We start from the raw sequence: 115,343 nt of genomic DNA, 5'->3' as shown, positions 1-115,343 counted from the left end.
TAGAAGACGCTTATGATAAGCAGTCCTGTTCGAAAAAAATCAATCACCCATCGGTCTAATTGCACAATCAGACTTGAAATCTAAAGATCTATGGGATGTTGCTTCATTCGCTGATACAAACCCTGATAATTAAAGGGTTCACAATGAGGATTAGTAGAGTGCTATAGGCTATGAAAACCTTACCATAATACCCTCGTTTAGCATACAATAGCGTCTATGATGTGTCAATCCGTTGAAAGTTAAAAAACTTTTCTATAGTGATAGAGCACACAAAATGTTCACAATTTCATCAAACTTTAGGAGACACGTGACATACATTGAAAAAAACAGCTAATGTTCAGTATACATTGATTTTTCTAAGAACGATATCAATCGTTTGTCATATATTTCAAAAAGCCCACATGCACGTTTGCATGTGGGCTTTTATTAAAACCTGTTATTTCGTTCCATACATACGGTCACCAGCATCACCAAGACCTGGGATAATGTAGCCTTTTTCGTTCAATTTCTCATCTAATGCTGCAATGTAGATATCAACATCAGGATGGTGCTTTTGCATTTCTTCTACACCTTCAGGGGCAGCAATAAGACACATGAAGCGAATGTTTTTCGCCCCGCGTTTTTTCAAGCTGTTCAATGCTTCGACTGCTGAACCGCCAGTTGCAAGCATTGGATCTACTACGATAAATTCACGCTCTTCCACATCAGATGGAAGCTTCACATAATATTCAACAGGCTTTAATGTTTTCGGATCACGGTATAAACCGACATGTCCCACTTTAGCAGCTGGAATGAGTTTCAAAATCCCGTCCACCATTCCAAGACCTGCTCTTAAAATTGGCACAACACCGAGTTTCTTCCCTGAGATCACGTTTGATTTCGCTACTTGTACAGGTGTTTCTACATCTACCTCTTCAAGCGGTAAGTCTCTTGTGATTTCAAATGCCATTAATGTTGCGACTTCATCCACTAGCTCCCTAAATTCTTTTGTTCCTGTATGAACGTCACGAATATATGTAAGTTTGTGCTGAATAAGCGGGTGATCAAATACATAAACCTTTGCCATTGCTTGCTACAACTCCTTTTCTGTCATCTTCCGGTGAACTTTGCACACTTCCTACAATTCTACATAAAAAGACGTCATCTTTCAATATGATTCGCAAATCCTACAAAAAAAACCCACATGCCAAAAATAGGCAAATGGGTCTGCTTTTTAATAATCTAATTCGTTATATAGAGGGAAGCGGGCAGTCAGATCAGATACACGCTTTTTCGCTTCTTCTAATTTCGCTTCATCTTCATGATGTTTTAGAGCAAGCGCAATAATGGAACCGACTTCTTTCATCGCCTCTTGATCGAAACCGCGGCTTGTCACTGCTGCTGTACCAACACGTACACCACTTGTAACAAAAGGTTTTTCTGGATCATAAGGAATCGCATTTTTGTTCACTGTAATACCGATTTCATCAAGAACATTTTCTGCAATTTTTCCTGTGATGCCAAGAGAACGCAAGTCGATGAGAACAAGATGGTTATCCGTTCCACCAGATACAAGCTGAATATCTTCAGATAACAGGGTTTCAGCTAGTTGCTTTGCATTATCAATGACGTTTTGTGCATATGTTTTGAAATCTCCGTTCAATACTTCACCGAAAGAAACAGCTTTTGCAGAGATGACATGCATCAGTGGTCCACCTTGAATACCAGGGAAGATCGATTTGTCGATCTTTTTACCAAACTCTTCACGGCATAGAATCATTCCGCCGCGAGGTCCACGCAATGTTTTGTGAGTTGTCGTTGTCACAAAATCTGCATAAGGAACTGGATTTGGATGAAGACCTACTGCAACAAGACCTGCAATGTGAGCCATGTCGACCATAAAGTAAGCACCGACTTCATCCGCAATCTCACGGAACTTTTTGAAATCAATTTGACGTGGGTATGCACTTGCACCCGCAACAATTAGCTTCGGCTTATGTTCACGTGCTTTTTCAAGTACATCTTGATAGTCGATATGCTGCGTTTCTTTATCGACACCATATTCTACAAAGTTGTACTGTACACCACTAAAGTTAACAGGGCTTCCGTGCGTTAAATGCCCGCCATGTGATAAGTTCATGCCTAGCACTGTATCGCCATGCTCAAGAATGGTAAAGTATACGGCCATATTCGCTTGAGCACCTGAGTGAGGCTGTACGTTCACATACTCAGCGCCAAAAATTTCTTTTGCGCGGTCACGTGCGATATCTTCTACAACGTCTACATGTTCACAGCCGCCATAGTAGCGTTTACCAGGGTAACCCTCTGCATATTTGTTTGTTAATACAGAGCCCTGTGCTTCCATGACTGCTTCGCTTACGAAGTTTTCTGATGCAATTAATTCGATTTTGTCCTGCTGGCGTTTCCGCTCTAGTTGAATTGCCTTGAATACTTGTGCGTCTTGCTCAGGTAAATGTTTCATCAGCGAAATCCTCTCCAATCTATTTCCATTCGATGTTTTTCACCATCTCATTGTACACGGTTTTTGAGTGAAATGTAAAAGTTTTTTTGGGAAATTGACTTCTTTTTTGCGAAAAACCGAATATTCAAGTGGTGAAGCGTCTTCATCATTCAACATTATATTAGAAATATGTCTAAGCTATGATCTTGTATAAACCGCTCGTTCTCCGCCAATCAGCTTCGGACGCGTTTTCGCAAACGTCACATGTGCATGTCCTAATTGATGACGACTGAGACGAACAGGTACAGCGACTCTCTTTAGATGCATCCCAATTAATGTATCACCGATATCGATTCCAGCATGCGCCTCGATGGATTCAACTAACACAGGATGTTCCATGTGCTGATACGCATGAGCCGCCATCGAACCACCCGCCTTTCGGACAGGTACTGCCGCTACAATCTCTAGGTTAAGCCGGAAAGCCACTTCTTCTTCCACAACAAGAGCACGATTCAAATGCTCACAGCACTGGAAAGCGAGCTCAATGCCAGTCTCTCGTCTTAGCTGCTCCAATTCTTGATAAATGGACGCAGCTATTTGCTCATTTCCTGCTGTCCCAATATGCTCACCAGCCACTTCTGATGTACTGCAGCCGATCACTAAGATTTGCCCTGCACGCAGTTCGACCATCTGATGAAACTCTTTTAACATTTCAAGCCAATCTTGACCAATGTTCATGTTAAGCGCTCCTTATAGGTGCTTTTCTTCGTAATCAGCGATCTTACCAATCCGTACAGCATGTCGTCCTGCCGTAAATTCTGTTGTCAGCCAAATGTGCGCAATATCACGTGCTAATCCAGGTCCAATGACTCGCTCTCCCATCGCAAGGACGTTTGTATCATTATGTTCTCTAGTCGCTTTCGCACTAAATGTATCATGCGCCAGCGCACAGCGAATTCCTTTCACTTTGTTTGCTGAGATGCTCATACCGATGCCTGTCCCGCAAATTAAAATGCCGCGGTCGACTTCTCCGTTTGCCACCATGTTAGCTACAGGAAAAGCATAATCTGGGTAGTCTACAGAACCTGATCCACATTCACAACCCATATCAATGTATTCAATCTTCAATTCATCCATCAGTTGTTTGATTTCTTCACGAATATTCGTTCCGCCGTGATCGGATGCAATGGCTACTTTCATCGGGCAATTCCTCCTAAGGGTGAGATCTGTTATGCCTTACATTTATTCTTTATTTACAGTTATATTTTAACCTCTGCCTAGTCATTTGCAAACAAAAGCAGAAAAACCGTTGATGCAACGGTTTTACAGGTTGTCCATTATAAGGACGTCTAATCCTTTTTCAATTTCTCAGCCAGCTGATAGAGCAATGCTTCAAGTTCATCACGTGTTTCCTGATAAACAGACAGACTTCCTCCAAACGGATCGGATACATCGCCTTCTGTACCTGTCGCAAATTCCTTTAGAGTGAAGATCTTGTCTTTTGCATACGCATATTGCTCCATAATCAACTGTTTATGTTGCATGGTCATGGTGAAGACGTAATCTGCTTCTCGCAGAAGATCCTCTGTCAGTTTTGATGAAGAGTGATTCAGGGGAATGCTTTTCTCAAATAATGCTTCGACCGCTTGAGGAGAAGCCTTCCCAGCATCTGAGGCAAAAATGCCCGCTGATTTAACAGTGACCTCTAAACCTTTATCATGTGCAATTGAAGCAAAAAGGGCTTGAGCCATCGGACTTCTGCATGTATTTCCCGTACAAACAAATAAGATTTTCATCTTTCGCCCTCCTTTTCTTCTATTATATAGCATTTCATTCTACATGTTATGTAAGGAGACTGACTAAAGCGGAAATAATAATTTGATACCAAAGGCTAGTAAAATGATTCCGCCAAGCGCCCCGCTATATGATCCAACCCATGATCGAACCTGTTTACCGAGAAATAATCCAAGCCATGTGAGGATCATACTAAAAAAACCAAACAATAAAATGGTCATCCACACGTGAGAACCGTAAATTCCGAGACTTAAACCAACGGAAAAACTGTCTAAGCTGACACTTGTTGCAAAAAGAACGAGACCAGCCCCAACAGGTGCGATAAATGGTTTATCCTCTTTGCGAATAGACGCAACGATCATTTGCAGCCCGAGCACCAAAAGCAGCGCCCCGCCGATATAGGTGGCAAGGAGACCGAGCCAGCCTGATAGGAGCTGACCTGTCAGCATACCAAAAAGCGGCATAAACATATGAAATATCCCAATGACAAGTCCAATATAAATGATCTGGCGGAACTTCAGCTGAACCATCCCCATGCCAAGTCCAACCGAAAAAGCATCCATTCCCAGTGCAAAAGCCATGATGCTGAGCGTCAGCAATTCGCCAGCTAGTTCGTACATGTAAATCCCCCTTGGACACGCATTCTCCTTTAACCTATGTTTGTCCAAGAAAGGTTAGAACTATTTGAACGAAGAGAGGGTACGCCCTCCTGCCGCTTTTTGCAGACGGTTCATAATCGCTGAACCCACTCCCTGCTCTGAAAAGGCTTCTGAAATAATGACATCTACATCTGTCTCATCAAATTGTCTCAGTACACGATATAAGTTTGCCGCAACCGTTTCGGGTTTTTCTCTCCATCCACAGCTGAAAACAACATCTGCCGCAAACAACGATTTCTTTTCTTCTGTTGTCAGCACGCCAACTTTTAGACCTTCTGCCTGATATGTTTGAATGTGATGCTGCATCTCTTCATCACTTCCAGAAAAGAGATACATCTGAGCTTCAGGGGCATAGTGTGTGTATTTCATTCCTGGCGATACAGGCGCTTCATCCTTTTTTGTCAGCCCTGGGTCGATGCTGACCGTTCCCACTACTTCTTCTAAAGCTTCTTTTGTAATCCCACCCGGCCTTAGGATCACTGGAATCTCGTCGACACAGGATACAACCGTTGACTCAACGCCAATTCCAGTTGAACCGCCATCGACAATCCCAGCGATTCTTCCATCGAGATCACTCGCTACATGGTCAGCTTGTGTCGGTGAAGGTTTGCCTGAACGGTTGGCACTTGGTGCGGCAATCGGCAGACCAGCTGCTCGGATGAGCTCAAGCGCAATCGGATGGTCAGGCATTCTCACACCAACCGTGGATAAACCTGCTGTGACCTGCTTTGATAAAGTACCCGGCTTACATGGAAGAACAATGGTTAAAGCGCCCGGCCAAAAGGCATCCATCAGAGCCTTTGCTTTTTCGCTTTCTATTTGTGCAAATTCGTGAAGCTGCTGAACCTCCGCAATGTGGACAATCAATGGATTATCACTTGGACGCCCTTTCGCTTCATATATTTTCATGACAGCTTCTGTCTCTTTCGCATTTGCCCCTAATCCATAAACAGTCTCTGTCGGGAAAGCGACCACTTCATTTTGCTGCAATAACACAGCTGCCTGTTCAATTTGTGGATAGTATGTGGATAAACTCTTTTCTAAATCCACAGACCATCTTTTTGTATTTAACATCATACAAACTCCTTTTAAAAAAGATAAAACTGTTGATATATCTCAATTATCCTTTTGAAAGTATAAAAGATGATGATCAATAAAACAAGCGTTGTCCACAATTTGTGGATAACGCTTGTTTAACAGTGGATAAGTTTGTGTATAAGTCCAGTATGTCGTGATTAACTGTCTTTTTTTTGAAGAACCACAGCCTGTTCTTTCGCCAATATCTCTTTTGCATGTGCAGATACCCACATGCTTTCTGGAATGTCCTCTAATGGCGTGAAGCCCATCAATGCCAAAAAGTCATGTGAGGAGGAGAGGTTTGCGACGACATAAAAAGTATCCATACCTATTTTTCCTCCGAGCGTTTGAACACTTTGGAACAAAGACACGATGTGTCCCTGACCTAGTTTATCTGATATGACAAGGGACCGCAACAAGCCCTCTTGTTCACTAAGCTGTTCAAGACCTAAACACCCTGCCAGCTGACCTTCCGCATCTTCCATGACAACAAATGTCGTACGCTCTGCAAGCGTGACGCCGCCTTTCGCTTGTCCCTTTTCAAGAAAAGCATTGATCGCTGGGGCATCTTCTTCTGTGGCTATTCTTAACTGATAATACATGCTTTCACCTCTTTTTGATCTCTTACTTCAACTCTATGAGGCAAAAACAGATTTATACCTTTTTTAGGAGAAAAGACTAGAGACCCATTCGAATAAAAAGAATTTCACTTCACCCGTCTCTTCTTTCTCTTCTTTCACCACTTCATTCACAGATTCATCTGTTTGCTGCGCTGTCATTTGGTTATCCTCATCCCCCTCTGGTGATGCGATGGCTTCACCATTTGAAAAATCGATAAAGCAGAGTGGCGGGAATAACACACACCACCAATTGGCTCCATCCCCTTCTCCAAGTGTAATTAAAATGGCTTCATATTTCCCTGCAGGATAGACAAAATTCCCATATAGCTTTGTTGGAAATGAGGCTTTTTGAAAGCTGACTGAGACGGATTGATCAATGTGCTGTTCCTTCAATTTCGCTTTGGCAATACGATTGATTTCTGGCAGCTTGGACCGAATCACACGTCTTGCTTCTTCAATGGATGTGAGGTCTTTGACCCACTCCGTCATATTGGCATTAACCTCGTCTCGAATGCTTCTTTTCACATCCTGATCCGCTGAACGATCACTATTTGCTAAAATGCGTAATCGAATCGCTTCGTCTGGTATCACAACAGGCTGATTTGCAGAAGCAGCCGCTGTCTCCTCCCTGCCAAGGTTTGCAAAAGCACCGCATAATAATAGAAACATATAAAGACAAATCATCATTTTACTTTTAAACATGATGTGTTCCCCCCCACTTTTTCTCTTCGCTACAAACATTGTGTCCAGGAAACCCATTTCATAAACAGCAAAAATGATTTTTTTAATAGATTATGAGTCAAATCAAAAAAAGCCGTCCCATTAAGAACGACTTTGGAGTGAGGATTGGTAATCGGAAGGATACAGTCTCCCATCCCAATCTCGGCTGATTTTTAACCCTGCTTCTGTTTTGATGACAGTCATTGCTCCTTTTTTCTTGATTTCTTTTTTAACCTTTCCTTTTTGATCAATAAATTGAATCATCATTTCATAGTCAAATTCAATTCTGTCATCGCTTTCATCTGAAGGCGTAAACGTAATTTTTTTCAGCTTAATTTGACAATCTTGATCCTTTGCTGCTTCTAACACGCTCGGGAACATACTGTCTTGTGTATATTCTTGATATTCATGCTCGGTTAAATAAAACTTCAGCTTCTCCTTCATGTCAGTTAGGTCATCTGTTCGATTTACTGTGTATTGTGCTTTTTTATAGCTTTCTCCAAATGCTGCTGCTTCTTTTTTAAAGCTCGGTTTACCACAAGCACTCACAATCAATAGTACACTGACGATGACCAACACCATCGCATACCTTCTGTTCACACCATTCGCTCCTTCAAAACAAATTTATGTAAAAAAATCATGATCAGAATGTTCATTCTTCTATATATACGTTTCTCTTTTACCATAAGTTTCATCTTTACATAATAAAATAGTCCGACTTTATTCAGCCGGACTTTCCGTTTTGAATGTGTGCGCAAACAGCTCGGTCTTTCCCGTTTATATCCTGGACGATGCGGACATCTGCCGCGGGAAATGACTGCAAGAGAAGTGCTTTTACATCTTGCCCTTGCGTATGTCCAATTTCAAAGACAACGACCGCCTGTTCATGAAGTACACTGTGAAGATCACGAATGAGACGCTTATAAAACCACAGACCATCACGTCCATCTGTCAGCGCATTCACTGGCTCATGCTTCGCAACCACCTCTGACAAACTGACCATTTCCTCTGCCGCAATATAAGGTGGATTGGAAATAAACAGATCCACTTTGATGCCTTGATCCATGATAGGTTCGAGTAAGTCACCTTGTAAAAAATGGACGTCTGCATCAAGCGCTTGTTGATTCCGCTTTGCTACCGCAAGTGCCTCATGTGAAATATCCGTTGCTGTGACAGATAGTGTTTCTTTCTCAAGAGCCAGCGTAATTGCAATTGCCCCGCTTCCGGTACCAACGTCAACTGCTTTGAGCGGCTGATCGTGCGGGAAGACGTCACTCACCAGATTCAGCGCCGCCAAAACGACCTCTTCCGTTTCAGGACGAGGAATGAGAACATGTTTGTTCACCTCGAAGGGACGACCGTAAAAGAATTCAATACCCGTTAGATGCTGAACAGGCACGCCTTCCTTATGCTGCATGACAAACTCGCTGAAAAACCGATCTTGCTCCTCTGGCAGTTGATCATGAAAACGTGCAAGAAGTTCACTTCTGCTTAGGTCCAGTACATGCATCAAAAGGAGCTCTGCTGCGTTTTGGTCTCTACCGGCTCCCGTTAACAAAGAAGAAGCCCATTTAAGGGCTTCAAAGATGGTTCGTTGATTATTTTGCATTTTGAAGCTTTCTTGCTTGGTCTTCCATAATTAATGCATCTATGACCTCGTCAAGTTTTCCTTCTAAAATTTGATCAAGCTTTTGAATCGTTAATCCGATGCGGTGGTCGGTTACACGGTTTTGCGGGAAATTGTACGTACGGATACGCTCTGAACGATCCCCTGTTCCAACAGCAGATTTACGCGTTTGATCATATTCAGCCTGTGCTTCCCGCTGGAATTTATCATAAATTCTCGCACGTAACACTTTCATGGCTTTTTCTTTGTTTTTAATTTGCGACTTCTCGTCCTGACAGGATACAACCACACCTGTTGGAAGGTGAGTTAATCGAACAGCAGACATGGTCGTATTGACACTTTGTCCGCCAGGTCCGCTTGATGTGAATGTATCTACACGGATGTCTTTTTCATGGATATCAATTTCAACTTCTTCCGCCTCAGGCAAGACAGCAACTGTCGCTGTTGATGTATGAATCCGTCCGCCTGATTCTGTTTCCGGAACACGCTGCACGCGGTGTGCGCCGTTTTCAAACTTTAGTTTGGAGTATGCACCTTTCCCGCTGATCATAAAGATAATCTCTTTATAACCGCCTGTTCCAGTCACACTCGCTTCCATCACTTCCGTTTTCCAGCCTTGCATTTCAGCATAACGGCTGTACATGCGGTAAAGATTTCCAGCAAAAAGCGCAGCCTCTTCTCCTCCCGCTGCACCACGAACCTCCACAATAACGTTTTTGTTGTCATTCGGATCTTTCGGGATCAGCAAGATTTTCAGCTCGTCTTCTAAACGTTCCGTTTCCTCTGTGAGCTCTGAAATTTCTTCTTTGACCATGTCGCGCATCTCGGCATCCAGCTTTTCTTCCAGCATTGCTTTCGCTTCACTTAACTGGTCGTATGCCGCACGATATTGCCTATATACCTCAACAGTTTCTTGAATATCGGATTGCTCCTTCGAATATTCACGAAGCTTCTTAGGGTCGTTTACCACTTCAGGATCACTTAAATATTCATTTAGCTTTTCATAGCGTTCTTCAATTGATTTTAAACGGTCTAACATGGTCTTCACCTCTGTTTTGTGCGTAACAGTCTAATTATAGTATAGCGGGGTATGACAGTCAAAAAAATTTCCAAAACAATTGATTTTCTGCAATTTTTCGCTAGAAAACACGATCTTTGGCGATTGGTTACTTGTTTTGTCTAACGTGAAGGAACAGGTCCTCCTTGAAGAGAATGGTACTTATAATTGAAAAAAGGGAGGGCATTTGGTTTGAATACAAATGAGGTTGCAAAAAAAATTGGCGTTTCTTCAAAAACGATTCAGCGTTGGGTTAAACAGCTCAACATCCCTGTCGCCCGGAATGAACTTGGACATTATGAATTTCATGAAGATATTGTAATGCTGCTTAAAGAAGTCAAACACCAAATGAGTGAAGGTGTGATCCTTCAAGACATTCGACTGCCAATCCACGAGGAAACCGTTCAACAGCTATCACCTGCTGTAGAAACTGATGCCTCCACAAAGCGGATTGAAGCATTAGAAAAGCAGGTGAACCAGCTCATTCAGCAGCAATTACACGTCACTGATGTAGAAAATCGTCTGCAAGAACTCGAACGGAAACTGGCTAAAAAAGCAGATGAAGGTGTATCATACCAGCTGCTTCAGCACCGCAGAGAAATTGAAGATCTAACCACTAAACTTGAGCGTCTTGCCGCGAGCTTGAAACAACCCTCTCAAATAGAAGAAAAAAAGGAAATCACACACCCTGACATCAAAAAAAAGCGTGTGCTCTTCCCTCTGTTTCATTCATTTCGCTAAGAAAGGCTGCCTGAGGAGGCAGCCTTCTACTATATTATACGGTAAGTGCAATAATGATCGGTAATGTAATGAGTGACATGATGGCACTGATCACAAATGCGGATGCAGTTTCTGCCTCTTGTTTCTCAAATCGTGTTGCGATCATCGCTGCAACAGCTGAACCTGGGAAGGCAACAAGCAACACAGCTTTTGTAATCTCATCAGCCGAAAGACCCATAAGAATGGCAATGAGATACATAAGAATCGGTTGTACAGCTACTTTTAATAGTGCAATACTGAATGCTGGTAAGCTCAGTTTAATTTTTCGAATACCTACAGTGACACCGACTGCGAATAGCGCAACCCCTGACGTCACACTTCCGATTTCCTCTAACATTTCATGTCCAATTGCAGGAAGTTTAAATCCTAAAAGAACAAGAATGATACTTGCTAGTGGTGCAAGTGCAAGCGGCTCTGATAAACCGTGCAAAATCGCTTTTGTCGTCATTTTCAGGAAACTTTCGCCGTCTTTGGCTTTTCCTTTTGTTTTTTCACCGACAGTTGACACAATAATGGCAATTGGATCAAGCAATGCATTTACAACTATTCCGGTAATAGCAATCGGAATTGCAACTTCTTGAGCCCCAAATAAACTGCCCAAGACCGGAATCCCCATAAATGCAAAGGTCGGTTGTGCTGAGTTTAACGAGAAAACAGATGAATCTGTTAAATCATATTTAAAAGCAAATTTCGTAACTAAAAGGATAATGATATAAAAGCCTACGATTCCGAAAATCAATGCAACGAAAAATGGAATTTGACTATAGAATTTATCTTTTGGTGTTGACAGAATGCTGGCGATAAAGTGCGCTGGCAAAGCATACTTTGTAACAAGTGTACTTACACCTTTTGCAGATTTAGCGTCATAGCTGCCGAAGTTCCCTGCGAACCAACCCAGCGCGATAACGAAAAAAATCGGTGCTAGGAGGATCAAAATATTTAAAAAGTCCATCTTACTATTCCTCCTTGAATCCTTTACATGTTTCTTATTTTATTGCGGCATTGCTTAGATTACCCGAAGCAATGCCGCGTTACAAATTTTATTATGCTCTTACAATTTTTTTATATTCAGGAATCCACATTGCGTCTTTTACAGCTTGTTCGATGTTGTCAGGCGTTTTTCTTGCGACACCATCTTTAATTGCTGCTTTCGCTACTTCAACAGCCACATGAATTGACACTTCTTGCAATTTATCAATACTTGGCAGTAGACCAGCACCTGGTTTCTCATGATCAACCATTTCAGCAATTGCATTCGCAGAAGCAACGAACATGCCTTTTGTGATGATTTTTGATTCCGTTACGATTGAGCCAAGACCAAGTCCAGGGAAAACGAACGCATTGTTTGATTGTCCAATTTCATGTTCAATTCCGTTATACTCAACGTTTTCGAACGGGCTTCCTGTTGCAACAAGTGCACGGCCGTCTGTCCATTTGAATAGATCTTCTGGAACTGCTTCCGCAAGTGTTGTTGGGTTAGACATTGGCATGATCACTGGACGCTCAGTATGAGCTGCGATTTCTTGAATGATTTCTTCAGTGAATGCGCCGCCTTGACCTGATGTACCAATAAGAATGGTTGGCTTCACTTGGCGAACAGTTTCAGCAAATGAGATTTGCCCTTTTTCATCACGTGCCCATCCTTCTACTTCATCAGCAGAACGAAGATATGGTTTTTGAAAATCAAACACTTCATCTTCAAATTGATCTGTCAGTAAACCTCTGTAGTCTAATGTCCAGAAAGCATTGTTTGCTTCTTCTTCACTTAGACCTTCAAGAACCATTGTGTCACGCATTTGATCTGCGATTCCGATACCAGCTGATCCAGCTCCGAAGATCATCACACGGTGATCTTTCAATTGAGTACCAGTTTTCTTGACAGCTGCAAGAACACCCGCTAAAGTAATGGCACCAGTACCTTGAATATCATCATTGAATGTTAAGATGTTATCATTGTATTTTTTCATGATGTTACGCGCATTTTTGTTTCCAAGGTCTTCCCAGTGAAGTAAGGCTTTCGGGAAGAATTTAAGCGCTGCTTTTACATAAGCATCAATGAATTCTTCGTATTTTTCACCTTGTACACGTTTGTGATGATTCCCAATGTATAATGGATCATTCAATAATTTTTCATTGTTTGTTCCAACATCTAATACGACTGGAATCACGCGGCTTGGATCAATACCTGCTGCAGCCGTGTAAACAGCTAATTTACCGATTGCGATGTTGATACCACCAACACCCCAGTCACCAATTCCAAGAATGCTCTCAGAGTCAGTTGCAACGATAAGGTCAATATCTCCTGCTGTTGCATGTAGGTTTTCAAATGCTTTCTCAATGCCGTCAATGTTGTCGATTGAAAGATAGACACCATGAGGTCTTCTGTATTCATGGCTGTACTCTTGAATCGCTTCACCAACAGTTGGTGTGTACACAACAGGAAGCATTTCACGAAGCTTGTCTGTTAGAAGCTTATAGAACAATACTTCGTTACGGTTTTGCAAATCACTTAAGTATACGTTTTGACGAAGACGATCTGGCTGTGCTAGAAATTGCTTGTACGCTCTCTCAGCTTGTTGTTCTAAAGTGAGAACAGTTGGAGGAAGTAAACCTTCTAGTCCAAGCTCTTGTCTTTCTTCTTCAGAGAAAGCCACGCCTTTGTTCAACGTTGGAATCGATAATACATCTTTACCTGTCAAAGTGGTTTCGAGGTACCCTTCTTTTGTTTTCTTCACGTTGTTCATCAAAAACTACCCTCTTTCTAAAATATAAATAAAGTGAACTATTAATTTAAAGAACGATTAAGGAGGAAAATCCTTAATCAAAAAAATTATGACAAGAAATCGAACTTTTCGTTAAAATGCTTTACACTACAGTTAGTCATTTTATGCCTGCTTATGCTAAAACGCAAGCGTTGAAAATTAGATAATTTTTTCGTAGCGTTATTTAATTTATTTAAGTACAAATGATGGGTGTTCAGCCAAAATCTCGAAAAACGAAACGCAGCGGCATTTGCTATTTTTTAATTGTCAAGTGTTGTACCAACGTCAAGTCTTGGTACTTCATGGTGATGTCTGCATCGTGCTTCGTATGATTCCTGCGCACCTACTAAAATAATGGGATCATCATAGGATGCGGGTTTACCGTCGATCAAGCGTTGTGTTCTACTCGCTGGGGAGCCGCATACCGAACAAACTGCTTGAAGTTTTGTTACAAGCTCTGCACATGCCATTAAATGCGGAACAACACCAAATGGCTCTCCTCTGAAGTCCTGATCAAGGCCTGCAACAATGACTCGGTAGCCTTTATCAGCCAATTGAGTGACAATGTCAATGATTGTCTCATCAAAAAATTGCACCTCATCAATGCCAATGACATCGGTTCTTTCTGATATGTGCGTTATTATGTCTTTTGGTGAGGCTACTGCAATCCCATCGACCGATGAACCGTTATGTGAGACAACTGAGCTTGTACTATATCGGTTATCAATCGCTGGTTTGAATATTTTTACTTCTTGTTTGGCAAAGGTGGCCCTTTTGGCTCTCCGAATCAATTCTTCCGACTTTCCAGAAAACATACTTCCGCAGATGACTTCAAGCCAACCGCTTTGTTTCATCACATACATAAGGTCTTCTCCCCCGTTTTAAAGTTCCATCAATCCACGTAAAAAAACAGGCAAGAACGGATTCCTGCCTGTTTATTGTATCTATTATTACTTAAGACCGTATTTTTTGTTAAAGCGGTCAACACGTCCATCAGCAGAAGCGAATTTTTGACGGCCTGTATAGAAAGGATGGCACTCAGAGCAAATCTCAATGCGTACCTCTTCTTTTACTGATCCAGTTTCAAACTCATTTCCACAAGCGCATTTGACTGTAGCTTTTTTGTAGTTAGGATGAATTCCTGTTTTCATCTACTGTCATCTCCTTCCGCCCTGAATCCAATTCGGAAACAGAGTTAATATCTCAGAATAAATTCTGAAACGCACATGATGAAATTATAACAGTGTGAGTCTATGATTGCAAATGTATTTTTTCAACAAGCTATCTTCTTGATGCAGACATGTTGGCTTGTTTCCATTCTTGCGTTAAAATATCGAAAAATTCTTGGTTTGTCTTTGTTTTTCTCATTTTGCGCATGAACTTCTCAGCAAAGTCAGGTGTATCTGACATCGATTTTCTCATCGCCCATAGACGGTCAAGATGCTCTTTTGGTACAAGCAGTTCTTCTTTTCTCGTACCAGAACGACGAATATCGATCGCTGGGAAAATTCTTCTTTCTGCAAGAGAGCGGTCCAAATGAAGCTCCATGTTCCCCGTTCCCTTAAACTCCTCATAAATCACATCATCCATACGTGATCCCGTATCAACAAGCGCAGTGGCTAAAATCGTCAAGCTTCCGCCTTCTTCAATGTTACGCGCAGCACCAAAGAAGCGTTTTGGACGGTGGAAAGCCGCTGGATCAATACCGCCGGAAAGCGTTCGGCCGCTTGGCGGGATGACAAGGTTGTATGCACGTGCAAGCCTTGTGATGCTGTCCATTAAGATGATGACATCTTTCTTATGTTCAACAAGACGCATGGCGCGCTCTAATACAAGCTCTGCTACTTTAATGTGGTTTTCCGGTACTTCGTCAAAGGTTGAACTAACAACATCCCCTGCAACAGAACGTTCGATATCTGTTACTTCCTCCGGGCGTTCGTCAATCAAAAGGACAATCAGCTCTGACTCTGGGTGATTTTCAGAAATGCTGTTGGCAATTTCTTTGAGCAAAATGGTTTTCCCAGCCTTAGGCGGTGCAACAATTAAACCACGCTGCCCAAATCCAACTGGCGCCATCATATCCATAATTCTAGTAGACAGGTGATTAGGCTGTGTTTCAAGAATCATTTGACGATCAGGGAATAGCGGCGTGAGTGCAGGAAAGTGAACACGTTCCTTAGCTGATTCTGGGTCGTCCCCATTTACCGCTTCTACATGAAGGAGGCCATAGTAGCGTTCATTCTCTTTTGGAGGTCGTACCTTTCCAGACACCTTATCTCCGTTTCGTAAATCAAAGCGTCTGATTTGTGAAGCTGAAATATAAATGTCTTCAGAACTTGGAGAGTAGTTAATTGGTCTTAAGAAACCAAATCCCTCAGACTGAATAATTTCAAGAACCCCTTCCATAAATAAGAGATCCTCTTGCTCAGCGTTCGCCTTTAAGATGGCAAAAATTAATTCTTTTTTTGTTAGTTTGCTGTAATAAGAGATTTTGTATTTTTTTGCTAACTCATACAGCTCTTTTAATTTCATATTTTCCAAAGATGAAATCGAAACATCTTTCAATATGGACACCACACTTTTCTAGTCAATGTATTTCATTACAAATGCATGACCAATTATTTGATTAGCTTTTAATTCCGTTTTTGTTGGAATGACCTCGCTCTCATGGTAACGCTCCCACTCGTTTTATCGTAAAAGATAGGAACAATGTGAAATTGAGCTTTGTCAACATAGAGAAGGATAGTGAGTATATCGTCATGATGCGGCAGTTTTAAACTTGTTGAAGCTTAAAAGAAGTAAATTCGCAGAAAATTTCGCAGCACTCTTTAGTTTTACCTCATTTGCAGAGAATATTCAACTTTAAAAAGAAAATGATATACATTTGACACCTATATGAAAAGCGGGTAATGAATACCCGCTTTCAGATTACGGACGAATGACAAGATTCGGTTTTTTCTTTAAGCTGTGTCTGCCGTCTACGAAACGAACTGTACCCGATTTCGCACGCATAACAACACTATGTGTTGTTCCAACAGAGCCTTTGAATTGAACACCTTTTAATAGCTCGCCGTCTGTTACACCAGTCGCTGCAAAAATGGCATCATCACCCTTTACAAGGTCTTCCATTCTTAGGACTTTGCCAACATCCAGCCCCATTTTCTCACAGCGTCTTAGTTCTTCTTCACTTTGAGGAAGAAGCTTTCCGTGGATTTCACCACCAAGTGCCTTTAATGCAACAGCAGAAAGGACACCTTCTGGCGCTCCGCCTGAACCAAATAGAATATCAACACCTGTGTGATCAAATGCTGTATTAATGGCTCCTGCAACGTCACCATCATCGATCAGTTTAATTCTTGCTCCTGCTTCTCTCAGTTCAGCAATGATTTTCTCATGTCGATCTCTGTTTAAAATTGTTGCAACCACATCTTCAATATCTTTATTTTTTGCTTTTGCTACAGCGCGAAGATTGTCAATGACAGGCGCCTCAATGTCGATGCAGCCTACCGCTTCTGGACCTACTGCGATCTTATCCATGTACATATCAGGTGCATTCAGCAGGTTGCCATGATCTGCAACTGCAATAACAGCTAAGGCATTCCAGCCACCGCTTGCCACAATATTTGTTCCTTCTAATGGATCAACAGCAACATCCACGCGGGGTCCGTATCCGTTCCCAAGCTTTTCCCCAATATAAAGCATTGGTGCTTCGTCCATTTCCCCCTCGCCAATGACCACTGTTCCTTTCATCGGAATGGTATCAAATACATCACGCATTGCACTTGTTGCAGCATCATCCGCTTCGTCTTTTAATCCTCTTCCCATCCAGCGGGCAGATTTTAATGCGGCTGCTTCTGTCACCCGTACTAGTTCCATCGATAAACTTCTTTCCATTTTTGTCCAAATCTCCTCTCACAGTCAAAGCCTTATGAATTTTGAAGTTCTTCTATTTCTTGGTCATTCAGCTTTTCACGCCAGATGGTTGCACCCAAGCCTTCAAGCTTCTTCTCAAGCAAACTATATCCTCTGTCTATATGTTCAAGCCCTGTGATTTCGGTCACACCGTCTGCCATTAACCCTGCCACGACGAGACAAGCACCTGCACGCAGGTCACTTGCTTTGACCTTTGCTCCTTGAAGCTGCGTTTGTCCAGTTATAATGGCAGATCTTCCTTCGACCTTCATGTTTGCACCCATTCGACGCAATTCGTCAATGTGCTTAAAGCGTGCTGAGTAGATCGTATCTGTGACCACACTCGTGCCTTTCGCCTTTGTTAACAGCGCCGTCATCGGCTGCTGAAGGTCAGTCGGAAAGCCCGGATACACAAGGGTTTTGATATCGACAGGCTTGAGTCCTTCGTTTCTGCCAACGATCAGCATCTGATCGTTGCTCGTTTCAATGGTGAACCCCATTTCTCTAAGTTTCGCCGTAATTGATTCTAAATGAGTTGGGATCACATTATCAAGTACAACTTCATCCCCCATCGCAGCACCAGCAATTAAAAATGTGCCTGCTTCTATGCGGTCAGGGATGATGGAATGCTTACAGCCATGAAGAGATTCTACACCTTCGATTCGAATCACATCAGTACCCGCACCCTTGATTTTGGCTCCCATGCTTGCAAGCAGTGTCGCTACATCAATAATTTCGGGTTCTTTTGCGGCATTTTCAATCACCGTTTTTCCTTCAGCCAGTACAGCTGCCAGCATGATATTGATGGTCGCACCTACACTGACAACATCAAGGTAAATGCGGGCTCCGACTAATTTTTCAGCACGCAAATAAATGGCACCCTGCTCATTTGTCACCTCGGCTCCAAGTGCTTCAAAGCCTTTGATATGCTGATCGATCGGCCTAGGTCCTAAGTGACACCCTCCTGGCAGCCCGATGACAGCCTGCTTGAACCTGCCCAGCATGGCGCCCATTAAATAATAGGATGCACGCAGCTTCTTCACTTTCCCATTAGGAAGCGGCATACTGATCATGGAAGCAGGATTGACGACCATTTCACCTTTTTCAAACGTGACCTTTCCGCCAATCTCTTCTAACAGATCTCGTAATGTGTCAATATCTGAAATATGCGGAAGGCCCTCAATGGTTACTGGAGAATCAGCGAGAATCGTGGCAGGAATCAGTGCCACTGCACTATTTTTCGCACCACTAATATGTACGGTACCGCGCAAAGGGTCACCGCCGGCAATGTTTAACTTTTCCATATTTGTCTCCCTTCTTAAAGAAGATCACTGTTGGAGTTATAATGTTTGTGGATGTCGCGCTTTAAAAGGTCTTGTCCAAAATTTAGCCAATATCAAGAGAAAGAATACAGGTTAAACGAAATTTGTCGGAAGAAAAATAATCGAAGCTTTGCGAGGCTGTGATGTTCTCTTCTTTGCACAAAACATTTCTTAGCGTTTTTAAGGAAAACTGCGGCAAACGGGAGACAATCCCGCCTGCCACAATCACTTATTTATTCCAGTCTGCTAAAAATTGCTCAATGCCTGCATCCGTTAATGGGTGTTTTGTCAGCTGCTTGATGACTTTCAGCGGCATTGTGCCGATATGAGCACCTCTAAGCGCAGCTTCTGTCACGTGCTGCGGGTGACGAATGGATGCAGCAATGATTTGTGTATCTAATCCATGAACATCAAAAATGGTTCTCACTTCATTAATGAGATCAAGTCCATTGTGACCAATGTCATCTAAACGACCGAGGAATGGAGACACATACGTCGCACCAGCTCTAGCTGCAAGCAGTGCCTGATTTGAATTAAAAATCAAAGTGACGTTTGTTTTAATACCAAGGTCTGTTAACGCTTTGACAGCTTTAAGGCCATCTGTTGTCATCGGTACTTTGACCGTGATATTTGGTGCGATGGCAGCAAGCTCTTTTCCTTCTTCAATCATTTCCTCTGCTTTAAGCGAAATGACTTCTGCACTAACAGAACCTGATACTACGTCAGTGATTTCGCGAAGACGGTCGTGGAATGATACGTCCTTTTCTTTCGCTACTAAACTAGGGTTTGTTGTGACGCCTGCTAAAATCCCAAGCTCGTGCGCCTCTTTGATGTCTGCGATATTCGCTGTATCTACGAAAAATAACATAACCGTGCCACTCTCCTATCAATAAATTGTCTGAAATGTAAATTTTGATTGCGCTTTCTCAAGATATGGAGAAAACCGCCTGTGACTCAGGCGGCTTTCGGTTCTCATCAAATTATGCTTGGTTAGAAGAACCAAATTCGCGCATTTTGCCGATAACAGTCGCTTTAATTGCGTCACGAGCTGGTCCAAGATATTTACGTGGATCATACTCTTCTGTTTTTGCAGCAAGTGTTTCGCGTACTGCTTTCGCAGAAGCAATTTGGTTTTCAGTGTTTACATTGATTTTTGCTGTACCAAGTGAAATTGAACGCTTGATGTCAGCAGTTGGGATACCTGTTCCGCCGTGAAGAACAAGTGGAAGACCTGTCATTTTACCGATTTCTTCCATTTCAGCGAAACCAAGGTTTGGTTCACCTTTGTATGGACCATGTACTGAACCTAATGCAGGCGCAAGGCAGTCAATGCCAGTGCGTTCTACAAGCTCTTGGCACTCTTTTGGATCAGCATAAATAACGCCCTCAGCGATGACGTCGTCTTCTTGTCCACCAACAGTTCCAAGCTCAGCTTCTACAGATACACCGTGGAAATGTGCAAGCTCAACTACTTTCGCAGTTGTTGCTACGTTCTCATCAAATGGGTGGTGAGAAGCGTCGATCATGACAGAAGTAAATCCTGCATGAATGGCTTTTGCACAAGATTCAAAGCTTGAACCGTGATCTAAATGAATCGCAACAGGAACTGTTACATTATATTCTTCGATTAACGCTTCTACCATTGCGACAACTGTTTTGAAGCCGCCCATGTAGCGTCCTGCTCCTTCGGATACTCCTAAGATAACTGGAGACTTCTCTTCTTGAGCAGCTTGTAAAATCGCTTGCGTGAATTCTAAATTATTTAAGTTAAACTGTCCAACAGCGTAACCTTTTTCCTTTGCGTCTTTCAACATTTCTGTCATTGAAACTAAAGGCATGATGAAAAATCCTCCCTATGTAGCTAATTTGCTTACTAAAAAAAGCTCTCCACCCTAGCATGACCAGAATTTCTCGCCATATGTAAACTTTCAAAGTCAGATCGCTTTCTTCTTCTTATCTAGAATACCAATTATTCGACAAATCGGCAACAGAATGACTCGATTCAATCATTTCCATCTAACCATTTGTTTCGAGCGGCAAGTATTCTTTAACAGCATCTCGGATTTCATCAATATCAAATGGTTTCGCAAAATGCGTCAATGCACCGAGTTCTTTTGATTCTTGGATCATGTCTAATTCGCCATAGGCTGTCATAATGATGACGCGGATGTCTTCATCAATTAATTTCATGCGTTTTAAAATTTCAATACCATCCATTCCGGGAATCTTCATATCAAGCAGGACAAGGTTTGGTCTATGATTTTTCACAATATCTAACGCCTGAAGTCCATTGGCTGCTTGGAAGGTTTGATAGCCTTCTTTATGAAACACTTCATTCAATAATATTCTAATACCGTATTGATCATCGACAATTAAAATTTTCTCATTCATCTGTTACACCCCATTGCTTTCATTTTTCGCCATAAAAAGAGCTGTTGTTAAATAATTCTGTTTGATTTTCACATTTCCTTTATTTATAATAGTTTACTTTACGACATTTTCTGAGCATTTTTCCTAATATTCTCTTTATATTCTATTATAAAATGATCTGATCGAAGGAGGAAATGAGTCTTGTTAAAAATTTTCACAACCCAGTTATCAGGTGTTTTTTCACGTATTGGAGAAAAGCAGGCTGAAGCGATTGAGGATGGTGCACGCCTTCTTGCACAAGCCGTTGTCAGTGGACATGCCGTTTATTTTCACGGAAAAAATGAACTGGCTGCTGTAGCCCTAGAGGCAGCAGAAAGCAAGGAGCCATTTCCAGGTGCGAAAGTACTGCCGCTTGATCAAACGGAGCGCAGATTGCTTGATCCATGCGACAGAGTGCTGCTATTTTATTCAGAACCAGAAGACGAGGAGATTCAATCTCTTGTAAAAGAACTGCATGTGCAAGGGACGCCCGTTGTTGGTGTCGGCCCGGCACAAAAGGAGCCGTCCATGATTGAAGAGCATTGTGATGTCCACATTGATTTTCAGCTCAAGAAACCGCTTGTACCCGCTGATGACGGAACAAGGTTCGGTTATCCTGCTTTAATGACATGTTTATACGTCTACCACGCTCTATCGTTTACTGTGAAAGAAATCGTTGAGGAATATGAATAAAAAAACTGCCGAGAAGGTCATCTTCTCGGCAGTTTTTGATTTATTTTGATTCAGATGCTTGCAGTGAAGCACCAACGAAATCTCTAAATAATGGCTGTGGTCTTGTCGGTCTTGAGACGAATTCTGGGTGGAACTGAGAAGCAAGGAACCAAGGATGATCCTTCAGCTCGATAATTTCAACAAGACGTCCGTCTGGGCTTGTACCAGAGAAGACAAAGCCTGCGGCTTCCATTTGCTGTCTGAATTCATTATTAAACTCATAGCGATGACGGTGACGTTCGTAGACCACTTCGTCATTGTATGCAGCAAATGCTTTTGAGTCTTCATTTAATTTACATGGATACAGACCAAGACGAAGTGTTCCGCCTAGATCATCTACATCCTTCTGTTCTGGAAGAAGGTCAATGATTGGGAATGCTGTTTCAGGATCAATTTCCGCTGAATGAGCTCCATCGAGGCCTAGTACGTTTCTCGCATATTCGATCGACGCAACTTGCATTCCTAAGCAGATTCCGAAGAATGGTACTTTGTTTTCACGGGCATATTGTGTAGCAATGATTTTCCCTTCCACTCCGCGGTCTCCGAAGCCTCCAGGAACGATGATGCCGTCTATATCTTGCGCGAAATCAGCCATATTTTCTGCTGTCACTTCTTCTGCATTGATCCATTTGATTTGAACGTCTGCATCAAATGCATAACCAGCATGGCGAAGTGATTCAACGACAGAAATGTATGCATCTTGCAGTTCAACATATTTTCCAACTAGACCAATTGTGACTTGTTTTGAGAGGTTTTGCACTTTATCGACTAGCGCTGTCCACTCCGTCATGTCTGCATCTTGGCAATCAAGTTTCATATGTTCACATACAAGCTTGTCTAGTCCCTGTTTTTGTAAATCAAGCGGAATAGAGTACAGCGTGTCTGCATCCTGACATTCAATAACAGCTTTTGTATCAATATCACAGAATAACGCAATTTTGTCCTTCATGTCTTGGGTCATTGGCATTTCAGTTCTGACCACAATAACGTTTGGCTGGATACCAAGGCTGCGAAGTTCTTTTACACTATGCTGTGTTGGTTTTGTTTTCAGTTCACCTGCTGCTCGGATGTAAGGAACAAGGGTACAATGAATGTACATCACGTTTTCACGGCCAATGTCACTCTTCATTTGACGAATCGCTTCAAGGAAAGGAAGGGATTCGATGTCTCCTACTGTTCCGCCGATTTCTGTAATGACTACATCTGCACCTGTTTCTTTTCCGGCACGGTACACACGGTCTTTGATTTCATTTGTAATGTGGGGAATAACCTGTACAGTTCCGCCTAAATAGTCGCCGCGGCGCTCTTTCTTCAGAACAGTAGAGTAGATTTTACCAGTTGTGACGTTGCTGTACTTATTTAAGTTAATATCAATGAAGCGCTCGTAGTGACCTAAGTCAAGGTCTGTTTCAGCACCGTCATCTGTAACGAAGACCTCACCGTGCTGATATGGACTCATCGTCCCTGGGTCTACGTTGATATATGGATCGAATTTTTGAATGGTGACATCCATCCCTCTATTTTTTAGAAGGCGGCCTAACGATGCAGCCGTGATCCCTTTTCCAAGTGAGGAAACAACTCCTCCTGTTACAAAAATATACTTTGTCATTTCGTATGCTCCTCTCTTTTTTACCCTTGCATGACTAGACATGCACAGCTTCATCCTTATTAGAGTGTATCCCTAAATCTCTTGAAAAATAAGAAAGCTCCCTTTCAAATAAATGAAAGGGAGCGTAAATGAACGTATCTTTACGTACTCTTTTTAGAGAGCCCAAAATACATACTACATAGTTCGCTCTCGAAAGTCAAGACGGTTTTGTCCTGTTTTGAGGACCGGTTTGTGAGGGTTATTTTTCTTCCTTATTATCGTCTAAATCGTCTTCGTCAATTTCTGTTAAGCCGTCATCATCTTCGTCGTCATCGTCTTCGTCGAAGTCTTCTATATCTTCGTCAATTTCCTCTTCATCGTCTAGGTCGAGATCATCGTCTTCTTCAACAAGATCAAGATCTTCTTCAAGCTCTTCGATTTCTTCTTCCTCTTCAATTTCATCGAAGTCTTCTTCAACGACAGCTGCTTTTGTTTTTTTCTTTTTCGCTTTTGTTTTCACAGCTGGCTGAACTTCTTCTTCGATTTGATCAACTGGATACCAGCTGCGAAGTCCCCATCTCTGATCACCTAACGAAATAAAGCGGCCATCTATATTTAAGTCTGTATAAAATTGAGCAAGTCGATCATCAAGATCAGATTTTTGTATCCCTTGCAAACGGATCATTTCATCTATTAACTCGGAAAACGTAATCGGTGCTTTGCTGTCTCTGAAAATTTCATATGCAAGTTCAACTAAAGACATTTGTTTGAGCTGCTCCTGTGAGTATTCTTTCAAACTCAAGGTCAGACACTCCCTTTCTATTACATGTATGTATCCATTTATCAGTGAAATAATAAGTGTTTATCCCTTATTTTTACGACAAACCATACCTCTCATTATAAACAAATTAGGGGAGTTTATGCCACCTTTAATCATGTTAATTTTTGATTTTTTCTCAAGGGGCTCACCTAATGGTTCATCATTTGGGTGAAATGGGTCTAGCTTTTGTGTCCGGCATGCTTTTTGTATGATGTTCTATTCATTCCAAACGAAAAAATGGGAACAATCAGAGGCAGCACTGTTGAATGAATAAATTTTGGCTATCGTTCGAACGAAGTGATTGTCCATTTTTTATAAAGCGTATAAAAAGGCACACGTCAACGGGTTCAGTTTACGTGTACCTATAATGAAAAAATTGTATAAAACCTTTTCTCTCAAATAACCTTGAATTCACTTTTATGCGAATACCGTTACTTCTTTTCGAAAGCTTTGTTTCACTTGAAAGTTCATGCTCCACTTATTATTCATTACAGTACAGCGACTATTTCTTTTCCTAAGGAAATTAAAGCATCTATAATAAATGGTGCCGCAAAGAGAATCGATGCTTTCCAGTTCGCTTTTTTGTATTGAAAAAAGAACAAGATCAATACTGCTCCTATAAGTGCCGTGAAGAGGTACAGCCATAAGCTATGTATTTGCAAGATCCCCATACATATTACATTAATAAACATAATAATAATCTTAGGAATTAGAGCATAAAACAAATGACCCTTAACCTCTGGGGCAAAGATGATTAATAAGAATTTTGCGATGAGATACTGAACTAATAGGCTGATGGTGGTTAGAATTGTTGTAATGACAACAATTAGATTCAGCATCGTTTCATAGGACATATCCTCTAACAAAGCTCTTAAATCATCTAGTTGCGAAATGTAGCCATTCAACTCAATAGCAAAAGTAACGAAATAATAATTGGCCAGAATAAAAATGACCAATGATATCAGTGATGTTATTCTTGGACGTTGTTCCATAATAGCCTCCCATCCCCTATACTCATAATGCTTGAATGATCGTTTAAGCGTTTATTCACCATGCTATGGGAAACATATATGATGGTTGAAATTTTTTTAATAGAAAGATTCACTAGCCTCTCAGATAGCATCTCTATACTCTCTGAATCTAGAGATGACATGGTTTCATCAATTAGTATGGTTTCCCAATCTTTTACGAATAATAAAGATAATCCCACCTTCGCTTTCATACCCGTAGATGCTCTACTATACGAACCATCTAGGTTACCATCAAAAAAATCATTCACTTTCCCCATCTGTTCTTCAGTCGGCACAATTTTAAACGTATTCCACAGAATCTCTAGGTTTTCTCTAATTGTAAATGGGTGAATGCCAATAGGATCCACATTTAAATATAGAGTCGATTCTTTGTTTGCCTCAATATCTCCAGAGTATCTCTTATCTAAACCAGCTATCATTTTAAGGAGAGTGCTTTTACCTGCACCATTTCTCCCCACTAAATGAAAGAGACCTGTTGGAATTGAAAAATTCACTTTATCTAGTATGATATTGTTTTTGAACTTCTTCGTACATTCTATAAATTCTAATCCCACTTGAATCCCCTTCTCTGTCGTATAGAGTCTTCAATAAAACCATCTATTATTGATAATGATAGAAAATAATAAAGAATCATACCCTTCAATAAAAGCAGCTATTATTAGGATGACTAACGATAGCAGATAATAAGGAATCATTTTTTTCATGACACCTAAAGCAGCTTTAATTGATTTCGTATAAATTAGTGTGAAAAGCACATACTGGCTTATTCCTTGATAAAACAACATATTTGGAAATTCTAATAGCCCATGAGGAATTAGTTTACCTAAAGCTTCTTGTGCTCCTAGCGTTCTAAACCCCATCGTAATGACGAAGGATGAACCTCCAAAATCCATTATTTGAAATAACGGCGACAACAAGAACCCCAGTAAATACATTGCAAAGTTCGTTAAGTTATGCGTCAGGACTACAGACATAAATTCCTGGCCCGAAGTTGGTGGTGCTGCTTCAAACAAATCTTTGTTGACTATATTCCCAAGATAAATCCCTGTACCTATCAGCAATATACAGTAGATAGAGTAGTACCACAGAAAATATTTCAATCTTTTATGTATCATTTTCCTCCTCTTTTCATGAAGTAATCGTGAAAATTGTAATGCATATGAGTAATAAAATCGGCAAGGACAGCTTCAGTAACTTATGTTCATAATCGTTGATTAATAGTTCTGTTTTTCTGAAATATACGACCCCAATAAAGATGATTAAAGGCAACGATAACGTATTTTTAAGGATGATTGAGATATCGGACGTGTTTATCATTACTCCGACTATTCCACACACACTTACAAAAATCAGCACAAGACATAGTAAATAAATCGTACTGGATTTAAACCTCTCGTACGGACTCACAATCAAAGAGGCTTGCAGCGTCTCGATTCTTGCCTTATCAAGCACAATCTCTTCCTTTTTCGACCCTATTAAGATTTCTAAGATCGTAATAAAGTTTATATAGACTAAAATGAGCGCAGGCAGATTTTCTATTTTCGTTAAAAAGGATTGGGCGAAATAAGTAAGCACTGATACTAAGGCGCCTATTAAGATGATTAATATTTTATTACTAGTGATATAAGACAAAAATAAATACAGAATATTTCCAGACCTATATTGCTTATTCGCACTTTTTAGGAAGGAAAGTCCAGTTGTCAAAGGTATCCTATGAGAATTACTTATGTAAATGTAAATAAGAAGAAACTGTACTATTTGCAGTATCATAACTGCTTCAAAAACGGACGTTATGATATACCAAAATTGCAACAAAAGGAGTATTCTGTTTATGATATTGAATAGACCCGACAATAATTGAGATGCAAAAGAAAGCATCACGACAATAAGTGCTAGTATCATAATGAAATATTGATTTTCTACTAACAAAAAGGTTAAAGCGATGAAACAAGCCAAAAGTAATTGAACTGAATATCCTTTTTTAATCGTAAAGAATAAATGTTTCAATAACAATTGTTTAGAGATAAAGACCAAGCCTGGCTGCTGTCTTCTATACGGTAATACACAACGATTAATATTAGCTGTAGCTACAATGTATATTGAAATAAAAACAAAGCTGTTAAGGTAAGTGCCGGGAATCTCACCCCGATAGAAAATCAACGCTACCATAACAATGAAAGAAAAAAGAATCATCCCAATATAATTGAGGTACCCCATTATACTTTGATCATATATTTTAAATAGTTTATTTGTTTTAGGCATAAGTCGTTTTAAAAAGCAGCAGCTTTGGCTTTCCCTTGTTTTTTATGTACAACTAAAATAGCAGCAGCAGCAGCCCCAGTACTAACACATAGATTGGCTGCTATCAAAGAACCATTTCCAACGACTAAAGATGCCATTGTAACTGCAAATAACAATAGTGAGAATGAGCCAAGATTTTTTGCTTTTATCATAAAATTTCCTCCTAATTAATGTTTTATTACAAGTCGCATGGTCATAAAACGTTAAATTAGTTTTTAAGTCACTGTCTATTGAACGCTGTTTCATCTGATATCAATACACTTTTGGAAAAAAAATCATCTCAATAAAGATTGAGATGATTTTTTTTTAAGATTAAAAAGCAGCAGCTTTCGCTTTTCCTTCTTTTTTAAGAATAGCCAAGATAGCAGCAGCTACACCTGAACTAATTGTGCCTACGCCAGTGAATACACCAACGATTGTAATGACAGTTGCTACTGAGGACCAAGTATCTAAGAAATTAACTACTGTTGCCGCAGTTGCAGTACTAACACCCAGATTTGCTGCAATCAAAGAACCATTACCAATCACTAAAGCTACTAATGTTACCGCAAGAAGTGACAGCGATAATAAAGCATAAAACTTAGAATCTGTTGCTTTCGTCATAATATGACCTCCTTCGATTATTTCCTACTTCTTTAGTCTAGCAAGAAGTAAATTACATTTCAATATCTTTTTGGAAAATTTGTAATATTTATTTAATTCAAGGTATTTATAATCAGCTTTTATCAGGATTTACGTTCATTTTCCATTTTTACAGGGCACTTATGTAATAGCAAAAAATGCTCTGATTCCATAAAAATCTAGTCAGAATTTCTGATAAACACTATCAAAAAATCAATTCGTGTCAGATCTTCAGTGCCTTATCTTAGAGGCAGGTAAACTTTCATGATGAATTTTTTTATTAGATACTCGTTTCCTGATTGTAGAACTTCAGTTATTACTGAGATATTCTTCAACAATCGGAGCTCATCTTCGTTAAAGACAGAGCCCAAGTTTAAAAAGCACTGAATGATCATGTCATGGATGTGAAAAAAGAGTTGATTTTATTTTGAATTCAAGAGAAATGATGAATGGAATGGGAAGTACAATCATACACATTGACCCTATTGGAGAGAAGAACCGTATCCTGTATTAGGAAGCGGTTCATTTTTGGAAATATATCAGTATCTTTATACATTTCAGTTCCTATCATAGCTTTTGAAAAATTGTAACATTTAGAAAATGTGATAAACATACTATTCTCTAAAACACAACATAAGTCCCTACGAATCGGAGTCAAAAAAGAAGAAAATGGATTAAATTACCCAGTTAAATTGAATCAATTTCCTCAATTCCAAAAAAAGTCGAGACACTCATATTGAGTTGTCTCGACTTCAATTTGATATCAAAATAGATACCCTTTATTCAAATCTTTGAACGTATGATGAAAAATAATGGCTGCTTTTTGCATTAATCGTCTGTATAGTCATTTCTGTATTTTCTTTAGATCCAGATATTCAGGCAAAAAAAGCATTGCTCATTTATGTAGGCAAAATCATAACCATCACGTTAGAAATGAGGCTGAACCCTGACATTTCTGCAAAGTTTAAACACATTAGTGAATGAGATGAACTTGTTATATAGTTCTCAAGCATTAAAATATGCTTTCATAACGATACACTTCTATAGTTTATTTTAGATTCTGAAGTAATGAGATGACTACTGCTATTGTCAATATGATGCCTGCAAGCATTAAAACAATTAATTTTCTACGACTATTTTCTTTTTCATTGTGATCTTTCTTTGAAGACTTCGAAAGTTCTGCGGAAACCATGATCCATATCACCAAAGTTACAATTGCTAAAATGGTAGTAGTTGTGGTCATAATAACCTCCCATATTTTTATTTTCTTAATTTTAACATAATGCTAATATAATATGGATCGATACTGGAAATCATCTTAAATTCAGGAAAACCTGACTATTACCTTGTATGTGGGTTATAGCTATATCATTCTTGAGGTCTAATGCTTTAGTATGTATATTGCCAATTCACATGTACCAATACTCACTACTTCACCAGTTACAAATCACTCATACGTTAAGGTGTTTCCTGTTGCTAACACTATCCTTTTACAACCCTAAAAAAAACTTTGGATGATGCTAGTGAGTTAATGCTTCATGAACCACACCAAAACAGACCACCTCGCGTCAGGTGGTCTTTGCTTTGTTTCTACATATCTAGCAGTTTGCGTGAGATGACTAGGCGCTGGATTTCCTGTGTGCCTTCATAAATTTGAGTGATTTTCGCATCTCGCATGTATCGTTCGACTGGGTAATCCTTTGTATAGCCGTAACCGCCGAAGATTTGAACGGCTTCTGTTGTCACCTTCATGGCTGTATCACCAGCAAAGAGCTTGGACATGGCTGATTCCTTTCCATACGGAAGCCCTTTCGTTTCGAGCCATGCTGCCTGATAAGTAAGCAGCCTAGATGCTTCAATTGCGGTTGCCATATCTGCGAGCTTAAAAGCGATCCCTTGCTGCTGTATGATTGGTTTGCCAAATTGCTTGCGCTCCTTCGCATAATGGACTGCCGCATCAAGAGCACCTTGTGCAATCCCAACAGCCTGTGCAGCAATGCCGTTTCTACCGCCATCGAGTGTCATCATGGCTATTTTGAAGCCTTCTCCTTCTTGACCGAGCCGGTTCCTTTCATGAATCCGGCAATCTTCAAATCGAATTTCAGTCGTTGGCGATGAGCGGATGCCCAGTTTGCTTTCCTTTTTGCCGACCGAAAAGCCTGGAGTCTCTTTTTCTACAATAAAGGCGGTGGTATTTCGAGATGCAGCTTCTTGGTCTGTCACGGCAAACACAATATAATAATCCGCAATGCCTCCATTTGTAATAAATATTTTCGCACCGTTCAGGACGTATTCACTGCCTGCCTTTACTGCCGTTGTCTTCATTCCGCCGGCATCTGAACCTGAACCACTCTCAGTGAGTGCATATGCCCCTACCTTCTGTCCTTCTGCAAGCGGCTTTAAATAGGTCTCCTTTTGTTCATCTGTTCCAAAAGTATAGATGGGCCACGAGGCGAGAGAGGTGTGAGCGGAGAGGGTGACGCCTGTAGAGGCGCACACTCTTGAAAGCTCCTCAACTGCGATGACGTAGGCTAAATAGTCACTGCCGATCCCGCCTACCTCTTCTGGCCATGGGATCCCCGTTAAACCGAGCTCCGCCATCTGGCGAAAAATAGCTGGATCATACGTTTCTGTCTCGTCTCGCTCTGCTGCTGTTGGCTCCACTTCATTTTTCGCAAAATCTCTCACCATTTTTTGGATCATTTCATGTTCATCACTTAATTGAAACTGCATCATGAGCCACCTCGTTTCATATTAGCTGTTTACAAATGACCAGCCTTTGAATTTCACTTGTTCCTTCATAGATTTCACAAACTTTCGCATCACGAAAGTAACGTTCTGTTTGATATCGATTCGTATAACCCTCCATGCCGAGCAAATGGATCGCTTCTGTACTGATCTCAACCGCCGTTTTTGACGCAAATAGCTTTGCCATTGATGCTTCCTTTGTGACCGGGCGATTCGCCTCTTTATAAGAAGCCGCTTGATAGACTAATAGCTTGGCAGCTTCAAGCTTCGCCGCCAAATCACCCAGCCGAATGGTCGTTTCTAGACCTGCTGTGTGCTGCTTTAAATACGTCACTGCCTCCGTTAATGCGGCTTCTGCAATGCCAAGGCTTTGAGCCGCGATACCAATTCTCCCCGCATTTAAACTAGACATGGCTATGTGAAAGCCCTCTCCTTCTCCACCGAGCAGCTGCTGCTTTGGAATCCGCACACCATCAAAATGAAGCGTTACGGTTTTTGACCCGTGCAGTCCCATCTTTTTCTCATCTTTTCCAATCGTAAATCCTGGTGTACCTTTCTCGACAATGAACGCCGATATATTTTTTTTCGCAGAAGCAGGATCTGTCACTGCAAAGACAAGATACAGTTCTGCTTCCCCGCCGCTTGTAATAAACATTTTCGTACCATTTAACACATAGTGGTCGCCCGCCCGCTCTGCTCTTAACTGAATATTGGAGGCATCTGAGCCAGCCTTCGGTTCAGTCAGACAAAATGCCCCCAGTTTCTTTCCAGATGCAAGCAGCGGAACATAGGATTTTTTTTGCTCATTCGTTCCAAAAGCCAAAATAGGCATCGTCACAACAGATGTATGAACGGACACAATGACACCGATAGCCGCACTCACTTTGGATAATTCATGAATCGCAATGATATATGTTGTAAAATCTGCTCCTAAGCCTTGATACGAAGCTGGTATTGGAATCCCTAGAAAGCCTTGGCGTCCCATTTCAGCTAAAAGTGTTCTTGGGAACTGACCTTGTTCCATGGCTTCCACTTCAGGGAATACACGCTGTCTTGCAAATTCTGCTGCCTGTTCTCTCCAGAGACGCTGTTGATCCGTAAGCAAAACATCCATCATGACTCCCCCTATGAGTGGTCGTGGTATGTGTAAAAACCTCTCTTTGTCTTTTTGCCCAGCCAGCCTGCATTCACGTATTTTTTCAAAAGAGGACAAGGTCGGTGTTTGCTATCCCCAAGTCCTTCATGAAGGGTATTCATAATAAATAAACATGTATCTAGCCCAATGAAATCAGCAAGACGAAGCGGTCCCATTGGGTGATTCATTCCAAGCGTCATGACACCGTCAATGCTCTCTGCATCTGCCACCCCTTCATAAAGGGTATAAATGGCTTCATTGATCATTGGCATTAATATACGATTTGATACAAACCCAGGGAAGTCTTCCACTTCAATTGGGGTTTTGTTTAATTTCTTCGCTGTTTCATAAACGATTTGATACGTGTCGTCACTCGTTTGCAGCGCTCGAATGACCTCAACGAGTTTCATGACAGGCACTGGATTCATAAAATGCATGCCAATCACTTGCTCCGGTCTCCCCGTAACAGCTGCTAATTCTGTGATCGACAAGGAAGATGTGTTTGTTGCTAATATCGTCTTCGCCTCTGCAAATTGATCGAGTGTTTCAAAAATTTGTTTTTTCACACTCATTTGTTCAGATACAGCTTCAATCACTAAATGAGCCTGCTGCACGTCCTTTAAATCTGTGGATACGGCAAGCCGCTGCGTAATATCTCGGACTGCCTGATGGGCCAGCTTTCCTTTTTCTGCTCGTTTCGTCAGTTGTTTGGTCATGGAGGAAATGGCTCGATGAATCTGCTTTTCAGATGCATCATGCAGCAGGACAGTGTAGCCAGACTGAGCAAAAACTTGGGCAATGCCTGATCCCATTTGACCTGCTCCAACGACCATGACGGTCTCTTCTGTACTCATGACGATGAACGCCTCCCTTTTAATCTACCTTTATCATGATGGCATCTCCTTGACCGCTTCCACTGCAAATCGCCGCGATACCAATGCCTCCGCCTCTTTGTTTCAATGCATGAATCAAGGTCAAGATGATACGTGTTCCGCTTGCCCCAATGGGATGACCAAGCGCAACTGCACCACCGTTGATATTCATTTTCCGCCGGTCCAGCCCGGTTATTTTTTCACATGCCAGCGCAACTGCTGAGAAGGCCTCATTGATTTCAAATAGATCGATATCCTCTAGACGCTTTTCTGTTTTCTGTAAAATCTTCTCGATAGCAAAGGCTGGTGTTTTCGGAAAATCCTTTGCCTCTACGGCTACCTGCGTATGCCCAAGCACGACTGCCATCGGCTTTACGCCATGCTGCACCGCATATGTGTCTTTCATTAAAAGAAGCGCACTTGCTCCATCATTGACACCTGGTGCATTTCCAGCGGTAATGGTACCCGTTTGATCAAAAACAGGCATGAGCTTTGACAGCCGTTCATATGACGTATCACGACGCGGGGATTCATCTTCTGTGATCAGCCGCTCTCCCGTTTTCGTCTTGACGGTGACTGGGGTGATTTCATGCTGGAAAAAGCCATTTTTTTGCGCTTCGACCGCTCGATCATGACTTCTGAGTGCCCAAAGGTCTTGCTCTTCCCGCGTGATACCGAGCTCCTTTGCAGCCATGCTCCCATACTCACCCATATGAACGCCTGTAAACGAACAGGTTAATCCATCTAAAATCATCGCATCTTGTACCGCACCATCTCCCATTTTGTAGCCCCATCGTGCTTTTTTTAGCAAATAAGGGGCGTGTGACATGGATTCCATACCGCCCGCTACGATGACCTCAGCATCTCCAGCTCGAATGATTTGATCTGCTGTGCTCACACTGCGCATTCCTGATGCACAGACTTTATTGATGGTTTGCGTCGGAACGGACCATGGAAGATCAGCATATCTTGCTGCTTGCCTTGAAGGAATCTGACCTTGTCCTCCCTGCAAAACACTTCCCATGATGACCTCATCCACATGATGTGAACCCGGTACTCTTTCCAGCGCAGCCTTGATTGCTATTCCACCTAGTTCTGCGGCAGTCAACCCACTAAAAGCACCGCCTAGTTTTCCAAATGGTGTTCTTGCTCCAGATACAATGACCGTCTTACTCATGTATGTCCCCTCCCATTTGTTACCGCTTACATATTATCTAGTCAGCTGATGTAACAGCGCCATGTTTAAGCCGATGAACATCCTATTCATCGGCCTGTTTTGTTTACGAAACCTGCTTACCAGCCTCGCCAAACACTGATTTTTCAAGAAGTTCTGCGACATCAAATGTGCCTACCTGCTCCTCTACTTCCTTCGCCTTCGTTCCATCTCCCAGCATGGTTAAGCAATAAGGGCATCCGGAGCTGATGATGGACGGCTGCACCTGTAACGCCTGCTCCGTTCGGGCAGTGTTAATCCGGGTACCCGTCTCTTCTTCCATCCACATTAAGCCCCCGCCGGCACCGCAGCACATACCGGTTTCACGATGACGCTCCATTTCTTTCAGCGTCACACCAGGGATGGCTTTTAAGATGTCTCTTGGTGGATCATACACCTCGTTATATCGGCCTAGGTAGCAAGAGTCGTGGAAGGTAATCACCTCGTTCACTTCATGTACAGGCGTTATTTTTCCTTCTTTCACTAGCTCTGCCAGTAATTCTGTATGATGATACACTTCTGCCTCAAGCCCGAAGTCTGGGTACTCATTTTTAAATAAATTGTAGGCGTGCGGATCAATCGTGACGATCTTTGTGACCCCGTTTTTCTGGAATTCTTCAATGTTTTTTGCAGCAAGCTCTTGGAATAAAAATTCGTTTCCAAGCCTTCTTGGTGTATCACCTGAGTTTTTTTCTTTATTGCCTAGGATGGCAAAGGACACACCTGCTTCATTGAGAAGCTTTGCAAAGGCAAGCGCAATCTTTTGGCTTCGATTGTCATATGCCCCCATTGAACCAACCCAGAATAAATAATCGAAGGTTTGATCTGCTTTTTTCAACTCTTTTACTGTCGGCACATGCACATCTTCTCTCAGTTCACGCCAATTTTCTCTTTCTTTCCGGTTCAATCCCCACGGGTTCCCTTGACGCTCAATGCTTGTCATGGCACGCTGTGCATCTGCATCCATTTTCCCTTCGGTCAGCACAAGATATCTGCGCATATCAATAATCTTGTCGACGTGTTCATTCATGACAGGGCATTGGTCTTCACAGTTTCGGCACGTCGTACATGCCCAAATTTCTTCCTCTGTAATGACCTCACCAATAAGTGACGGATGATACATTGAACTGGCAGCCGATTCCTCTGCACCTGCTCCTCTCGCCTGCAGCGCCAGCTGATTTCCTGTTGTCTGCCTGAAGGCAAGCTGCGGAACCCAAGGCGTCTTCGATGTAATGGCGGCCCCTTTATTTGTTAGATGATCTCTTAACCTTAAAATCAAATCCATTGGAGACAGCATCTTCCCTGTACCTGTTGCCGGGCACATATTTGTACAGCGCCCGCATTCCACACAGGCGTAAAGGTCGATCAGCTGTGACTGACGGAAGTCTTCAATTTTCCCCACACCGAAGGTCTCTTGTGTCTCATCTTCAAAATCAATTTTTTGCAGCTTGCCTGGCGGGTCTAATCTGCTGGCAAATACATTCACCGGTCCTGCAATAAGGTGAGCGTGCTTTGACTGCGGGACATATACTAAGAATGTCAGCAAAATCAGGAGATGCACCCACCATGCGACATAAAAAACGACTGTTGCCGCAAGAGGTGAAATACCGCCCAGCAAGAAAGCAATACTAGATGCGATTGGCTCAGTTGGTGATAGAGAGTGTCCATGCCAGATGATGTTCATCCCGTTCCCCAGTAAAACTGTCAGCATCAAGCCGCCAATAAATAAAAGCACTAGACCTGATTTGAAGCCTCGTTTTAAACGGACAAGCTTCTCCACATACCTTCTATGGAACGCCCAAACAACGGCTACTAAAATGAGAAGTGTGACCACCTCTTGGAAAAAAGTAAAGACACCGTAAAGCGGACCTAAAGGGAGTCCGCTGCCCGGAACGAGTCCCTTCATAATAAAATCAAGGGCTCCGAACTGCACAAGGATAAATCCGTAGAAAAACAGCACATGAATGATGCCGCTCTTCTTGTCCTTTAACAGCTTCTTTTGCCCAAACACATTGACCCAAACACGCTCTAAGCGTTTCTTCATGTCTTGTTGAAACTCTTCTTTTTTACCAAGACGAATGTACGCCGCTCGTGTTCGAATGAGATAAATAAACAAATACACAGCGTAAGCGGTCACCGCCGCAAATGCGATCAAGTTCAACATTAAAAGGCTATTCATCTTGCTCCCCCTTTCATTCCCCAAAACCCACTTTGTTTCGTTTCCATGTTGTACCTCTATCATAAATAATGAATGAGTATTCAGTCAATATTTTTTACACGTTTGGGTACACTATTGAAATATGCAAAAAAGGAGGAAGCTTTATGATCGCATTGATCATCCTACTCGTACTCGTTGTCATCGTTTGTCTTATATTGTTAGACCTTTATATGGGAAAGAAATATTTTTCTACCCGCGCTTTTGAACGATCTTTTGACCAAACAAGCGGTGATGCCATCTTTTATCATGATGGCGAACCATTTTTTGATCAGCTGCTCGCGGATATTCAGCAGGCCTCTTCTTCTATTCATATGATGTTCTTTATTGTAAAGAACGACAAGATTGGTCAAAGGGTCTTACAAGCATTGAAAACAAAAGCGGAACAAGGGGTTTCAGTCTTTTTGCTGACCGATCGACTAGGGTCCTATCCGTTTGATCAAAAGTCCATTGATATGCTGGAGAAAAGCGGCATCCAATTTTACTTTTTAAATAAGCCTCGTTTCCCTTTTTTGATTTATCGGTTAAACATGAGAAATCATCGTAAAATCACGGTAATTGATGGAAAGATTGGCTATATTGGCGGGTTTAATATTGGTGATGAATATGTTGGGAAAAAAGGCAGGTTTGGCATTTGGAAGGATTATCATTTGCGCATGACGGGGCAAGTTGTCGCAGATCTCCAGCATGTATTTTTGAATGATTTATACCGGTCATCTGGCATTCATCAGCTGCAATATGAGGTTTTTCCTGCTTTGGAACCGGGAACACTACAATGCACAACACGCGCGACTGCTGGTTTTTCCTTAGAAGCTTTGTTTCTACAAGATATTCAGCAGGCGAGGAAACAGATCATCATCTGTACGCCTTACTTTATTCCATCTGCCCCTCTTCTAAGTGCACTGCTTGATGCACGAAGGCGAGGCGTCACGGTTGAAATCATCATCCCGATGAAAGCAGATCATCCACTCGTCAAAGAGGCTGGATTTCATTATTTGAAGGACCTCATTGCCTCTGGCTGCCTTGTTTATCGTTTTTATAAAGGATTTTATCATGCGAAAGCCATTCTGATTGATCAAAGACGCTGTATGATCAGTACGGCAAATTTTGATAAACGCAGCTTGTTTCTAAACGAGGAAGTAGATGTCGCCATTGATGATACCGACTTTACTGCACACGTAGAGGAAAAGATTCGGGAGCACATGGAAGTCTCTGAGCTTATGACAGAGGAGAAATTGACACAGCGTCCGCTTTTGTCACGTCCGCTGGAATGGGTTGGCGCCATGTTCTCGTACTTTTTATAAAGGAGATGACCTATGCGTTATCGATTTGGTTATGTATCCAATGCCGTCACCTTGTGGGAGGCTTCTCCTGCCAAGTCGCTGACCTTTGCAAGATACAGCAAGCTCTCGAAGGAAGAGAGAGAAGAGGCTTTATTGCGAACAACGAAAGCCAATCTCGTGAATACATTAAGAACACTCTATTTCGCCATCGCCCATGATATCCCGCTTTACCGTTTTTCGAGTTCAATCGTCCCGCTTGCGACCCATCCCGAGGTGCGCTGGGACTTTGTGACACCTTTTCAAAAGGAGTTTCTTGAGATTGGCGAGTTGGTGAAACGGCATGGGCTTCGTGTGAGCTTTCATCCTAACCAATTTACCTTGTTTACTAGCCCTAAGCCTTCAATCACAGAAAATGCCGTGATCGACATGACGTACCATTATCAAATGCTTGAGGCGATGAAGCTCGAAAAGGAAGGCTATATGAACATTCATGTGGGCGGCGCATACGGTGATAAAGAATCGGCACTTCAACGTTTTGATGACAATATCAAACAGCTTCCGGCGCATATCAAGGCAAGAATGACGCTTGAGAATGATGACAAAACGTATACGTCATTAGAAACCCTTGGTGTATGTGAAAAGCACAGTATTCCATTTGTTTTTGATTACCATCATCACGTGGCCAATAAAGATGATGATGCCGTGCTTGAAGACATCCTGCCAAGAATGTTCGACACTTGGACGAGCACTGGCATTCCGCCTAAAATCCATTTATCCTCACCGAAATCAGAAAAAGCCATACGCAGTCATGCAGATGGTGTAGATATGTCCTTTGTCTTACCGCTTTTTCATGCATTAAAACCGTATGGGCGTGATGTAGATTTTATGATTGAGGCGAAGTTAAAGGATCAGGCACTGCTCCGACTTGTCGAAGAGCTGTCTGCGATAAGAGGCAACAAGCGAATAGGCGGAGGAACTATTGAGTGGAAATCATAGAGATAGGTTTATCCCTATGCAAACAAGGGTAACAAAGCTATTGTGAGAAAGTTATTAACAGGAGGATATGAAGATGTCTCAAATCTATTCAATCCAAATCGCTGCGAAAGCATTGAATTTACATAAGCTTATTTCTCTTTATGAAAGATGCCACCAGGCTCACCATCGTCTATATGTGTATTCTAAAAAAACAATGTGCAACATCAAGAACATCGTAGAGCTTGAAACCTTCAGGCTCACTCATTTAGAGTCTGACTACTTAATTGTCGTAGAGGGGAAAAAAGCGCAAGATCTCTTGCAGCCTTTTGAAAAAGAGCAGGTTTCATAAAAAGGAGCAGCCCTCAGGCCGCTCTCTTGTTATATCCACTCTTTTGTTAACCAAACTTGTTTTGAAGCTGCATCCATTTTCACTTGTGCCCCGATTGGCATCGTAAGCATCGGGTGTGTATGGGCACAGTCAAAATCTGCGATGAGCGGTCTCTTTGTCTCTCCAAGCACCTCAAGTAAAATCTCGTAAGGTTCTTTTCCCGTTCCCTCATCATCAAACAGCTCATGTTTTCCCAAAAGAATACCTGATACCCGCTCAAACACTCCATTTACTTTCAATAAAGAGAAGTTTTTTTCTACAACCGAAGCGGTTTTCATGCAATCTTCAATAAGGAGGACGTCTCCGTTTTGAATGGCTGGCATGAACTCACTTCCCCATATGCCGTACATTGCATTCAGGTTTCCGCCGATCAACCTGCCTTCTGCCTGTCCTTCTATGACGCACAGCCAATCGTTTGGACGCTGCTTTTTATCACGTGTCTTTTCTTCCCAATTGATTCGTTCATCCGTCCAAAAGGGTGGTTTTTTGATCTGATAAGGAATGGTTTGAGGCTGCATCAGGATGTCTTCGAACGACTGATATGTATAAGCGACGAACGGTTCAAACTCTCCAAAAGATGGGACAAGCGCCGGTCCGTAGAAAACAGGCAGTCCCGTTTTTTCGTAGGCGGCTAAAAGAATCGCTGTCGCATCTGAATAACCGATCATGATTTTCGGATGTTGATTCAGCAGCTCAAAATCAAGATAAGGCAGCATACTATTTGAATTTGTCCCGCCAATCATTGACATGACACACGCCAAGTCTTCCCTAGCCATTAGCTCATTCAGCTCATCCGCTCGTTCTTGAATTGTACCTGAACGGTAGTGATCCTCTTTCCCTGTTAAAGATCCTGGTACCACAATGAATGCTTTTTGCTCAAGCCACTTCTTCGCCCGCTGATACCTTAGAGGCGATGTCGCGGATGCAGGACTTGAAGGTGAAAAAATACCGATCTTATCGCCCTTTTGTAATCGCCGAAGCCCCTTCATTCCATCAGATCCTTCCTACACGAGTTTTTTCTATCCTAACAAAAAAAGTCCTTTATTTTTTTTTCAGCGTGATAGAAAACCTTTGCAATCTAGGAAGGATGAGCACTGGAGCGGAGCGAATTAAACATTCGTGAGCACCAGAGCGCAGGACTGACAACGAATGCGAGGGTTTGTCTACACGCTGAAAGCCCCTTATCAAAAGGGCTTTCTCTTTCTTTTTAATGACCAAACTGCGCTTCGTGCAGTCTGCTGTATACGCCGCCCATTTGGATGAGGTCTTGGTGACGGCCTTGTTCTTGAATGCCTTCCTCTGTCACGACAATAATACGGTCGGCGTGTTTAATTGTCGCAAGACGGTGAGCAATGACGAGTGTTGTCCTGCCGACAGCTAGTTCGCTCAGTGCATCCTGTATGGCTTTTTCTGTTTCTGTGTCAAGCGCTGATGTGGCTTCATCTAGAATGAGAATGGACGGGTTTTTCAGGAACATCCGCGCAATCGACAGGCGCTGCTTTTGACCGCCTGACAGTTTGACGCCGCGCTCACCTATGACGGTATTTAACCCTTCTGGGAAACGCTGAACGAGTTCCTCTAAATGCGCACTTCTTACAGCCTCCCAAATCTCTGCATCGCTGGCTTCTAGGTTGCCGTACGCAATGTTTTCACGAATGGTGCCTGAGAATAAAAAGACATCCTGCTGCACAATACCGATCTGCTGCCTTAAAGAAGACAATGTCATCGACTTTGTGCTTACACCATCAATCGTGATCTCCCCTTCATCCACATCATAAAAACGAGGCAGCAGACTGCAAATCGTCGATTTCCCCGCTCCTGAAGGCCCGACAAACGCAACCGTTTCTCCTTGTTTGATCTTCAAATCGATATCCTTCAGCACATGACTGTGTTCATCGTAGCCAAATGTTACATTTCGATATTCAATTTCACCTTTTAGTCCGTGTACATCACGTGCTCCCTCTGTATCCTTCACATCCGGCTCTGTTTCTAGTAAATCGACATAGCTTTTAAAGCCCGCAATGCCTTTTGGATACATTTCAATGACCGTGTTGATTTTATCAATCGGTCTAAATAAAACATTTGTGATCAGAACAAATGCGATAAAGCCACCTGCCGTTAATTGACCTTGCAGGACAAACCATGTACCTGCGATAAGGACAAACAGCGTCACAAGACGTGTGAGAATATAACTGATCGATCCATTGACCGACATAATTTTATAAGAAAGAAGCTTCGCCTTCCGAAAACGGTTGTTGTTTTCAGCAAAACGTTTTTTCTCGAAATGTTCATTGGCAAAGGCTTGAACAAGACGAATGCCGCCAATATTGTTTTCAACCCTTGCATGAAAGTCTCCAATGTCATTGTTCAGCTGTGTAATCGCATGCGTCATTTTCTTATTAAAATGAAGGGCAAGCCAGATGATGACAGGCATGATCAGGAAGGTTAGAATAGCAAGCTGCCAGTTAATCATCAGCATGACAGCAAAGGCGCCAAGAATTGTCATAATCGCTATAAACAAATCTTCAGGACCGTGATGCGCCACTTCTCCAATGTACATGAGGTCGTTTGTCATCCGTGACATGAGCTTACCCGTTTTGTTGTTATCAAAGAATTTAAAGGATAGGCGCTGAAAGTGATCAAACAGCTTCTTCCTCATATCTGTTTCAATATTAATTCCAAGCATATGCCCCCAGTACGACACAATAAATTGCATAACCGAGCTGAGTGCATAAATGACAAACAGCGCAAGTGCGGTCCAGCCAATGACCGCCCAGTTCCCTGTCGGCAATAATGTATCAATGAAGTAGTTCACGATAAGCGGGAAACCCAGTTCCATTAATCCAACGGCGACAGCGCAAAAGAAATCTAAAAAGAACAGACCTCGATAGGGCCTGTAATAGGCGAAAAAGCGTTTTAGCATATGTAAAAGAACCTCATTTCCTCTATAATTGATAATCATTTTCAATTATAGAGGAATCCTCTTCAAAATACTAGATCAGGAAATGATTTCTTCGTTTGGAAATACTCATAACACGCCAGAAAACAACCGGGCAAATGATTCCTTCAATCGCTCTTTTAAGCCTCTTTTATAAAAATGAACCGGTCTCATCTGCTCACTTTCCATCATATCTTCCTCATAGTGCGCCATCAGTTGTTCAATGGGCTTTTTCGCAGCTGTAAAGACATTGACCTCAAAATTGAGCTGAAAGCTTCTCATATCCACATTTGCGGTGCCGACAGAGGCAAGTTCTCCATCTGCGATCATCACTTTTTGATGCATGAAGCCCTTTTGATAGTGATACACCTTGATGCCTTCTTTTAATAGCTCGGAAAAATAGGATCGTGTGGCGTATTGTGTGAGAAAGCCGTCATTGATCTCCGGTACCATCACCCGGACATCCACCCCTCTTGTAGCAGCAATTTTCAATGCTGTACGAAGGGATTCATTTGGGACAAAATAAGGTGTCGCAATCCAGACAAATTGTTTCGCATTTGAGATGAGTGCATCATATAAATCACTCATACTTTCTTTCATATCGGGTCCAGTTGGTACAACCTGAATGACATCCTCTCCTGTCACAGGATGCGGCGTATGATACTTCGGATCATCAATTAATACTTCATCTGATACATACTCCCAGTCGAGCATAAAAACAGAGTGAAGGGTTTGAACAGCCTCACCCTTTAACATGGTATGCGTATCACGCCAAAAACCGATATTTTCATCACGTCCGACATATTCTTTTCCGACATTTAACCCGCCTACAAATCCTGTTTTCCCATCAATTATCACGATTTTTCGGTGATTTCGGAAATTGAATTTTTGATTAAAGAAACCATATTTTAAAGGCAGAAAAGGAGCGACCTTGACTCCTGACTGCTTCAAGCGTTTAATATCTTTTCGGGAGAAACGAATGCTGCCAGCCGCATCATAGATGAAGCGTACCTCTACCCCTTCTTTCACTTTATCTATTAATATCTCCATCATCCGGTGCCCGAGGAAATCTGATTTGAACATGTAGTATTCTATATGGATGAACGATTTTGCCTTTTTTAATTCTTCAAAAATACGGGGAAATGTCTCCTCCCCATTCTTTAAAATGTCCATATCACTATTTGTGTTCACATGCATGCCTGTTGCTTTTTCTGTGTAATGAAAAAAAGTCCGCTGATTTTCGGTTAGACGCGATTCATCCGGCTTGCTCTCAAGCTCAGATATTCTGCGTAATTTTTCACGGTTGTACATTCTCTTTGATTTGAATAAATGACCTTTCACATAGAGCTGTCCTGAGAACAAATAAAACATATAGCCAATGATCGGGAAAAAGATCAGCACATACATCCATAACAACGTGTGCTGTGATGTGCGATTTTCTAGCATGAGTGAGATGATACTAAATAAAATAATGGCGATATAAACTGCTGCGTACAGCTGAACGCTCCACGCCGGCACAGACCACCAATACACCACATATGCCCCGAATATCATGAAATATAAAAATAAAAATTCCAGTCTCCTCTTTTTCACATTCTCCGCCCTCATTCTGTCTTTTTCTCTTCCATACCCTTTGCACAGCTTGTCTGAAACGCACGGTCTATGCCTTTCTGCTAGCTTTTACAGACTTGGGCCATTTGATCCGATATAATGGAGAAATATGTGATGGAAAGGAAGATTTGTTAATGCATACACCCTCTCCTTTAAAAAAAGGCGGCCATATTCGTGTCATTGCCCCAAGCCGAAGTGCCAGTATTTTATCAGAAGAAGGAGTCGCTCATGCAAAAAAGCGTTTAGAGACTTTAGGTTTCACTGTCTCTTTTGGACAACACGTGTTTGAATGTGATCTTCATTCCTCATCGTCTATTGAACACCGCTTATCTGATCTGCATGAGGCGTTCACAGATGATGAAGTCGACGGCATTTTGACAGCAATCGGCGGCTTTAATTGCAATGAGCTTTTGCCTTATATAGATTATGATTTGATTCGTCAGCACCCAAAAGTTCTTTGCGGCTACAGTGATATTACCGCACTCGCAAGCGCCATTACCGCCAAATGTGATATGGTGACATACTCAGGCCCTCATTTCTCCAGTTTCCAAATGGAACAGGGACAGGAGGAGCAAACCGCTATGTTTCAAGCCTGCTTAATGAACGGCGGTGAGCCTTTTGATGTGACCCCTTCGACAAAGTGGAGTGATGATGCGTGGTATCTTGATCAAGCGAACAGGCAGTTTCATCCGACGGAATGGAAAATATATCAGGAAGGAACAGCTGAAGGCACCTTGTATGGCGGGAACCTTTGTACACTGAACTTACTGCAAGGGACATCGTTTATGCCTCAAATCAAAGATGCCATCTTATTTGTAGAAGATGATGAATTGGTCTTCCCTGAAACGTTCGCCAGAGACCTCACCTCCCTCATGCAGCATGCAGAATCTATTAAAGGATTGATCATCGGACGCTTTCAGAAAAAATCCGAGATGACAGTGGCACATTTGAGGTTCATTTTAGATAAACATCCAATGCTCAAACACATCCCAGTGATCTACGATGTCGATATCGGACATACGCAGCCCGTCTTCACCTTACCGAATGGTGGAAACGCGAAGCTAGCGTGTAAAGATGGAGACGTGCAGCTGCGCATTCATAACTAAAGACACAAAAAAGCACCCGAATACACGGTGCTTTTTTCTATGCCATGATCTTTTTTAAAATTTTTTTAGAAAAAGTGATCCAACCCACCATCCCCTTCGTTAAGTAGATGTAAAAAGAAAAGAGAGGAGGCAAAAACATGTTTTCTGATGTACTTAGCCAATTATTTGATTCTATTTCTAACATTATTAATACGCTTGGATAATTTTAAAACCCACTCTCTCTTGAGGATAGCGGGTTTTTATGTGAAAAAGCCCCACTCATACAATAGAGTGGGGGCTTTCTTTCATTTCATTACATCTTTTCCGGTGCAGATACACCAATTAGTTTTAATGCATTAGCAAGTGTAATTTGTGTTGCTTTCATGAGTGAAAGACGTGCTGTTGTTTTGGTTTCGTTTTCTACATCAATGACCTTCTCGGCATTGTAGAAGCTGTGAAGGGCTGATGCAAGGTCATAAATATAGTTCGTTACACGGTGAGGAATACGCTTTTCAGCTGCTTCTGCTACAACTTCTGGGAAGCTGCCAATGATTTTGAGAAGATCGTATTCTTTTTCCGATTGGATGTGAGAGAAATCTGCTTTTTCAAGGTTCGGCTCGTAGCCTTTTTCTTCACCTTGACGCAGCATGCTGCAAATTCTCGCATGGGCATATTGTGCGTAGTACACAGGGTTTTCGTTAGACGTAGAGATGGCTAAGTCTAGGTCAAAGTCCATGTGTGTCGCCGCACTTCTCATCGCAAAGAAATAACGAGTGGCATCTAAGCCTACTTCTTCAATCAGGTCACGCATTGTGACAGCTTTTCCTGTACGCTTACTCATTTTCATCTTTTCACCGTTTTTGTAAAGGTGAACGAGCTGAATGATTTCTACTTCGAGCTTGCCAGCTGGATATCCAAGTGCTTGAATCGCCGCTTTCATTCGAGGGATATAGCCGTGATGGTCCGCTCCCCAAATGTTAATGAGCTGATCAAAGCCTCTGTCTAGTTTGTCTTTATGATATGCAATGTCTGGAAGCAGGTAAGTGAAGCTGCCGTCTTTTTTAATCAGCACGCGGTCCTTGTCATCGCCAAAATCAGTTGAACGCAGCCACGTTGCACCGTCTTCTTCAAAGACATAGCCTTTAGCGCGAAGGGTTTCCAGCGCTGGTTCGATTTTTCCGTTTTCATATAAAGAGGTTTCTGAATACCATACATCAAATGGGACACGGAAATTCTCAAGGTCTACACGCAATTTCTCTAATTCGTATTTTAAGCCGTATTCACGGAAGAAATTCATGCGCTCTTCTTCTGGCTCATGCACGAAACGGTCACCAAATTCATACGCAAGCTTTTGCCCGATGCCTTTGATGTCTTCTCCTCTGTAGCCGTCTTCAGGCATCTCTTTTTCAAGACCAAGTGCCTCAAAGTAACGTACTTCTACAGATAAAGCGAGGTTATTGATCTGATTCCCTGCATCGTTGATATAGTATTCACGGCTCACATCGAACCCTGCTTTATCAAGGATGTTGCAAAGAGAATCACCTACAGCTGCTCCGCGGGCATGTCCAAGGTGAAGGTCACCTGTTGGGTTGGCTGAGACGAATTCGACTTGCACCTTTTGACCGCCGCCTGTATTCGTTTCACCATATGCCTCTTTTGCTTCAAGGACAGCCGGGATGAGCTTTGTTAAATACTGATTGTTCATAAAGAAGTTAATGAATCCTGGACCTGCGATATCCAGTTTTTCAATAGAAGCTTTCCCTTTATCAAACGCATTAACAATGTCCTCTGCGATTTGGCGAGGTGCTTTTTTCGCAATGCGGGCAAGCTGCATCGCCATGTTGGTGGAGTAATCACCGTGAGTTTTGTCTTTCGGCACTTCTAAAAGGACATCTGGTACCTGGCTTTCATCAGCAAGTCCTGCTTTGACGACTGCCGCAATGATTTCTTCTTTTAACGCATCTTTGACCTGTTCTGCGATATTCATGAACGTAAATCCTCCTTATACGAAATCGATAATGTATGTAAATGCTTTTGATCTTCCCCTGTCAGCATATCGTACGTTATGTGCAGCAGCCCCTTGTCCACATCGAGATCAATGCCATGTGTGTGTACATCAAGCTGTAGTGTACCGAATGGCATCGTGTAATGTGTGACGGTCGTTTCTCCAATGAGAAAGCGCTGCTTCATTTGAATAGCACCTGATCTCATGACAAAAATTTCTTTTTCACTCATTTTCACAACGGTTTTTACTTGACCCATTTCATGTTCTTCATGGTAAGTGAGATACGTTTTGTCATTCTTCTCTTGATACGTTCCAGTCGTTCGGAATTCGATCGTTTCAGCCGGCTCCGTCTCTGGTTTCATCACTGACTTTACATGAATTGAAATTTGGTTTTGTGTCATTTTGCACTTCCTTTGCTAAGACCCGTTTAACTAAAATAGTATACCATATTCATGATCGCCTATCATACCATCATTTCTCTTCTTCCCTGCGATTAAACTTCGTTTTTCTTCTTCCACCATCCCTTTAGAAAAAAAGAAAAATGAAACTGACCAATACTACGAGTCCAGCCTTTACGCCCAAGTCTTTTCTTTTCATTAAATAAAAAAGAGCTTGTACGCCTGAACTTGCCAAAAATGCCTGAAAAAAATCAAATAGCGCGATCTGGGCCTGCTTAAATACCAATTGCATGAATAACGCAATGGCTGTCAAATAGAAAAAGCCTCGATCCTGAAACAGCCCCATCATCTCTTCCTTTGCTTCCTTTTTCGAAGCAAAAACGGGCAACTCAGCTGTGAGCTCTCGTTTCAGCGTGAGAACGCCTGCCGCTAACACACATAAAGCGAGAAGCACCATCAATATAGAAGAAAACATGAACTGCCCCCTTTTCCATGTAAAAAAGAGCTTGTCCACACGAGATGACAAGCTCCTTTATCAAGGTATTATTTCACAAATCCAAGCAGCATTTCACGTAAAAGCTTGCTCGCTGTATTCGCTGTTTGGTCGGAATGATCATAGACAGGTGCTACCTCTACAAGGTCTGCACCGACTACTTGCACATCAGAACCTGCAATCGCATGAATGGAAGCAAGCAGCTCTTTTGATGTAATACCGCCAGCATCCACCGTGCCTGTACCAGGAGCATGAGCTGGATCAAGTACATCAATGTCGATCGTCACATAAACTGGACGCCCCTTCAGCTTTGGCAATACTTGCTTCAATGGCTCCAGTACCTCAAATTTAGAAATGTGCATACCCGCTTCTTTTGCCCATTCAAATTCTTCTTTCATTCCAGAACGGATACCGAAAGAGAACACATTCTCAGGTCCAATGAGTCCTGCTACTTTACGAATCGGTGTTGAATGAGACAGCGGCTCACCCTCATATTCCTCACGAAGATCCGTATGTGCGTCCATATGGATAATCGCCAAATCAGGGTATTTTTTATACATCGCACGGAAAACCGGCCAAGACACGAGATGCTCGCCGCCCATTCCTAATGGAAACTTCCCTTTTTCTAAAATGCTGTCGACATATTCTTCAATTAAGTCTAAGCTTTTCTGTGCATTTCCAAAAGGAAGTGGAATGTCACCCGCATCAAAGAATGGCACCTCGTGCAGCTCACGATCTAAATAAGGGCTGTATTCCTCTAAACCAATCGAAACCTCACGAATGCGATTCGGTCCAAAACGTGAGCCTGGGCGGTAACTGACGGTCCAGTCCATCGGCATGCCGTATAAAATGACCTTTGCATCTTCCCATGTCGGATGACTTCCAATAAACACTTTTCCTGAATAAGCCTCGTCGAATCTCATGCAAGATTCCTCCTTTTACGCTTCAAAAAATGCGCAAACCGTCATTTGCGCATGTCCATTTCGCTTGATTTATTTGATTAAGTCGCTCACAAATTTTGGCAGAACGAATGCCGCTTTGTGCAATTCTTTTGTGTAATATTTCGTTTCAATATCAAAGAAACGGCTGTCTTCTACAGCAAGTGGATCATATTTTTTAGAACCGATGGTAAATGTCCAAAGACCACTTGGATACGTTGGAATATTCGCTGTGTAAAGCTTCGTAATTGGGAAAATTTCTTTCACATCACGCTGAACATTTGTAATTAGCTCAGGTGTGAACCAAGGGTTGTCCGTTTGTGCCACGAAAATACCGTCTTCTTTAAGTGCTTTTGAGATTCCTGCGTAAAATCCTTTAGAGAACAGATTCACAGCTGGACCAACTGGTTCAGTTGAGTCCACCATAATGACATCATACTCATTGTCAGCTTCGGCAATGTGCATAAAGCCGTCTCCGACTTTGACATCTACACGAGGATCGTCTAGTTTCCCAGCAATAGAAGGAAGGAATTTCTTCGAGTATTCGATGACTTTGCCATCAATATCAACAAGTGTCGCTTTTTTCACACTTGGGTGTTTGAGGATCTCACGAATGACACCGCCGTCTCCTCCACCTACGACAAGAACATTTTCCGGATTTGGATGAGTGAAAAGAGGAACATGTGCCACCATTTCGTGGTATACAAACTCATCTTTCTCAGATGTCATCACCATACCGTCTAAAAACAGCATATTGCCAAACTCTTCTGTTTCCACCATTTCTAAATGCTGAAAATCTGTTTGTTCTGTGTGAAGGGTTTTGTTCACCTTCAATGTAATACCAAAATTCTTCGTTTGCTTCTCTGTATACCAAAGCTCGCTCATTGTCCATCTTCCTCTCATCCAATAATAAACAAACATCTATGGTTAGCGCCTTTATCGGCTATGACTATATCGATTGTCCAAGAAAAAAGTATAGTGGATTCATATCAAATTGTAAAGAACCGCATGAGTTCTCTTCAATTTTAATGCACTCTCTTGCAATCATTTGTTTAAAACGGTTTTCTTTGTTCCATACTGATAAAAAACCGTCAAAATGGGGGCTTTGCATGGACACAATCATGAGTAATAAAAAAATCCGCATGACCGTGAAAACGATTCGAGCCTGTTTTTTTATCGGCTTGCTCACTTTTCTATTTGCAGGCACTGTCTTTTTGACGGTTCTTTTAATAGCCAAATGGCAAGGTGCCCCTTCTGTTCAAGTTCCCCAATCCACGACCATTTATGCAGCTGATGGTTCAAAGCTTGGAGAATCCAGCTTTGGAGAAAAGAGATATTGGGTGCCATTAAAGGACATGTCCCCTCATATCAGTCAGGCAGCTGTAGCTGTGGAGGATAAAACCTTTTATGAGCATCATGGCTTTGATTTAAAACGGATGGCGGGTGCTGCAGTGGCTGATATTCGTGCCATGGCAAAAGTACAAGGTGCCAGCACGATCACCCAGCAATATGCACGAAATCTGTATTTAGATCATGATAAAACATGGAAGCGGAAGTGGAATGAAGCCTTCTACACGATCCGCTTAGAGCAAAACTATACAAAAGATGAGATTTTAGAAGGATACTTGAACACCATTTATTATGGTCACGGAGCGTACGGAGTGGAAGCGGCGTCCCGTCTGTATTTCGGGAAAAAAGCGAAGAATTTGACCCTCGCCGAATCTGCCTTACTTGCCGGTATCCCAAAGGGCCCTTCTCTCTATTCGCCTTATGTGAATGAAGAGAAAGCCGGCGCAAGAAAGAATATGATTCTGAGGCAAATGCAAGAGGACGGCATGATTACGAAAAAGGCAGCCGCTGAAGCTGCGAAAGAAAAACTGTCCTATCGCCCTTTGCAGCAGAAGCAGCTGCAAGCAAAGCAAGCCCCATATTTTTATGATGATGTGATTCGTGAGTTGAAACAAAGCTTGGGGTTAACTGAGGAACAGATTGAAACCTATGGACTTCATATCCAAACGACTTTAAATCCAGAGTTACAGAAAATCGCAGAGAAGACGTTAAAAAACACAATATATTCGAAATCAGACATCCAAATCGGCTTTACCGCTATCCATCCCCAAACAGGTCATGTACTCGCCCTCATTGGGGGAAGAGATTATGAGAAAAGCCCATTCAACCGAGTGACACAAGCGAAAAGACAGCCCGGTTCAACAATGAAACCTCTTCTCTATTACATAGCCTTGCAGAATGGGTTTACACCAGCAACCGTCATGCGCAGTGAAGAAACGGTTTTTGAGCTCGATGATCAAGGAAGCGGTGCTGCTTATTCACCAAGCAATTATCATGGCTATTACGCCAATGACGGCATTACCATGCTTCAAGCCTTGGCGCTGTCTGATAATATTTATGCCGTGAAAACCCATCTATTTTTAGGAATGGAGCAGCTTGTACGTGCTGGCAAAACATTTGGAATCAACGAAAAACTAGATCAAGTGCCATCACTTGCCCTGGGAACGTCCCCTGTCAAACCAATTGAAATGACCAATGCTTACGCGATGTTTGTCAATGGCGGAAAACGAGTCAAACCAACCTTTATTACAAAAGTAACGGACGCAAAAGGCAACGTGCTTTTTGAGGAAAAGCAAAAACGAGAGCAAGCCCTAGATGAAAAGGCAGCATTTGTGACCACCGACATGATGTCAGGAATGTTCAATGATCAGTTAAACGGCTATACAAGTGTCACTGGCCGCACCATTATGAAGGATCTAACGCGAACATACGGAGGAAAATCGGGAACGACAGGAGCCGACAGCTGGATGATCGGCTTCTCTCCCCAGCTCGTCACAGGTGTGTGGACGGGCTATGACAAAGGGCGCACCATTGACTCGGTCGAAGAAACAGCCTATGCAAAAAAGATATGGGCATCCTTTATGGAATCAGCCCTCTCGAAGCAGCCAGCCTCCTCCTTCATGCCGCCAGACGGCGTAAAAGGTGTGTATATCAATCCAAAAACGGGCGATCTCGCAGGCCCAGGATGTGAATCAAAGGTATTCACCTATTTTATAGAAGGAACGGAGCCGACAGGTGTGTGCTACGGTGCTGAGGACAAAGCATCTGAGCAAGATCCGGTTCAAGATCAAAAGCCAAAGAAATGGTGGGAAAAGTGGCTGAAACGTTAAAAAAGGACATGAAAAACCCCGAGATCTGCACCTCGGGATTCTCCATGTCCTAGCTTTAACACCAGTTTACTCAAAAAACAGCTGGAATTGGTGGTCATTTGCCATTCTTCACAAAAAATTCACAATTATTCAGAGACAGACAATCCTTCTTTTAATTCATCTGTGGATGCTTCCCATAGTGCTTCATTATGACTCTTCAAGAAATCAGCAAGCACCTTTTTCGATACGTCATCCATATGACTGACGACGATATTTCGCTTCATCGATTTATCCATTAAATTCACATGCTCTGGAAGCGACTTATACCCGCGGCGGATTGAACGGTCGACGGTCATTTCACATGCCGTCACACCCGCATAATAAGGACCTTCTTCTCTACGGTCAATGGTCACCCATACGAGCCAATACGGCTTTCCGTTCGGCACCTCTTCTTTGCTTTTCAAGAATTTAATTCCTTTTTCCACGGCACTTCTTGCATGCATCGCACCAATATCAATGACCGCTTCCTTTTCCTCTACATCAATGATCACTGGCGAAATGTTATCAAGGCTGAGCGCACCCGCTCCAAAGCCTCCATGTCCGTCGGTTGCATCCGTTTTTTTAATGATATTAAAACCAATTGGTTTCTTCTTTTTACCTTCCATTCATTAAACCTCCTAAAGCAGCGGCTTCAAAATAAGATTAAACCAGTATATGATTTGATCCCGCATTCCGATCAATGGACCAAAAACAAACTGTCCTAGCGGCGTGATCACGAATATGAGAAATATAATGATCCCATATTGTTCAAATTGCGTCATTTTCGCCCGGATACTAGGGCTGACGACGTCCTCAATAATACGATACCCATCCAGCGGCGGAATTGGCAATAAGTTAAATAGGAACAAAATGACGTTCAAGTTAATAAAGATTAAGAAGAAATTATCGACTCCCGGCTCAAAGCGCATGATCCACTCCCCGCCAAATTTCTGAAGAAGCACATACACGAAAAAGCCCAGAAACGCCAACACCAAGTTACTTAAAGGGCCAGCAATAGAGACGCAGATTCCTGCTAAGCGCGGTTTTTTAAAATGATAACGATTCACCGGTACAGGTCTCGCCCAGCCAAACCCAGCCACAAAGATTAAAATCGTCCCAAATACATCAAGATGCTTCAGTGGATTTAATGTGAGTCTCCCTTGATTCTTAGCTGTTGGGTCGCCGAAACGATACGCAACATATGCATGCGCCAGCTCGTGCATCGTAAATGCAACAACAAGCGTAATGGCGACATATGGAATAAGTTCTAATGGATACACAAGAAATTGGTTCAAAGGCATGAATCCCTCTTTCTTTCTATACAATGATTTACTTCATTCAGTATACTATAAGAAGTCCCTTAAACTAAAGGGAAGCGTAGCACTCAAAGGAAAAAGGAGGTTTTCGCATTGCCGATTGTCACCGTTCAAATGCTAGAAGGAAGAACAGACGAGCAGAAAAGAGCTCTTGTGGAGAAAGTCACTGATGCTGTTGTTGAAACAACAGGCGCAGGTGCAGAAAAAGTCTCTGTCATTATTGAAGAAATGAAAAAAGAACACTATGCCGTAGCAGGAAAGCGCATGAGCGACCTGTAAGCATAAAAGAAGCCTCTTTTTCCAAAGAGGCTTCTTTTATATTAAGGTTTCTGAATAACTTCAAATAAAATTAGAGTTGTATCCAATAATTAACCCTCTCTATCTAATCTCAATCTGTTTTAGATAGAATAGATCATGATTAAATTCATATTCACATACAAAGTAAAGAATTGTTAGGCTACAAATTATTTTCTTGGGCCAATTATTTTCAAAACGCTTGTTGTAGCCAAAGTCGAACAAAAAATAATAATTAACTTACCTATAACAATTTGATGACTACCTGTAGATACAACAACAATTATGACAGCGATTGATATCATTAATAATAAGATAAATAATTTCCTCATTTTTATTACCCCTATTTAGACAATGTTAATAAGTCTATTACCTTGGATTAGATATACTTTATCCGCTAAATTTTCTTTCAATAGTTCAGAATGAGTGACTATAATAACAGATTTTGCTTTTTCTTCTTTATATTTTTTGACAAGATCAATAATTATTCTTTGTGAATGAACGTCCCAAGACATAAATGGCTCATCCAACAAAAGAATATCTGGCTGTCTTGAAATACTTCCAATAAAAAAAAGTTTATCTTTCATTCCCTCAGAATAATGTTCGACTCTAGTATATAAATGTTGGTTCATCTCTAATTTATCAGAATAAAAACCCACATTTTCCCAGTATTGTTTTTTAGGTATACCCCAAAGATTTCTAATTAACTCCAAATTTTCCTCCCCTGTAAGAATATCATACAATAAATGATTGCTTGGAACATATGCAATATTTTTTTTATATTCATTCCAATTTTCAACTGGATTACCCTTAAAGTTAAGCTCACCTTGAAATTCAACAATACCTGCAATTACCTTTAATAAAGTAGATTTACCGGCTCCATTTGAACCTAAAATACAAATTATATCATGCGCATAAAGATTTAGATTTAAGTCTTCTAATATTGGTTTACCTTTATTGTAATAAAAACTAACCTCTTTTAAGCTTAACAATTTAGACATTAACTAAAAACCCACCTCCAAAAGAAATAAGGTTAAAGAGGAAGAGTACAATACAAAAGTTTAAGCTTGCTTTCTTAGAATAACCAACAAAATTGACTAATCCTAAAAACATAATTCGAGAGGCCCAAACAACTGTTATGAAAGTTATAAGAAATACTACTACCATCACAATATAATTTTCAAACATGAATATTAGATTTATACCAACAGAGTTACTAAAGAAAACCAATGTGTTGTATGTCAAAATCACAACAAAAAAACGACTTATCTTTAACGTAGGGTGAAAAAAAATCATGACTAATAAATAAAGCAAAGAAATAATGAAATTGATAATTAGGTAAAAAGGGGTGAAAATAAAAGCAATAAAGGCATATAGTGCAAAAAAGTTATAACTTTCACTACTAGGAAGAATTTGCACGATAATACAAGTGACAAAGAACATATTTAATAGAATAATAATCAAATTCTGCAACAAAATTGATCTACTGGTTACTCTTTTTAAATTTAACGTTAAATATTTCTGAGGTTTAAAAACAAGTTGCATCTTTGCCTCCTAAATTTATTAAAAATGAATGTTAGAAATCAATTATATTCAAACCCTACTCACAAAATCTTCAATAATTGCTCCGAGAAATAAAGCTACAATTGCAATGACAAGAATTATTAAACAATCTATAATCATTTTCAAATAATTAATTTTACAAATTTCCCTTTTCAAAAATTTTAAAAATACCAATCCTGTAAAAGTTCCAAGAACTGAAAAGGATAACAAACCAAACATCTCAATAAAGAAATGTGGCAACAATCCGGTAAATAAAGATTTTATATTTCCATTGACAATTAAACTATCTATTGTATTACCAACTATATAGCCATTCATAAACATTACAAATGTGGGAATTGAACCACCTGTACAAAGTCCGCCAATTAGACAAAGCAAACCAACATCTATATTGTTAAGGAATATACTTCCATAAAAAACACTTTCGGGATTAGCTTGTCCCATATCATCTTCCCAAAACAATACACCAATAAAAACACCGACGACAAAAACTATCATGAAAAAAAAATAAACATTCTTCCATCTTTTTAACACATTAATCAAAACAGTCAAAATTTACCTCTTTCTAACTTTTCAATTCCCTTTTTAACAATTTTTTTTGATATGAATTTAAAAACAACTATAGTTAACATAAAATAAATAAAATAGTACAATTCAATATGATTGATCCATTTATATATAGGTATAAAAATATTAATGAAACTAAATATTAACAGTGGTACAACTATAAAATTCCTTGGTAGACTTTGAGACTTAATATGTAATTCCTTTTCGTCATAAGTACTTCCAACTTCCTGTATATCATCAAAAGAAAATTTAGAAAATAACGGAGCCATATACAATTGAATTAATGGTGATATTTTATAAAGAGTAAACAACAATATAATGATTTGTAGAAAAGATGATAAGTTTAATTCTTTTACTGAATTTATAACAATTAAAGATATGACCATATTTATAATAAGAGGTATAAATAAAATTACTTCTAATAACTTTAATTTTGATTCAAACAATCCCATTACTCCATTTGGAGATGTTTTTAGTAAATCAATACTTTTTCCTTCAGAACCTAAAAAGAATACTTGAGGATACTCATAGGAAACTTCAAAGCAATGAATAATCATTGTTAAAACATTAAAGAGAATTAGCATTGCCATTATTAATGAACTGTCATCAGTATTTTTCACTATTCCTATTAAAATGCCACAATAAAAAAAACTTTCTAACGAGTAGATTATAATAGAAAAGACTCCTGGCGATACGATCCATCGTTTTCTTTCTAAATTAATAAGTTCTTTTTTAAACAGAAATGATTTATCAGTTCTGAAGACTTTGCTTACTATCTTGGTATATATTGTAAACCAATCAAAGAATTCCTGTTTAGATTTTATTCGATCACTATTATTATAATTAGGATATAAATTGGATGTAATAAAGATAATGCACATAGATAAAGCTAATAAAACTAATAGTAAGAATGGTAAGTTAATAGAATATGTAATCCCTCCATAAATTCTTTCATCAATCATTTTCAAATTAATAAAATCCGCACTAAATTCTTGAATAAATATGTCTTTTACACTTAACCAATAGGTATCTTCTAGTAATTGTTCTATGTTTTCAAATGGTTCTCTTAAGGCTAATATTAGTTTTGCAAATTGATGACTAATCATGAATCCAAACGACATTAAACCGCAAGAGAAAATCATATATATGACAAATCTAAACAAACCGATTTTATTTTTAATTTTATATAGTTGATACTTACCCATTAAACGATTCGAGATTATAAATAATAAGAAAATGATTAAAATGAGGTTGGAAATTAGTAATACAAATAAACTAAAGGGTATTTTTAAAATAAAAAAAAGACAAATAAATGAAGTTATTATAATATTCCAAGATTGTGTAACAAACCATAACAACTCTTCAGTTAGTAGTAAAACATATATTTGGCGATGACTTAGGGGTGAAGTACTTAATAAATCTTGATATATTGAAAAGTGTGTTCTTCTATAGGTTAAAATTCCATTAATTAGAGCTAAGAAGAATAACAAGATAAATATACTTAATAAAAAAATTCCATTCCATCTTTCAACAAAACTATAGTATTTCCAATATAAAAAAAAGGCTAAAACAGTTGAAAAAATAGTAGAAATTATCATTTTGAAGATTGTAATATTCTTAATTCTTTTTAAAAAAGGAATAACTCTTACAAAAAATGAATAATCTTTTTCAACACGCATAATCAAATGGATTTTTAAAATGTTTATATATCGTGTTATCACATGAATGACTCCTAAAATAATATTGCTTATTGATATCATTCAAGTAAGAGGAAAAATCCTCTTACTTGAATGATTCTACCTTACCAAGCAATAAATGCCTTTTTTCCTCTTTTTCTAAGCTCTTCTTTAAGATACAATGTAAGTGCTTGTCTACCTGCATTTGCAATTAGTCCTAATCCTCCGGTTAAAAAACCTGATAATATCCCGATTATGACTGAAGCTGTTGCACCCATTCCTAGGTACCAAGTAAGTGTACTTCCCACTGCTGACGGAATACCAAACTCTTTAGTTAGATAAGCAATAGGTAAGTTACCCATCACAAAGAAGTATGCAAATAATAGTGCAATACTTGCTAAAAGTAATCCTGAGATTTTGAAAGCATTAACTCTAGCTGTCATTTTTCCACTCCTTCCTTTTATTTATAATTTAGAAACATAATAAGATTTAATCATAGTTTACTTGAAAAAACAATAAAAAATTAACTTTTTTGCAAAAAAATAACTATTATTATATGTAGTTATTATTCACAAATTATTGTATAACTTTTACATTTATAGAAGGCTTCCTTATTTTTTAATTTCTATTAATTACGGAGACAAAGGGCCAGAATAAACACCTTTCTAACCCTTTGCAAATAATTTAAAATTCAATTATTTTCTTCAACCAGTTTATTTAATTCTTGTGAGTCACTCTTTCTAACTTTTGCCCTATCTGTACCACGCTTTGTTACGGTTCACTTGATTTTTATGAGCCGCATCAAAGAAATCGACCGTGTAAGAATAATCATAGTTCATTAAGCAGACAATGCCGCTTCCTTGAGGATCGTGCGGTAAGCCAAAGTTATGGCCGTATTCATGCGTAGCCGCTTTTGCTGTATTCGCTGTTCCTTGATCAAGGTTAACGGCGAATGCACTTCCGCTCGGTGCACTATTGTATACATATGCGATTCCACCCGCATCAAAGTTCGGATTTGCTGTAAACCCTGTGACAAAATCGTATCCTCTGCCATCAAAGCTGCGCTGAAGGTTTGACAAGATTTGCTCTGCATTTGATCCAGAAGACGTCCAAGATCCTACTGCTTGTACGACAAAGTCCACATCATGATCACGGTTAAAGGTCACGTCCGCTTGCTCGATGATGCTGACAATCCGCGTCTGCCAGTCACTATATTTCGCACGATACTGCGCATCTGCTACAGCATAGACCGTTACTTTCTGACTGCCTGTACTTGCCTTTGTTGAAATAGAATCTCCTGTATTCGCCTTAAAGGTTCTAGAGCCTACCTGCTTACCAGACTCATTTAATACCTTTGTTGTCACATCTCGTTCAATTGGAGGTGCTTTCGTCAAATCTTTAAAATCGTTTGCCTTTGGCAACCCCTCACTAATATGTGTTTCGAACGGTGCATGACCATGATCATGCCCATGACCAGCACTCGCGACTGGTGCTGAAGCTGAACTTACTCCCGGTAACAAACTACCTACCAATAAAAATGACAAAAAGACTGAACGCTTTTTCATTTCTATCCCTCCTTTGATTTTCACAAGGTTATATATTCACTGAAAATTCACCATTTTCCTTCTATTCAGTTAAAAACAGGGAATTGGATACACAGGAAGAAAGTCGAAATACGTCATATTCACTAATTTTTCGGATATTTCGACACACATTCATCGAAAAATAGCGCTTTTGATCCGGGTATTACAAAACAAAAAAAGCCCTAAATGCTGGGCTTTTACGAAACTAGTTCAATTCCTTCAATTGATTAATATAAGCAAGAGCATCCTCAAATTCTTCGTCCGTGTAGCGCTGCTTGCTTTTAATGGTGAAGACCTTTTCCTTTACCTCATCTTCTGGCAGGTCATCAAAGTATAAAATCGTGGAGACGAGCTCTAGGAAACGAGACGATTGCTCGTTCATCTGCTGCGTCAGCACTTTGAGGTCAGGCATGTCCACTTCACACTGATCGAGAAACTCTTTCCCGCTGTCCGTCAGCGAATAGCGATATTGATAGTATCCGCCCTTTTTTTCCTTCATTTCGTCCAAGAATCCAAGGTTGCACAGCTCTTCAATTCTGAGCGTCAACTCCTCTGAATAGGGGCCATAAAAATGAAAATCGTATTTCTCGTAAAAAGGCAAATCTAGCTTTTTTGCTATGTAAATCATCTTTTGCAGCTTCTTCCGTCCAACGATTTCCCCTGATTCAAAGAATACCTTCATCAACTTTGCATGCTCTTTCAACAAATTCCCGACATCTCCTTTTTCAGTACTTCCTTATCCCAATCCTAGCAGCTTCATGATCGCCTTCTTTTCTTCAGCTTTTTCCGACATATCTACAATTAAGTCCATCGGGAAATAAAGTTTATGATCGGTTCTTCGTTTACCGGAAATGGCATCAACAATATTTGACTGTCTCGACAGCTCTTTAATATGACCGCTTTGCGTCAAAAGGTGGATCGGCAGTCTCTCTTCTTCCTCCCCTGGTCTGTAGAAGTCATAAGGCAAGTCAGAGGAAGAGTCGACGACTAAATAATAGTCAGGATCAATGCCTGCCTCCTTGAACAAGGCGGTCAGCTTGAAATATTTCGTCATTTCTTCATTCGGATTAAACTCTGTATATTGGAACAATCGGCGGTTCATAAAACGGCGGCACAAATCAGCCAGCACGTGATCTTCTTCGTCTTCCCACGCCTGAAAATAAAATAAGACAATGGATTCATCCAGCTTAATATAGTCCTCTGTGGTGACATTCCCCTCAAAAATCGAATAAAAATGAACAGGGGCATGTGTGAAAATATAGCCCGTTTCATGCAGCTCTTTTGCACGGTGGAGAATTTTCGTTAAAATGACTTCCGCACTGCGTGTCACTGGGTGGAAATAGACTTGCCAGTACATTTGATAGCGGCTCATAATATAATCCTCGACTGCATGCATCCCGCTCTGTTTCATCACAATCTGATCTTCTCTCGGACGCATCACGCGCAAAATACGTTCCATATCAAAATGGCCGTAGCTGACGCCTGTATAGTAGGCATCACGCTGCAAATAGTCCATACGGTCGGCATCAATTTGACTTGAGATCAAACTGACCACCTGTTTGTTTTGATACGTCTTGGCAATGACTTCCGCCACATGCTTCGGGAAATCCTCACTCACCCGGCGAAGCACTTCATTGACTTCCGTCTGCCCTAAAATAATATCTCTTGTAAACGATTCATGGTCTAAGTGGAAGACCTTTTCAAAGGAATGAGAAAATGGACCATGTCCGAGGTCATGAAGCAAGGCTGCACTCAGTACAAGCTCGCGTTCTCCCTCATCCCATTCCGGCCGTCCTTTGAATACATCATCCACAATCCGTCTCACAATCTCGTAGACACCGAGTGAATGATTGAAACGGCTGTGTTCTGCACCATGAAACGTCAAGTAAGTGGTTCCTAGCTGTTTAATTCGTCGCAGGCGCTGAAATTCTCTTGTTCCTATTAAATCCCATATTAATGCATCCCGTACGTGAACATAACGGTGCACAGGATCTTTAAATACCTTTTCCTCAGATAATTTCCCTTTTGGATACGCCATCGTTTCGTCCCTCTTTTTTTAAGACGTGTTTCTATTATATCGGGTAACTTTTCCCGAAAACATCCTTGAATTTGCTGGTGAATGTGTTCTCAAAGATTACACGGACGTAAAAAGCCCGACCTGACAGGAACGGACCTCTTTTTAGATCGACTGAACACATTCAGTGACATTTATTTGACTTTTTTTTGAACCTTTTCGAGTAACTCATCTTCTGTTGGTGCGGATAATGGGCGATTGTTCACAAACGCAAAAGCCTTTTTTCGTCCTGGACCACAATAGGATTGACAGCCAATCTCAATTTTTGCATCAGGGTCAACCGATTTGAGTCGAGGCAGCAACGTCTTTAGGTTCGTCGCATCACAATCGTCACATACGCGAAACTCATTAGCCATGGTCTTACGCTTCCTTTCAATGATGAAAATTCATTCTATATGAAACAGTTGGACAACCAATCGTGAATAATATACCACCCAACATTGTACATCGAAGCGGCTGGACTTGCAAGACGCATGTAACTGAAGATACTTACTCACATAAAGCTAGTATTTTTTACTATCCTTTTAGCAAACTTGTATAAACCTTCTTGAACTTGGCTAATCTAATACCATCAAATCATATGGGGGTTTAAACATGTCAAAACAAAGACAAGATGCTTGGTCAGAGGAAGATGATCTCCTTTTGGCAGAAACCGTCTTACGTCACGTCAGAGAGGGCAGTACACAGCTGAATGCGTTTGAAGAAGTAGGAGACAAGCTGAACCGTACCTCAGCGGCATGCGGTTTTAGATGGAATGCTGTTGTGAGGCATCAATATGAAAAAGCGTTAGCACTTGCCAAAAAACAGCGAAAACAACGGATGCGTGCACTTGGCAATGGCCAGCCTGCAAAGAAACGATTACTTTATCAGCCGCAAGTAGAAGAAACAGTCACGCAAGAGGAATTCTCACAGGAGCTAGAACCAGCGCAGGAAGAAACGTTTGCACCAGCATCTGAAACAGCCGAGCAGCTCCAGTTTGTAGACCAAAGCTACAATGAAGAGTTAGCTAGTTTATCACATTTATTGTCACAGGCTTCTCATGTCGCAGAGAAAAAGCCAGAAGCCAACCCATTTAGGCAGCAACAGGATTTAACCATCGAAGATGTCATTGATTTCTTGCGCCGCTATGAAGGCGATGGACAGCAATCGTCTGCCTTACGCATGGAAAACAGCCGGTTAAAACGAGAAAACAACGAACTTTCACATAAAGTCACACAGCTAGAAGCGGAAGTGAAAAAGCTTGAAAAGGATCAGCTCACCATTCAAGAAGATTATGAAACACTCGTCAAAATCATGAACCGTGCAAGAAAACTAGTTTTGTTTGAAGAGGACGACACTGCCGCTCCAACCTTTAAAATGGACCGGAACGGCAACCTCGAAAAAATGGCAGAATAACAAAAAGTGCTCCCCATCTGCGGGAAGCACTTTTTTAAATGCCCAAAAATAGCATCACACTAAAAAGGACATTAATTAAAAAGACAAACATAAAAATATACTTGACTTGTCTCACCTGAAAATCACCAAATATAAAAAGATAAAGACCTGCGATGCCAAGTGTCAGTACAGGCTGAAGAAACGGCACTACAAGTGAAATGCCGTAGCCGGCTCCCATGATGACAGGAAGCCATAGTAAATAGAGATAACCGCCGTTTTTGGATTTCAAGAAACCACTCCCTCTCTTTCTTCTATCTGCTTGATTTCAGGCTGAATAAACTTGAGTCCGACAATTGTGCGGCCGCGCCTTTGTGAGGTCCAGACGGCAATCGCCGGCTGATCTGTCAGAGATTCTGCGTCAATGGTGATCAGCACTTTCTCATTTAATTCAATTGAAGCTTCAGATTCGATTTTACACCCAGATAAACTAATATCATGTATGACCATCGGCACCTTCTCTTCTAACCGGCCCTCATATGACAACGTGCCTGTCACACCTTTCAAAGGTCTTCTCACCCATTTGCGCCGTATAGCCTTTGGCACTTTCTTCGTTTTTCTTACAAAGCGGATCAACGTCCGAACAGCATAGGATTTTTTCTCACGATCCGTTATTGCGACATGCTCTCGTGTGAATAAGAAGCGGATCAATGATAGATACTCTGATTTTTGTGTGTCAGTAAAAGCTACACCAACCATCAGCTGGTCTCCCTCCGGATAGCTCCATACCACTTTACACGCCACACTTTCATCCTCTGTAAAGAATAATTGCGTTTGTCCTTGATAAAGAGTAGAAGCTTGATCCAATGGAATGGATAGACGCGCACCTGAATCACTCATATCTAGTAGAGAACAAGCAATAGACTGATTTTGATGATCAGAATGAAGCTGCCCCTCTTTTTCAATGATAAATCGCTCTGATTTCCGATAACGCGGACGGTCAAACGCCACAAGCAGTGCCATAAATAGACCTGCACCGTTATAAATAACCCAAAATATATTAATGAGCATGAGATCAGCATTCATCGTCCCATTTACCTTCACATCGTATCCTATTTTCACTAGGACAAGCAATGAGAGCAGTAAAAAGATCAAATGGGGAATCATCGTTTTCAAATGAAAATGTCTTTTGTCCGTTTGAATTCCCTTCGGTGTGACAAGAAATTCAACTCTCTTTTTCAAAAACAGCTCACTTAAAGCCACACCAGCTAGGTGGAATGCCATAGAGCTTTCATAAATATGACTCCAAAACATGCTTCTTTTTTGATTCGACACTAGTTTAAACGCTAAATACGAACTGAAGAACGCCGGCAGCCAAAACATGAAAATGGACTGAAAATCTGCCCAGAAACTTTGAATACCAAACAATAAAAACAAAATCGGTGTGAGAATGTAAATCATTTTAAACAAACCGTTAAACCAATACACAATGCCATCTAAATAAAGAACTCGCTGCATAAGCGTTAACCCGCGAACCTTCAAAGGATTAAACTTACGGGCGCACTGAATGTTCCCTCTCGACCACCGATCTCTCTGCTTTAACAGATCAAGCCAGCTTTCAGGTGCCAGACCGACGGCTAATACTTCTCCGACAGACACAGATTTGAACTTCCCTTGGAGAAGCATTCCTGTCGCCATGTCTTCTGTAATCACACCAGTAGCAAATCCGCCAATGTCATCTAAGGCCGTTCTTCTAAATACAGTATTACTACCGACATACATCACAGCATTAAACCGATCCTTCCCAGCTTGGAGGGTTTGCATGAAGAAGTCCTGCTCATTTGGAATTCGATCCTTCGAGAACATATTATATTGGAAAGGATCTTCGTTATAAAACGCTTGTGGAACTTGAACAAACGCAGTCGCCCCATCATGAAAGTAAGGTACTGTCTTTTCTAAAAATGAAGGAAGGGGGACCATATCTGCATCAAGTGTGAGAATCAGCTCCCCATTCGTTTGAGACATCGCATGGTTTAAATTACCCGCCTTAGCAAACTTGTTATCTGTTCTTGTCAGATAATGAACACCAAACTCAGAAGCAAGCTGCTCTACAGACTCCCTCTTGCCATCATCACATAAATAAATGTGTACGCTGCCTTTTGGATAAGAGAGATTCACACAACCTGCAACAGTACGCTTCAGCACTTCAATTGGTTCATTATATGTAGCTATGAAAATATCAACTGTTGGCAGCCTGTCAAGATCACTGATCATGACTTGTTTCCGATTTGAAGGCTTCCAAACAAGTGTATAAAACACAAGCAGCTGTAAAAATCCAATGCATTCGCAGGCAACAAGCAAGATGCCCATCACAATATTAAATGTACCTTCATGCGGGAGAGTAAAGAAGAGACGCCAGCAAATATAGGCGGCATTTGTTAACACACAGAGCACAATGATGATTTTTTTAACAGTAGAGGCCAACGGCTGAATACGATACATCACATACAGCACTGATAAAACACAAAGCATAAACAGCGGGTAATACGTGGTGAATAATGACAACAAATTTACCTTCTTTCTTACGCCATAAATGACTATCACATATAAAATTTCATAACAAAGGAGGGGATTCTTCCATTACATTGCCCCTCCGTATCTATTTGAGTAACCAAATCAACATATTATTTCCACAATGTGTCTAACTGATTTGAATAAAAATCAATAGCTTTTCGATAACTCAAAATAGCAGGATCTTTTGTCGTTTCAGTTAAACAGTTCAGTAATGTTTTCATCGCTTTCTTATGTTCTTTCAAATTATACAAAGTCATGGCATAGAACGTTTGAATGGCTTTGTTATCCGGATAAACTTCTATCCCTTTTAGGAATATCTGCTTGGACTTTTCATATTCTCCTAAGGTTCTGTATGTACTTCCTAATCCTAGTAAAGCATCTTCCAGTTCCTCTAAAGACAACCCTAACTCGATGGCCTTTTCATAAAAAAAGACAGCTTGCCTTTCCTCTCCTAACAAATCATAACTCCAGGCACATTGATAATGAATAGAGGCATCGTCTGGATACTCCTCTACAAGATGAGTGAGCATTCATTTGATTCTTGAAGGTGTCCACTTTTTCGAAGTTCAATGGCTTTCTCAAGCTTTGTTTCCATCACTTCACCTCTATGCTTTTCAAGATTAAAAGACTGATGTTTACGAAAACACCTTTTCATTCCGCTCAATCATCCGCGTCATGTTTTTTTCAAATTCAAGCTGTTCTTCTGCGTTCAGTCCTGATGCTGTCAGCTGATCACTGAGCGTTTGAAGCTCTTCTAGTAAAGAACGCATGAGGAGCGCACAATCAATTGGTTCACCAGTTAATTCTGATAAAGACGCCATCGTATCAGGCTGTATATCAGGAAACACGGCTTTCACTTCTTCTCGTTTGTTCTTTAAGGCGGCGTTATAAAAACGGCGGATCAAGTCGGCACGTTCCCGCCCGCTTCCATCTGCACACAAATAAATTTGCACAGCGACTCCACCGCGTAATCTACGCTGAGAAATGCCTGCAAATTTCTTTCCATTGATGCTTAAATCGTAACTGCCCGGACAATAAGAGCCGACAATTTCATAGGCTTCAATGTCCACCTCATACATCGACAGCATCCGGCGTACCAATGCCACCATCGCATCATACCCGCGGTCAATATCAATGCCCTTCTTTTGTTCTGCAAAGATTAATGACACATTCAAGACACCTTCATCCAGCACCACAGCAAGGCCGCCTGAATTGCGTACAATGACGCGATAGCCCTCTTCCTGAAGCAGTTTCACGCCATCTTGCAGAAAGGGAAGTCTTGTATCCTGAATCCCAAGCACAATCGTATTGTGATGTACCCAAGAACGCGCTGTCGCTGGTGATAGACCCTTCCCGACCGACACACAAAGCGTATCATCCATGGCAAAGGATTGCTTCGGATCTACGTAAAGACCCAGGCTCGATTGATCTATGATTCGCCATTTCGGCTGTGTCAGTAACTCAATAGGTTCATTTTTCATGTCCTGCATATCCTCTCGTTCATAAACTGTGTTTATTATAACATGGGATGAATGGAGGGAGAATCCGGAGTGATATCATCAAAAAAACTCCATGACATTTGGTGTCACAGAGCGTTTCAGTTGGATGATTTGCTTTTACCAGCACCCACAATCCACACCTTTTTCTCCTCTTCGGCCTGACGCATGAGAAATATTCGCCCGTCGCCAATCGCTATATAGCCGCTTGCATACCGATAGACTTCCCACGTTGCATTGCGTTCCGCTATATCCCCCGTCCCGTATAGTAGGACATCGCCTCCAATGGAACTTCCATTTGTCTGTTTGAGTAAGGTCTTATAGGCATGAGGCAGCACCATGTTTAATTGGGGTTCCACTTCTTTAATGTGTAGATTACTTGCTGGTTCGTTCAGGTGATTGTTTGGGTTTTGAGGGGAATTGATCATGTTTGAGAGCCTCCTATAATTTAAACATAAAACCTAAGAATAGAACTTCAAAAACATGATATGCATGCAGGACTAATCAATAAGAAAGCCTTGATAAACAGCATCCCTTTGGGAGGTAAATTCCTCTCATATATGCTGTCCCAATGACTAGAAGAACACTGATAATTAATAGCCAATTCTATTTTTTTGTGTTTTCTGATCTGTATTCCTTCTATACATATTTAAAAATGATATTATTTTGATTCTACCATTAGAGTGTTTCTGTTTTTAAAAATTCTATGCTAATTCTATCGACTTTTATTTCAACAGTTTTATTCATTAATTCAGGAAAGTCGATGAAATACTCATCTTCGTCAGTGAAGATTATGCCTGCATCAATTTTATCCTCTTTTAGCAAACCTCTTAAATAATATTCATATCCCGAATCAATGCGTTCTATCTCTTTCTTCTCTATCGGCATTTCATGGATAATCAACTCGTCTAATATAGTAAACCCTATTGATACTGGATAACTTTTTCTCACTTCAATTTCATACGGACAAATATCAGCAAATCCTGTAAATTCTATTCCATTAATCTCAATGGTTGTTTCCTCCTCAATCTGAGGATCGAGTCTTTTAACAAAACAGTCGTATACCATAATAAACCCCCACTCTCTAATCTGATGGATTGATGACTGGAATATTTTCTCCATTAATTGTTTTCCATATCTTTTTACCACTTTGGGTATGGTAAGTTGTAATTTCATTTTTATTATTTGTACCTACAAATTCAAACTTAGCCCTACCATTTTTATTATTCCCCATAAATTTGACATACCCTGTCCTTATTTCACCTTTATATTGATACTTGACCTTGATGCCGCTATTAATGACCGCTTTTGCACCTTCAAGGTACTCGTTAGCATTTTTATATAGTCCTGAGAACTCTTTTCCGTGTTTATATCAAAATGCCCTTCTAATTTTGCACGATCCGCAAAGGCTGAATGCAGGTTCTTTATATCCTTACCTTAGCTGCCTTCTCAACCCTTTTCACCGCATTCTTCCCTTGATCCATCTTAAAAACATATTTCCCAACCTTCACTATTTTCGTGATTGGGATAATAGAGGCTGCGGACAGGGCTTGGTCTGTGCTGCTGATATTTTGGCTGGTTTCGGGATCTTTGCCGGTGACGGCTCGATAGCCATCGTAGATGCCACTGTATTCTAGGATGATGTTTTCGGTGGTTGAGACGACTTCATCGTCTAATATGCGTTTGGCGTTTCCGCAGCTGCGGATTTGATTTTTTCTGTATCAGTTCCTTCAAAATATCCAATCACTTTATCGATTTGTATTGTGCCATCATAAAACTAACTTAGATAGAAAAAAGATGAGCGACATCTCTGTAAACTCACCTTTTCTATAACTTATTCTCATTTATTTTGAAAAGAATCTGGTCTGTCCAACTCATATTAGAGGTTTATTTAACAATACATTCAGGTGAAAATTTCACAAAAACAGAGTTTGTACCATCATCCATCATTCTTTTCAATTCCTTACCTAATGAATAATTAGAATCTGGTTCTGTTTGCAATATACAAACAATATTTCCACCCTCCCCTTGAGTTAGACAGGTTAATTGTAAATATTCATTGTTATCATAAATAAAAGAAACGATGTAATCATAGAAATTACCTTCTATTTTGTCCTTATTTAATTCCTCCTTAAAAACTCTGACTATGGTTCCAGCCCAAATTCGAGTATCGTCCTCAACTTCCTGAACAGATATCCAATCATTCTTAATCATTTTATTACATCCTCTCTACTTAATTTTTAAATTATGACCACCAGATGCATCAGCAGGTTTAGTTTGTTTAAAATCAAAATCAACCTCTCCTTGATGCTTCCCCTTGTTATTTGTTTTTTCAAAACGACCATGCTGTGTATCTACTGAATATAAATCTCCAGTTTTAGGGTCTTTATATACATCCCTACTATTAATCTTACTTAATTTTGAATCTTTTATTAAGCCATTACTTTTAGCAACTTCTTTTACTTTTATTTTTACAGCTGCGACGCGCTCTGCTGGAGGCAATTTTACTAATGATTTTTCAAAATCTTTAGCCCCATTCCTCGCACCTTTAGCACTCTTCTCAACCCTCTTAGCTACTTTCTCCCCTTTAATAATTTTAAAAACATATTTCCCCACTTTAACAATGTTGGCGCCTAGAACCATGTACACTCCGGATACCAAACGATCCATATCATCAACTTTATCACCTGTTACAGGATCTCTTCCTGTAATCGCTCGAATGGCGTCATTTATTCCTGTAAATTCTACCGCTGTATTTAAGATGTTTTGGGGGTGATCGCCTGTTTTTACATCTGACATCGGTTTAACGCTCTCAATTGTTACTTTGTTCTTTTCAGATATTCGTAACCGATACAGCATTCCGTCTCGCATGATCTCAACCGTTTTGGCATTTTTGAAGTTGATCTTTTTGTACTCATTTATATCATATACTTTTCCATTTAAGGTCACGGTCGTTTGATTGATTTTACTAGACGGCTTTTCGTGAACAACCGTCTCCACATGCGCTTGTTTTTTCTCTCTCAGCTTCTTCAGCATGAGCATCATCGGATTGTCTTTTGGGTTGTCTATTTTGTCATTTAATCCACTGATGGTACTGCTTACTTTTTCTTCTTTTCCATCTTTGAAAATAGCCCCTTTTTGATAGGTGGTGATGTCGATTTTTGGGCCGGTGAACATGGTACTTAAGGTGTTTATGTATTGCTTCATTGTTTGAAGGGAGCTTTTGGTTTCATGTAAAGCAATTGTTTGCTCTCTGTCAAATGCATGAAGCAGACCAACGGTTCTTGAGGTCTCGAGCCATGCTTTTTGATAGTTTTGCTGAAAAGCTGATTCGTCTATATTTGGTAAATGAACAATATGACCAATTCTGCCAATAGCGTGGTTTACATCCGTTACAATCTCAGATATCGTGCGCTCAGCTTTTTTGAGTCCTTGATCAAGGTCGTGTTCAATAAATGATTGTGAGATAAAGCCGTGCTGATTTGATTCCAGTGCATGAAGCGCCTGTTTTGTGTTTTTCAGCGTAGCACTGTATTCCTCAATGATGACCTGAAAGAATTGCAGGAAGGGAATATGACATTCTGTATAAAAGGAGCGGATGGCTTGTCCTGCCTCTCCCTTTAGTGCGCCATCGAGTGAGATAATTTGATCGATTTGTTTTTCTATGGAACTGATTTGTTGCGATTGCTGCTTTAATGTATTCAGCGTTTGGTCAATTCCGTTTATTAGCGCAAAGGCGTCAAGGGTTTTCATTGCGTTCTCCTTTATTTTCTTTTACTGCTGGAGGCAAGCGCCTTGTCCGTTTCAATCATGGTGTTCACCGCTTGTTCTGTTTGTACAAGCTGTTTCTGAAGAATGCCTATGTAGGATGTACTTAATTCGTTCAACTGTTGATTGATTTTTTCTAATGTGTCTGCTGCCAGAAGCTGGTTTCTCCCTTTAATGGTTGTTGGAAGTGCAGCATTCATTTGAGTGCCTGATTGTTTTGCATGATATAAGACTCGTTTGATTTCACTGGCATCTATTTTGATTTCTCTACTCATGTGACTTCCCTCTTTTTTCTTCCAATTGTTTCTGCTTTTCTTTCTCTATTTTTCTTTCAACGGAATGGATCTCATGTTCTAACGAATGGATTTCGGATTTTAGGTCACTGATTTTCTCATCAATTCGATTCACTAGATTGGTCAGCTGTACACCTTTTATCTCTTGACTGGCGGATGCCATCTCGTCTCGAATGTCATCAAACGTATCTGCAAGACTGCCAAACCATGTATGTGATGTCAGATCTGGATGAGTGATTTTCTTACCAGCATCTTCCAGAGCCGATTTTGCTTCTTTTATTTCTTTTCGACACATGTTGAGTTCTATGATTTGTTCTTTTTTTATGGATATGTCTGCCTTTAACGAATACAAGGCTGTTGTATAACCGATGATGGCTCCAGACATCGTCAAACACCTCTATTCCTTAAATAGTCCTCCGTTATGTTACCATTTCCTAGCACAAGAGGCATATGATTGAAAACGAATTCAACAAAAAATGAATCGTACGTATTGGGTTTTTATACCTATTTCTCACGCACAAAAAAAGCTAGTTTCGTGTAAAAACGAAACTAGCTTTTTTGATCAACATATTAAAGTGCTTGAGCTGCTGTAATCAGCGCAAGGTTGTAAACGTCTTCGGCATTACAGCCTCTTGAAAGATCGTTTACTGGCTGGTTTAAGCCTTGCAGGATTGGACCTACAGCTTCAAAGTTACCTAAGCGCTGTGCAATTTTGTAGCCGATGTTTCCAGCTTCGAGGCTAGGGAAAACAAATACGCTTGCATCACCTTTGATGACGGAATCTGGCGCTTTTTTCGCTGCTACTGAAGGAACGAAAGCTGCATCGAATTGGAATTCTCCATCAAGTACAAGCTCAGGTGCCTTTTCTTTTGCAATGCGAACTGCTTCAGAAACTTTTTCTGTTTCGTCTGATTTTGCTGAGCCTTTAGTAGAGAAGCTAAGCATTGCCACACGTGGTTCGATGTCGAACATTTTGGCTGTGTTTGCACTTTCGATCGCAATTTCAGCTAGATCTTGGCTGTCTGGTGCAATGTTGATTGCACAATCAGCAAACACATATTGCTCTTCGCCGCGAGCCATGATGAAGACGCCAGATGTTTTCTTTACGCCTTCTTTTGTTTTAATGATTTGAAGTGCTGGGCGCACTGTGTCAGCAGTTGAATGTGCTGCGCCGCTTACAAGTCCGTCTGCAAGACCTTTGTACACAAGCATTGTACCGAAGTAGTTTTCATCTAGTAATGCTTTTCTTGCTTGCTCTTCTGTTGCTTTGCCTTTACGTCTTTCTACGAAAGCTTGTACAAGCTCTTCAAAACCTTCATATGTATGAGGATCATACACGTCGACACCATCAAGTGTAAGACCTAATTCTTTTGCTTTTGCTTCAACTTCTTGTTTTTTACCTACAACAATTGGCTGCAATACTTTGCCATCTGCTAGTTTTTGAACGGCTGTTAGAATGCGTTCGTCCATTCCCTCAGGAAAAACGATCTTTACTCCTTTACCTGCAACCTTTTCCTGAACTGTTGAAAAAATATCTGCCACTTATATACCCTCCTTGATTTTACAAAAAAAGCGTTCTCTTTTAAGCATACTCTTCTTCTACATAAATTCAAACTACCAACTTACATTATAGCGCTTACAAATTAAATTCTTATTTTTCAAACTAATTTAACCAATTTCCATAAAAGCTGTTTTTGTCGTTCAAGTTTTGATCACATCTCCATGTGGACAAACTATGTTATAGTTGGAACAGATGGAAAACTGTAAATAGGAGTGAAATAAATGAGCGAACAACATACAACCAATGAAGCAGCTCAAACACTAGACGGCTGGTATGCATTGCATGATTTTAGAACCTTTGACTGGACAGCTTGGAAGCTGCTGACAAGTGATGAGCGCCAAGCGATTCTTCATGAGTTCACAGGTCTATTAGAAAAATGGAAAACAGCTGAGCATGATAAAGCTGGAAGCCAAACAATCTATAGTATTGTCGGCCAAAAAGCAGATATTATGCTCATGATTTTGCGTCCAACCATGGAAGAACTGGGTGAAATTGAACTTGAATTCAACAAGACACGACTAGCAGAGTTTACGATCCCAGCTTATTCGTACGTTTCAGTTGTTGAGCTCAGCAACTACTTAGCAGGAGGCGGAGATGGCGGAGATCCTTACGAGAACCCTCATGTACGTGCGCGTCTATACCCAGAGCTTCCTTCTTCTCAATACGTGTGCTTCTATCCAATGGATAAAAGACGTTCTGGCAATGACAACTGGTACATGCTCTCCATGGATGAGCGTAAATCCCTCATGAGAAGCCACGGCTTAATTGGCCGAAGCTATGCTGGAAAAGTAAAGCAGATCATTACAGGCTCTGTCGGTTTTGATGATTATGAGTGGGGCGTTACCCTTTTCTCTGATGATGTGCTTCAATTTAAAAAATTGGTTTATGAAATGCGCTTTGATGAAGTCAGTGCACGCTACGGCGAATTTGGTTCCTTCTTTGTCGGAAACCGATTAGCAAACGAGCAGCTGGCGTCTTATTTTCATGTATGATAAACTCTTATGGCTTCGGATCTTTCCGAAGCCTTTTTATGTATTTTTTTAGAAAGGTGATCACATCATGAAAAATTTCCCCATCGCTATCTTTGCTTTAACGCTCGGTGCGTTTTCGATTGGCATGACTGAATTTGTCATTATGGGACTTTTGCCAAACGTTGCTAACGACCTTCATGTATCTATCTCTGCTTCAGGGCAGCTGATTACTGGATATGCACTTGGTGTGGCAGTTGGCGGACCTATTTTAACGTTATCGACTGGAAAAATGTCGAGGAAACGTCTTCTCATTTTATTAATGATTCTGTTCGTGGCAGGAAATGCTGTTGCTGCTGTATCAACCTCTTATGGCCTATTAATGGCTGCACGTATTTTGACATCATTTGCTCACGGGACCTTCTTTGGGGTCGGGGCGATCATGGCTGCACGGCTTGTGCCCAAGGAGAAAAGTGCAAGTGCAATCAGCTTCATGTTTACAGGACTGACGGTCGCCAATGTACTGGGTGTGCCGTTCGGTACCTTCATTGGAAATCAATTTGGCTGGCGAATGTCGTTTCTCGTCATTGCTGTCATTGGGCTCATTTCCTTAATCGGTATTATCAGCTTAGTACCCAATCAATCGAAGGAAGAAGTACTGGATATTCGAAATGAAGTATCTGTTTTGAAAAAACCACAAGTACTCGTCTCCTTTGCAATGACGATCTTTGGTTTTGCAGGTGTGTTTACCGCCTTTACGTATATCAGCCCGATCCTGCTGCAAGTGACTGGTTTTCAGGAAAATGGGGTGACGCTCATCCTTGTTCTCTTCGGACTTGGGGTCACCATCGGGAATTTAGTTGGCGGAAAGCTTGCCGACTGGAAGCTGATGCCGAGTATTATCGTATCCCTGATCCTGCTGATGGCTGTCCTGTTATTGTTTACAATCACTTCCGAATTCAAAGTGCCTGCTGTGCTGACCATTTTTGTGTGGGGAATTATTTCATTTATTCTTGTTCCTACCTTGCAATACCGCACGATGAACATGGCACACGAAGCACCGACACTCGCATCAACGCTCAGCCATTCTGCCTTTAATATCGGGAATGCCGGCGGTGCTGCTCTGGGCGGCCTTGCCATCCAGCTTACACATTTACAGCTTGTACCGTTATTTGCTGCAGCTGTAACTTTCATTGGACTCATCATTACGATCATGAGCTATCAGTCAGACAGACGAACAAAAAGGACCTGAGTCAGGTCCTTTTTTATTTCATCACGGTCATTTCTGGCTCTTCTATTTGTTTCACACGTTCCTGTACTGGATGGGAAAAGGAGTGCTCAGACAAGACGATATGAGATACGGTTTTTGTAAATCCAGACACTTCTTGAATAAAGGCTTCAATTTCTTCAAGAGAAGCGACTGACAGCTTTATGAAAAAGCAAGACTGCCCTGCCACTCGATAAGCAAAAAAGGCACGTGGATGCTGATTCATAAATGTCACAAAACGCTGATACTCCCCGTTTAACACTGTGACTTCCAGCAGGCAGTCAATCATAAGCCCTAATTTTTTATAGTTGACCTGAACCGAGTACCCTTCGATAATTCCTGCATCCTCTAATTTACGCACTCTTTCTGCTACCGCAGGTGCGGATAAATTGACTCGTTTGGACAATTCCCTCATAGACAAGCGGGCATCTTCTTTCAATTCATTTAAAATATGCACATCAACATCGGTGATTTTCATTCGCACCTCTCCTATCCAAAAATCGTTCCATTTGAAAAGTATTTTATGATAATACTTATGATTCGAAATGTAAAATAAAACTAAATAATGGTAGAATTTATTTTAACGGAATTGAATGAAAAAGCAAGTATGGAGGGATCACCTGATGAAAGAATCTTTAGACAGCAAGGCTTCTAAAACATTTCCCATCACACTTGCCATCGCACTCACACTTGGCGTCTTTGCGGCGGGATCGGAAGAACTGGTGATTTCACCACTGCTGCCTGATTTATCAAACTCCTTTCAGCACTCTCTTGATATTCTCGCTCTTTCCATCAGCATTTATGGGTTAGCTGTGCTGGTTGGAGCCCCGCTGCTTGTTCCTTTAGGGGACCGGTATTCAAGGGAACTGTGTTTGATCATTGGGCTTTCTTTCTTTTTGATTGGCACCGTGATGTGTGCGGCTGCTCCGAATTTGGCGATGTTTTTTGCCGGCCGTGCCATTTCTGGGCTGGCGACCGGTGTATTTGTGCCAACAGCCTATGCTCTAGTGGGCGACCGGGTCCCTTATGAATATCGAGGCAAAGTGATGGGGCTCATTGTGTCGAGCTGGTCTCTTTCTCTTGTCCTTGGTGTACCAATTGGCGCCTTCATCGGCCAGAGTTTAAACTGGCGCTGGACCTTTTGGATCTTCGCCATCATGAGTCTCATTGTCCTGCTGCTCGTCATCCTTGAATCACGCAAACAAACCGCCACAGCGAATACAGGAACACCTCAAGCTAGGGAGAAAACTGGCTCTTTATGGGGAGCTTTGAAAATTGATCGTGTCCCCGCCTATTTGACCGTGACATTTTGTAATATGCTAGGATTTTATGGCATGTACTCGTTCTTAGGAGCTTATTTGCAAAGTCTGTTTTCTGGAGGGCAATCGACCGCAGGGCTGCTGATCATGGCTTACGGCGTCGGCTTTTCCATGAGTGTTTTTACAGGGAAATTAGCAGACTGGTTTGGCAAAACACGTTCTCTTTTCTTTGTGATGGGCGGCATTACGCTCGTTCTCGCCTTACTTCCTTATGCACCTTTCTCATGGACATTGCTGATTTTTGCCCTATTTATTTGGGGTGCCATGCAAAGTTTATCTGTCACGCTTTTGAGCACTGTCCTAAGCGACTGCTCCCAAACCCACCGAGGCAAAGTGATGGCTTTTTACAGCCTTGCGTCCAATCTTGCCGTTATGCTCGGTTCCGCTCTTATGGGACCTGTCTATGTTCATTTCGGCTATCATACGGTAGGGCTAGTATGTGCACTCATTACGCTTGTTGGTTTTTTCATTAGCTTCGCCAGCTATAAACGTGAACGAACCTTACAGCAGAAACATAAAAACACATTTGAAACGTAAGCTCATTTCACTGCACATCTCGGTATGTGCAGTTTTTTAGATCAATTTTTAATATCATCATAAAATACATTTTTTATAAATTTTGTTGACAATTAACAATTTAATTTTTTATAATCTAGTAAAAATTTGAAAAAGATTGGATGGTAAACATGATCTTAAAGAATGATGTTTTTCATTTCAAAGAAGAGCCCATCGTTTCACCTAAGATGTTTACAGTCAATACACTAGGCCCTGAGGGGACAAGCAGTGAATATGCAGCAAAACATTTCATCTCTCATTCCACCACTATACTCGGCACCCATACGAAACTATCCCTTTACGACACATTCGAAACTTGCATTGAACATACTCTCTCTAACGCACTCCAATACACTCTCGTTCCACACGCATACGAAGGAATCAAACACTTCTACATGAGACCTGACCTGCAGCTTTTACAAATTTTCAGATGTGACACGCCCATGTATGGCTTGGCTGTCAGACCAGATTTCCCATTTCATGAACAAATGCTCCACCATTTAAAAATTGTCTCTCACCCTGCACCTGTCAATTTGATTCAATATTTCATTCATCAAAATGCTGAATTTGAGCTGGTCAATTCTACAAGTACTGCCGCACAAAAAGTAAGAGACGGCGAATTTGATTTCGCTTTAACCAATGAGGTGGCCAGAGCCACATACGGCCTCACCTTCATTCGAACGTTTAAAAGCATCCCTATGAGCTGGTCCATATTCGGAAAAGGAGAGATCTAATATGCAAACTGAACAAAAGACGCAAGAACGATATTTTCCTCAAGCCAAAAAAGTAGAATGGGAGAATGGTGTCACACAATATTCCACGGTGAGAGGCGATACGGAAGTGTTAATTTCATACGTCCCTCCTCACACGATCATAAAACCTCACGAGCATCCAGAAGCACAAATCGGCATCGTATTAAAAGGCGAGCTTCAAATGACGGTCGGCCCATCGACCCAATTGCTCACCCCTTTAGAATCAGCGTATATCGCACCACCTTTTGTCCCTCACAGCGCATCGAACCTGACAGATGAAGAAGTGATTGCTATTGATATTAAGAGATTAAAAGATGGCGAGGAATATACGGCTCCTCCTACTTATTTCTTAGACATTTTCAAAACACGGGATTTACTCCCTGGCATGGAAGTGACCTTTTTTGTTGAGGATTGGATGGAGCTCATGATTGCCAACATTCCTGGAAATGGCGGAGAAATGCCTTTTCATAAACACCGCAATGAGCAAATCGGCATTTGCATCAGTGGGGGTTACGATATGACCATTGAAGGCTTTACAGAGAAAATGGAATTTGGCACTACCTACTTCTGTGATCCAAAGGAAGATCACGGTGCGATAAATCCAAAGCCGGAAGCATCTAAGTCTATTAATCTCTTCTTCCCTCCCCGCTATAATCGATTGAAGCCAAAAGCGTCTAAGGTGAAGAAATGAACCTCGACGGAAAAGTCGTCCTGATTACAGGAGGTGCATCGGGGATTGGGCTTGCCGCAGTCAAGCTTTTCCTTGAGCACGGAGCAAAAGTAGCAGTGGCTGACATCAATGAACAGAGCGGCAAACAACTTGTCGAATCATTGTCGCACGAGCATCTTACGTTTTTCAAAACAGATATTACGAATGAATCTGACTGTCAAAAAACCGTTCAGTCCGTGCTGAATCGGTTTGGGACAATCGATGTGTTGATTAACAATGCAGGCATTGAAATTGTCTCCCCCATTCACGAGATGACACTGGAGGATTGGAACCACATTGTACAGGTCAACCTGACAGGTGTATTTCTCATGTGTAAGCATACTTTGCCGCATATGCTTGAAAAGAAAAGCGGAAGTATTATTAATACTGGATCTGTCGGTGGTCTTGTCGGCTGGCCTGACATTCCTGCCTATAACGCCACAAAGGGCGGTGTCATCCAGCTGACCAAATCTATGGCGATCGACTATGCCGCTCATCAAATCAGGGTGAATTGCATCGCCCCAGGCATTATTGATACGCCATTAAATGAAAAATCCTTTTTAGACAATCATTCAGAAAGTCTTGAGGTTGTCAAAATGGAAAAAGCAAAGGTGAACCCATTACTTCGTCTCGGAAAACCTGAAGAAATTGCGGGCGTGATGCTGTTTCTCGCATCTGATCTATCCAGTTATATGACTGGAAGTGTTGTCACAGCAGATGGTGGTTACACCGCTAGATAAAAAGGAGTGCTTTCATTGAGTAAAAAAACCGTACTTGTCATTGCTGACTTAGGAGGATGCCCGCCCCATATGTTTTACGAAAGCGTGGCGGCATCTTATCATATCGTTTCTTATATCCCGAGACCCTTTGCCATTACAAAGGGACACGCTGAGCTAATCGAAAAATACTCCATTGCGGTCATCAAAGATCGAGATTATTTTGACACAAACCCTTCTTTTGAACACCCAGATTCGATTTACTGGGCACATGATGATTATCTGAAATCCGAGGAAGAGGTGGTGGACGACCTAGTTCGCGTGACTTCCTTTTTCAAAGCGGAAGCGATCACCACCAATAATGAATTATTCATTGCACCAATGGCAAAAGCCGCTGAGCGACTTGGACTGCGCGGCGCTGGGGTAAAGGCAGCTGAATTAGCACGTGATAAAAGTCAAATGAGGGCTGCATTCAACGCGGCTGGGGTCAAAGCAGTAAAAACTCAGCCTGTCACAACTTTAGCTGATTTTCAGCAAGCCATTGAGTATATTGGGACACCGCTTATTTTAAAGCCTACATATTTAGCAAGCTCCATTGGCGTGACCCTTTTTCATGACCGAGCCGGCAGTGATGATCTCTTTTTAAACGTACAATCCTATTTGCAAACCATTCCCGTTCCAAACGCTGTGACGTATGAAGCACCGTTTGTCGCTGAAACGTACTTAGAGGGCGCTTACGAGGATTGGTATCAAGATGACGGCTATTCTGATTATGTCAGTGTAGAAGGGTTAGTTGTCGAGGGTGAATATCTCCCTTTTGTCATTCATGATAAGACCCCTCAAATCGGTTTTACAGAAACGGCTCATATCACTCCGTCGATCCTAGACAATGAAGCCCAGCAAATCATTATTGAGGCAGCAAAGAAGGCAAATGAAGGGCTAGGTCTTGAAAACTGTGCCACTCATACAGAGATCAAGCTCATGAAAAATCGAGAAACCGGACTGATCGAATCAGCAGCTAGATTTGCTGGCTGGAATATGATTCCGAATATCAAAAAGGTCTTTGGGGTGGATATGGCTAAGCTGCTCATTGATGTATTAGTCGATGGAAAACAGGCTGATCTGCCAAAAGAACTGCTTTCTGGACATACGCATTATTTAGCAGACTGTCATTTATACCCTCAGCATTTCAAAGAGAGCGGACACATTCCACCTGAGGTCACACACATCACCATTGATCATGTGCATATTCCGCAGGACACTTTAGTTGGAGATACTGTCATCATCAGTGAATCCGTCCCACCTAAAGGAACCTTTGTGGATCTATCTTTATTTGAAGCATTTAATGGCATCGTGTCTTTTGAATTAAAAGGCTCGTCTTCACAAGATGTTGCCGCATCCATCCGCAACATTCAGAAGCAGGCAGCCATTCAGTTAATGGATGAATTAGTGAAGGGATAGAAAGAGAGGGTATCGTGGTGAAGATCTTACCATCTAACATGATTGAACGACTGCCAGAACAAAAATTTGGAACCGTATTTGAGAAAATTGCGCATAAAACACAAAACGGAGCGAACATTGTGAACCTTGGTCAGGGAAATCCCGATCTTCCTACTCCTGCACATATTGTGAGTGCCCTTCAAGAGGCTGCAGGCACTTTGCAATTTCAGCAATATGCACCTTTTAGAGGTTTTGACTTTTTCAAGCAAGCCATTGCAGATTTCTACAGAAAGGAATTCGGCATTGAGGTTGACCCGCAGAAGGAGATTGCCCTTTTCAACGGGGGAAAAACAGGCCTTTATGTGATGAGTCAGTGCCTGCTTGATCCAGGGGACATTGCCCTCGTCCCCGATCCGGGATACCCAGAATATCATTCAGGTATCTTGATGGCGGACGCAAAGCCATACTGCATCCGACTTGAAGAGAAAAATGGCTATTTGCCGAATTTCTCTTCAATTGATCCAGACGTGTTAAAAAAGGCAAAGGTTCTTTTCTTAAATTATCCGAATAACCCTACAGGTGCTGTGGCAAATGAAGCATTTTTTGAAGAGGCTGCAGAATTTGCGTCTGCTCACGATCTGCATGTGATTCATGATTTTGCGTATGGTTCCTTTCATTATGAGCAAAAACCAGTGAGCTTTCTAAAGACTCCTCTTGGAAAAAGCGTAGGCGTGGAATTATATTCTTTATCCAAAACATTTAATATGGCAGGGTGGAGAGTCGCTTTTGCTGTAGGGAATGAGGACATCATTCATGCCATAAACGCCTTCCAGGATCATGTGTTTGTCAGTATGTATGGCGGATTTCAGCAAGCCGCCACCACCGCCTTACAAAGTGATGACTGTCATATTCAATCATTGAAAGAAGTCTACCTTGAACGAATGAATTTCTTCATCCGCCAAGCGGAGAAGCAGCTTGGATGGACCATTGAACGTCCAGCCGGCGCCTTTTATTTGTGGGCGCCGATCCCTGGTGATTTTGAGGATTCTCATGCATTTGCCGACTATTTACTCGAGCATGCAGATGTCGTCGTGACGCCTGGGAGTGTGTTTGGAGCACAAGGAAGACGTCATGTCCGCATCTCAATGGTGGCTCCAATTGAACAGCTTGCCCTTTTTATCGACCGGCTCCACATACTGCCGATTCGCTTTCATCAAAAAACCCGCATATAGCGGGTTTTTCATATTTATATACTTTTCATCGAACCACCATCGACAGATATTTGCTGTCCGGTGAGATAGGAGGCTTCCTCTGATGCGATAAAAGCGGCCAATGAAGCCATTTCACTCGCTGAACCTACTCTTTGCATCGGGATTCCTGACGCAACAGCCTGTACAGCTTCTTCCCGTGATAATGCCTGTTTAGCCATCATGTTTCCGATAAATTGTTCATACCGATCTGTAGCAATAAATCCTGGGTTTAAGCAATTCACTGTGATCCCTGAAGGCGCAAGCTGTGTGGCTGCATTTTTACTAGCATTGATAATCGCTGCATTCATCATACTGTTCGTAAACATTTGATCACCAGGTTCCTTCCAAAGGTTTCCGACAATTTGAATGATCCGCCCATATTCATGTCTTTTCATCATCGCTGCCGCGCGTTTCATCGTATCAATGTACGCAATGGCTTTCTGAGAAAATGCTGCCAGCATCTGCTCACTTTCACATGATTCAAAAGTATCTGGCTTCCCTCCTGGAATGTTATTAATCAACACATCTAGTCTGCCAAACTCTTTTTCTATTGCCGCAAAGGCCTCAGCCCGCACTCCTTCATGCGACATATCGCCACAGAAAAGAGACACCGGCTCCTTTGTTTCTGCCATACGCCCAATGTACTGCTGCGCATCTTCTAGTGAGGATTGATTTCTAGAATTGATGATGACCTTTACATGGTCCTGGGCGGCAAGTTTTATGGCGATTGCCTTTCCAATCCCTGTACTTGCCCCTGTTACAAATGCAATTCTTTTAGACAAACTCATCCACATCCCTTTTCTACTCAACTTAGTAAAAATACATAAAATGACACATATTGAATGTATTTCAACAAAAAAAGACCTTTCTCCTGCGAAAGGCCTCTGTTCTTTATTTAAATGTCGTTTCCCAATCAAATCCGATCGTCTCGTCATTCCAAGCGATTCTCTTTTCATCTGGGTTTTTCGGGTCATACGATTCTGTCGTGAAATACACAATTTGCAGTGGCGTCTCGCCTAGTACTCGGTATCCATGTGCGACACCCTTTGGGATGAGGAGCAGCATTGGATTGTCTTCTCCCATATAATACACGTCGGTTTGACCATTTGTAGGAGAATCCTCACGTAAATCGTATAAAACGACTTGGGCATGACCTGCTGGGAAAAACCAAACGTCGTCTTGCTTTTCATGATAATGAAAGGCTTTAATCACTCCTGGAAAGCTTTTCGACCACGATGCCTGCCCAAAGCGTTTCAACATTGGCTCATCATCTCGAATGAGCTCTGCAAAAAAGCCGCGATCATCACAATGTTTCATGAGTTTTTTCGTTTGTACACCATCAATCATGCTGATGCCATCTCCCTTCTTTCTGCAAATATTCGTGAAGTGCATCCTTCCAATGTCTTGGCTGCCAGCCTGTGGCTTCAATCGCTTGAAGGTCTAACACTGAATAGGCTGGACGAGGCGTTTGGAAGCCGTACTCTTCCGTGGAAATTGGCTCAATGGTCGTAGACAGGCCGCTTTTCGCGACAATTTCTGACGCAAAGTCAAACCAGGAACAGCTGTCTCGGTTACTGACATGATAAATACCTGCTTTTTGATCAAACAAATGAATGATTGCCTCTGCGACATCCTTTGTATAAGTAGGTGATCCTACTTGATCGTTCACGATGCGCAAATGACCCTTTGTTTCTGCGAGCCGAAGAATGGTATTCACAAAGTTATGTCCCTCATGTCCGTATAGCCACGATGTACGGATGATTTTCATTTCGTCTGACACGAGATGAATCAATTCCTCACCAAGCTTTTTACTTTTTCCATAAATGGTTTGAGGATCTGCTGGTGCATCGACTTGGTAAGGGCTGTTTGCTTGCCCATCAAACACATAATCTGTACTGACATGTAACACATCAGCCCCTATGTTCTTTGCTTCCAGCGCTGTATAGTAGGCGCCAATGCCATTGACAAGATACGCCTTTTCCGTTTCTGTTTCACATTGATCAACAGATGTATATGCTGCTGCACTGACAACAATATCAGGCAGAAAGTGTCTCATCGCGTGTCTGACTGCTTGCTGGTCTGCGATATTGAGCATACTCCTCGTTAAGGCTATGACGGTTTTGTCTTTTTCCTTGAGCTGTCTGCTCAATTCTTTCCCTAGTTGCCCGCCTGCACCGGTGATTAAAACTTTCATCCGTCACCCTTCTTCGCTCTGATCATATTTGGCACAATACCAATTGATCGTTTTTTCAATACCTGCTTCAAATGACGTCTCCTGCGTCCAGCCGAGCTCCCGTTTTAGCTTACTGGCGTCAATAGCATACCGTCTGTCATGCCCTTTTCGATCTTCAACAAACGCAATACGGTCATGACTGATCCCGAGCTGCGTCAGAATGGTTTTGGTCAAATCGAGATTCGTTTTCTCGTTGCCGCCTCCAATATTGTACACCTCACCAGCTGATCCGTTTTCAAGGACCTGCTTTACAGCTCTCGCATGATCCTCTACATACAGCCAATCGCGAATCTGCTGGCCGTCTCCATAAATCGGGATCTTTTCTCCATTGATCGCTTTTCTAATAATAGTCGGTATTAATTTTTCTTCATGCTGATACGGTCCGTAGTTGTTGCTGCATCGTGTGATCATTGCGGGTAATTGGTGAGTGTGGATATAAGATTTCACAAGCAGGTCTGAACTCGCCTTACTTGCTGAATAAGGATTATTCGGTGAAAGTGGTGTTTGTTCTGTGAAAGCCGGATCATCCAGCTCCAAATCTCCATATACTTCGTCTGTTGAAATATGAATAAGTTTTTTCGCCTTTCCTTTTAAGACTGCCTCCAGCATACGATAGGTGCCGAGCACATTGGTTTGAATAAAGGGCTCAGCCGATTCAATACTGCGATCAACATGGGATTCCGCTGCAAAATGAATGATGGCATCATAGACCTCATCAAATGCTTGATCCAACTCGTGCTGAAGGGTGATATCCCCTTGAATAAAACGAAAATGAGACAGCTTTAATAATTCATCCATCTCTTCTGGATGACTGGCATATGTCAACTTGTCAAAAACAGTAAGCCGGACATCGGTTTCCTGAAGCAGCAGCTTCACAAAATTCAGTCCAATAAATCCCGCTCCTCCTGTAATTAAATAAGACTTCGTCATTCGTATCCCTCTTTTTTCTTCATCGTTTCAAACATTTTCGTAGATGCTTGGTGGAGAGATTCATGTGTTCCTGCATCAATCCACCATCCTTTTAACATATCATAAGTCAGCTGGCTATTTGAGATATAGAGATTGTTTACATCTGTAATCTCTAATTCGCCTCGATCTGACGGCGAGATTTTCTCAATATATTGAAAGACTTCTTGATCATAAAAATAGATGCCCGTGACGCAGTAGGATGAACGCGGATGCTCCGGTTTTTCCTCAATTGATAAAATCCGGTGGTGGACGTCATCAATTTCTGCAATGCCAAACCGCTTTGGATCTGCCACTTCTTTCAACAGAACCTTCGCTCCGCTTTCCTGCTGCTGAAAGGCTTCAACAAAAGGGGTTAGCGAATCCTCAAACACATTATCACCAAGCATCAACACAAACTTCTCCCCTTCTACAAAGGGCTTTGCATAGGATAAACCGTCCGAAATCCCAGATGCTTCAGGCTGGACCTGATACACAATGTTCATCCCAAGTCCCTGATCGCTCTCAAGCAATTTTTGAAACAGCGGGATTTGTTCTTCTTGTGAAATCAGCATCACATCTAAAATACCTGCTTCTTTCATTTTGAACAATGACCAATAAATCATCGGGTATGGACCAACCGGCAATAAATGTTTGTTGAAAATCTTAGTTATAGGTGCCAGTCGCGATCCTTTACCTCCTGCTAAAATAACTCCCTTCACATCTACACATCCTTATGTTCTTTTTGGTGATGGTTCATGAGGTGTATAAGAATGTTTTTCACTCGTTCGGTTCCTTTTCCATCAATGAGTGTCCGTCCATTGAGATGGATGCTCCTGCGGAGAAAGTAGCTGCCGGACAGCCTTTCAACAGCACGCAATATATCTTTTTCATCCACATGATCACCTAATCCAAGGTGTAGACAGGCTCCCTTTTGCGCGAAATTACTGGCTGTAACTGCTTGATGGTCTACTTGAGAAAGTACAATGCTGGGCACCCCGATACAAACCGCCTCATATAACGTCATGCCTCCTGCAACAATAGCCAAATCAGCTTCCCATAGACGGGCAGGTAATTGATGTGTATGGCGAATGAATTGAATATGTTCAGCCTCTACTTGTGCTTTGATATGAGCGGCTTTTCCTGTAACCGCTAGAATGTGTAAATGATTTGCTGTGAGGAGTGCTGATACAGCCTTTGATAACAATCCGCGCGGATCACTGCCCCCAAGGCTGATCACCACCCTTTTGCAATCTTTTCGAACCTCATATGTGTCTTTTAATCTGCTGATCTCGTGATCTAACAATAAATAAGGTGTTCCATAAAAATAGTCCGTTCCATTTACTTGCAGGTGCTTTTCATCCAAACCACCATAAATGCCGTTTACGACCGCATCAGCAAGCTGGCAGGCTTCTGCTCTTTCTTCTTCAAATAAGACCAGCCTTGCAGAGCCGGAGGACGCTTTGATCGCTCGAAGGAACTGGAGGTCACAATCAAGCACATCAATCAGCAGAAGATCAGGATTAAGCTCTTTGATGTCTTGCTCCATTTGAAGAAACACGTTTGGTTCCTGCACTAAATGAACATGCCAAGCTGGATGCGAGAGCATTTCTACACAAATCTGTTCATTTGTATAAAAATATAAGTCGTTTCCTTCTTGAATCAGTTCCTTTGCCAGCCGTTTCATTCTGACGACATGCCCCATCCCTCTTAAAAAACCACCGTACACAACAATCATGATTTTTTTATTCATTCAGCATCCTTCTGTCTCACAAATTGATTCAACCGAACAATTTCAGGGTCTTGTTCACAAATGACGATAAGCTCAGCCGTAGGCACAGTATTAGATCCACCGGCTTTCTCAAGTAAACGGGTAGCAAATACATAATCTTCTTCTGTATCAATCGTGAATCGATAAGCAGGATATGCGAGTTCTTTGGGCGGTGTGAATAATTGCAGTTGAAATCGCTCAGGATGCTTTCGGATATACAGCGTGACATGCTCACGCTCCGGCTGCGTAAGGGGAAAATTGTCGATTTCACGTAAAATGGATGCGTCGATCATTTCCCCAGAAATACCGAGTGGCGTTCCAGTCGTATACGTATAATCAGCCTTCTTCTGTCCATGTTCTTCAAGCATTTTCGACAAAAGCGCTGGATCTATAAATGGATTATCTCCTGTTAAACGGACAATGGTTTGCGGTTCAAAATGACGGACAATCTGCGCAAATCGCTGCAGTACATCTATCTCACTGCCGCGAAATACCTTATAGCCCTTTGATAAACAATATTGAGCCAACAGATCATCCTCTGCCTCGACTGTTGTGGCAATCATGAGGTTCTGGGTTTTGTGATTGTAATGATCTGATTGCTTTACACGTTCAACGATGAAATCGACCAGTGCCATACCGCCGATCGGTTTCATCACCTTTTTTGGCAGTCTTGTTGAGCCCATTCTAGCCTGTATGACAAAGAGCACATCATTGCTCATGCTCGGACTCCTGCATGAGCACATCTTTCCACGAAACGCCTGTATGGGCTTGAATATCTCTGACAGCCTTGGTGCCAATTAAAATCTCCATATATCGCGGATGCAGTCCTTGTCTTTTTTGTCCTGGACGTAACACGGCTAGATTTTCTTCAGTCAAAGTCTCGCCCTTTGCAATACCTTTTGTTGTAAAAATCCCTCGATACGCAAATTCACGAATCTGCCCTTCAATGGCTGTTGTCGTTTTATAAGAACTGCCAAGGAGCTCCTCTGACACAGAATGAGCGTCTGCTTCTGATTGATTTCGGTCCTTTTCCGCCGCTCGAATATGCTGAACCATTTCCTTTAATTCTTCTGGATCGAGCGCAAAGGAATGATCGGCCCCAGGCAGCGACTTATCTACAGTAAAATGCTTTTCAATCATGGCTGCCCCAAGCTTCACAGCGGCAACAGGAGCTTCAGTTGGGTGCTCACTATGATCTGAAAAGCCAATGACTGCCTCAGGAAAAGCCGCGGCTAAGGTTTGAAGCACACGAAGATTCGTGTAAGCTCTAGGTGCTGGATACTTTGCTACGCAATGCATAATGGCGACCTGATCGTTTTGCTCGCTTGTAATCGCCTCATATGCTTCATGAACATCGGCAATAGTTGCCCCGGCTGTTGAGAAAATGATGGGCTTTTGAAAAGAAGCCGTGTGACGCAAAAGAGGCAAATGATTGATTTCATAGGATGCCAGTTTGAAAGCTGGCGGATCGGTTTGATTCAATAAATCCGCAGATTCTTCGTCACACACTGTGCTTAAAAACATCAGCCCTTTTTCCTCACAGCGCGTCAATAAAGCTGGCAGCCATTCTGGCGGCAGCTCCATTTGTTCGACTAAGGAAAAAATGGATACCTCTTCTCCCTTGGCTGTTTCGTACAAACCCGGTTCCTTTTGATACATCCGATCAGCTTGAAACATCTGAAACTTCACCGCATCGGCACCTGCTTCTTTTGCCACATCAATTAAAGCAAGCGCCTGATCCAGCTTTCCATCATGGTTAATGCCTGCCTCTGCAATGATAAAGACAGGCGCACCACCCCCCACTTTGCGATCTCCAATATAGAAATGAGCCATCTTACCTCTCTCCTTTTTTCGGCCATACATGGTAATACAGAAAAGTATTCATTGTCCTAAATCCCATCTTCTCGTACAGCTGGATCGCAGGAATGTTATGCAACTGCGTTCCAGCGGAGATGAAGCTATATTGTCTGTCATGAGATACTTTCATCATCTCTACAAACAGCCTTTTTCCGATCCCTTTTCCCTGAATATCTGATCTAATGGCAAAAAGCTCAATCCCCATTTTATTAGCTATGGCCTTTCCTTGAATCAAGCCAATCACTTCATCGTTCAGCTTTGCTACGAGATTGATATCTGCACGCCCATACAAATTATTCCTCATCCATTCCTGATAGAAATGCTGAACAACATGCTGGTCTAGATATGGATCAAGTGCATAGCGGCTTTTCACAAAAGCCTGACCACCGAGTGAAACCGCCTCATCGTATTCCTTTTCATCCGGCAGACTAATCACCACATCTTGACCTGATAATGGCATCTCCATTTGAGCAGGCGGTGCCTCAAGCCTAGTGAGACCGCCGACATAGTAGACATGTGATAGCTTTTGGACAATACGGTTTTTTTCAAGGTCAGCCGCTTCAAGGCGTAAAAAGAAGAAATCGCATTTTTCGGTTCTCATCCAAATAATGAATCGCTCCATCAATTCTCGAAAAGCAGATGCTGACTCAGCTTCCACAAACTTCACATGAAAAATATGCTGATTAAAAATACCGCTCTCCCATTTCGACCAGTCGTATAACAGCACCGCTTTGAGCTGGGCGCCACTGACAAGACCAAACTGCTTGAAACCTTTCATTTGTTCAGCTTGTTGACCGTAATTCTCAAGCCAAGCGGACAGCACCTGATCGTCTATTGCATGAACAGCCTTCATGAAGATGCCTTCTGTTCTTTTAAAATAGACAGCACCGCAGTGATAACATCCTGCACATCTTCATCTGTCATACTTGGATAAAGAGGCAGTGAGAGAGTCCGCTTGTAGTAAGCAAGTGACTCAGGGAAATCCTCTGGTGAATAGTGATAGGTTTGTTGATAGTATGGATGCAAATGAACAGGGATAAAGTGAACACTCGTGCCGATTTTATAGTCCTTTTGCAACTGATCAATCAGCTCATCGCGTGTGACGAATGCTTCTTTTGGATCCACTTGCAGTACATACAAATGCCATGCATGTCTTCCCTCATGATGGATAGGCGGCAGAATCAGCCCTGCTTCTTTTTGAAAAGCCTGATTGTATGCTTTCGCAATTTGTTCTCTCCGCGCCTGCATATCATCCAGACGGCTTAGCTGGACAAGCCCTAGCGATGCCTGCACATCAAACATGTTCATTTTATAGCCAGGTTCCTCGACCTCGTAGTACCACGTTCCTTTTTCTCCATAACGATTCCACGCTCCCTTGCTCATCCCATGGAGTGCTAGTCTTCTGATCCGAGCGGCAAGCGCATCATCGTTTGTCGTCAGCATGCCGCCTTCTCCAGTCGCTATGTTTTTCGTCGCATAAAAACTAAAGGCAGTCGCATCACCAATTGATCCAATGAGCTGATCGTGAAACGTCGTATAGAGGGCATGGGCGGCATCCTCAAGCACAAACAAATCATACTTTTTGGCAATCGCTAAAATCCGGTCCATATCGCACGATTGACCAGCAAAATGAACAGGTACAATCGCTTTTGTATGTGGTGTGATGGCCGCTTCTACTTTCTCCGCATCCAGATTGAGTGTCGCCGGATCAATATCCACGAAAATAGGTGCTGCCCCCGTATGGATGATCGTATTGGCTGTTGCGCAGAACGTCAGGGGCGTTGTGATCACTTCATCACCAGCCCCAATGCCTCTCGCCTTTAACGCTAAAAATAGAGCAGCTGTACATGAATTGACAGCTATCGCGTGTTTTGCACCTGTCAGCTGCCGAAATTCTTCTTCAAACTGCCTGACTTTTGGTCCGGTTGACAGCCAGCCGGACTTTAATGTTCCAATGACTTCATCAATTTCTTCCTGTTCAATCAAAGGCAGTGCATAAGGAAGAAATTGTGTTCTCTTTTGTTCCATATCACTTGCCCCCCCCTCTTCTTATCTCTTAAAATCCACACCTGTTTTTGTTTTGAGCAGAGAAAGCAGAACATCCATCGATCGCGCATGTGGGTAATGTTCTTTGGTGAAAAGAGCGCCTTGCTGTCTCACCAGCTTCATCTCTTGTTCATCCGACAAAATACGGATCGCTCTCTCAGAAAGTTCAACTGGATTTTCCATATGATAGCTGCCAAACGACTCGTAATAAGGGTACCTTCTGCCTTCTGTCATTTTCCCAATTAGCACACTTTTTTTAAACAGCATGGCTTCAAGTCCGACAGTTGATGTGAGCGTAATGACCATATCCATATATGGCAGCAGATCATACAAGTCGATTTCTTTTTTAATCAATCTCACTTGGTTCGCTGCTCGCTCAATCTCCACATAATCATTTATGCAGTTTCGTGCTATCTCCCATGGATGCGGTTTGATGATAAGCTGGATATCTTTCTGTTTCGCAAGCGATTTAAGGACATTTCCATAAAAATCCTCTGAAAATGGCTGCGTCGCCACAAGTACTGTCTTTTTGGCTGGGCTGAAGTTCAATTTACGAAACAGCAAATCCTGTTGAAGCGGCTTTCGTTCATGCACCAAATCAAACCTTGGATGACCTGTCATCTCCACCTGTTCAGGCTGACAGCCTTTGGCTTCATACCAGTCCTTTTCATACTTCCCAAACACCCCATGAAGTGTTGTGAAAATCGGTAAAAAGGCTTCATCACCCATGAGTGCACCATGCTGAAGACAAATACTAGTGATTTGACGCTTCACTGTTTGCAGAGCCAGCACGCGACTGTAAACATCCTCCGTCGTACCGACAATGACGGCTGCAATTGGATGATTGTGAAATAACGTCTCTGTCTGGTCAATCACATCAATAAATTGCACAATGTCCTTCAGAAGTTTTTCTTTAAAAAAAGCATTGCCAAAGACGGGATGCTGTGCGTAAGGTTTCAGTAGAGCGTTGGCTTTTTTAATATATTTAGCATGGGCTTTTTTATTAACCTCTCCTACTAAATCCGGCTTGCTGATCACTGGTAATCCAAAATAATCAGCCTTTCTCCAGCGGGCCAACACCATCGTTTTGTTCGGATGAAATCGTGTATAATTGTTTTCAGTAAAGCGTAGGTGGTCGAAGTGAAGCAATACCTTTCCACCTTCAGGACGATATGCGATACGCTTCATCTTTTGTTTGTGCTGATCAAAAAATGGCTGAATATCTTGCGGCAAAGGACAAGTGGTGGTCAGTTTGTGACCAAACGCTTCATCTTCCATTCGTTCTCTGACCTCCGGGCTGATGTATTGATAAAAATTGCTGATTAACCCAAGAGGAATTTGACGATAAGACAAGCCTTTCATTAATTTCACATACTCAAAGTATACCTGCCAATAATGATGAATATAGTGCGACACTCAGGTTACCTCCCATATCTCTTTTTTAATATACGGCGGAGCTCCCAGCAGGAAGACTGAGGGGGAAGTGCTTTTACAAAGTCACTTTTTTCTTCTTCTTCCAGCTGATAATGAATCGACTGTTCTGTGATGTAATTCGTATCGAGCACTTCGTTATAGGGATAGAACGGATAAAAATGATTTAATCTAAAAAAGAATCGAGCATCCCCTAACCGATAAAAACGCGGACTCTCGTCCCAGTAAGATTTAAACTCAGCATGAATTCTTTTTAAAATGGACGCACGATGAACAACTGAGCAATGATCAATGGCACATGGTGCATTCCATTGCACAGTTTGGGCACGACGAACGATTTCCTTCACTGGCTCTTTTTTGCTATTTAAATAGATCACTTTAGAACCAGAATAGACAATATTTGCTCTCGGCCTGGCATCCAAATAACCCGTGAGCTTTTCCAAGCGATCTGGCGCATACACATTGTCATCTGTCGCATAAGAAATATATTCACCCTTAGCCTGTTCTAGCGCTTGATTAATGAGCACTGCATAGCGGGTTTTCGCTGTTCGTTCCTTCAGCGTTTTGACACCACTTTGGATAAAATGTACACGCGGATCTTTGCGATAAGGCTCAATGGCAGCAAGTGTTTCTTCATTTGACCCATCATCCATGATAAAAAATTCAAAATCTGACAAAGTCTGATTCAGCACCGCTTCAATCGATCTGCCAACATAAGCCGCCTTGTTGTAGCTCGTCATAATGACAGTTACTTTCGTCAAAGTTTTCACCTCAGTCTCTTTTAAAATATGGTTTATCATATGTGTCTTCATCTCAAAAGACTGTAGAATGACCTACTTTTTATAAAATTGTACTTTTTTATTGATCTATCTTTGAAAAACGTGAAATTTTTGGTAATATAAGTAATCATTTGTGTGTATTAAAGGAGTAAAGAACATTGAAAGCTATGAAGAGTGATCTCTCCCAAGAAGAGGAAGCAAAAGGATTTTTTCGATTTTTTAAAATTTTCGTCGCGACAAAAACGATTATTCGCTCATACCAACACTCCTCTATTCCATTTTGGCTGATGATGCTCCTTGCAAGTATCGCTGGTACAGGCTGGGTCTACGAAGGTTATTTTAGCGAGTATATGGGCAATCATATTCCGTTCCCTTTTATTCTGTTACAAGGAGCGGGATATGGTATTCTTGCAGGCAATCTGGTTCTATTTTTCGGTGTACTCATCCTAAAGTGGTTAGGGCGTCTTTTTTTCGGCAGTCAACCGGCGTATCGAGATGTGCTCAAAGCCTGCACGCTGACGATCTTTTTCCCTTCCGCTTTATTTTCACTCAGTTGGATTTTCACTATTGGAATGCTTGGTCCGTATACGTTTGTCAAAATCTCACCTTATTTAGATCAGCATTATGAAGTTTGGTATTATCTCGATCTTTTGACACTGATTGATGCTTATGCAAAGACGTGGATATTTGGAATGACTGTTTTAGGCATTGTCGCTGTGATGAAGCTCAGATTATGGCAAGCCTTTCTCATTGTGATCACACCGCTTGCGGTATGTTTTGTCATCATCACACTTTTATTTAATGTCCAGCACGCTGTAAATTGGATGATGTAAGGAAGGTTGAGCATCAGAGAGAATTTGATATTCGTGAGCAACGAAGCGCAGACCTGACAAAGAATGCAAGGGTTTGCCCGCGCCTAAGGAACTGCACAGCAGTTCCTTTTTTTCGTTCAATGTACATATTCTGCCCTCCTGTCTCATAGTGTGAAAGAGAGAAAGAATGCTATGGAAACAACAGGTGCTTAAGCGCCTTCTGTTTAGAACACCATGAGGAAAGAGGAGGAACGTTATGAAATTGAAAAATCAATTTGGGCAAGGTTCGGGTTTCGAAGGTCAAGATTTTCGCCAGCAGCAATATGGAGTAAATCCGTATCCTGCGCAGCAGATGGGTTATTCAGTCCCTCCCCAAACGCAGGGTCAAATGCAAGGACAAATGCAGCAGGGATTTTCACCAATGCCGTCTACCGGCACTTCACAAGGGGGGCAGGGCACGCAGGGCGGCGGGCAGCCATATCAAATTCCTTCTGGACCGATTTATCAGCAGAATGTCACTGGTCAGCTGCCACTCGAGCAGTCCTATATTGAAAATATTTTACGATTGAACCGCGGCAAGGTAGCCACGATTTATATGACATTTGAGGCGAGCAAGGAATGGAACTCGAAGATTTTTAGAGGCGTCATTGAAGCTGCAGGACGTGACCACATTATCATTAGTGATAACAAGACAGGAACACGATACTTACTATTAACGATCTATCTTGATTACATTACGTTTGATGGGGAAATTCAATACGACTACCCATACTCCATGTCCACGTATTCTCCGAGATAGATAACGTCACATTTAGCAAAAGCAAGGAGCAGGCGCCTTGCTTTCTTCTTTTGACTAGGTTTTTGTCACACCTCTAAGGCGCTGGTCATAAGATGCCTAGTAGTTTTTATCAAACGCCTAGAGGTGACATCAATGACTGTTGAGCTGGATTATACATCACCAAATGTTAAATATTCATACGATCTGAGTCAAAGCCCCCTTGTAAAATACGATCAGCATAATCTGATTAACGTTTTAGGAAAAAAACAATTAAACTCGTTGGATCAAGTATCCCTGCTGGATATATATTTGAGTAAAAACAAAGTCGTAGAGCCTCATTATCATCAAAATGCCGCAGAGCTTGTTTATTGTATAACCGGTTCTGCTGCTATCTCGATGCTGAATCCTTTTACAAAAAAACTGCACACCTATACCATCACCCCTGGACAGGTGGCAAACGTACCTCAAGGCTGGTGGCACTACGAAGTTGCCCTTCAAGACAGAACTCATTTGTTAGCCATTTTTAACGCATCTACGCCAGAAGTGATCCTAGGCTCAGACCTTCTCACCCTCACCCCTGCTCACATCATGGCACATACGTATTGCATGAACGAAACACAGTGGAAGCAGGCGACACAGCCTGTGAAGCCGAGTGTGTTTATCGGACCATTTTGCCACAGAGAAGAGGAGGCACAAACGAATCCTGTCCCTCCGTCTCACTACATCCCTTATTATCAAGCACCGCCAAACTATGCCCCTTACTGGAATTAAGAAAAAACCGATGCCCCTTTCAGAGCATCGGTTTTTTTGGCTTATAAATTTTTTGCTGCTGCAATGACAAGCATGATCCAAGAAGCGATAAACGCCACTCCGCCAATTGGGGTAATGGCACCTAGAATCTTCACCTGGGTCAATGCCAGCACGTAAAGGCTTCCTGAGAAGAAAAGGATGCCTGCAAGCATCACCCAGCCAGCGGTTGGAACTAGAGAAACACCTGACAGCTTATCTGCAAGAAAGGCGACAATAAATAGTCCAATCGCATGGAACATCTGATATTGAACCCCTTTGTTCCATATCTCTATATACTTTTCAGGGATTTTCCCTTCCAGACCGTGCGCACCGAAGGCTCCGAGTCCAACAGCTAGCATGGCATTAATCGCACCTAAAATGAAAAATAGTTTCATTCGTCATTCTCCTTATCAAGTCAATTATGTTTATCATAGCGCGGGTGACAGACGACATTCAACTTTCCCTTTACGTTGACACGAGATTGTCGGATTTCTTTTTCTTTCGTAATAGGACTTGATCGACCGCGATCGCAATGAGTGTACCTAGAACAAGACCATTGCTTAATAATGAAATGAGCACAGGATGCATGCCTTTCAAGGCTCCCTGCGGTACAAACATCGCCCCTACACCTGCTAAAACGGCAATCCCTAGGACAAAGCGAATCCGCGGAATTTCTTCTTTCTCATACTGATCAAACTCAGACATCGCAAGCCCAATCATCGAGGAGAACACCACAAAGTTTACAGCAAGCCCCACAGGTGATGGCAATGCGGAGAAAAAGCTCATGAGCAGCGGGAACAAACTAATGAATACAATGAGCAGACTGCCTATGAAAAATGGCTTTCTCGATGGGCTTTTTGTTGTCTGTATAAACCCTGCTGCCCCCGAAATAGGTACAGGCGCAATTGCACCGATCAATCCGCTCAATAGGTGACCAAATGCTGCGACAAAACCAGCCGGCCGAGCTCTCTTCCGCTCACGCAGTTCACCAAATGCCTTTACTGAACTTTCCACAATTCGAATACTGGCCAGCATGTTCACAATGAGTAATATCGTAATGAAAAAGGACGTGACAAGTAGTCCACTGTCAAAGACCGGCGTGCCGAATGGGAACAGCTTCGGAAACTCGATGATTTTTTCTGGAATTCGAACTGGCTTTGCCAACCCGAGTAGAGCGAATAACAGCCAGCCTCCTGCAAGGGCAAATAACACAGAAAACTGTCTTAAGTAATGCCATTTTGAGCGGCTGATCATGAAGGTAAGGATAATAATCAAGATCGATAAGCAAAAGACAAGTCCGTCCACCTGATTTCCCCGATAGCCGATGCCCATCAGCCCTTTCATGATCGGCTGACTTAACTGCACAACTAAGAGCAGCAAGTAAATGCCTGTGACGACTGGCGTAAATAAAGACGCGAGCCAATTAATGATTTTAAATAAACTAAAAATAAAAAAGAAAGCGGCACTAAAAATTAAAGCTCCTTGTAAGGCTTGCAGGGTTTCAGGATACGTCGCAAAGATTGTTCCTGTCATGCCTGCATAAAGGGTATACACACCCCACCAAAGCCCTGCTGGACTTTCATTGATCGGCAGCATATGGCCGCATAAACACTGCACCATCGCCACAAGACCAAGTGAAAAGAATGTACTTTGAATCAGCTCCGCTGACTGCACTTGGTTCAATTCAAACGCTTGTGCAATCGCAATTGGTACGGCAATAGAAGCTGCGATAAAAAATGCCATCCACTGAATGGCGCCCAAAAATAGTTTCAAACCGATCACCTTCCCTTTGTCGTGACAAGACCATTAAAAATCAAAGATAGAGTCGCCGTTCCCATCCTTCTCTTTTTGCCCCTCTTCTTGATGTTGAAATTTCTTCGCACCACTCGCACCCATCAGTTTCTCAAGCATGGCTTGATCTGAGGATACGGGCGGCGCGGACGGTGTCTGTATCGAAGAAGGTGACGAGATAGCCGGCGACTGCGGCATTTGCACCTGTGATGGTGCATCGAGAATGACATCACACAGTGAAGATATCGCTGCCACTTGACGTTTCACCTCTTCATCATTTCCACTTTGTTTCGCCTTTTGAACCGCTTCCTCCATTTTTTGAAGCAGACTTGATATATGAATATTCAAGGGCATACCCTCCAATCTAAAAAAATCGTTTTCCAACATTATTTTACCAAATGAACAAACGAAATGGTTCATTTTTTCACAGCAGTACGCTCACGCCTCTCTTATTTGACCCATCATAGCCCTTCACACATAATAAAAGAAACAAAATCGTCTATGAAAGGATTGAATAATGGACAAACTCACTGCTCTTTTTCAGAAACAAAAAGTCTTTCAAAAACCGCCGGTTCAAGAACGAATCCGCCTCCTTCAAGACTTAAAAGCAGCCATCAAACAGCATGAGAAGGATATTTTACGAGCCTTAGCCAATGATTTACATAAATCCGAACAGGAAGCCTATACAACAGAGATCGGGATGGTATATGAAGAAATCAATCATACCATCAAGCATCTTCACAAATGGGCAAAGCCAACACGCGCGCGAACGCCTCTCACTCATATCGGATCGAAAAGCATGATCATCAAGGAACCTTATGGCAGTGTGCTCATCATTGCCCCTTGGAACTATCCTTTCCAATTGGCTCTTTCTCCATTAGTCGGAGCTATTGCTGCGGGTAATGCCGTCACCTTAAAACCGTCTGAGCTGACACCGCAAGTCTCACAAGTAATCAGCGCAATGGTGGAACGTATATTTCAAGAAGACCATGCAGCTGTCGTAGAAGGCGGTGTAGATGTCAGTACAGAGCTGCTGAAACTGCCCTTTGATTATATCTTCTTTACAGGAAGTGTGGCAGTTGGCAAAGTCGTCATGGAAGCCGCTGCAAAGCATTTGACCCCTGTCACACTTGAGCTTGGCGGAAAAAGCCCTTGCATCGTCATGCCTGATGCAGACATCAAACTAGCGGCGAAGCGAATCACTTTCGGCAAATTCACTAATGCAGGGCAAACATGCATTGCGCCAGACTATTTGCTCGTTCATGAATCCATTAAAGAGGACCTTTTGCGGGAAATGACAGTCTGTATCCGTGACTTTTATGGTGAACATCCTGAAACGCATCCGCACTTTGGGAAAAATGTCAGCCAGCGTCATTTTGACAGACTCTCACAATTTCTCACAAATGGAACGATCGTCACGGGTGGACAGCGCAATGAACACGATCTCAAAATCGCTCCGACCATTTTAGACCACATCACATGGGAAGATCCCGTCATGCAGGAGGAAATTTTCGGACCGATTCTGCCTGTCATGACCTTCGATTCTCTGCATGAGGCAGCGCATATGATCAAAGCAAGGCCGAAGCCGCTTGCTCTTTACTTATTTACAACAAGTAAAGAAACAGAAGCCTATATCCTAGAGCATCTCTCATTTGGCGGAGGATGTATCAATGACACGCTCATGCATGTCGCTACTCCTTACCTGCCATTCGGAGGTGTGGGCGAAAGCGGCATGGGACGATATCACGGGAAAGAAAGCTTCTTTACTTTTACGCATGAAAAAAGCGTCCTGCGCCAAACCAATCGCTTCGATTTTTCCTTCCGTTATCCAAATGCGAAAAACGGACTCGACTTGATTCGTAAATTTTTAAAATAAACAGGACGAAGGGGCTCACCCCTCGTCCTATTTTCATTCAATATCTTTGATACACCAGTTGATTTCTTCGATCCCCATTTGCTTTAAATACGCGTTTACCTTTGAAAACGGACGACTGCCAAAAAAGCCGTTTCGTGCAGAAAAAGGACTTGGATGAGGTGACTCAATGATGTAATGCTTGTTTTGATCAATGCGTTCTTTCTTATTTTGAGCATGTCTTCCCCATAACACAAAAACGACGGGCTGATCACGATCATTCAGCACATCAATGACACGGTCTGTCACACGTTCCCAGCCCTTGCCTTTATGCGAATTCGCCTCGCCCTTTCTCACAGTCAGCACAGTGTTTAAGAGCAGCACACCCTGCTCTGCCCAGCTCACAAGTGAGCCGTGATTTGGAACAGGACAGCCAAGATCATCCTTTAGCTCCTGAAAAATATTTCTTAAAGATGGCGGATGTTTCACGCCAGGCTGAACAGAAAAGCTTAATCCATGAGCCTGCCCTGGGCCATGATAAGGGTCTTGTCCTAAAATCACCACTTTGACCTTTTCATATGAAGTCAAATGAAGGGCACGATAAACGTCATCTGGTTTTGGAAAAACGGTCTGCGTGCGATATTCTTCCTTCATCCATTCACGTAATTCCTGATAATACGGCTGTTCAAATTCACTTTTCATCACCGCCCACCAGCTATCATTTAAAAATGGCTTCATTGTGGTTTTCCTCCTTCTAACTGCTGTGCCAGTCTTGAGATCATCGGTTTTCCATCCCACACAATCTCACTCTCTGATTCTCGTTTTTTCATCGCTGGTTCTTCTAATAAGACAGCAAAGTTAGCTGTCGGCAGGTCACCCAGTTCATGCTTTTCACTTAGATCATCTAAGTAGTTCTTCCTTGTTTCGCCAAGATCACTAGACTGATTCCCACCTCCGTCAAAGAACGCATAGATCACGCTGGCAGCTGGCACTCGGTTGACCCGGGCATGCTGTGATACACGCAAAAAGAAGTCCCAGTCCCAATAATGATGCATCGCTGGATCAAAGTAGCCAATCTCATCGTGTATACAGCGTTTGTACATACTGCCGGAAGGAACATATGTAGAAAAGACACGCATATCCTCAATATCCGCTGTATAAGCAAATAAACGTCTTGATAGCGGGAAACGGGTCGCGCCTTTTTCTTCAAATGACACAATTTCTGCATCAGAAAAGACAAAATCGGCATCTTCCAGCGCATTGCTCATGCGTTCGATATGACAAGGTGTAAAGTAATCATCGTCGTCACTCAGCATGACGACGTCGCCTGTCAGCTCCCGCACCCCCACATTTCTCGCATTCACATGCTGGACATTCTCATCTAAATGAATCAAGCGGATCGGAAGCTCAGGGTAAAGTTCCTGAATGATGTCGACTCGCTCTCCTGCATCATTGATGACGACAATTTCAAAAGGCTGTACGGTTTGTCTCGTAATGGATTCAAGCAGCTCACACAGTGCGCTGAGCCGGTTATGTGTCACAATTAATAAGGAAATCTTCATATGCAGCTTACTCCTTTAATAGATTCGTCTTTTTCCATTAAAACATAAAATGACTTTCTTCTCATGATATAAAAGGCGGTTTGATGTGACGGGAAAATGGGAATTTTTGATGAAAAGGAGTGATCACTATGGAATACTTCACAGTAGAAAATAGCAAAGAAGCCAACCACACCATCGAACAAATACATTCAGCAAAGGATGATATTTTTGTTTTTGCGTACGATCCAGAACGCTCTGATACCGTAACGGAGCATGCGAACGCCAAAAGCATGACAGCGGTCGATCAAGGGATTTTAGATCAAATCGCCAATGTCATCCGCACCCGGGATGACGAGCTCATGGCCAAAATGATGTCGGTTGGCGCGGATCAAGAATTAGCCTTAACACTTTTAGATGAACTGAAAAAAGGGAAATTGGTGATTTGTAAAAGATAAGGGGTAAGGCGTTCCTCCTAGGGTGGAACGCTTTTTTATGCCGTTTCATTGTGATAAATGGAAAAGCTGATTATAATAAGTGATAGAACAGTAACTGTTACACATCACATTGGAGGTTCAGCAACTATGTCTATGAATAAAGCACTCACCATCGCAGGCTCGGATTCAAGCGGCGGTGCAGGTATCCAAGCAGATTTAAAAACGTTTCAAGAAAAAAACGTCTACGGGATGACAGCTTTAACCGTTGTCGTTGCAATGGACCCTCATAACCATTGGGATCATCAGGTGTTTCCAATTGATACGGCGACGATTCGGGCGCAGCTCTCTACCATTGTAGAAGGCATTGGTGTAGATGCACTGAAAACGGGTATGCTCCCAACGGTCGACGTGATCGAACTTGCAGCTGACACCATCAAAACATACGACCTAAAAAATGTCGTCATTGATCCTGTTATGGTTTGTAAGGGTGCGAACGAAGTCCTTTACCCAGAGCACGCTGAAGCACTGCGCGAAAAGCTCACGCCACTGGCAACCGTCATCACGCCTAACCTTTTCGAAGCAGGTCAATTAAGCGGGATCGGTGAGATCAAAACGATCGAACAAATGGAAGAAGCAGCAAAACGCATTCACGAACTTGGTGCCAAGTATGTGGTCATCACGGGAGGCGGTAAGCTAAGCCAAGATAAAGCGATCGATTTGCTTTATGATGGACAAACCTTCGAACGCCTTGAAACAGATAAGATCGACACAGAATACACACACGGCGCAGGCTGCACATTCTCAGCAGCAGTCACAGCTGAACTAGCAAACGGCTCAGACGTGAAAGAAGCCATTTATGCAGCAAAAGAATTCATCACAGCTGCCATCAAAGGCTCTTTCCAGCTAAACGAATACATCGGACCAACAAAACATTCTGCTCATCGTTTTGACAAATAAAACAGAAAAAACCGATTCGCCTTGTTAATGGGTGAATCGGTTTTTGTTTGTACTTACAAGCTCTTGTATACCTTCTCTATTCTTTCAAATTCATCACGTAAATCACTATCATCAGATCTTCCCGTAATCACTTTTAAAAACTCGATAAATTGACGACCTGATTCAATGAGTTGATATACAAACTCTTTAAAGTCGGCCACCAATATCTGATTTTCAAGTGATAACATAATCTCTCGATCGGATTTTCTCTCCAACTGTATTTCTAGGGGTAAACTTGGATAATAAATCTTTCCGTACCCTTCGTAATTGTTCCTTCAAGGTTTGTAAACCCCTGTTCCATAAAATCTTCTTTCGCAGCAACGAATGTTTTGATCTTTTCAATATCATCAATGGGTACAAACCTCTTCTTGTTCTCCACATAAATATACGTTTCTATCTTCAATTGACGTCACCTTTCATTTTCATTTCATGAAAAAAAGCATACCCTCGTCTAGGTACACTCTTTTATCCATACAGAAATACCTACTTTTGCTGATCAGATTCTATCGCCATTTTTCGAATAAAGGCTTCAATGGATTCAACAAATAAGGCATATTCTTTCATTTGTTTATACGTATCTGACAGCTTCTCTTTTAATTCTTCCTGCTCTAGAGAAGGTTCACCGAGAATAGATTGGACTTGAATGAGCAATTCTTTATATTCTTCACGTTTATCTTCAACATGATCTGCCATTGTCTCCAAGCGTTTTCTAGTCGTCGGCTGCTGTTTTGAATTCAAATAAACAACCCCTTTTTGTCCTACCGCATTTGGATAAACGTCAGCCTCAGCTGTATATATTTTAAAATGATACCATAATTCCACTTGTTATCATATATGTAAAACGTCATCAAACCGCTTCAAGCCACCCTTGTATATACACGTTATAGGCTCTAAGATACGGGCGTATTTCACTATTAAAACCAGAGCAGTATCGGAATGGGCTAACCCCAGCTAAACATGTCTAATGTTTGGGCTGACCTGTTCAGTTGTATAGTTAAATTCTTTGTCGTTTTCATTGGAGTTGAATCGGCTTATAGAACAATTCATAAAATGAAGCATCGAACTGAATAAAGACGAACAAAAAAGCCCTGCGGACAGGGCTTTTTCTTTGTTCTTTTTTCAATCAATCATTAATGGAGTTGCTTTTTATCCCAGTACGCCTTTTTGCTAACACTAGAAAACCCAATAGAAAAAGTAAACTTGTGGAGAGTCTACTTCTCCTAATGCTTATCCAAAGTATCCGTTTTCTGCGGTTTGAAAATCATTTGAGGAATTTATATGTACAGTAGTTGTGATCCCCATTAATAAGGTAAAGCTCAAGATTATTACTTTCAGTTGCTTCATTCAATTTCCTCCATCCATGACAATTTTTTGGCTTGTGATTCCCAACCATCATCAAAGTATTTAGATGCCAGTTTGTGATTCTCCTGCTTTTTATAAAATCTTGCTGCCATGATTGACAATTCTGTGGCATCAGACCAAAGATTATGAGTTTTCAGTACATTTAAAGCTACATCTAGTTGAGCTTCATCACCTGTTATATAAATTGAATGTATGATGTTTAACTTAGCAATATACGCATTGTCAGCTAATTCATTCGCTAACGTGAGTGAGTCATTGTATGACTCCAGCCCTTCAGCTGATTTATCTAGCTGGAAGAGTACACGCGCTAACATGTACTTTGTTCTCATATGCAGTGTTTTGTGTGGCTTTTTTAGTTCAATAGACAAGACATTCTGGAAAGAGTCTAAAGCTTGCTGAAGCTTCCCTTGGCGCTCATAACATACCCCAAGGTTGAAATAACCTAGCGCTTGTGGCAAATCAAGGTTAGAAGTTGCTGCTAAATTGATAGCATCCTTAAAGATTGATTCAGCTTGTTCAAATTGGGTTAAATCCATCTTATTTGAAGCGATCACCATTAGAGTAGTAGCAACCCGACTCTCTTGTAAATCTGCTGATTTATAACTTTCTAAGGCTTTTTTGGCATGATTAATGGAGAAGTGATTTTGTGCTATTTCATAATATGCAATTGACAGCTGATAGTTAAATTCAGCACGTTCTAACTCATCAGGGACGTTTCTAAGACGGGTCTCAGCAATATGATAATAGTTGATTGCATCCGAAAATCGCTTTTTATAGAACTCATACATGCCATTAAAGAAGAAATAATAATACTGAATCATATCATCTGTTTTCTGCTTCTCTTTTATGTCTATTTGCTTTAATAAAGCTTTTGATCCATCAAACTCCTGAACCATCATTTTGTATCTAGCATCAATCAAGCTAAAGTAAATTAAGACATTTTGGTCTTCTTCCATATTTTCGCAGGCCGTTATAATCTCTTTTCTCTTATTTTCAGCCTTTAGTATGTTCTGTTTCTTTATCAATTCGTACCAATCACCGATCATCTTAGCAACAAGTGGGCTTGCTACTTTTTCTGCCAAACAAACCTCCCCCTATCATTTTTCTTTTATTTTCATTATTACAGATCAAATCGGAAATTTAAAGAAATTATGTAAAAATAAGTAATGATAATTAGCGTGATAAAGAAATCTAAGACATGACATAAGCCTCTTCTCGGCACGGTGGTAAACAACGTAAATCAGTGGTACGATATTGAAAAGAACCCTAATTATTCATTAAGGTTCTTTTATCATTTCTTTCAAGGGGGCGAGACAAATGCCTTTGTGGCTACTGACAACTATTCTTACAATTATTATATTAGGCATTTCTTTAATCTTCAAAAAAAAGAAGTCATCTTTCCAGTATGGATTTCCAGCAGTTTTAATGATGGTAAGTATCATCTTATTGCTCATAAGCTTTTTTGTGGGAGGATGGGAAGGTTTAGGGGTAGGAGCGATCAGCGTTTCTTTGTTCATTTCATCAGTTATCGCTTTAATTATTACAAGCATTTTGAGTTATTTTAGTGGTATGAAACAAAAATAAAGCTTATGTTTGTGGACATAAGCTTGTTGATTATGCTTTTTTATAGCGATTATACATATACCGTATGATTTTTGTGATGACAGAGGTACACATGCATAGAAAGGTCATAGCCACTACCCAATACATATTCGACATGTCGAACCCAGTGTAGGCAAATATGAAGATGGTTGATGTTATAAATGTGATAATTAGAACCACATAAACCTTCTTAAAGAGTAAATAGCCAATAATCCCCCAAGCCAAATACAATAATGGCAATGTGAATAAAACAAGAGCCATGGGTTGAAGATAATGTAAGTTAATATATTCCACTCTCCTCTACAGTTATCTTATAACTTCCAAGCTTGTCATTTCCCAATCTCTATCAGATTTTAGCGATATCTCCTTAGAGTCTTTACTTTCAATATTATATTCAATAATTCTGGCGATAATTCCATTCTTATCTCTATCAGACATCTTGACCAATGCGAAAACCTTGCCGTCTAAAATCTTAACCTCTTCTAAATGTTCGTTATCTGATTTTAAATTAAGTGGAATCTTTTCAGAAGATATCTCTTTGAGGTCTCTGTCGAATGTCTTGACTTCTCCTTCATAGGAAACTATCGTGACTTTATCATTGTCTACATTGGTCATGTAGATAGTGAATCCTTTGTCCATTACGATCTCTCTTTTTGTATCGAGAGTTTTTTTATCGAGTACAACCAACATTGATTCTTTCTTACTGTCAACACCATCGTTTACGGCAAGAATTAATTCTTCATTGTTTAATGACTTCAAAGATTCATTGTTGTCAGGGAAGAAGACCGAGTCCATGTCTATCTCTTTTCGTTTTTCTTTATGATTTTTTGGGTCTATGGAAGACGCTATAACGCTATCGTTATTATTATTAATGACGGCATATATTCTCCCATCTTCAAATACTGCCGAAGTCAACGACCCTTCAAGTTCAACCTGTTTCTTATCGTTGCCATCCTCTTTCCAGTAGACTAACTCTCCTACCAAGCCATTTTCTGCATAACCAACGTTTAAGTCATGCAAGATATACCCATTAGAGTAATTAATAAAGAATGCACCCTCGTCATCTGTGGATTTTGAAAGTGATTTCGTACTCAAAGGTTCTACCTTGCCAGTCTTCTTATTTAGAGATACATGATAATTAGACCTGTTAGATGAAAAGTAGATATTATCATTGCTTTGAGTAGATGAAGTGAACCCAACGCAGTCTTTCAATGTTATACTGGACAGTCTCTTTCCTCCTTTGTCATAGTTAACCATCTCACACCCTCTATCCATCACTTGTGAATGAATTACAGCAAATTTACTGTCTTTCATATTGCTCAATTCTCTCTTAGGAGAGTCCACCACAGTCTCCTTTGAACATGCTGTACATATTAATACTATGGCGCAAGATGATACAAGTAATTTAAAGTATTTCATTCAATCATCTCCTTCAATTTAAAACAAGCAAAGCAATCGAGGGAAACCCCGACTGCTTAACCTCTTACTTTTTTTTATGATAAAAGACCTTCGTGTTGTTAGAGTTGACTAATTCCATTGGCGACACAACCGAATCAATTTTTATATTGTCAACTTCGTGTCCTTGATTCTTCCAAGCTCTCCAAGCCAATTGAGAACAATAGATTTTTTTTGTAGTTTTCTTGTCAAGCCAGTTCATATTGTATGGCTTCTTTTGGTCGGCTTGCTTTCTGCATAATTAGCTGTATTTACATATTTGGTCATATTATAATTATTCATCCAAAGCCCATAAACCTTCTTTCTAGTACCCCAATTATTATTATATCTTCTGACTCCATGCTGTTTAATAGGACTCCAACTTTTATGCCAAGCTTCTACGGTCTTAGCTTTTTTTCTTGAGACAATTGCGGAACTACCTGAATTCAAGTCATAACTAGCACGTCGCCCTTAGTGCCTAAGTTCTTGGCATTTACGCTCATCTTTTCTTTCTCTTCGTTGTACTTAGGTGCGCTTTTAAGGAAAATAGAGGTTTACTCACTGCACAATATAAAAAGAAGCAGGCTATCCCTTCCTGCTTCTTTTTCGCTCTTCATTAGCTTTAATTAAAAGTAAGGCTGATACACCTAGTATAAGTAGTGATATCTTCATACAGGTTGATTTCTACCTATTCAAACGCATGATTCATCTCTTTTTTCTTGTTTGACATTCCCTATTTTTAATCGGCATCTTCTCTATCAATCGTGCAGGTGGCTGAAGCTCCTTAGCATTGCGCTGTTTCTGGGTACTTATCAACTGGAAAATTCAATTTCACGTCATACTGATCATCCCTTGTAGGGGACGTAGACGTTTCCTCTACTTGTTGAGCAGATCATTGATCTGCTTTTCTTTGTAAATGCCATGTTTTTAGTTTAAGCTTTGTTTCATTTCTGCCACTGATCGAGATTGATTTATTTCCCGGGGAAGGAAAGTAACGAGCAGTAAATACTTCTCGGCCTCCGTTTACAAAAATTTCGATCGACGATGCATCGATAAAGATGTGAAGGTCGTGTAATTCCTCTATTGCTACTTCACGAACTTCTTTTGATCGATCTCCAAATCGATCTCGCTCTAATGTCAGTTTCCCTTCATCTTTATCATAAATAATACGGGCTGCCGCTCGAATACAGCATTCAAACCCTTTTTGTGTGTCAATTTGATCAATGAATACCTCTGTGCTCGTAATATCTTCAACAGGAATAGAATGAACAGTACGTTTAATGTGAAAATCATGCTCTTGTTCATTTGTCCGCATGGATTGAAGTTCTTCTACTGGTTTTTGAATCAGATGTCCGTCATCATCTAAACGCAGCTCTCTCGGAATCGTGAGGCAGTGTATCCATTGATAAGAAATCGTTGGATGATGCTCTTCTCCTTGATCAGGCACACCCATCCATCCGATTAAAAGGCGTCTACCTGATTCGTCTAGAAAGGTTTGCTGGGCATAGAAGTCAAAGCCTCGGTCCAGCTCCTCAAACGCTCCGTGCGTATATTGATAGGTATGGTCATCCAATGTCCCAACAAAATAGCCTGATTGATGTGTATTATGATATTTTAAACCATCTGACTTTAACCCTTGCGGTGACACAATCAATACATCCCGTCCATCTAATTCAAATAGATCTGGACATTCCCACATATAGCCGAAATCCTCTAATCCATTCTTTCCACTGCCTGCGATCATACCTTGAAACGTCCAATTGTCTAAAGTATCAGAGGTAAACAAGACCAGATTCCCTTTCAGATCTAAACTTTGTGCACCAAGAACCATGTACCACTGGCCTTTTCGCTTCCATACCTTCGGATCACGAAAATGGGCGGTGAATCCTTCTGGCAGCGTCGCCACGACCCCTTTTTTCTGAAAATGAATGCCATCCTCTGAAACAGCTAAACATTGATACGTCTCGCGGTTTCCTTGTTCATCGCGAACGTTTCCAGTGTACATCACATACATATGTCCATCGTCAATGACTGCACTGCCAGAATAACAGCCGTTTTGATCAAACCAATCACTTGGGGCAAGGGCGGCTTCCTCGTGCTGCCAATTTACTAGATCTGTCGATGTGTAATGGCCCCAAAATTTTGCGCCGTGTCCCGTTTTGAATGGCTGCCACTGATAAAAAACGTGGTAAACCCCTTTCCACTGAATCAACCCATTCGGGTCATTTAAAAGACCAACTGGCGGCATTAAATGAAAATGCTGGCGGTACACATCTTTTTTCACCAAATGCTCGTAGTTTCGAATACGTTCTGCTACCTTTTGACGAAGTACTGCGTCAGTTGTTGTCATGACTGTGACCACTCCTTGATTATTTTTCGACTTCTTTTACTTTAAAGATGATGGTGAGAGTAAATGAAACAGCAACAGCGATTAACATACCAACCACATAATTCACCACATTCTGCACACCGAATGGCGCTGCAATCGCAATCATCGGAATACCCGTTAAACCATAGGCGTTGGCTGCTACCTTCGTGAAGACAACAAATGCCCCGCCCAATGCGCCTCCGATCATCGCGGCAATAAACGGCTTACGATAGCGGAGGTTAATACCGAATATGACAGGCTCGGTAATACCTAGGAAAGCTGAGAAAGCTGCTGGAAGTGCGATTTCTTTTGTTTTCGCGCGTTTCGCTAAGAAAAAGACTGCCAAACCTGCCCCGCCTTGAGCTACGTTGGACATCGCCCAAATCGGCAGCAAATAGTTACGCCCAATATCATTCAGCAGTCCTGCTTCAATCGCATGGAAGCTATGATGAACCCCTGTGAGCACAATGAGAGAGTAGGCTCCTCCGAAAATGAGTCCTGCTAAGAAGCCTGCATGATCATAAATAAATGTCAGTGCATTCGAAATTCCTGTACCGAGCATTCTTCCAAGCGGTCCAACTGCAATAAACGTCACAAATCCAGTCACAATCACCGTCACAAACGGGGTCACAAGTAAATCAATACTGTTCGGAACCACTTTTCTTAAATTCTTTTCAACTAGGCACATGATGTATACCGTCAATAAGACTGGAATGACTGTTCCTTGGTAACCAAGAAGAGCAATATCAAAATTGAATAAATGCATATACTCTGGTTTCGCATCCGTCAGTCCCCACGGATTGAGCAGGTTCGGGTGAATCATAATCCCCCCAATAACGGCTCCTAAATACGGATTTCCACCAAACTCTTTCGCTGCACTGACCCCAATTAAAATCGGCAAAATGATAAAGGCTGCACTTGAGAACATATCAAGCATTTGGAAGATCGCGGAGCTTGGGTCAGCCCATTTGAAGGCTTTCATCATGCCTAATAGGCCCATTAATAAACCACTTGCAACAATTGCGGGAATGATTGGTACAAAAATATTTGATAATGTCTTTGCAAAGCGTGCAAGTGGATTCATTTTTTGTTTCACTGCTTCATCATGGCTGACAGGCTTTTGTTTCTCGTCGTCTGTCTCAAGACCGGTCTCACGAGCAAATGGTTCATATACTTTGTTGACTGATCCTGTTCCAAAAATAATTTGGAATTGTCCCGAGCTTGAGAAAGCCCCCTTCACCCCCTCAAGTTCCTCAATGGCATCTTTGTCAATCAGTTCCTCATCTTTTATCACCAATCTGAGTCTTGTTGCACAATGCGTGGCACTGATGACATTTTCTTTGCCGCCCAATAGTGTTGTTAATTCTTTGGCTGTTTTTTGATAATCCATGTTGTCTCCTCCTTTTTTAAAGCAAAAAAGACCTAAAATTCGCCAACGATAAAAGGACATACACGTCCCCTCGTTACGCAAATTTTAGGTCTTGCCTGCCTGACAGTCACAATCCCACGATATCAAATTTTGATTACGCTTTCATCATAGTATAAGAGTGTGACGTGCGTCAACCTCTTTTTTCGAATCAATTGACCCATATACACTAATAAGAGTAGTGTGCATAAAAAAAAGCCTGCATGCAGGCAAAACCATTAAACCAATTCGGCATCCCGCAGACGCTGGACATGCAGCGTGATGTAGCCGATCTCCGATTCAGGGAGATGAAGTCCATATTCATTTTTCAACAAATCAGCAAGTCCAAGTGCACACCGGTAAGCCGAATCATACTTTGTTTGGATAAAACTCAGCATGTCATCGTCCATGATTTGAAATGCCTCATTCGATTCCAACCTGCCTAATGCATACCTCAAATGTGTCACAAGCCGCTGATAGGAAATACTCTCTTCATCAATTGAATGCTCAAAATAGCTTTCTATATGCTCGATCATTTCTTTGATCATCGTTGTATATTTCACGGTCTTTTTCATAGACTCCGTATTCATTTTGGCCGTATGAATATGGAGTGCCACATATCCTGCCTCATCGTCCGGCAGTTCAACCCCAAGCCGCTCCTTTACATAACGAATGGCATACTTTCCAATATCATATTCCTGCTTATATAAGACTTTGATCTCACCAAGCAATTTATTATATAGCACAATGCCTTTTTGAATGCGCTCAATGGCAAAGGATAAATGGTCAGTCAGTGATATGTGGATATGATCACTAAGCGGCATCATCAGTTCACCCTCTGCATAACTGATGATATGCTCTGCCACCTCAATATGCGCTTCTGGCAATGTCGCAAGAATTTGTTTGAATTTCTCATTTTCTTCACGAACAACAAAGATTTTCTCTATTTTTTGAACGGGAATGACGTCATTTTTCCCCTTCTGAAAAGCAATTCCAGGCCCCATCACAATTTTCTCCTGATCACCTTCCTTCACAATCACCGCATTGTTGTTCAATATCTTATTTATCTTCAAGGGGTATCCTCTCCCACTAGATAACGTTTCTTATGTGGGATTTTACCCTGTTTCATCTCTCATGTAAAGGTAAGAGCGGACCAGCACGCGCCTCTCTCGTCGTCTTCTCATCAAGCATCATCAGACTTTGCTGAAACTGTTTCTCTGACCTGCGCTTCTTGTTCTTTTCTTCTGCCAGCTTCTCTAGCTCTCTCTCTTTCACTACTTGAAAGAACCTATCATCTACCGCGGCCGCCTGAAAACGTTGCTGCTTCTTCATTACACCAGGATTCACAAGCACATTCATCATGAAACCAAACCATACACTCAACCAGTTTTTGAATTTCCTCACTGAACATCCCTCCGCTTTTCTTAGAATCTAGCAGTTCTAGCAAAACAACTGCTCCTATCATATCCCGAGAAAAAAGAGAGGTTTGTCACAATCTGGGTGAAAAAACAAACTAGTTTTCAGAAGTTTTGTTGAAAAGTGCAGAAGAACATCACGTACGAGGATGTTTGAATAAAAATTTTATACACACTCTATCCAAAAGATAAGCACACCTTATCAACAGGGTTTATCCACATATCAACATCCCATTACTAGATTTTGTGTATGCGATTTTTTTATTTTCCATATATATATCTAAATAATTGAGTTATCAACAGGTATTTGTGCATAAGTGAGACTTTATAAACAAAATAGTTCTTTGTAACTATGTAAAATAAGACCATTTTAGTAAAGGAATTGTTTTCATCGTATTGAATACTTAATAACGGGCAGTGAATCTTTCCTATTTATCCACAAAAAGAAAGGCTATCTCCCTAAAAACACAGCTAGAAAGGGGAAAATTAATGAAAAAAGTAATCTCTCGTTCTTCTGTTCTATTGTTCTCTACTATTTTTATTTTATCCACATTCTTTACAGGTCAACAGGCTGCTGCCGCTCCATCAAACAAACAGGTGGAACTGGAAAAAGCAGAAATCTTCGGTGAAATCAATGTCAATTCTAGAAAACACACCACTGTCATTGTTGAATTAAAGGAAAAATCCTTAGTTGAAGCCAAGCAAGAAGGCAAAGCACAAACGAAGGCCTCCCTCAAAAAATCTCGAACAAAAATAAAAAATGCAGCACTCAAAGAAATTGATAAAGCGAGTGTTCGTCAAGAATATGAAAAAGTCTTCTCTGGTTTCTCTATGAAACTTCCTGCAAACGAAATTCCGAAGCTGCTCGCAGTGGACGGAGTAAAAGCCGTTTATCCGGATGTTACATATAAAACAGATGAAGTGAAAAAGGAAAGCATTCAGCTTCCAAATGAAGATGTCTCCCCTCTTATGGATAAAAGCGCTCCATTTATCGGTGCCCCAAAAGCTTGGGATGCCGGCTACTCTGGAAAAGGGGTAAAAGTTGCTGTCATTGATACTGGAGTAGACTATACCCACCCTGATTTAAAAGGAAACTTTGGTTTATACAAAGGCTATGATTTTGTTGATAACGATTATTCTCCGCAAGAGACTCCTAAAGGAGACCCTAGAGGCGAATCAACAGACCATGGTACACACGTCGCAGGGACAATTGCTGCCAATGGGCAAATTAAAGGTGTCGCAAAGGATGCCACACTTCTTGCGTACCGTGTACTTGGACCAGGCGGATCTGGGACAACTGAGAACGTTCTTGCAGGCATCGACCGGGCTGTTACTGACGGAGCAGATGTCATGAACCTCTCCCTTGGAAACAGTGTCAATAACCCTGATTATGCCACAAGCATCGCACTTGATTGGGCCATGTCAGAAGGTGTTGTCGCTGTCACATCGAATGGAAACAGCGGTCCTAACAGCTGGACAGTCGGTTCTCCAGGCACGTCAAGAGATGCCATTTCAGTCGGAGCAACTCAGCTTCCGTACAGTCTTTACAATGTGAAATTCCCGAACTATTCTACTGCAAAAGTGATGGGATACTACCAAGAGAGTGATTTAAAAGCACTTGACCAAAAACAAGTCACACTCGTCCATGCAGGTATCGGTGACGAAAAAGCATTTGAAGACATCGACGTTAAAGGAAAGGTTGCCGTGATCGAACGAGGAGCCATTGCCTTTGTTGATAAAGTCGACAATGCAAAAGCTGCTGGTGCAATCGGCGTTGTGATGTATAACAACACCGATGGAGAAATCCCAGTCGATGTACCGGGTCTTGCTCTTCCTACGATTAAGCTTTCAAAAGCTGAAGGAACGGCGCTTGTCAAAGCCATTGAGGCTGGAAACAATACAACGACTTTCTCCATTCAGTTTGTCAAAGAACTTAGTGAGCAAGTCGCTGACTTCTCATCTCGCGGACCAGTTGTGGATACGTGGATGATTAAGCCTGATTTATCAGCGCCAGGCGTCAGCATTGTGAGTACAATCCCAACGCATGATCCTTCTCAGCCTTACGGATATGGCTCAAAACAAGGAACAAGCATGGCTTCACCGCATGTGGCAGGGGTGGCAGCGATCATTAAGCAAGCAAAACCATCCTACACAACTGAGCAAATCAAAGCATTGCTGATGAATACAGCAGAAAAACTATTTGACGCAAACGGCAGCCCATTCCCTCATAACACACAAGGGACAGGCAGTGTTCGAATCATCGAAACTCTCCAAGCGTCATCTATCGTTTCTGATGCCAGCTATTCTTACGGCACTTTCTTGAAAGAAAAAGGCGTTCAAATCAAAACGAAGAAATTCAAGGTAGAAAACCTTTCAAAAGCACCGAAAACGTATACCATTGATTACAAATTCGATGGCAGCGGCATCAGCACAAACGGAACGAAAAAAATTACTGTCAAAGGGAATTCCACTGGATCCTTTACTTCCGCGGTACAAGTGAAATACGGTAAAACCAAAAAAGGAACGTACCAAGGCAGCATTACCCTTCGCGAAAATGGCAGAAAGGTCACAGAGATTCCTACTTTATTGATTGTAAAAGAGCCTGATTATCCGCGCGTCACTTCGGTTTCCGTAGAGCCGGATAACCGTGCTGGAAGCTATGTCATTAGCAGCTATCTGCCTGGCGGTGCTGAGAACCTTGCATTCCTCGTCTACTCGACAGATGGAGAGTATTTAGGTGAAGCAGGTGTTTATCAACATGTTGATAAAGGGGAGCACCGCGTGAAGTGGAATGGCACAATCAATCAAGGCCAAAAGCTGGAGCCTGGTGAGTATACAATGCTGGCATATGCAAGTTTGAAAGGGAAATCAGACACTGTTCAAACGAAAGAACCTTTCGAAATTCACCCTGAATAAACGTGAATCACAAGAAAAGCCTTGCATGAGCGGATATGCTCATCAAGGCTTTTCGATCATATATGGAGGAAAGAGAGACTGATGTTGATATTGCTATGGATCGTTTCTTTTTTGACTGCTTTTTTTCTAACGATCACCTTAGTGTATTTTCTCACCCTTTTACACGCGAAACATCCTCGTCCTTTTCATCAAGCATGCGAGCTGACGGTCTATGTGTCCTTCATTTACCCGCTTAGTTTGCTGGTGACAGCCGGGTTTATTTTCATCATGATGCTCCTTTTCCCTCTCTACTGGCTGCGTGGACGGTAAACAGACATACATACGTTATGCATCAATCAAAGGCTTCTTTTAATAAACGATACGATGTGAGCCGGTCTTGCAAGTGGTGAGTGATTGTCACAGCGATCACTTCATTTGTACGATATGCTTTCGCTAGTGCCGTCAGCCTCTTTTTCACAGAAGATGGCGTTCCAACCACCATCCTTTGACGATTGGCAGCCACTCGTTTTTGTTCATATGGACTGTAGGAATAAGCCTGTGCCTCTTCATATGAAGGAAAGCCCCCGAGGTTTTGTCCCTGTTCATTGGCGAGTAAAGATAAATCTAAGCTGACTGCCAGTTTTTCTGCCTGTTCCTCTGTTTCAGCACATAAAACGAAGACCGCAAGACTGACGCGCGGCTCATCACCGAATGCTGAAGGTTCGAACCGGTTGATATATTGCTCCACAGAATCTTCTCCGCCTTCGCCATTGATAAATAGAGCAAACGTATAGCCTGCACCTGCTTTCGCCGCAAGTCTTGCACTCCCTCCAGAGGAACCAAGCATCCATACCTCTGGTGCAGTCTCTACCTTCGGAGAAGCGGTTAAATGGGGCAGCGGGTAAAATTCATCCGCTAGGTCGTGTAAATAGACCTTCAGCTCTTCCACCTGCTCAGGATATTGATCACCTAGACGTTTTCGTTCACCATGATGAAGGGCAATGGAGGAAATAGGCATACCACCAGGAGCACGTCCAATTCCAAGATCGATTCTGCCAGGAGCGAGTGCTTCAAGAACCCTGAAGTTCTCTGCTACTTTATAGGCGCTATAGTGAGGCAGCATCACACCACCTGAGCCAATACGTATGTTGGACGTAACGGCTGATAAATGACCGAGAAGCACCTCTGGACTTGATCCTGCAAGCCGGTTTGAAAAGTGATGCTCTGATACCCAAAAACGGTGATAGCCCCACTTCTCTGCCTGCTTTGCCAATTCAACCGTTTGCTTCAAGGCTTCAGCAGGTGTTGCATCTCCAATCAAAGGAGATTGATCCAGTATACTTAATTTCATCCCCTGCACCTCTTACAGACATCCCCCTCTCTCAATCGAAAGGGGGATGTCTTATTTATTTTCGATTAAAGCCCTTCTCTTTAACAAATTCCCCAAGGAAGGCACGCTTGGGCTGGCTAAAGCCTCGCAGCATCTGCTCAGACCAAGTATCTTTTCTCTCTCCGTTTGTTCGTTCTTCATAATATGATGAAATACGATCATCGTATTCTTTTAAATAACGATCCACATGCGCTGCATCTTGCTGATATGAATTTTCATGATAAATGAGTTCAACTGGCATCCGTTCTTTTTGTGACGAATGATTGGCTGGATGTCCGACAACCAGACCAAATAACGGCAGCACATATGATGGCGTTTCAAGCAATTCAGAGACTTCTCTCAGTTGATTGCGCAGACCGCCAATATAGCAGATCCCAAGTCCCATTGATTCTGCGGCTACACTCATATTTTGCGCAGCCAATGCCGCATCAATGACGCTAATGAGAAAGGCTTCCGTATTCTCCAGCGCCTCCTGATGATTCTTCCCTGCTTTTTTTGCAATATGATCATGGCGTTTCAAGTCTGCACAGAAGACAAAG

General features: G+C 41.6%; 118 protein-coding genes and 2 pseudogenes (1 of these 120 running past the window's edge). 26 read left to right on the top strand and 94 right to left on the bottom strand.

All coding sequences use genetic code 11. The features are described from left to right. Positions 1-436 precede the first annotated feature (436 nt). The 12 genes from upp to prfA all read right to left on the bottom strand — a co-directional run bounded on the left by upp (position 437) and on the right by prfA (position 9,976). A complete protein-coding gene (gene upp / locus C6W21_RS11885) occupies positions 437-1,066 on the bottom strand; it encodes a uracil phosphoribosyltransferase (protein ID WP_003214553.1) in 630 nt (209 codons plus the stop codon). Between the two features lie 147 nt (positions 1,067-1,213). Beyond that, the gene (gene glyA / locus C6W21_RS11880; RefSeq protein ID WP_012011552.1) at positions 1,214-2,461 is read right to left on the bottom strand and encodes a serine hydroxymethyltransferase; all 1,248 of its coding nucleotides are present in this window, start codon (positions 2,459-2,461) and stop codon (positions 1,214-1,216) included. A gap of 177 nt (positions 2,462-2,638) precedes the next feature. Continuing rightward, a complete protein-coding gene (locus C6W21_RS11875; RefSeq protein ID WP_106050540.1) occupies positions 2,639-3,178 on the bottom strand; it encodes a TIGR01440 family protein in 540 nt (179 codons plus the stop codon). Between the two features lie 12 nt (positions 3,179-3,190). Then, positions 3,191-3,640, bottom strand: coding sequence for a ribose 5-phosphate isomerase B (gene rpiB, locus C6W21_RS11870; protein WP_106056354.1), 450 nt, complete (start codon positions 3,638-3,640; stop codon positions 3,191-3,193). A gap of 149 nt (positions 3,641-3,789) precedes the next feature. After that, positions 3,790-4,236, bottom strand: a complete 447-nt coding sequence (locus C6W21_RS11865) for a low molecular weight protein arginine phosphatase (protein ID WP_106056352.1) — start codon at positions 4,234-4,236, stop codon at positions 3,790-3,792. A 63-nt stretch (positions 4,237-4,299) separates the two neighbouring features. Beyond that, positions 4,300-4,854 carry a manganese efflux pump MntP gene (locus C6W21_RS11860; protein WP_106056350.1) on the bottom strand — a complete coding sequence of 185 codons (555 nt, stop codon included), beginning with the start codon at positions 4,852-4,854 and terminating at the stop codon, positions 4,300-4,302. Positions 4,855-4,914: 60 nt separating this feature from the next. Further along, the gene (locus C6W21_RS11855) at positions 4,915-5,967 is read right to left on the bottom strand and encodes an L-threonylcarbamoyladenylate synthase (RefSeq protein ID WP_106050536.1); all 1,053 of its coding nucleotides are present in this window, start codon (positions 5,965-5,967) and stop codon (positions 4,915-4,917) included. Positions 5,968-6,128: 161 nt separating this feature from the next. Beyond that, a complete protein-coding gene (locus tag C6W21_RS11850) occupies positions 6,129-6,572 on the bottom strand; it encodes a GNAT family N-acetyltransferase (RefSeq protein ID WP_106050535.1) in 444 nt (147 codons plus the stop codon). A gap of 63 nt (positions 6,573-6,635) precedes the next feature. Next, entirely contained in the window at positions 6,636-7,292 is a 657-nt protein-coding gene (gene spoIIR, locus C6W21_RS11845; protein ID WP_106050534.1) for a stage II sporulation protein R, read from the bottom strand. Positions 7,293-7,412: 120 nt separating this feature from the next. Continuing rightward, positions 7,413-7,892 carry a hypothetical protein gene (locus C6W21_RS11840; RefSeq protein WP_106050533.1) on the bottom strand — a complete coding sequence of 160 codons (480 nt, stop codon included), beginning with the start codon at positions 7,890-7,892 and terminating at the stop codon, positions 7,413-7,415. A gap of 142 nt (positions 7,893-8,034) precedes the next feature. Further along, positions 8,035-8,919, bottom strand: a complete 885-nt coding sequence (prmC, locus tag C6W21_RS11835; RefSeq protein ID WP_106056348.1) for a peptide chain release factor N(5)-glutamine methyltransferase — start codon at positions 8,917-8,919, stop codon at positions 8,035-8,037. Next, a complete protein-coding gene (prfA, locus tag C6W21_RS11830; RefSeq protein ID WP_034660298.1) occupies positions 8,909-9,976 on the bottom strand; it encodes a peptide chain release factor 1 in 1,068 nt (355 codons plus the stop codon). The genes prmC and prfA overlap by 11 nt, the downstream gene beginning before the upstream one ends. Before the next feature lie 210 nt (positions 9,977-10,186). Here prfA and racA point away from each other — a divergent pair, with 210 nt between their 5' ends. Next, positions 10,187-10,735 (top strand): chromosome-anchoring protein RacA, encoded by a 549-nt coding sequence (gene racA, locus C6W21_RS11825; RefSeq protein ID WP_106056346.1) that lies wholly within the window; start codon positions 10,187-10,189, stop codon positions 10,733-10,735. A 34-nt stretch (positions 10,736-10,769) separates the two neighbouring features. Here the strand turns inward: racA and C6W21_RS11820 are convergent, their stop codons facing one another. The 10 genes from C6W21_RS11820 to C6W21_RS11775 all read right to left on the bottom strand — a co-directional run bounded on the left by C6W21_RS11820 (position 10,770) and on the right by C6W21_RS11775 (position 21,161). Continuing rightward, positions 10,770-11,726 carry an AEC family transporter gene (locus C6W21_RS11820; protein WP_106050530.1) on the bottom strand — a complete coding sequence of 319 codons (957 nt, stop codon included), beginning with the start codon at positions 11,724-11,726 and terminating at the stop codon, positions 10,770-10,772. A gap of 91 nt (positions 11,727-11,817) precedes the next feature. Then, entirely contained in the window at positions 11,818-13,518 is a 1,701-nt protein-coding gene (gene malS / locus C6W21_RS11815; RefSeq protein WP_106050529.1) for an oxaloacetate-decarboxylating malate dehydrogenase, read from the bottom strand. Positions 13,519-13,796: 278 nt separating this feature from the next. After that, complete coding sequence (locus tag C6W21_RS11810; RefSeq protein ID WP_003214626.1) at positions 13,797-14,399, bottom strand: thymidine kinase; 603 nt, start codon at positions 14,397-14,399, stop codon at positions 13,797-13,799. Between the two features lie 87 nt (positions 14,400-14,486). Next, positions 14,487-14,687 carry a 50S ribosomal protein L31 gene (rpmE, locus tag C6W21_RS11805; RefSeq protein WP_003215407.1) on the bottom strand — a complete coding sequence of 67 codons (201 nt, stop codon included), beginning with the start codon at positions 14,685-14,687 and terminating at the stop codon, positions 14,487-14,489. A gap of 130 nt (positions 14,688-14,817) precedes the next feature. Beyond that, on the bottom strand, positions 14,818-16,101 hold the full coding sequence (gene rho, locus C6W21_RS11800) for a transcription termination factor Rho (protein WP_003215202.1): 1,284 nt from the start codon (positions 16,099-16,101) through the stop codon (positions 14,818-14,820). A gap of 363 nt (positions 16,102-16,464) precedes the next feature. Further along, positions 16,465-17,430: a class II fructose-bisphosphatase gene (glpX, locus tag C6W21_RS11795; RefSeq protein ID WP_012011567.1), complete on the bottom strand. Its 966-nt coding sequence runs from the start codon at positions 17,428-17,430 to the stop codon at positions 16,465-16,467. A 32-nt stretch (positions 17,431-17,462) separates the two neighbouring features. Then, the gene (locus C6W21_RS11790) at positions 17,463-18,752 is read right to left on the bottom strand and encodes a UDP-N-acetylglucosamine 1-carboxyvinyltransferase (protein WP_041087823.1); all 1,290 of its coding nucleotides are present in this window, start codon (positions 18,750-18,752) and stop codon (positions 17,463-17,465) included. A 247-nt stretch (positions 18,753-18,999) separates the two neighbouring features. After that, the gene (gene fsa, locus C6W21_RS11785) at positions 19,000-19,638 is read right to left on the bottom strand and encodes a fructose-6-phosphate aldolase (protein WP_106050528.1); all 639 of its coding nucleotides are present in this window, start codon (positions 19,636-19,638) and stop codon (positions 19,000-19,002) included. Between the two features lie 112 nt (positions 19,639-19,750). Further along, positions 19,751-20,608, bottom strand: a complete 858-nt coding sequence (locus C6W21_RS11780) for a class II fructose-bisphosphate aldolase (protein ID WP_106050527.1) — start codon at positions 20,606-20,608, stop codon at positions 19,751-19,753. Positions 20,609-20,786: 178 nt separating this feature from the next. Further along, the gene (locus tag C6W21_RS11775; protein ID WP_003214681.1) at positions 20,787-21,161 is read right to left on the bottom strand and encodes a response regulator; all 375 of its coding nucleotides are present in this window, start codon (positions 21,159-21,161) and stop codon (positions 20,787-20,789) included. Positions 21,162-21,341: 180 nt separating this feature from the next. Between C6W21_RS11775 and C6W21_RS11770 the strand changes: the two genes are divergently transcribed. After that, positions 21,342-21,872 carry a DUF2529 domain-containing protein gene (locus tag C6W21_RS11770; RefSeq protein WP_106056344.1) on the top strand — a complete coding sequence of 177 codons (531 nt, stop codon included), beginning with the start codon at positions 21,342-21,344 and terminating at the stop codon, positions 21,870-21,872. Between the two features lie 40 nt (positions 21,873-21,912). Here the strand turns inward: C6W21_RS11770 and pyrG are convergent, their stop codons facing one another. The 14 genes from pyrG to C6W21_RS11700 form a co-directional block, all read right to left on the bottom strand. Further along, the gene (gene pyrG, locus C6W21_RS11765; RefSeq protein WP_106050525.1) at positions 21,913-23,520 is read right to left on the bottom strand and encodes a glutamine hydrolyzing CTP synthase; all 1,608 of its coding nucleotides are present in this window, start codon (positions 23,518-23,520) and stop codon (positions 21,913-21,915) included. A gap of 238 nt (positions 23,521-23,758) precedes the next feature. Then, complete coding sequence (gene rpoE / locus C6W21_RS11760; RefSeq protein ID WP_106050524.1) at positions 23,759-24,301, bottom strand: DNA-directed RNA polymerase subunit delta; 543 nt, start codon at positions 24,299-24,301, stop codon at positions 23,759-23,761. A gap of 506 nt (positions 24,302-24,807) precedes the next feature. Next, positions 24,808-25,311: a hypothetical protein gene (locus tag C6W21_RS11755; protein WP_106050523.1), complete on the bottom strand. Its 504-nt coding sequence runs from the start codon at positions 25,309-25,311 to the stop codon at positions 24,808-24,810. Continuing rightward, a complete protein-coding gene (locus tag C6W21_RS11750; protein ID WP_106050522.1) occupies positions 25,290-25,904 on the bottom strand; it encodes an ATP-binding cassette domain-containing protein in 615 nt (204 codons plus the stop codon). Before C6W21_RS11750 ends, C6W21_RS11755 begins: the two co-directional genes overlap by 22 nt. Positions 25,905-25,934: 30 nt before the next feature. Then, positions 25,935-26,465 (bottom strand): stage II sporulation protein M, encoded by a 531-nt coding sequence (locus C6W21_RS11745; protein ID WP_106050521.1) that lies wholly within the window; start codon positions 26,463-26,465, stop codon positions 25,935-25,937. Positions 26,466-26,478: 13 nt separating this feature from the next. Next, entirely contained in the window at positions 26,479-26,925 is a 447-nt protein-coding gene (locus tag C6W21_RS19265) for a hypothetical protein (protein WP_223249582.1), read from the bottom strand. 695 nt (positions 26,926-27,620) lie between these two features. After that, on the bottom strand, positions 27,621-27,803 hold the full coding sequence (locus tag C6W21_RS11735; protein WP_106050519.1) for a hypothetical protein: 183 nt from the start codon (positions 27,801-27,803) through the stop codon (positions 27,621-27,623). Positions 27,804-27,963: 160 nt separating this feature from the next. After that, positions 27,964-28,254: an uberolysin/carnocyclin family circular bacteriocin gene (locus C6W21_RS11730; protein ID WP_003214902.1), complete on the bottom strand. Its 291-nt coding sequence runs from the start codon at positions 28,252-28,254 to the stop codon at positions 27,964-27,966. 1,066 nt (positions 28,255-29,320) lie between these two features. Continuing rightward, complete coding sequence (locus C6W21_RS11725) at positions 29,321-29,515, bottom strand: hypothetical protein (RefSeq protein ID WP_106050518.1); 195 nt, start codon at positions 29,513-29,515, stop codon at positions 29,321-29,323. Positions 29,516-29,862: 347 nt separating this feature from the next. Beyond that, positions 29,863-31,005 (bottom strand): acyl-CoA dehydrogenase, encoded by a 1,143-nt coding sequence (locus C6W21_RS11720; protein WP_106050517.1) that lies wholly within the window; start codon positions 31,003-31,005, stop codon positions 29,863-29,865. A gap of 16 nt (positions 31,006-31,021) precedes the next feature. Continuing rightward, complete coding sequence (locus C6W21_RS11715; RefSeq protein ID WP_106056342.1) at positions 31,022-32,134, bottom strand: acyl-CoA dehydrogenase family protein; 1,113 nt, start codon at positions 32,132-32,134, stop codon at positions 31,022-31,024. An 11-nt stretch (positions 32,135-32,145) separates the two neighbouring features. Then, positions 32,146-33,009, bottom strand: coding sequence for a 3-hydroxybutyryl-CoA dehydrogenase (locus C6W21_RS11710; RefSeq protein WP_106056340.1), 864 nt, complete (start codon positions 33,007-33,009; stop codon positions 32,146-32,148). 19 nt (positions 33,010-33,028) lie between these two features. Beyond that, positions 33,029-34,204, bottom strand: a complete 1,176-nt coding sequence (locus C6W21_RS11705) for an acetyl-CoA C-acetyltransferase (RefSeq protein WP_106056338.1) — start codon at positions 34,202-34,204, stop codon at positions 33,029-33,031. A gap of 103 nt (positions 34,205-34,307) precedes the next feature. Further along, positions 34,308-36,419, bottom strand: a complete 2,112-nt coding sequence (locus tag C6W21_RS11700; protein ID WP_106056336.1) for a (Fe-S)-binding protein — start codon at positions 36,417-36,419, stop codon at positions 34,308-34,310. A 143-nt stretch (positions 36,420-36,562) separates the two neighbouring features. On the opposite strand from C6W21_RS11700, the gene cls (C6W21_RS11695) reads away from it, so the two are divergent. The 3 genes from cls (C6W21_RS11695) to C6W21_RS11685 all read left to right on the top strand — a co-directional run bounded on the left by cls (C6W21_RS11695) (position 36,563) and on the right by C6W21_RS11685 (position 39,062). Next, positions 36,563-37,759 carry a cardiolipin synthase gene (gene cls, locus C6W21_RS11695; RefSeq protein WP_106056334.1) on the top strand — a complete coding sequence of 399 codons (1,197 nt, stop codon included), beginning with the start codon at positions 36,563-36,565 and terminating at the stop codon, positions 37,757-37,759. A gap of 12 nt (positions 37,760-37,771) precedes the next feature. Further along, positions 37,772-38,734 (top strand): UV DNA damage repair endonuclease UvsE, encoded by a 963-nt coding sequence (uvsE, locus tag C6W21_RS11690; protein WP_106050511.1) that lies wholly within the window; start codon positions 37,772-37,774, stop codon positions 38,732-38,734. A 73-nt stretch (positions 38,735-38,807) separates the two neighbouring features. Further along, entirely contained in the window at positions 38,808-39,062 is a 255-nt protein-coding gene (locus C6W21_RS11685; protein WP_106056332.1) for a general stress protein, read from the top strand. A 29-nt stretch (positions 39,063-39,091) separates the two neighbouring features. Here the strand turns inward: C6W21_RS11685 and C6W21_RS11680 are convergent, their stop codons facing one another. The 3 genes from C6W21_RS11680 to cls (C6W21_RS11665) all read right to left on the bottom strand — a co-directional run bounded on the left by C6W21_RS11680 (position 39,092) and on the right by cls (C6W21_RS11665) (position 43,647). Further along, positions 39,092-40,090, bottom strand: coding sequence for a S66 family peptidase (locus tag C6W21_RS11680; RefSeq protein WP_106056330.1), 999 nt, complete (start codon positions 40,088-40,090; stop codon positions 39,092-39,094). A 218-nt stretch (positions 40,091-40,308) separates the two neighbouring features. After that, on the bottom strand, positions 40,309-42,024 hold the full coding sequence (locus tag C6W21_RS11670) for an ABC transporter ATP-binding protein (protein ID WP_106056567.1): 1,716 nt from the start codon (positions 42,022-42,024) through the stop codon (positions 40,309-40,311). 105 nt (positions 42,025-42,129) lie between these two features. Next, positions 42,130-43,647: a cardiolipin synthase gene (cls, locus tag C6W21_RS11665; RefSeq protein ID WP_411266030.1), complete on the bottom strand. Its 1,518-nt coding sequence runs from the start codon at positions 43,645-43,647 to the stop codon at positions 42,130-42,132. A gap of 137 nt (positions 43,648-43,784) precedes the next feature. Here cls (C6W21_RS11665) and C6W21_RS11660 point away from each other — a divergent pair, with 137 nt between their 5' ends. Continuing rightward, entirely contained in the window at positions 43,785-44,756 is a 972-nt protein-coding gene (locus tag C6W21_RS11660) for a S66 family peptidase (RefSeq protein WP_106056328.1), read from the top strand. Positions 44,757-45,048: 292 nt separating this feature from the next. Here C6W21_RS11660 and argS read toward each other — a convergent pair whose 3' ends face one another. The 5 genes from argS to speE all read right to left on the bottom strand — a co-directional run bounded on the left by argS (position 45,049) and on the right by speE (position 49,454). Beyond that, positions 45,049-46,722, bottom strand: a complete 1,674-nt coding sequence (argS, locus tag C6W21_RS11655; protein ID WP_106056327.1) for an arginine--tRNA ligase — start codon at positions 46,720-46,722, stop codon at positions 45,049-45,051. Continuing rightward, positions 46,719-47,141, bottom strand: a complete 423-nt coding sequence (locus tag C6W21_RS11650; RefSeq protein ID WP_003215400.1) for a YwiB family protein — start codon at positions 47,139-47,141, stop codon at positions 46,719-46,721. Before C6W21_RS11650 ends, argS begins: the two co-directional genes overlap by 4 nt. Positions 47,142-47,265: 124 nt before the next feature. Next, complete coding sequence (locus C6W21_RS11645) at positions 47,266-47,613, bottom strand: hypothetical protein (protein ID WP_106056325.1); 348 nt, start codon at positions 47,611-47,613, stop codon at positions 47,266-47,268. Positions 47,614-47,681: 68 nt separating this feature from the next. Next, positions 47,682-48,554 (bottom strand): agmatinase, encoded by an 873-nt coding sequence (gene speB, locus C6W21_RS11640; RefSeq protein WP_024423766.1) that lies wholly within the window; start codon positions 48,552-48,554, stop codon positions 47,682-47,684. Between the two features lie 69 nt (positions 48,555-48,623). Further along, complete coding sequence (speE, locus tag C6W21_RS11635) at positions 48,624-49,454, bottom strand: spermidine synthase (protein ID WP_012011597.1); 831 nt, start codon at positions 49,452-49,454, stop codon at positions 48,624-48,626. A 224-nt stretch (positions 49,455-49,678) separates the two neighbouring features. On the opposite strand from speE, the gene C6W21_RS11630 reads away from it, so the two are divergent. Beyond that, positions 49,679-51,748 carry a transglycosylase domain-containing protein gene (locus C6W21_RS11630; protein ID WP_106050506.1) on the top strand — a complete coding sequence of 690 codons (2,070 nt, stop codon included), beginning with the start codon at positions 49,679-49,681 and terminating at the stop codon, positions 51,746-51,748. A 125-nt stretch (positions 51,749-51,873) separates the two neighbouring features. On the opposite strand, the gene C6W21_RS11625 is transcribed toward C6W21_RS11630, so the two are convergent. Together C6W21_RS11625 and C6W21_RS11620 are read right to left on the bottom strand one after the other, a co-directional pair. Then, positions 51,874-52,392, bottom strand: coding sequence for a YwhD family protein (locus C6W21_RS11625; protein WP_106050505.1), 519 nt, complete (start codon positions 52,390-52,392; stop codon positions 51,874-51,876). A gap of 12 nt (positions 52,393-52,404) precedes the next feature. Beyond that, positions 52,405-53,061, bottom strand: coding sequence for a site-2 protease family protein (locus C6W21_RS11620; RefSeq protein ID WP_411266034.1), 657 nt, complete (start codon positions 53,059-53,061; stop codon positions 52,405-52,407). Between the two features lie 114 nt (positions 53,062-53,175). Between C6W21_RS11620 and C6W21_RS11615 the strand changes: the two genes are divergently transcribed. Next, positions 53,176-53,361, top strand: a complete 186-nt coding sequence (locus tag C6W21_RS11615) for a 2-hydroxymuconate tautomerase (protein WP_003214939.1) — start codon at positions 53,176-53,178, stop codon at positions 53,359-53,361. A gap of 362 nt (positions 53,362-53,723) precedes the next feature. On the opposite strand, the gene C6W21_RS11610 is transcribed toward C6W21_RS11615, so the two are convergent. The 8 genes from C6W21_RS11610 to C6W21_RS11570 form a co-directional block, all read right to left on the bottom strand. Beyond that, a complete protein-coding gene (locus tag C6W21_RS11610) occupies positions 53,724-54,377 on the bottom strand; it encodes an ATP-binding cassette domain-containing protein (protein WP_106050503.1) in 654 nt (217 codons plus the stop codon). A gap of 592 nt (positions 54,378-54,969) precedes the next feature. Then, entirely contained in the window at positions 54,970-55,491 is a 522-nt protein-coding gene (locus C6W21_RS11600; RefSeq protein WP_106050501.1) for a stage II sporulation protein M, read from the bottom strand. Then, positions 55,488-57,227: a hypothetical protein gene (locus C6W21_RS11595; protein ID WP_106050500.1), complete on the bottom strand. Its 1,740-nt coding sequence runs from the start codon at positions 57,225-57,227 to the stop codon at positions 55,488-55,490. Before C6W21_RS11595 ends, C6W21_RS11600 begins: the two co-directional genes overlap by 4 nt. Positions 57,228-57,307: 80 nt before the next feature. Beyond that, complete coding sequence (locus C6W21_RS11590) at positions 57,308-57,625, bottom strand: uberolysin/carnocyclin family circular bacteriocin (RefSeq protein WP_106050499.1); 318 nt, start codon at positions 57,623-57,625, stop codon at positions 57,308-57,310. Positions 57,626-57,934: 309 nt separating this feature from the next. Further along, the gene (locus tag C6W21_RS11585) at positions 57,935-58,747 is read right to left on the bottom strand and encodes a zinc-dependent metalloprotease (protein WP_106050498.1); all 813 of its coding nucleotides are present in this window, start codon (positions 58,745-58,747) and stop codon (positions 57,935-57,937) included. Positions 58,748-58,970: 223 nt separating this feature from the next. Then, positions 58,971-59,471, bottom strand: a complete 501-nt coding sequence (locus C6W21_RS11580) for a YwgA family protein (protein WP_106050497.1) — start codon at positions 59,469-59,471, stop codon at positions 58,971-58,973. 30 nt (positions 59,472-59,501) lie between these two features. Then, positions 59,502-60,803 (bottom strand): HD domain-containing protein, encoded by a 1,302-nt coding sequence (locus tag C6W21_RS11575; RefSeq protein WP_106050496.1) that lies wholly within the window; start codon positions 60,801-60,803, stop codon positions 59,502-59,504. Positions 60,804-60,973: 170 nt separating this feature from the next. Beyond that, positions 60,974-61,195, bottom strand: a complete 222-nt coding sequence (locus C6W21_RS11570) for a YuzB family protein (RefSeq protein ID WP_003215259.1) — start codon at positions 61,193-61,195, stop codon at positions 60,974-60,976. Positions 61,196-61,433: 238 nt separating this feature from the next. On the opposite strand from C6W21_RS11570, the gene C6W21_RS11565 reads away from it, so the two are divergent. Continuing rightward, a complete protein-coding gene (locus C6W21_RS11565; protein WP_106050495.1) occupies positions 61,434-62,234 on the top strand; it encodes an RsfA family transcriptional regulator in 801 nt (266 codons plus the stop codon). 34 nt (positions 62,235-62,268) lie between these two features. Here C6W21_RS11565 and C6W21_RS11560 read toward each other — a convergent pair whose 3' ends face one another. The 12 genes and pseudogenes from C6W21_RS11560 to pta all read right to left on the bottom strand — a co-directional run bounded on the left by C6W21_RS11560 (position 62,269) and on the right by pta (position 71,883). Then, entirely contained in the window at positions 62,269-62,502 is a 234-nt protein-coding gene (locus tag C6W21_RS11560; RefSeq protein WP_106050494.1) for a DUF5970 family protein, read from the bottom strand. Continuing rightward, positions 62,499-64,775, bottom strand: coding sequence for a glycosyltransferase (locus C6W21_RS11555; RefSeq protein WP_106050493.1), 2,277 nt, complete (start codon positions 64,773-64,775; stop codon positions 62,499-62,501). Before C6W21_RS11555 ends, C6W21_RS11560 begins: the two co-directional genes overlap by 4 nt. Before the next feature lie 119 nt (positions 64,776-64,894). Continuing rightward, positions 64,895-65,379 (bottom strand): annotated as a pseudogene (locus tag C6W21_RS11550) (tetratricopeptide repeat protein). A 40-nt stretch (positions 65,380-65,419) separates the two neighbouring features. Next, complete coding sequence (gene lipL, locus C6W21_RS11545; protein ID WP_106050492.1) at positions 65,420-66,265, bottom strand: octanoyl-[GcvH]:protein N-octanoyltransferase; 846 nt, start codon at positions 66,263-66,265, stop codon at positions 65,420-65,422. Positions 66,266-66,381: 116 nt separating this feature from the next. After that, a complete protein-coding gene (locus tag C6W21_RS11540; RefSeq protein WP_106050491.1) occupies positions 66,382-66,708 on the bottom strand; it encodes an SMI1/KNR4 family protein in 327 nt (108 codons plus the stop codon). A gap of 250 nt (positions 66,709-66,958) precedes the next feature. Further along, positions 66,959-67,348, bottom strand: a complete 390-nt coding sequence (locus C6W21_RS11535) for a hypothetical protein (protein WP_106050490.1) — start codon at positions 67,346-67,348, stop codon at positions 66,959-66,961. 16 nt (positions 67,349-67,364) lie between these two features. Further along, positions 67,365-67,983 (bottom strand): annotated as a pseudogene (locus tag C6W21_RS19460) (pre-toxin TG domain-containing protein); the annotation flags it as partial. 184 nt (positions 67,984-68,167) lie between these two features. Continuing rightward, positions 68,168-68,494, bottom strand: coding sequence for a hypothetical protein (locus C6W21_RS11525; protein WP_106050489.1), 327 nt, complete (start codon positions 68,492-68,494; stop codon positions 68,168-68,170). Between the two features lie 15 nt (positions 68,495-68,509). Next, positions 68,510-70,033, bottom strand: a complete 1,524-nt coding sequence (locus C6W21_RS11520; protein WP_106050488.1) for a T7SS effector LXG polymorphic toxin — start codon at positions 70,031-70,033, stop codon at positions 68,510-68,512. A gap of 11 nt (positions 70,034-70,044) precedes the next feature. After that, complete coding sequence (locus C6W21_RS11515) at positions 70,045-70,323, bottom strand: YwqI/YxiC family protein (RefSeq protein ID WP_106050487.1); 279 nt, start codon at positions 70,321-70,323, stop codon at positions 70,045-70,047. After that, complete coding sequence (locus C6W21_RS11510) at positions 70,316-70,726, bottom strand: YwqH-like family protein (RefSeq protein ID WP_106050486.1); 411 nt, start codon at positions 70,724-70,726, stop codon at positions 70,316-70,318. The genes C6W21_RS11515 and C6W21_RS11510 overlap by 8 nt, the downstream gene beginning before the upstream one ends. Before the next feature lie 185 nt (positions 70,727-70,911). After that, positions 70,912-71,883: a phosphate acetyltransferase gene (pta, locus tag C6W21_RS11505; protein WP_024423792.1), complete on the bottom strand. Its 972-nt coding sequence runs from the start codon at positions 71,881-71,883 to the stop codon at positions 70,912-70,914. A 240-nt stretch (positions 71,884-72,123) separates the two neighbouring features. Here pta and hemQ point away from each other — a divergent pair, with 240 nt between their 5' ends. After that, positions 72,124-72,894, top strand: coding sequence for a hydrogen peroxide-dependent heme synthase (hemQ, locus tag C6W21_RS11500; RefSeq protein WP_003215092.1), 771 nt, complete (start codon positions 72,124-72,126; stop codon positions 72,892-72,894). 67 nt (positions 72,895-72,961) lie between these two features. Continuing rightward, positions 72,962-74,122, top strand: coding sequence for an MFS transporter (locus tag C6W21_RS11495; protein WP_106050485.1), 1,161 nt, complete (start codon positions 72,962-72,964; stop codon positions 74,120-74,122). Positions 74,123-74,135: 13 nt separating this feature from the next. On the opposite strand, the gene C6W21_RS11490 is transcribed toward C6W21_RS11495, so the two are convergent. After that, positions 74,136-74,615: an Lrp/AsnC family transcriptional regulator gene (locus C6W21_RS11490; protein WP_106050484.1), complete on the bottom strand. Its 480-nt coding sequence runs from the start codon at positions 74,613-74,615 to the stop codon at positions 74,136-74,138. Between the two features lie 145 nt (positions 74,616-74,760). On the opposite strand from C6W21_RS11490, the gene C6W21_RS11485 reads away from it, so the two are divergent. The 6 genes from C6W21_RS11485 to C6W21_RS11460 all read left to right on the top strand — a co-directional run bounded on the left by C6W21_RS11485 (position 74,761) and on the right by C6W21_RS11460 (position 80,860). Then, positions 74,761-75,993, top strand: coding sequence for an MFS transporter (locus C6W21_RS11485; RefSeq protein ID WP_106050483.1), 1,233 nt, complete (start codon positions 74,761-74,763; stop codon positions 75,991-75,993). 149 nt (positions 75,994-76,142) lie between these two features. Next, positions 76,143-76,745, top strand: coding sequence for a type 2 periplasmic-binding domain-containing protein (locus C6W21_RS11480; protein WP_106050482.1), 603 nt, complete (start codon positions 76,143-76,145; stop codon positions 76,743-76,745). Between the two features lies 1 nt (position 76,746). After that, positions 76,747-77,454 (top strand): 3-((4R)-4-hydroxycyclohexa-1,5-dien-1-yl)-2-oxopropanoate isomerase, encoded by a 708-nt coding sequence (gene bacB, locus C6W21_RS11475; RefSeq protein ID WP_106050481.1) that lies wholly within the window; start codon positions 76,747-76,749, stop codon positions 77,452-77,454. Next, entirely contained in the window at positions 77,451-78,212 is a 762-nt protein-coding gene (locus C6W21_RS11470) for a glucose 1-dehydrogenase (RefSeq protein WP_106050480.1), read from the top strand. Before bacB ends, C6W21_RS11470 begins: the two co-directional genes overlap by 4 nt. A 15-nt stretch (positions 78,213-78,227) precedes the next feature. After that, entirely contained in the window at positions 78,228-79,649 is a 1,422-nt protein-coding gene (bacD, locus tag C6W21_RS11465) for an alanine--anticapsin ligase (protein ID WP_106050479.1), read from the top strand. A gap of 17 nt (positions 79,650-79,666) precedes the next feature. Then, on the top strand, positions 79,667-80,860 hold the full coding sequence (locus C6W21_RS11460) for an aminotransferase class I/II-fold pyridoxal phosphate-dependent enzyme (protein ID WP_189318199.1): 1,194 nt from the start codon (positions 79,667-79,669) through the stop codon (positions 80,858-80,860). 14 nt (positions 80,861-80,874) lie between these two features. Here C6W21_RS11460 and C6W21_RS11455 read toward each other — a convergent pair whose 3' ends face one another. The 12 genes from C6W21_RS11455 to C6W21_RS11400 form a co-directional block, all read right to left on the bottom strand. Next, positions 80,875-81,666 carry an SDR family oxidoreductase gene (locus C6W21_RS11455; protein ID WP_317615078.1) on the bottom strand — a complete coding sequence of 264 codons (792 nt, stop codon included), beginning with the start codon at positions 81,664-81,666 and terminating at the stop codon, positions 80,875-80,877. A gap of 103 nt (positions 81,667-81,769) precedes the next feature. After that, entirely contained in the window at positions 81,770-82,225 is a 456-nt protein-coding gene (locus tag C6W21_RS11450; RefSeq protein ID WP_106050476.1) for a dTDP-4-dehydrorhamnose 3,5-epimerase family protein, read from the bottom strand. Further along, positions 82,218-83,072, bottom strand: coding sequence for a dTDP-4-dehydrorhamnose reductase (gene rfbD / locus C6W21_RS11445; RefSeq protein WP_106056319.1), 855 nt, complete (start codon positions 83,070-83,072; stop codon positions 82,218-82,220). Before rfbD ends, C6W21_RS11450 begins: the two co-directional genes overlap by 8 nt. Positions 83,073-83,075: 3 nt before the next feature. Next, entirely contained in the window at positions 83,076-84,041 is a 966-nt protein-coding gene (gene rfbB / locus C6W21_RS11440) for a dTDP-glucose 4,6-dehydratase (RefSeq protein WP_106050474.1), read from the bottom strand. After that, a complete protein-coding gene (locus C6W21_RS11435; protein ID WP_106056317.1) occupies positions 84,038-84,778 on the bottom strand; it encodes a sugar phosphate nucleotidyltransferase in 741 nt (246 codons plus the stop codon). Before C6W21_RS11435 ends, rfbB begins: the two co-directional genes overlap by 4 nt. A gap of 2 nt (positions 84,779-84,780) precedes the next feature. Then, positions 84,781-85,809, bottom strand: coding sequence for a PseG/SpsG family protein (locus C6W21_RS11430; RefSeq protein ID WP_106056315.1), 1,029 nt, complete (start codon positions 85,807-85,809; stop codon positions 84,781-84,783). Beyond that, complete coding sequence (locus C6W21_RS11425) at positions 85,806-86,546, bottom strand: cytidylyltransferase domain-containing protein (RefSeq protein WP_106056312.1); 741 nt, start codon at positions 86,544-86,546, stop codon at positions 85,806-85,808. Before C6W21_RS11425 ends, C6W21_RS11430 begins: the two co-directional genes overlap by 4 nt. Then, positions 86,536-87,660 carry an N-acetylneuraminate synthase family protein gene (locus tag C6W21_RS11420; RefSeq protein WP_106056310.1) on the bottom strand — a complete coding sequence of 375 codons (1,125 nt, stop codon included), beginning with the start codon at positions 87,658-87,660 and terminating at the stop codon, positions 86,536-86,538. Before C6W21_RS11420 ends, C6W21_RS11425 begins: the two co-directional genes overlap by 11 nt. A gap of 1 nt (position 87,661) precedes the next feature. Next, a complete protein-coding gene (locus tag C6W21_RS11415; RefSeq protein WP_106056308.1) occupies positions 87,662-88,537 on the bottom strand; it encodes a GNAT family N-acetyltransferase in 876 nt (291 codons plus the stop codon). Next, positions 88,534-89,712 carry a DegT/DnrJ/EryC1/StrS family aminotransferase gene (locus C6W21_RS11410; RefSeq protein WP_106056306.1) on the bottom strand — a complete coding sequence of 393 codons (1,179 nt, stop codon included), beginning with the start codon at positions 89,710-89,712 and terminating at the stop codon, positions 88,534-88,536. The genes C6W21_RS11415 and C6W21_RS11410 overlap by 4 nt, the downstream gene beginning before the upstream one ends. A 21-nt stretch (positions 89,713-89,733) precedes the next feature. Next, the gene (locus C6W21_RS11405) at positions 89,734-91,146 is read right to left on the bottom strand and encodes a capsular polysaccharide export protein, LipB/KpsS family (protein ID WP_106056304.1); all 1,413 of its coding nucleotides are present in this window, start codon (positions 91,144-91,146) and stop codon (positions 89,734-89,736) included. A gap of 5 nt (positions 91,147-91,151) precedes the next feature. Beyond that, positions 91,152-91,922 (bottom strand): glycosyltransferase family 2 protein, encoded by a 771-nt coding sequence (locus C6W21_RS11400; RefSeq protein WP_189318183.1) that lies wholly within the window; start codon positions 91,920-91,922, stop codon positions 91,152-91,154. A 176-nt stretch (positions 91,923-92,098) separates the two neighbouring features. Between C6W21_RS11400 and C6W21_RS11395 the strand changes: the two genes are divergently transcribed. The 3 genes from C6W21_RS11395 to C6W21_RS11385 all read left to right on the top strand — a co-directional run bounded on the left by C6W21_RS11395 (position 92,099) and on the right by C6W21_RS11385 (position 94,301). Next, on the top strand, positions 92,099-92,773 hold the full coding sequence (locus tag C6W21_RS11395; protein ID WP_106050466.1) for a YIP1 family protein: 675 nt from the start codon (positions 92,099-92,101) through the stop codon (positions 92,771-92,773). 235 nt (positions 92,774-93,008) lie between these two features. Then, positions 93,009-93,551 (top strand): spore coat protein GerQ, encoded by a 543-nt coding sequence (gene gerQ / locus C6W21_RS11390; protein WP_106050465.1) that lies wholly within the window; start codon positions 93,009-93,011, stop codon positions 93,549-93,551. A gap of 132 nt (positions 93,552-93,683) precedes the next feature. Continuing rightward, positions 93,684-94,301 carry a cupin domain-containing protein gene (locus C6W21_RS11385; RefSeq protein WP_106050464.1) on the top strand — a complete coding sequence of 206 codons (618 nt, stop codon included), beginning with the start codon at positions 93,684-93,686 and terminating at the stop codon, positions 94,299-94,301. Positions 94,302-94,342: 41 nt separating this feature from the next. On the opposite strand, the gene C6W21_RS11380 is transcribed toward C6W21_RS11385, so the two are convergent. From C6W21_RS11380 to C6W21_RS11370, 3 genes are all read right to left on the bottom strand, one after another. Then, positions 94,343-94,714: a DUF423 domain-containing protein gene (locus tag C6W21_RS11380; RefSeq protein WP_003215282.1), complete on the bottom strand. Its 372-nt coding sequence runs from the start codon at positions 94,712-94,714 to the stop codon at positions 94,343-94,345. Positions 94,715-94,784: 70 nt separating this feature from the next. Further along, positions 94,785-96,092 carry a purine/pyrimidine permease gene (locus C6W21_RS11375; RefSeq protein ID WP_106050463.1) on the bottom strand — a complete coding sequence of 436 codons (1,308 nt, stop codon included), beginning with the start codon at positions 96,090-96,092 and terminating at the stop codon, positions 94,785-94,787. 33 nt (positions 96,093-96,125) lie between these two features. Next, the gene (locus C6W21_RS11370; protein WP_106050462.1) at positions 96,126-96,458 is read right to left on the bottom strand and encodes a YwdI family protein; all 333 of its coding nucleotides are present in this window, start codon (positions 96,456-96,458) and stop codon (positions 96,126-96,128) included. A 169-nt stretch (positions 96,459-96,627) separates the two neighbouring features. Between C6W21_RS11370 and C6W21_RS11365 the strand changes: the two genes are divergently transcribed. Further along, complete coding sequence (locus tag C6W21_RS11365; protein WP_106050461.1) at positions 96,628-97,986, top strand: aldehyde dehydrogenase; 1,359 nt, start codon at positions 96,628-96,630, stop codon at positions 97,984-97,986. A gap of 33 nt (positions 97,987-98,019) precedes the next feature. Here C6W21_RS11365 and C6W21_RS11360 read toward each other — a convergent pair whose 3' ends face one another. Then, positions 98,020-98,700 (bottom strand): uracil-DNA glycosylase, encoded by a 681-nt coding sequence (locus C6W21_RS11360; protein WP_106050460.1) that lies wholly within the window; start codon positions 98,698-98,700, stop codon positions 98,020-98,022. Then, complete coding sequence (locus C6W21_RS11355; protein ID WP_106050459.1) at positions 98,697-99,524, bottom strand: glycosyltransferase family 2 protein; 828 nt, start codon at positions 99,522-99,524, stop codon at positions 98,697-98,699. Before C6W21_RS11355 ends, C6W21_RS11360 begins: the two co-directional genes overlap by 4 nt. Positions 99,525-99,652: 128 nt before the next feature. On the opposite strand from C6W21_RS11355, the gene C6W21_RS11350 reads away from it, so the two are divergent. Next, positions 99,653-99,958 carry a general stress protein gene (locus C6W21_RS11350; protein WP_106050458.1) on the top strand — a complete coding sequence of 102 codons (306 nt, stop codon included), beginning with the start codon at positions 99,653-99,655 and terminating at the stop codon, positions 99,956-99,958. Between the two features lie 126 nt (positions 99,959-100,084). After that, the gene (locus tag C6W21_RS11345) at positions 100,085-100,894 is read left to right on the top strand and encodes a bifunctional hydroxymethylpyrimidine kinase/phosphomethylpyrimidine kinase (RefSeq protein WP_106038943.1); all 810 of its coding nucleotides are present in this window, start codon (positions 100,085-100,087) and stop codon (positions 100,892-100,894) included. Positions 100,895-101,156: 262 nt separating this feature from the next. Here C6W21_RS11345 and C6W21_RS11340 read toward each other — a convergent pair whose 3' ends face one another. From C6W21_RS11340 to C6W21_RS19030, 3 genes are all read right to left on the bottom strand, one after another. Further along, on the bottom strand, positions 101,157-101,336 hold the full coding sequence (locus tag C6W21_RS11340; RefSeq protein ID WP_106050457.1) for a hypothetical protein: 180 nt from the start codon (positions 101,334-101,336) through the stop codon (positions 101,157-101,159). Between the two features lie 80 nt (positions 101,337-101,416). Beyond that, on the bottom strand, positions 101,417-101,671 hold the full coding sequence (locus tag C6W21_RS11335; protein ID WP_106050456.1) for a hypothetical protein: 255 nt from the start codon (positions 101,669-101,671) through the stop codon (positions 101,417-101,419). A 602-nt stretch (positions 101,672-102,273) separates the two neighbouring features. Beyond that, entirely contained in the window at positions 102,274-103,377 is a 1,104-nt protein-coding gene (locus C6W21_RS19030; protein WP_189318182.1) for a Rap family tetratricopeptide repeat protein, read from the bottom strand. 235 nt (positions 103,378-103,612) lie between these two features. On the opposite strand from C6W21_RS19030, the gene C6W21_RS11325 reads away from it, so the two are divergent. Next, positions 103,613-103,879: a YesK family protein gene (locus C6W21_RS11325; protein ID WP_106050455.1), complete on the top strand. Its 267-nt coding sequence runs from the start codon at positions 103,613-103,615 to the stop codon at positions 103,877-103,879. A gap of 324 nt (positions 103,880-104,203) precedes the next feature. On the opposite strand, the gene C6W21_RS11315 is transcribed toward C6W21_RS11325, so the two are convergent. The 5 genes from C6W21_RS11315 to C6W21_RS11290 form a co-directional block, all read right to left on the bottom strand. Then, positions 104,204-105,316, bottom strand: coding sequence for a hypothetical protein (locus tag C6W21_RS11315; RefSeq protein WP_106050454.1), 1,113 nt, complete (start codon positions 105,314-105,316; stop codon positions 104,204-104,206). Positions 105,317-106,223: 907 nt separating this feature from the next. Then, entirely contained in the window at positions 106,224-107,681 is a 1,458-nt protein-coding gene (locus C6W21_RS11305) for a sucrose-6-phosphate hydrolase (protein WP_106050453.1), read from the bottom strand. A 19-nt stretch (positions 107,682-107,700) separates the two neighbouring features. Beyond that, entirely contained in the window at positions 107,701-109,089 is a 1,389-nt protein-coding gene (locus C6W21_RS11300; protein WP_106050452.1) for a sucrose-specific PTS transporter subunit IIBC, read from the bottom strand. Between the two features lie 254 nt (positions 109,090-109,343). Beyond that, a complete protein-coding gene (locus C6W21_RS11295; RefSeq protein WP_106050451.1) occupies positions 109,344-110,177 on the bottom strand; it encodes a PRD domain-containing protein in 834 nt (277 codons plus the stop codon). Positions 110,178-110,229: 52 nt separating this feature from the next. Continuing rightward, complete coding sequence (locus C6W21_RS11290) at positions 110,230-110,508, bottom strand: hypothetical protein (protein WP_106050450.1); 279 nt, start codon at positions 110,506-110,508, stop codon at positions 110,230-110,232. 500 nt (positions 110,509-111,008) lie between these two features. On the opposite strand from C6W21_RS11290, the gene C6W21_RS11285 reads away from it, so the two are divergent. After that, the gene (locus C6W21_RS11285; RefSeq protein WP_106050449.1) at positions 111,009-113,435 is read left to right on the top strand and encodes a S8 family peptidase; all 2,427 of its coding nucleotides are present in this window, start codon (positions 111,009-111,011) and stop codon (positions 113,433-113,435) included. A gap of 81 nt (positions 113,436-113,516) precedes the next feature. Further along, positions 113,517-113,744 (top strand): hypothetical protein, encoded by a 228-nt coding sequence (locus C6W21_RS11280; RefSeq protein WP_106050448.1) that lies wholly within the window; start codon positions 113,517-113,519, stop codon positions 113,742-113,744. Between the two features lie 22 nt (positions 113,745-113,766). On the opposite strand, the gene C6W21_RS11275 is transcribed toward C6W21_RS11280, so the two are convergent. Both C6W21_RS11275 and nfsA read right to left on the bottom strand, forming a co-directional pair. Continuing rightward, the gene (locus C6W21_RS11275; RefSeq protein WP_106050447.1) at positions 113,767-114,765 is read right to left on the bottom strand and encodes an LLM class flavin-dependent oxidoreductase; all 999 of its coding nucleotides are present in this window, start codon (positions 114,763-114,765) and stop codon (positions 113,767-113,769) included. 55 nt (positions 114,766-114,820) lie between these two features. Then, positions 114,821-115,343, bottom strand: partial view of an oxygen-insensitive NADPH nitroreductase gene (gene nfsA, locus C6W21_RS11270; RefSeq protein ID WP_106050446.1) — the 3' portion only. Its footprint extends 227 nt past the window's final position; 523 of the gene's 750 nt are visible here — the last part of the coding sequence; its start codon lies beyond the right edge, outside the window; it ends in the stop codon at positions 114,821-114,823.

Source organism: Bacillus sp. NMCN1 (assembly GCF_002998085.1).
GTDB lineage: Bacteria > Bacillota > Bacilli > Bacillales > Bacillaceae > Bacillus.
This window is presented reverse-complemented; position numbering and strand designations above follow the sequence as displayed.

Coding starts and splice junctions, on each gene's coding strand:
- C6W21_RS11480 (WP_106050482.1), top strand. CDS start 76,143: ATGATCTTAAAGAATGATGTTTTTCATTTCAAAGAAGAGCCCATCGTT.
- C6W21_RS11315 (WP_106050454.1), bottom strand. CDS start 105,316: ATGAAATACTTTAAATTACTTGTATCATCTTGCGCCATAGTATTAATA.
- C6W21_RS11415 (WP_106056308.1), bottom strand. CDS start 88,537: ATGAAGGCTGTTCATGCAATAGACGATCAGGTGCTGTCCGCTTGGCTT.
- C6W21_RS11275 (WP_106050447.1), bottom strand. CDS start 114,765: ATGAAATTAAGTATACTGGATCAATCTCCTTTGATTGGAGATGCAACA.
- C6W21_RS11720 (WP_106050517.1), bottom strand. CDS start 31,005: ATGCAGTTTCAATTAAGTGATGAACATGAAATGATCCAAAAAATGGTG.
- glyA (WP_012011552.1), bottom strand. CDS start 2,461: ATGAAACATTTACCTGAGCAAGACGCACAAGTATTCAAGGCAATTCAA.
- rfbD (WP_106056319.1), bottom strand. CDS start 83,072: ATGAAAGTTTTAATCACCGGTGCAGGCGGGCAACTAGGGAAAGAATTG.
- C6W21_RS11305 (WP_106050453.1), bottom strand. CDS start 107,681: ATGACAACAACTGACGCAGTACTTCGTCAAAAGGTAGCAGAACGTATT.
- spoIIR (WP_106050534.1), bottom strand. CDS start 7,292: ATGTTTAAAAGTAAAATGATGATTTGTCTTTATATGTTTCTATTATTA.
- C6W21_RS11610 (WP_106050503.1), bottom strand. CDS start 54,377: ATGTCTAAATTGTTAAGCTTAAAAGAGGTTAGTTTTTATTACAATAAA.
- gerQ (WP_106050465.1), top strand. CDS start 93,009: ATGAAATTGAAAAATCAATTTGGGCAAGGTTCGGGTTTCGAAGGTCAA.
- C6W21_RS11810 (WP_003214626.1), bottom strand. CDS start 14,399: ATGTATGTGATGAAACAAAGCGGTTGGCTTGAAGTCATCTGCGGAAGT.
- C6W21_RS11280 (WP_106050448.1), top strand. CDS start 113,517: ATGTTGATATTGCTATGGATCGTTTCTTTTTTGACTGCTTTTTTTCTA.
- C6W21_RS11670 (WP_106056567.1), bottom strand. CDS start 42,024: ATGCTAAAACGCTTTTTCGCCTATTACAGGCCCTATCGAGGTCTGTTC.
- C6W21_RS11840 (WP_106050533.1), bottom strand. CDS start 7,892: ATGGTGTTGGTCATCGTCAGTGTACTATTGATTGTGAGTGCTTGTGGT.
- prfA (WP_034660298.1), bottom strand. CDS start 9,976: ATGTTAGACCGTTTAAAATCAATTGAAGAACGCTATGAAAAGCTAAAT.
- C6W21_RS11385 (WP_106050464.1), top strand. CDS start 93,684: ATGACTGTTGAGCTGGATTATACATCACCAAATGTTAAATATTCATAC.
- uvsE (WP_106050511.1), top strand. CDS start 37,772: ATGCGTTATCGATTTGGTTATGTATCCAATGCCGTCACCTTGTGGGAG.
- cls (WP_411266030.1), bottom strand. CDS start 43,647: ATGAGGGCGGAGAATGTGAAAAAGAGGAGACTGGAATTTTTATTTTTA.
- C6W21_RS11485 (WP_106050483.1), top strand. CDS start 74,761: ATGAAAGAATCTTTAGACAGCAAGGCTTCTAAAACATTTCCCATCACA.
- C6W21_RS11735 (WP_106050519.1), bottom strand. CDS start 27,803: ATGATAAAAGCAAAAAATCTTGGCTCATTCTCACTATTGTTATTTGCA.
- malS (WP_106050529.1), bottom strand. CDS start 13,518: ATGAACAACGTGAAGAAAACAAAAGAAGGGTACCTCGAAACCACTTTG.
- C6W21_RS11350 (WP_106050458.1), top strand. CDS start 99,653: ATGGAATACTTCACAGTAGAAAATAGCAAAGAAGCCAACCACACCATC.
- C6W21_RS11365 (WP_106050461.1), top strand. CDS start 96,628: ATGGACAAACTCACTGCTCTTTTTCAGAAACAAAAAGTCTTTCAAAAA.
- C6W21_RS11790 (WP_041087823.1), bottom strand. CDS start 18,752: ATGGAAAAGTTAAACATTGCCGGCGGTGACCCTTTGCGCGGTACCGTA.
- C6W21_RS11850 (WP_106050535.1), bottom strand. CDS start 6,572: ATGTATTATCAGTTAAGAATAGCCACAGAAGAAGATGCCCCAGCGATC.
- C6W21_RS11755 (WP_106050523.1), bottom strand. CDS start 25,311: ATGGAACAACGTCCAAGAATAACATCACTGATATCATTGGTCATTTTT.
- C6W21_RS11380 (WP_003215282.1), bottom strand. CDS start 94,714: ATGAAACTATTTTTCATTTTAGGTGCGATTAATGCCATGCTAGCTGTT.
- C6W21_RS11865 (WP_106056352.1), bottom strand. CDS start 4,236: ATGAAAATCTTATTTGTTTGTACGGGAAATACATGCAGAAGTCCGATG.
- C6W21_RS11730 (WP_003214902.1), bottom strand. CDS start 28,254: ATGACGAAAGCAACAGATTCTAAGTTTTATGCTTTATTATCGCTGTCA.
- C6W21_RS11855 (WP_106050536.1), bottom strand. CDS start 5,967: ATGTTAAATACAAAAAGATGGTCTGTGGATTTAGAAAAGAGTTTATCC.
- rpiB (WP_106056354.1), bottom strand. CDS start 3,640: ATGAAAGTAGCCATTGCATCCGATCACGGCGGAACGAATATTCGTGAA.
- C6W21_RS11575 (WP_106050496.1), bottom strand. CDS start 60,803: ATGGCGTATCCAAAAGGGAAATTATCTGAGGAAAAGGTATTTAAAGAT.
- C6W21_RS11710 (WP_106056340.1), bottom strand. CDS start 33,009: ATGAGTACAGAAGAGACCGTCATGGTCGTTGGAGCAGGTCAAATGGGA.
- C6W21_RS11515 (WP_106050487.1), bottom strand. CDS start 70,323: ATGAGTAGAGAAATCAAAATAGATGCCAGTGAAATCAAACGAGTCTTA.
- C6W21_RS11525 (WP_106050489.1), bottom strand. CDS start 68,494: ATGATTAAGAATGATTGGATATCTGTTCAGGAAGTTGAGGACGATACT.
- C6W21_RS11625 (WP_106050505.1), bottom strand. CDS start 52,392: ATGGAAGGTAAAAAGAAGAAACCAATTGGTTTTAATATCATTAAAAAA.
- C6W21_RS11630 (WP_106050506.1), top strand. CDS start 49,679: ATGGACACAATCATGAGTAATAAAAAAATCCGCATGACCGTGAAAACG.
- C6W21_RS11325 (WP_106050455.1), top strand. CDS start 103,613: ATGCCTTTGTGGCTACTGACAACTATTCTTACAATTATTATATTAGGC.
- C6W21_RS11490 (WP_106050484.1), bottom strand. CDS start 74,615: ATGAAAATCACCGATGTTGATGTGCATATTTTAAATGAATTGAAAGAA.
- C6W21_RS11775 (WP_003214681.1), bottom strand. CDS start 21,161: ATGAATGAGAAAATTTTAATTGTCGATGATCAATACGGTATTAGAATA.
- C6W21_RS11680 (WP_106056330.1), bottom strand. CDS start 40,090: ATGAAGGGGCTTCGGCGATTACAAAAGGGCGATAAGATCGGTATTTTT.
- C6W21_RS11745 (WP_106050521.1), bottom strand. CDS start 26,465: ATGATACATAAAAGATTGAAATATTTTCTGTGGTACTACTCTATCTAC.
- C6W21_RS11450 (WP_106050476.1), bottom strand. CDS start 82,225: ATGATTGATGGTGTACAAACGAAAAAACTCATGAAACATTGTGATGAT.
- C6W21_RS11520 (WP_106050488.1), bottom strand. CDS start 70,033: ATGAAAACCCTTGACGCCTTTGCGCTAATAAACGGAATTGACCAAACG.
- pyrG (WP_106050525.1), bottom strand. CDS start 23,520: ATGACAAAGTATATTTTTGTAACAGGAGGAGTTGTTTCCTCACTTGGA.
- C6W21_RS11355 (WP_106050459.1), bottom strand. CDS start 99,524: ATGAAGATTTCCTTATTAATTGTGACACATAACCGGCTCAGCGCACTG.
- C6W21_RS11700 (WP_106056336.1), bottom strand. CDS start 36,419: ATGAATAGCCTTTTAATGTTGAACTTGATCGCATTTGCGGCGGTGACC.
- C6W21_RS11875 (WP_106050540.1), bottom strand. CDS start 3,178: ATGAACATTGGTCAAGATTGGCTTGAAATGTTAAAAGAGTTTCATCAG.
- hemQ (WP_003215092.1), top strand. CDS start 72,124: ATGAGCGAACAACATACAACCAATGAAGCAGCTCAAACACTAGACGGC.
- C6W21_RS11565 (WP_106050495.1), top strand. CDS start 61,434: ATGTCAAAACAAAGACAAGATGCTTGGTCAGAGGAAGATGATCTCCTT.
- C6W21_RS11430 (WP_106056315.1), bottom strand. CDS start 85,809: ATGAATAAAAAAATCATGATTGTTGTGTACGGTGGTTTTTTAAGAGGG.
- bacB (WP_106050481.1), top strand. CDS start 76,747: ATGCAAACTGAACAAAAGACGCAAGAACGATATTTTCCTCAAGCCAAA.
- upp (WP_003214553.1), bottom strand. CDS start 1,066: ATGGCAAAGGTTTATGTATTTGATCACCCGCTTATTCAGCACAAACTT.
- C6W21_RS11585 (WP_106050498.1), bottom strand. CDS start 58,747: ATGAAAAAGCGTTCAGTCTTTTTGTCATTTTTATTGGTAGGTAGTTTG.
- C6W21_RS11495 (WP_106050485.1), top strand. CDS start 72,962: ATGAAAAATTTCCCCATCGCTATCTTTGCTTTAACGCTCGGTGCGTTT.
- C6W21_RS11425 (WP_106056312.1), bottom strand. CDS start 86,546: ATGAGCAATGATGTGCTCTTTGTCATACAGGCTAGAATGGGCTCAACA.
- C6W21_RS11510 (WP_106050486.1), bottom strand. CDS start 70,726: ATGTCTGGAGCCATCATCGGTTATACAACAGCCTTGTATTCGTTAAAG.
- fsa (WP_106050528.1), bottom strand. CDS start 19,638: ATGTTATTTTTCGTAGATACAGCGAATATCGCAGACATCAAAGAGGCG.
- C6W21_RS11285 (WP_106050449.1), top strand. CDS start 111,009: ATGAAAAAAGTAATCTCTCGTTCTTCTGTTCTATTGTTCTCTACTATT.
- argS (WP_106056327.1), bottom strand. CDS start 46,722: ATGAATATCGCAGAACAGGTCAAAGATGCGTTAAAAGAAGAAATCATT.
- C6W21_RS11455 (WP_317615078.1), bottom strand. CDS start 81,666: ATGAGTTTGTCTAAAAGAATTGCATTTGTAACAGGGGCAAGTACAGGG.
- C6W21_RS11645 (WP_106056325.1), bottom strand. CDS start 47,613: ATGTTTTCTTCTATATTGATGGTGCTTCTCGCTTTATGTGTGTTAGCG.
- C6W21_RS11360 (WP_106050460.1), bottom strand. CDS start 98,700: ATGAAGCCATTTTTAAATGATAGCTGGTGGGCGGTGATGAAAAGTGAA.
- C6W21_RS11715 (WP_106056342.1), bottom strand. CDS start 32,134: ATGGATGTTTTGCTTACGGATCAACAGCGTCTCTGGAGAGAACAGGCA.
- C6W21_RS11535 (WP_106050490.1), bottom strand. CDS start 67,348: ATGGTATACGACTGTTTTGTTAAAAGACTCGATCCTCAGATTGAGGAG.
- C6W21_RS11860 (WP_106056350.1), bottom strand. CDS start 4,854: ATGTACGAACTAGCTGGCGAATTGCTGACGCTCAGCATCATGGCTTTT.
- speB (WP_024423766.1), bottom strand. CDS start 48,554: ATGAGATTCGACGAGGCTTATTCAGGAAAAGTGTTTATTGGAAGTCAT.
- cls (WP_106056334.1), top strand. CDS start 36,563: ATGATCGCATTGATCATCCTACTCGTACTCGTTGTCATCGTTTGTCTT.
- C6W21_RS11410 (WP_106056306.1), bottom strand. CDS start 89,712: ATGGAACAAAAGAGAACACAATTTCTTCCTTATGCACTGCCTTTGATT.
- C6W21_RS11300 (WP_106050452.1), bottom strand. CDS start 109,089: ATGGATTATCAAAAAACAGCCAAAGAATTAACAACACTATTGGGCGGC.
- C6W21_RS11685 (WP_106056332.1), top strand. CDS start 38,808: ATGTCTCAAATCTATTCAATCCAAATCGCTGCGAAAGCATTGAATTTA.
- C6W21_RS11570 (WP_003215259.1), bottom strand. CDS start 61,195: ATGGCTAATGAGTTTCGCGTATGTGACGATTGTGATGCGACGAACCTA.
- prmC (WP_106056348.1), bottom strand. CDS start 8,919: ATGCAAAATAATCAACGAACCATCTTTGAAGCCCTTAAATGGGCTTCT.
- C6W21_RS11420 (WP_106056310.1), bottom strand. CDS start 87,660: ATGGCTCATTTCTATATTGGAGATCGCAAAGTGGGGGGTGGTGCGCCT.
- speE (WP_012011597.1), bottom strand. CDS start 49,454: ATGAGCGAGCTTTGGTATACAGAGAAGCAAACGAAGAATTTTGGTATT.
- C6W21_RS11470 (WP_106050480.1), top strand. CDS start 77,451: ATGAACCTCGACGGAAAAGTCGTCCTGATTACAGGAGGTGCATCGGGG.
- C6W21_RS11780 (WP_106050527.1), bottom strand. CDS start 20,608: ATGCCTTTAGTTTCAATGACAGAAATGTTGAAAGACGCAAAGGAAAAA.
- C6W21_RS11590 (WP_106050499.1), bottom strand. CDS start 57,625: ATGACAGCTAGAGTTAATGCTTTCAAAATCTCAGGATTACTTTTAGCA.
- glpX (WP_012011567.1), bottom strand. CDS start 17,430: ATGGAAAGAAGTTTATCGATGGAACTAGTACGGGTGACAGAAGCAGCC.
- rpmE (WP_003215407.1), bottom strand. CDS start 14,687: ATGAAAACAGGAATTCATCCTAACTACAAAAAAGCTACAGTCAAATGC.
- C6W21_RS11705 (WP_106056338.1), bottom strand. CDS start 34,204: ATGAGTAAGACGGTCATTGTATCTGGAGCAAGAACACCATTTGGAAAA.
- C6W21_RS11650 (WP_003215400.1), bottom strand. CDS start 47,141: ATGACACAAAACCAAATTTCAATTCATGTAAAGTCAGTGATGAAACCA.
- C6W21_RS11345 (WP_106038943.1), top strand. CDS start 100,085: ATGTCTATGAATAAAGCACTCACCATCGCAGGCTCGGATTCAAGCGGC.
- lipL (WP_106050492.1), bottom strand. CDS start 66,265: ATGAAAAATGAACCTATTGAGTTACTGACACAGCCGAAATGGCGAATC.
- C6W21_RS11725 (WP_106050518.1), bottom strand. CDS start 29,515: ATGACCACAACTACTACCATTTTAGCAATTGTAACTTTGGTGATATGG.
- rfbB (WP_106050474.1), bottom strand. CDS start 84,041: ATGACGAAGTCTTATTTAATTACAGGAGGAGCGGGATTTATTGGACTG.
- C6W21_RS11820 (WP_106050530.1), bottom strand. CDS start 11,726: ATGGACTTTTTAAATATTTTGATCCTCCTAGCACCGATTTTTTTCGTT.
- C6W21_RS11540 (WP_106050491.1), bottom strand. CDS start 66,708: ATGATCAATTCCCCTCAAAACCCAAACAATCACCTGAACGAACCAGCA.
- C6W21_RS11660 (WP_106056328.1), top strand. CDS start 43,785: ATGCATACACCCTCTCCTTTAAAAAAAGGCGGCCATATTCGTGTCATT.